Origin of the sequence: Rhizobium sp. BK379 (assembly GCF_014193955.1) — a bacterium.
Classification (GTDB): Bacteria; Pseudomonadota; Alphaproteobacteria; order Rhizobiales; family Rhizobiaceae; genus Rhizobium.
Window position 1 is genome coordinate 778,570 of the sequence record NZ_JACIAD010000001.1, and the last position, 110,418, is coordinate 888,987.

Annotated in this window: 118 protein-coding genes (2 of these 118 cut by a window edge); 55 read left to right on the top strand and 63 right to left on the bottom strand. The window is 62.2% G+C overall.

Going from position 1 to position 110,418, the window contains the following annotated elements:
• Together FHT93_RS03960 and FHT93_RS03965 are read left to right on the top strand one after the other, a co-directional pair.
• Positions 1-95: the 3' portion of an SDR family NAD(P)-dependent oxidoreductase gene (locus FHT93_RS03960; protein WP_183846172.1), read on the top strand. The gene continues 715 nt to the left of window position 1, outside the view; the window shows 95 of its 810 coding nt (coding positions 716-810); the start codon falls outside the window, past its left edge; it ends in the stop codon at positions 93-95.
• Positions 96-258: 163 nt separating this feature from the next.
• Positions 259-1,149 (top strand): MBL fold metallo-hydrolase, encoded by an 891-nt coding sequence (locus tag FHT93_RS03965; protein ID WP_183846174.1) that lies wholly within the window; start codon positions 259-261, stop codon positions 1,147-1,149.
• A gap of 101 nt (positions 1,150-1,250) precedes the next feature.
• On the opposite strand, the gene FHT93_RS03970 is transcribed toward FHT93_RS03965, so the two are convergent.
• From FHT93_RS03970 to FHT93_RS03990, 5 genes are all read right to left on the bottom strand, one after another.
• Complete coding sequence (locus FHT93_RS03970; RefSeq protein WP_112971979.1) at positions 1,251-1,538, bottom strand: hypothetical protein; 288 nt, start codon at positions 1,536-1,538, stop codon at positions 1,251-1,253.
• Positions 1,539-1,727: 189 nt separating this feature from the next.
• Positions 1,728-2,045, bottom strand: coding sequence for a hypothetical protein (locus tag FHT93_RS03975; protein ID WP_183846176.1), 318 nt, complete (start codon positions 2,043-2,045; stop codon positions 1,728-1,730).
• Positions 2,042-2,233, bottom strand: coding sequence for a hypothetical protein (locus tag FHT93_RS03980; RefSeq protein ID WP_183846178.1), 192 nt, complete (start codon positions 2,231-2,233; stop codon positions 2,042-2,044). Before FHT93_RS03980 ends, FHT93_RS03975 begins: the two co-directional genes overlap by 4 nt.
• Before the next feature lie 83 nt (positions 2,234-2,316).
• Positions 2,317-2,871: an alpha/beta fold hydrolase gene (locus FHT93_RS03985; RefSeq protein WP_183846180.1), complete on the bottom strand. Its 555-nt coding sequence runs from the start codon at positions 2,869-2,871 to the stop codon at positions 2,317-2,319.
• Positions 2,872-2,990: 119 nt separating this feature from the next.
• Positions 2,991-4,133 carry an NAD(P)/FAD-dependent oxidoreductase gene (locus FHT93_RS03990; RefSeq protein ID WP_183846183.1) on the bottom strand — a complete coding sequence of 381 codons (1,143 nt, stop codon included), beginning with the start codon at positions 4,131-4,133 and terminating at the stop codon, positions 2,991-2,993.
• Between the two features lie 77 nt (positions 4,134-4,210).
• Between FHT93_RS03990 and FHT93_RS03995 the strand changes: the two genes are divergently transcribed.
• Complete coding sequence (locus FHT93_RS03995) at positions 4,211-4,927, top strand: TetR/AcrR family transcriptional regulator (protein WP_183846185.1); 717 nt, start codon at positions 4,211-4,213, stop codon at positions 4,925-4,927.
• A 62-nt stretch (positions 4,928-4,989) separates the two neighbouring features.
• Here the strand turns inward: FHT93_RS03995 and FHT93_RS04000 are convergent, their stop codons facing one another.
• The 3 genes from FHT93_RS04000 to FHT93_RS04010 form a co-directional block, all read right to left on the bottom strand.
• On the bottom strand, positions 4,990-6,177 hold the full coding sequence (locus FHT93_RS04000; RefSeq protein WP_183846187.1) for an arabinose transporter: 1,188 nt from the start codon (positions 6,175-6,177) through the stop codon (positions 4,990-4,992).
• A 170-nt stretch (positions 6,178-6,347) separates the two neighbouring features.
• On the bottom strand, positions 6,348-6,977 hold the full coding sequence (locus tag FHT93_RS04005; RefSeq protein ID WP_183846189.1) for a GNAT family N-acetyltransferase: 630 nt from the start codon (positions 6,975-6,977) through the stop codon (positions 6,348-6,350).
• 59 nt (positions 6,978-7,036) lie between these two features.
• Entirely contained in the window at positions 7,037-7,867 is an 831-nt protein-coding gene (locus FHT93_RS04010) for a glycosyltransferase family 25 protein (RefSeq protein WP_183846191.1), read from the bottom strand.
• 215 nt (positions 7,868-8,082) lie between these two features.
• Here FHT93_RS04010 and FHT93_RS04015 point away from each other — a divergent pair, with 215 nt between their 5' ends.
• On the top strand, positions 8,083-8,514 hold the full coding sequence (locus FHT93_RS04015; protein WP_183846193.1) for a hypothetical protein: 432 nt from the start codon (positions 8,083-8,085) through the stop codon (positions 8,512-8,514).
• Positions 8,515-8,686: 172 nt separating this feature from the next.
• Here the strand turns inward: FHT93_RS04015 and FHT93_RS04020 are convergent, their stop codons facing one another.
• Positions 8,687-9,472 (bottom strand): YdcF family protein, encoded by a 786-nt coding sequence (locus tag FHT93_RS04020; RefSeq protein WP_183846195.1) that lies wholly within the window; start codon positions 9,470-9,472, stop codon positions 8,687-8,689.
• Positions 9,473-9,777: 305 nt separating this feature from the next.
• On the opposite strand from FHT93_RS04020, the gene FHT93_RS04025 reads away from it, so the two are divergent.
• The 4 genes from FHT93_RS04025 to FHT93_RS04040 all read left to right on the top strand — a co-directional run bounded on the left by FHT93_RS04025 (position 9,778) and on the right by FHT93_RS04040 (position 14,284).
• Positions 9,778-10,719: a glycine betaine ABC transporter substrate-binding protein gene (locus tag FHT93_RS04025; RefSeq protein WP_183846197.1), complete on the top strand. Its 942-nt coding sequence runs from the start codon at positions 9,778-9,780 to the stop codon at positions 10,717-10,719.
• A complete protein-coding gene (locus tag FHT93_RS04030) occupies positions 10,716-11,375 on the top strand; it encodes a L,D-transpeptidase (RefSeq protein ID WP_162710184.1) in 660 nt (219 codons plus the stop codon). The genes FHT93_RS04025 and FHT93_RS04030 overlap by 4 nt, the downstream gene beginning before the upstream one ends.
• A 45-nt stretch (positions 11,376-11,420) precedes the next feature.
• Positions 11,421-11,735 (top strand): hypothetical protein, encoded by a 315-nt coding sequence (locus FHT93_RS04035; RefSeq protein ID WP_112971969.1) that lies wholly within the window; start codon positions 11,421-11,423, stop codon positions 11,733-11,735.
• Positions 11,736-11,944: 209 nt separating this feature from the next.
• Entirely contained in the window at positions 11,945-14,284 is a 2,340-nt protein-coding gene (locus FHT93_RS04040) for a calcium-binding protein (protein ID WP_183846199.1), read from the top strand.
• 98 nt (positions 14,285-14,382) lie between these two features.
• Here the strand turns inward: FHT93_RS04040 and FHT93_RS04045 are convergent, their stop codons facing one another.
• Entirely contained in the window at positions 14,383-14,955 is a 573-nt protein-coding gene (locus FHT93_RS04045) for an EF-hand domain-containing protein (protein WP_183846201.1), read from the bottom strand.
• A gap of 147 nt (positions 14,956-15,102) precedes the next feature.
• Positions 15,103-16,029: a LysR family transcriptional regulator gene (locus FHT93_RS04050; RefSeq protein WP_183846203.1), complete on the bottom strand. Its 927-nt coding sequence runs from the start codon at positions 16,027-16,029 to the stop codon at positions 15,103-15,105.
• A gap of 260 nt (positions 16,030-16,289) precedes the next feature.
• Between FHT93_RS04050 and FHT93_RS04055 the strand changes: the two genes are divergently transcribed.
• Together FHT93_RS04055 and FHT93_RS04060 are read left to right on the top strand one after the other, a co-directional pair.
• Positions 16,290-17,588, top strand: coding sequence for an ATP-binding protein (locus tag FHT93_RS04055; RefSeq protein ID WP_183846205.1), 1,299 nt, complete (start codon positions 16,290-16,292; stop codon positions 17,586-17,588).
• Positions 17,589-17,730: 142 nt separating this feature from the next.
• Positions 17,731-18,309: a TIGR00730 family Rossman fold protein gene (locus tag FHT93_RS04060; RefSeq protein ID WP_183846207.1), complete on the top strand. Its 579-nt coding sequence runs from the start codon at positions 17,731-17,733 to the stop codon at positions 18,307-18,309.
• 140 nt (positions 18,310-18,449) lie between these two features.
• Here FHT93_RS04060 and FHT93_RS04065 read toward each other — a convergent pair whose 3' ends face one another.
• The 3 genes from FHT93_RS04065 to FHT93_RS04075 all read right to left on the bottom strand — a co-directional run bounded on the left by FHT93_RS04065 (position 18,450) and on the right by FHT93_RS04075 (position 21,875).
• Entirely contained in the window at positions 18,450-19,742 is a 1,293-nt protein-coding gene (locus FHT93_RS04065) for a hypothetical protein (RefSeq protein ID WP_183846209.1), read from the bottom strand.
• 128 nt (positions 19,743-19,870) lie between these two features.
• Positions 19,871-21,034, bottom strand: coding sequence for a M20 aminoacylase family protein (locus FHT93_RS04070; protein ID WP_183846211.1), 1,164 nt, complete (start codon positions 21,032-21,034; stop codon positions 19,871-19,873).
• Positions 21,035-21,299: 265 nt separating this feature from the next.
• Positions 21,300-21,875, bottom strand: coding sequence for a DUF308 domain-containing protein (locus tag FHT93_RS04075; RefSeq protein ID WP_183846213.1), 576 nt, complete (start codon positions 21,873-21,875; stop codon positions 21,300-21,302).
• A 154-nt stretch (positions 21,876-22,029) separates the two neighbouring features.
• Between FHT93_RS04075 and FHT93_RS04080 the strand changes: the two genes are divergently transcribed.
• Positions 22,030-22,602 carry a TetR/AcrR family transcriptional regulator gene (locus tag FHT93_RS04080; RefSeq protein WP_183846215.1) on the top strand — a complete coding sequence of 191 codons (573 nt, stop codon included), beginning with the start codon at positions 22,030-22,032 and terminating at the stop codon, positions 22,600-22,602.
• 67 nt (positions 22,603-22,669) lie between these two features.
• Here FHT93_RS04080 and FHT93_RS04085 read toward each other — a convergent pair whose 3' ends face one another.
• Both FHT93_RS04085 and FHT93_RS04090 read right to left on the bottom strand, forming a co-directional pair.
• Positions 22,670-24,430 carry an adenylate/guanylate cyclase domain-containing protein gene (locus FHT93_RS04085; protein ID WP_183846217.1) on the bottom strand — a complete coding sequence of 587 codons (1,761 nt, stop codon included), beginning with the start codon at positions 24,428-24,430 and terminating at the stop codon, positions 22,670-22,672.
• 244 nt (positions 24,431-24,674) lie between these two features.
• A complete protein-coding gene (locus tag FHT93_RS04090) occupies positions 24,675-25,184 on the bottom strand; it encodes a hypothetical protein (RefSeq protein ID WP_113117329.1) in 510 nt (169 codons plus the stop codon).
• A gap of 1,072 nt (positions 25,185-26,256) precedes the next feature.
• Here FHT93_RS04090 and FHT93_RS04095 point away from each other — a divergent pair.
• Positions 26,257-28,107: a heavy metal translocating P-type ATPase gene (locus tag FHT93_RS04095; protein WP_246781578.1), complete on the top strand. Its 1,851-nt coding sequence runs from the start codon at positions 26,257-26,259 to the stop codon at positions 28,105-28,107.
• A 10-nt stretch (positions 28,108-28,117) separates the two neighbouring features.
• Here FHT93_RS04095 and FHT93_RS04100 read toward each other — a convergent pair whose 3' ends face one another.
• The 3 genes from FHT93_RS04100 to FHT93_RS04110 all read right to left on the bottom strand — a co-directional run bounded on the left by FHT93_RS04100 (position 28,118) and on the right by FHT93_RS04110 (position 30,147).
• On the bottom strand, positions 28,118-28,591 hold the full coding sequence (locus FHT93_RS04100) for a nucleoside deaminase (RefSeq protein WP_112546631.1): 474 nt from the start codon (positions 28,589-28,591) through the stop codon (positions 28,118-28,120).
• An 84-nt stretch (positions 28,592-28,675) separates the two neighbouring features.
• The gene (locus tag FHT93_RS04105) at positions 28,676-29,200 is read right to left on the bottom strand and encodes a GNAT family N-acetyltransferase (protein WP_183846220.1); all 525 of its coding nucleotides are present in this window, start codon (positions 29,198-29,200) and stop codon (positions 28,676-28,678) included.
• Between the two features lie 113 nt (positions 29,201-29,313).
• On the bottom strand, positions 29,314-30,147 hold the full coding sequence (locus FHT93_RS04110; RefSeq protein ID WP_183846222.1) for a universal stress protein: 834 nt from the start codon (positions 30,145-30,147) through the stop codon (positions 29,314-29,316).
• A gap of 324 nt (positions 30,148-30,471) precedes the next feature.
• Between FHT93_RS04110 and FHT93_RS04115 the strand changes: the two genes are divergently transcribed.
• The 4 genes from FHT93_RS04115 to fabI are packed head-to-tail and all read left to right on the top strand — an operon-like array spanning position 30,472 to position 35,758.
• Entirely contained in the window at positions 30,472-32,748 is a 2,277-nt protein-coding gene (locus FHT93_RS04115; protein ID WP_183847506.1) for a DUF3141 domain-containing protein, read from the top strand.
• Positions 32,657-33,763 carry a phosphate acetyltransferase gene (locus FHT93_RS04120; protein WP_281413505.1) on the top strand — a complete coding sequence of 369 codons (1,107 nt, stop codon included), beginning with the start codon at positions 32,657-32,659 and terminating at the stop codon, positions 33,761-33,763. Before FHT93_RS04115 ends, FHT93_RS04120 begins: the two co-directional genes overlap by 92 nt.
• Positions 33,764-33,767: 4 nt before the next feature.
• A complete protein-coding gene (locus tag FHT93_RS04125; protein ID WP_183846226.1) occupies positions 33,768-34,940 on the top strand; it encodes an acetate/propionate family kinase in 1,173 nt (390 codons plus the stop codon).
• Positions 34,941-34,972: 32 nt separating this feature from the next.
• Positions 34,973-35,758, top strand: coding sequence for an enoyl-ACP reductase FabI (fabI, locus tag FHT93_RS04130; protein WP_112546626.1), 786 nt, complete (start codon positions 34,973-34,975; stop codon positions 35,756-35,758).
• Between the two features lie 34 nt (positions 35,759-35,792).
• Here the strand turns inward: fabI and FHT93_RS04135 are convergent, their stop codons facing one another.
• A complete protein-coding gene (locus FHT93_RS04135) occupies positions 35,793-36,242 on the bottom strand; it encodes a hypothetical protein (RefSeq protein ID WP_183846228.1) in 450 nt (149 codons plus the stop codon).
• Between the two features lie 200 nt (positions 36,243-36,442).
• Here FHT93_RS04135 and FHT93_RS04140 point away from each other — a divergent pair, with 200 nt between their 5' ends.
• A complete protein-coding gene (locus FHT93_RS04140; protein WP_183846229.1) occupies positions 36,443-36,589 on the top strand; it encodes a hypothetical protein in 147 nt (48 codons plus the stop codon).
• Between the two features lie 354 nt (positions 36,590-36,943).
• The gene (locus tag FHT93_RS04145; RefSeq protein ID WP_113211541.1) at positions 36,944-37,570 is read left to right on the top strand and encodes a cysteine hydrolase; all 627 of its coding nucleotides are present in this window, start codon (positions 36,944-36,946) and stop codon (positions 37,568-37,570) included.
• A 44-nt stretch (positions 37,571-37,614) separates the two neighbouring features.
• Here FHT93_RS04145 and FHT93_RS04150 read toward each other — a convergent pair whose 3' ends face one another.
• The 4 genes from FHT93_RS04150 to FHT93_RS04165 all read right to left on the bottom strand — a co-directional run bounded on the left by FHT93_RS04150 (position 37,615) and on the right by FHT93_RS04165 (position 41,006).
• Positions 37,615-37,977 carry a hypothetical protein gene (locus FHT93_RS04150; RefSeq protein WP_112546703.1) on the bottom strand — a complete coding sequence of 121 codons (363 nt, stop codon included), beginning with the start codon at positions 37,975-37,977 and terminating at the stop codon, positions 37,615-37,617.
• A 105-nt stretch (positions 37,978-38,082) separates the two neighbouring features.
• Complete coding sequence (locus tag FHT93_RS04155; RefSeq protein ID WP_183846231.1) at positions 38,083-40,089, bottom strand: ABC transporter ATP-binding protein/permease; 2,007 nt, start codon at positions 40,087-40,089, stop codon at positions 38,083-38,085.
• Positions 40,090-40,219: 130 nt separating this feature from the next.
• Positions 40,220-40,573, bottom strand: a complete 354-nt coding sequence (locus FHT93_RS04160; protein WP_113016008.1) for an antibiotic biosynthesis monooxygenase — start codon at positions 40,571-40,573, stop codon at positions 40,220-40,222.
• Between the two features lie 94 nt (positions 40,574-40,667).
• The gene (locus FHT93_RS04165) at positions 40,668-41,006 is read right to left on the bottom strand and encodes a hypothetical protein (RefSeq protein WP_113203162.1); all 339 of its coding nucleotides are present in this window, start codon (positions 41,004-41,006) and stop codon (positions 40,668-40,670) included.
• 339 nt (positions 41,007-41,345) lie between these two features.
• Between FHT93_RS04165 and FHT93_RS04170 the strand changes: the two genes are divergently transcribed.
• A complete protein-coding gene (locus FHT93_RS04170; RefSeq protein ID WP_210299180.1) occupies positions 41,346-42,008 on the top strand; it encodes a DsbA family oxidoreductase in 663 nt (220 codons plus the stop codon).
• A 46-nt stretch (positions 42,009-42,054) separates the two neighbouring features.
• Entirely contained in the window at positions 42,055-43,347 is a 1,293-nt protein-coding gene (locus tag FHT93_RS04175) for an SDR family oxidoreductase (protein ID WP_183846233.1), read from the top strand.
• 49 nt (positions 43,348-43,396) lie between these two features.
• Here the strand turns inward: FHT93_RS04175 and FHT93_RS04180 are convergent, their stop codons facing one another.
• Both FHT93_RS04180 and FHT93_RS04185 read right to left on the bottom strand, forming a co-directional pair.
• Entirely contained in the window at positions 43,397-44,299 is a 903-nt protein-coding gene (locus FHT93_RS04180; protein WP_183846235.1) for a sigma-70 family RNA polymerase sigma factor, read from the bottom strand.
• Positions 44,296-45,039: an SDR family NAD(P)-dependent oxidoreductase gene (locus FHT93_RS04185; RefSeq protein WP_183846237.1), complete on the bottom strand. Its 744-nt coding sequence runs from the start codon at positions 45,037-45,039 to the stop codon at positions 44,296-44,298. Before FHT93_RS04185 ends, FHT93_RS04180 begins: the two co-directional genes overlap by 4 nt.
• Before the next feature lie 204 nt (positions 45,040-45,243).
• Here FHT93_RS04185 and FHT93_RS04190 point away from each other — a divergent pair, with 204 nt between their 5' ends.
• From FHT93_RS04190 to FHT93_RS04200, 3 genes are all read left to right on the top strand, one after another.
• Positions 45,244-45,540, top strand: a complete 297-nt coding sequence (locus FHT93_RS04190) for a hypothetical protein (protein ID WP_183846239.1) — start codon at positions 45,244-45,246, stop codon at positions 45,538-45,540.
• A 39-nt stretch (positions 45,541-45,579) separates the two neighbouring features.
• Positions 45,580-46,545: an MBL fold metallo-hydrolase gene (locus FHT93_RS04195; protein ID WP_348649757.1), complete on the top strand. Its 966-nt coding sequence runs from the start codon at positions 45,580-45,582 to the stop codon at positions 46,543-46,545.
• A gap of 63 nt (positions 46,546-46,608) precedes the next feature.
• Complete coding sequence (locus tag FHT93_RS04200) at positions 46,609-46,959, top strand: DUF2200 domain-containing protein (protein ID WP_183846241.1); 351 nt, start codon at positions 46,609-46,611, stop codon at positions 46,957-46,959.
• Between the two features lie 80 nt (positions 46,960-47,039).
• Here the strand turns inward: FHT93_RS04200 and FHT93_RS04205 are convergent, their stop codons facing one another.
• From FHT93_RS04205 to FHT93_RS04215, 3 genes are read right to left on the bottom strand one after another with little or no spacing between them, the layout of a single operon-like run.
• The gene (locus tag FHT93_RS04205) at positions 47,040-47,942 is read right to left on the bottom strand and encodes a dihydrodipicolinate synthase family protein (protein ID WP_113145653.1); all 903 of its coding nucleotides are present in this window, start codon (positions 47,940-47,942) and stop codon (positions 47,040-47,042) included.
• Between the two features lie 14 nt (positions 47,943-47,956).
• On the bottom strand, positions 47,957-48,592 hold the full coding sequence (locus tag FHT93_RS04210) for a LysE family translocator (RefSeq protein ID WP_183846243.1): 636 nt from the start codon (positions 48,590-48,592) through the stop codon (positions 47,957-47,959).
• A 39-nt stretch (positions 48,593-48,631) separates the two neighbouring features.
• Positions 48,632-49,240, bottom strand: a complete 609-nt coding sequence (locus FHT93_RS04215; protein ID WP_183846245.1) for a LysE/ArgO family amino acid transporter — start codon at positions 49,238-49,240, stop codon at positions 48,632-48,634.
• A 100-nt stretch (positions 49,241-49,340) separates the two neighbouring features.
• Between FHT93_RS04215 and FHT93_RS04220 the strand changes: the two genes are divergently transcribed.
• From FHT93_RS04220 to FHT93_RS04235, 4 genes are all read left to right on the top strand, one after another.
• Positions 49,341-50,237, top strand: coding sequence for a LysR family transcriptional regulator ArgP (locus FHT93_RS04220; RefSeq protein ID WP_183846247.1), 897 nt, complete (start codon positions 49,341-49,343; stop codon positions 50,235-50,237).
• A gap of 250 nt (positions 50,238-50,487) precedes the next feature.
• Positions 50,488-51,843: a hypothetical protein gene (locus tag FHT93_RS04225; RefSeq protein WP_183846249.1), complete on the top strand. Its 1,356-nt coding sequence runs from the start codon at positions 50,488-50,490 to the stop codon at positions 51,841-51,843.
• A 391-nt stretch (positions 51,844-52,234) separates the two neighbouring features.
• Positions 52,235-53,362 (top strand): alpha/beta hydrolase, encoded by a 1,128-nt coding sequence (locus FHT93_RS04230; RefSeq protein ID WP_183846251.1) that lies wholly within the window; start codon positions 52,235-52,237, stop codon positions 53,360-53,362.
• Between the two features lie 347 nt (positions 53,363-53,709).
• A complete protein-coding gene (locus tag FHT93_RS04235) occupies positions 53,710-54,504 on the top strand; it encodes a metallophosphoesterase (RefSeq protein ID WP_183846253.1) in 795 nt (264 codons plus the stop codon).
• Positions 54,505-54,520: 16 nt separating this feature from the next.
• Here the strand turns inward: FHT93_RS04235 and FHT93_RS04240 are convergent, their stop codons facing one another.
• The 7 genes from FHT93_RS04240 to FHT93_RS04270 all read right to left on the bottom strand — a co-directional run bounded on the left by FHT93_RS04240 (position 54,521) and on the right by FHT93_RS04270 (position 60,788).
• Positions 54,521-55,429, bottom strand: coding sequence for a helix-turn-helix transcriptional regulator (locus FHT93_RS04240; protein WP_183846255.1), 909 nt, complete (start codon positions 55,427-55,429; stop codon positions 54,521-54,523).
• 58 nt (positions 55,430-55,487) lie between these two features.
• Positions 55,488-55,883, bottom strand: a complete 396-nt coding sequence (locus FHT93_RS04245; RefSeq protein ID WP_183847512.1) for a hypothetical protein — start codon at positions 55,881-55,883, stop codon at positions 55,488-55,490.
• Between the two features lie 195 nt (positions 55,884-56,078).
• On the bottom strand, positions 56,079-56,810 hold the full coding sequence (locus FHT93_RS04250; protein WP_183846257.1) for a molybdate ABC transporter substrate-binding protein: 732 nt from the start codon (positions 56,808-56,810) through the stop codon (positions 56,079-56,081).
• Entirely contained in the window at positions 56,807-57,595 is a 789-nt protein-coding gene (locus FHT93_RS04255) for an ABC transporter ATP-binding protein (RefSeq protein ID WP_348649758.1), read from the bottom strand. The genes FHT93_RS04250 and FHT93_RS04255 overlap by 4 nt, the downstream gene beginning before the upstream one ends.
• A complete protein-coding gene (locus FHT93_RS04260) occupies positions 57,585-58,619 on the bottom strand; it encodes an iron ABC transporter permease (RefSeq protein WP_183846259.1) in 1,035 nt (344 codons plus the stop codon). The genes FHT93_RS04255 and FHT93_RS04260 overlap by 11 nt, the downstream gene beginning before the upstream one ends.
• Positions 58,616-59,674: an ABC transporter substrate-binding protein gene (locus tag FHT93_RS04265; RefSeq protein WP_183846261.1), complete on the bottom strand. Its 1,059-nt coding sequence runs from the start codon at positions 59,672-59,674 to the stop codon at positions 58,616-58,618. The genes FHT93_RS04260 and FHT93_RS04265 overlap by 4 nt, the downstream gene beginning before the upstream one ends.
• A gap of 214 nt (positions 59,675-59,888) precedes the next feature.
• On the bottom strand, positions 59,889-60,788 hold the full coding sequence (locus tag FHT93_RS04270; protein WP_183846263.1) for a LysR family transcriptional regulator: 900 nt from the start codon (positions 60,786-60,788) through the stop codon (positions 59,889-59,891).
• A gap of 179 nt (positions 60,789-60,967) precedes the next feature.
• Between FHT93_RS04270 and FHT93_RS04275 the strand changes: the two genes are divergently transcribed.
• The gene (locus FHT93_RS04275) at positions 60,968-62,302 is read left to right on the top strand and encodes an MFS transporter (protein ID WP_183847516.1); all 1,335 of its coding nucleotides are present in this window, start codon (positions 60,968-60,970) and stop codon (positions 62,300-62,302) included.
• A gap of 42 nt (positions 62,303-62,344) precedes the next feature.
• Here FHT93_RS04275 and FHT93_RS04280 read toward each other — a convergent pair whose 3' ends face one another.
• Positions 62,345-63,304, bottom strand: a complete 960-nt coding sequence (locus FHT93_RS04280; RefSeq protein ID WP_183846265.1) for a LysR family transcriptional regulator — start codon at positions 63,302-63,304, stop codon at positions 62,345-62,347.
• A 138-nt stretch (positions 63,305-63,442) separates the two neighbouring features.
• Here FHT93_RS04280 and FHT93_RS04285 point away from each other — a divergent pair, with 138 nt between their 5' ends.
• Entirely contained in the window at positions 63,443-63,967 is a 525-nt protein-coding gene (locus FHT93_RS04285; RefSeq protein WP_246781538.1) for a nuclear transport factor 2 family protein, read from the top strand.
• A 79-nt stretch (positions 63,968-64,046) separates the two neighbouring features.
• Here the strand turns inward: FHT93_RS04285 and FHT93_RS04290 are convergent, their stop codons facing one another.
• Positions 64,047-64,940, bottom strand: a complete 894-nt coding sequence (locus FHT93_RS04290; protein ID WP_183846267.1) for an alpha/beta hydrolase — start codon at positions 64,938-64,940, stop codon at positions 64,047-64,049.
• A gap of 77 nt (positions 64,941-65,017) precedes the next feature.
• Between FHT93_RS04290 and FHT93_RS04295 the strand changes: the two genes are divergently transcribed.
• On the top strand, positions 65,018-65,614 hold the full coding sequence (locus FHT93_RS04295; RefSeq protein ID WP_183846269.1) for a TetR/AcrR family transcriptional regulator: 597 nt from the start codon (positions 65,018-65,020) through the stop codon (positions 65,612-65,614).
• Positions 65,615-65,664: 50 nt separating this feature from the next.
• Here FHT93_RS04295 and FHT93_RS04300 read toward each other — a convergent pair whose 3' ends face one another.
• Positions 65,665-65,832: a hypothetical protein gene (locus tag FHT93_RS04300; protein ID WP_162735800.1), complete on the bottom strand. Its 168-nt coding sequence runs from the start codon at positions 65,830-65,832 to the stop codon at positions 65,665-65,667.
• A gap of 58 nt (positions 65,833-65,890) precedes the next feature.
• On the bottom strand, positions 65,891-67,132 hold the full coding sequence (locus FHT93_RS04305; protein WP_183846271.1) for an alpha-D-ribose 1-methylphosphonate 5-triphosphate diphosphatase: 1,242 nt from the start codon (positions 67,130-67,132) through the stop codon (positions 65,891-65,893).
• A gap of 314 nt (positions 67,133-67,446) precedes the next feature.
• Here FHT93_RS04305 and FHT93_RS04310 point away from each other — a divergent pair, with 314 nt between their 5' ends.
• The 5 genes from FHT93_RS04310 to FHT93_RS04330 all read left to right on the top strand — a co-directional run bounded on the left by FHT93_RS04310 (position 67,447) and on the right by FHT93_RS04330 (position 74,324).
• Positions 67,447-70,266: an AAA family ATPase gene (locus FHT93_RS04310; protein ID WP_183846273.1), complete on the top strand. Its 2,820-nt coding sequence runs from the start codon at positions 67,447-67,449 to the stop codon at positions 70,264-70,266.
• 147 nt (positions 70,267-70,413) lie between these two features.
• On the top strand, positions 70,414-71,409 hold the full coding sequence (locus FHT93_RS04315; protein WP_183846275.1) for an alpha/beta hydrolase: 996 nt from the start codon (positions 70,414-70,416) through the stop codon (positions 71,407-71,409).
• A 167-nt stretch (positions 71,410-71,576) separates the two neighbouring features.
• A complete protein-coding gene (locus FHT93_RS04320; RefSeq protein WP_183846277.1) occupies positions 71,577-72,743 on the top strand; it encodes an MFS transporter in 1,167 nt (388 codons plus the stop codon).
• Positions 72,744-72,826: 83 nt separating this feature from the next.
• The gene (locus tag FHT93_RS04325) at positions 72,827-73,561 is read left to right on the top strand and encodes a phosphotransferase (protein WP_183846279.1); all 735 of its coding nucleotides are present in this window, start codon (positions 72,827-72,829) and stop codon (positions 73,559-73,561) included.
• A gap of 136 nt (positions 73,562-73,697) precedes the next feature.
• Positions 73,698-74,324, top strand: coding sequence for a LysE family translocator (locus FHT93_RS04330; RefSeq protein WP_183846281.1), 627 nt, complete (start codon positions 73,698-73,700; stop codon positions 74,322-74,324).
• A 48-nt stretch (positions 74,325-74,372) separates the two neighbouring features.
• Here the strand turns inward: FHT93_RS04330 and FHT93_RS04335 are convergent, their stop codons facing one another.
• Entirely contained in the window at positions 74,373-75,023 is a 651-nt protein-coding gene (locus FHT93_RS04335; protein ID WP_113117414.1) for a pyridoxamine 5'-phosphate oxidase family protein, read from the bottom strand.
• Between the two features lie 261 nt (positions 75,024-75,284).
• On the opposite strand from FHT93_RS04335, the gene FHT93_RS04340 reads away from it, so the two are divergent.
• The 3 genes from FHT93_RS04340 (at position 75,285) to FHT93_RS04350 (ending at position 79,973) form a co-directional block, all read left to right on the top strand.
• The gene (locus FHT93_RS04340) at positions 75,285-75,836 is read left to right on the top strand and encodes a carboxymuconolactone decarboxylase family protein (RefSeq protein ID WP_183846283.1); all 552 of its coding nucleotides are present in this window, start codon (positions 75,285-75,287) and stop codon (positions 75,834-75,836) included.
• 58 nt (positions 75,837-75,894) lie between these two features.
• Positions 75,895-76,746: a helix-turn-helix domain-containing protein gene (locus tag FHT93_RS04345; RefSeq protein ID WP_183846285.1), complete on the top strand. Its 852-nt coding sequence runs from the start codon at positions 75,895-75,897 to the stop codon at positions 76,744-76,746.
• Between the two features lie 614 nt (positions 76,747-77,360).
• Positions 77,361-79,973, top strand: coding sequence for an autotransporter outer membrane beta-barrel domain-containing protein (locus FHT93_RS04350; protein ID WP_246781539.1), 2,613 nt, complete (start codon positions 77,361-77,363; stop codon positions 79,971-79,973).
• Positions 79,974-79,992: 19 nt separating this feature from the next.
• Here the strand turns inward: FHT93_RS04350 and FHT93_RS04355 are convergent, their stop codons facing one another.
• A complete protein-coding gene (locus FHT93_RS04355; RefSeq protein ID WP_183846287.1) occupies positions 79,993-80,451 on the bottom strand; it encodes an NUDIX domain-containing protein in 459 nt (152 codons plus the stop codon).
• 374 nt (positions 80,452-80,825) lie between these two features.
• On the bottom strand, positions 80,826-82,328 hold the full coding sequence (locus tag FHT93_RS04360) for a PLP-dependent aminotransferase family protein (protein ID WP_183846289.1): 1,503 nt from the start codon (positions 82,326-82,328) through the stop codon (positions 80,826-80,828).
• 166 nt (positions 82,329-82,494) lie between these two features.
• On the opposite strand from FHT93_RS04360, the gene FHT93_RS04365 reads away from it, so the two are divergent.
• Positions 82,495-83,115 (top strand): C39 family peptidase, encoded by a 621-nt coding sequence (locus FHT93_RS04365; protein ID WP_183846291.1) that lies wholly within the window; start codon positions 82,495-82,497, stop codon positions 83,113-83,115.
• Between the two features lie 80 nt (positions 83,116-83,195).
• A complete protein-coding gene (locus FHT93_RS04370) occupies positions 83,196-84,263 on the top strand; it encodes a D-alanine--D-alanine ligase family protein (RefSeq protein ID WP_183846293.1) in 1,068 nt (355 codons plus the stop codon).
• A 50-nt stretch (positions 84,264-84,313) separates the two neighbouring features.
• Here the strand turns inward: FHT93_RS04370 and FHT93_RS04375 are convergent, their stop codons facing one another.
• Complete coding sequence (locus tag FHT93_RS04375) at positions 84,314-85,027, bottom strand: DJ-1/PfpI family protein (RefSeq protein WP_183846295.1); 714 nt, start codon at positions 85,025-85,027, stop codon at positions 84,314-84,316.
• 228 nt (positions 85,028-85,255) lie between these two features.
• Between FHT93_RS04375 and FHT93_RS04380 the strand changes: the two genes are divergently transcribed.
• The 4 genes from FHT93_RS04380 (at position 85,256) to FHT93_RS04395 (ending at position 89,126) form a co-directional block, all read left to right on the top strand.
• Complete coding sequence (locus tag FHT93_RS04380) at positions 85,256-86,662, top strand: DUF1254 domain-containing protein (RefSeq protein WP_183846297.1); 1,407 nt, start codon at positions 85,256-85,258, stop codon at positions 86,660-86,662.
• Between the two features lie 13 nt (positions 86,663-86,675).
• Positions 86,676-87,707, top strand: a complete 1,032-nt coding sequence (locus FHT93_RS04385) for a DUF1254 domain-containing protein (protein ID WP_183846299.1) — start codon at positions 86,676-86,678, stop codon at positions 87,705-87,707.
• A 214-nt stretch (positions 87,708-87,921) separates the two neighbouring features.
• Positions 87,922-88,539 carry a hypothetical protein gene (locus FHT93_RS04390; protein ID WP_183846301.1) on the top strand — a complete coding sequence of 206 codons (618 nt, stop codon included), beginning with the start codon at positions 87,922-87,924 and terminating at the stop codon, positions 88,537-88,539.
• Positions 88,536-89,126, top strand: coding sequence for a hypothetical protein (locus tag FHT93_RS04395; RefSeq protein WP_183846303.1), 591 nt, complete (start codon positions 88,536-88,538; stop codon positions 89,124-89,126). Before FHT93_RS04390 ends, FHT93_RS04395 begins: the two co-directional genes overlap by 4 nt.
• Before the next feature lie 71 nt (positions 89,127-89,197).
• On the opposite strand, the gene FHT93_RS04400 is transcribed toward FHT93_RS04395, so the two are convergent.
• Positions 89,198-89,398: a hypothetical protein gene (locus tag FHT93_RS04400; protein ID WP_183846305.1), complete on the bottom strand. Its 201-nt coding sequence runs from the start codon at positions 89,396-89,398 to the stop codon at positions 89,198-89,200.
• Positions 89,399-89,522: 124 nt separating this feature from the next.
• Here FHT93_RS04400 and FHT93_RS04405 point away from each other — a divergent pair, with 124 nt between their 5' ends.
• A complete protein-coding gene (locus tag FHT93_RS04405) occupies positions 89,523-89,963 on the top strand; it encodes a hypothetical protein (protein WP_183846307.1) in 441 nt (146 codons plus the stop codon).
• Between the two features lie 57 nt (positions 89,964-90,020).
• On the opposite strand, the gene FHT93_RS04410 is transcribed toward FHT93_RS04405, so the two are convergent.
• Positions 90,021-90,230: a hypothetical protein gene (locus tag FHT93_RS04410; protein WP_183846309.1), complete on the bottom strand. Its 210-nt coding sequence runs from the start codon at positions 90,228-90,230 to the stop codon at positions 90,021-90,023.
• A 159-nt stretch (positions 90,231-90,389) separates the two neighbouring features.
• On the opposite strand from FHT93_RS04410, the gene FHT93_RS04415 reads away from it, so the two are divergent.
• The 4 genes from FHT93_RS04415 (at position 90,390) to FHT93_RS04430 (ending at position 93,118) form a co-directional block, all read left to right on the top strand.
• Entirely contained in the window at positions 90,390-90,776 is a 387-nt protein-coding gene (locus FHT93_RS04415) for a VOC family protein (protein ID WP_183846311.1), read from the top strand.
• 300 nt (positions 90,777-91,076) lie between these two features.
• Positions 91,077-91,832, top strand: a complete 756-nt coding sequence (locus tag FHT93_RS04420; protein ID WP_113117376.1) for an SDR family oxidoreductase — start codon at positions 91,077-91,079, stop codon at positions 91,830-91,832.
• Between the two features lie 50 nt (positions 91,833-91,882).
• A complete protein-coding gene (locus tag FHT93_RS04425; protein ID WP_183846312.1) occupies positions 91,883-92,287 on the top strand; it encodes a cupin domain-containing protein in 405 nt (134 codons plus the stop codon).
• Between the two features lie 78 nt (positions 92,288-92,365).
• On the top strand, positions 92,366-93,118 hold the full coding sequence (locus FHT93_RS04430) for an SDR family oxidoreductase (protein WP_112546576.1): 753 nt from the start codon (positions 92,366-92,368) through the stop codon (positions 93,116-93,118).
• Between the two features lie 45 nt (positions 93,119-93,163).
• Here FHT93_RS04430 and FHT93_RS04435 read toward each other — a convergent pair whose 3' ends face one another.
• Positions 93,164-94,504, bottom strand: a complete 1,341-nt coding sequence (locus tag FHT93_RS04435; RefSeq protein ID WP_183846314.1) for an FAD-binding oxidoreductase — start codon at positions 94,502-94,504, stop codon at positions 93,164-93,166.
• A gap of 241 nt (positions 94,505-94,745) precedes the next feature.
• Positions 94,746-95,090 carry a helix-turn-helix domain-containing protein gene (locus FHT93_RS04440; protein ID WP_113016055.1) on the bottom strand — a complete coding sequence of 115 codons (345 nt, stop codon included), beginning with the start codon at positions 95,088-95,090 and terminating at the stop codon, positions 94,746-94,748.
• A gap of 106 nt (positions 95,091-95,196) precedes the next feature.
• On the opposite strand from FHT93_RS04440, the gene FHT93_RS04445 reads away from it, so the two are divergent.
• Complete coding sequence (locus FHT93_RS04445) at positions 95,197-95,943, top strand: glucose 1-dehydrogenase (protein WP_112971892.1); 747 nt, start codon at positions 95,197-95,199, stop codon at positions 95,941-95,943.
• Positions 95,944-96,055: 112 nt separating this feature from the next.
• On the opposite strand, the gene FHT93_RS04450 is transcribed toward FHT93_RS04445, so the two are convergent.
• From FHT93_RS04450 to FHT93_RS04465, 3 genes are all read right to left on the bottom strand, one after another.
• Positions 96,056-96,610, bottom strand: a complete 555-nt coding sequence (locus tag FHT93_RS04450) for a GNAT family protein (RefSeq protein WP_183846316.1) — start codon at positions 96,608-96,610, stop codon at positions 96,056-96,058.
• Between the two features lie 7 nt (positions 96,611-96,617).
• Positions 96,618-97,121, bottom strand: coding sequence for a pentapeptide repeat-containing protein (locus FHT93_RS04455; protein WP_112971890.1), 504 nt, complete (start codon positions 97,119-97,121; stop codon positions 96,618-96,620).
• 232 nt (positions 97,122-97,353) lie between these two features.
• The gene (locus tag FHT93_RS04465) at positions 97,354-97,911 is read right to left on the bottom strand and encodes an NUDIX hydrolase (protein ID WP_112546570.1); all 558 of its coding nucleotides are present in this window, start codon (positions 97,909-97,911) and stop codon (positions 97,354-97,356) included.
• 252 nt (positions 97,912-98,163) lie between these two features.
• On the opposite strand from FHT93_RS04465, the gene FHT93_RS04470 reads away from it, so the two are divergent.
• Positions 98,164-98,928 (top strand): alpha/beta hydrolase, encoded by a 765-nt coding sequence (locus FHT93_RS04470; RefSeq protein WP_113016060.1) that lies wholly within the window; start codon positions 98,164-98,166, stop codon positions 98,926-98,928.
• Between the two features lie 151 nt (positions 98,929-99,079).
• Here FHT93_RS04470 and FHT93_RS04475 read toward each other — a convergent pair whose 3' ends face one another.
• Together FHT93_RS04475 and FHT93_RS04480 are read right to left on the bottom strand one after the other, a co-directional pair.
• On the bottom strand, positions 99,080-99,529 hold the full coding sequence (locus FHT93_RS04475) for a DUF4168 domain-containing protein (RefSeq protein ID WP_112971887.1): 450 nt from the start codon (positions 99,527-99,529) through the stop codon (positions 99,080-99,082).
• 166 nt (positions 99,530-99,695) lie between these two features.
• Complete coding sequence (locus FHT93_RS04480) at positions 99,696-100,844, bottom strand: helix-turn-helix domain-containing protein (RefSeq protein WP_112546566.1); 1,149 nt, start codon at positions 100,842-100,844, stop codon at positions 99,696-99,698.
• Between the two features lie 668 nt (positions 100,845-101,512).
• On the opposite strand from FHT93_RS04480, the gene FHT93_RS04485 reads away from it, so the two are divergent.
• Positions 101,513-101,713, top strand: a complete 201-nt coding sequence (locus tag FHT93_RS04485; RefSeq protein WP_112546565.1) for a hypothetical protein — start codon at positions 101,513-101,515, stop codon at positions 101,711-101,713.
• A 162-nt stretch (positions 101,714-101,875) separates the two neighbouring features.
• Here the strand turns inward: FHT93_RS04485 and FHT93_RS04490 are convergent, their stop codons facing one another.
• The gene (locus FHT93_RS04490; RefSeq protein ID WP_112546691.1) at positions 101,876-102,352 is read right to left on the bottom strand and encodes an Lrp/AsnC family transcriptional regulator; all 477 of its coding nucleotides are present in this window, start codon (positions 102,350-102,352) and stop codon (positions 101,876-101,878) included.
• A 103-nt stretch (positions 102,353-102,455) separates the two neighbouring features.
• Between FHT93_RS04490 and FHT93_RS04495 the strand changes: the two genes are divergently transcribed.
• Positions 102,456-102,989 carry an alpha/beta hydrolase gene (locus FHT93_RS04495; RefSeq protein ID WP_183846322.1) on the top strand — a complete coding sequence of 178 codons (534 nt, stop codon included), beginning with the start codon at positions 102,456-102,458 and terminating at the stop codon, positions 102,987-102,989.
• A 77-nt stretch (positions 102,990-103,066) separates the two neighbouring features.
• Here FHT93_RS04495 and FHT93_RS04500 read toward each other — a convergent pair whose 3' ends face one another.
• The 3 genes from FHT93_RS04500 to FHT93_RS04510 all read right to left on the bottom strand — a co-directional run bounded on the left by FHT93_RS04500 (position 103,067) and on the right by FHT93_RS04510 (position 105,128).
• Positions 103,067-103,564, bottom strand: a complete 498-nt coding sequence (locus FHT93_RS04500; RefSeq protein WP_183846324.1) for an SRPBCC family protein — start codon at positions 103,562-103,564, stop codon at positions 103,067-103,069.
• Positions 103,554-103,907 (bottom strand): metalloregulator ArsR/SmtB family transcription factor, encoded by a 354-nt coding sequence (locus FHT93_RS04505; RefSeq protein WP_112971883.1) that lies wholly within the window; start codon positions 103,905-103,907, stop codon positions 103,554-103,556. Before FHT93_RS04505 ends, FHT93_RS04500 begins: the two co-directional genes overlap by 11 nt.
• A 249-nt stretch (positions 103,908-104,156) precedes the next feature.
• Entirely contained in the window at positions 104,157-105,128 is a 972-nt protein-coding gene (locus FHT93_RS04510) for a quinone oxidoreductase (RefSeq protein WP_183846326.1), read from the bottom strand.
• An 82-nt stretch (positions 105,129-105,210) separates the two neighbouring features.
• On the opposite strand from FHT93_RS04510, the gene FHT93_RS04515 reads away from it, so the two are divergent.
• A complete protein-coding gene (locus tag FHT93_RS04515; protein WP_183846328.1) occupies positions 105,211-106,071 on the top strand; it encodes a LysR family transcriptional regulator in 861 nt (286 codons plus the stop codon).
• Positions 106,072-106,146: 75 nt separating this feature from the next.
• Here the strand turns inward: FHT93_RS04515 and FHT93_RS04520 are convergent, their stop codons facing one another.
• Both FHT93_RS04520 and FHT93_RS04525 read right to left on the bottom strand, forming a co-directional pair.
• Positions 106,147-106,674 carry a DUF4142 domain-containing protein gene (locus tag FHT93_RS04520; protein WP_112971880.1) on the bottom strand — a complete coding sequence of 176 codons (528 nt, stop codon included), beginning with the start codon at positions 106,672-106,674 and terminating at the stop codon, positions 106,147-106,149.
• A gap of 107 nt (positions 106,675-106,781) precedes the next feature.
• The gene (locus FHT93_RS04525; RefSeq protein ID WP_210299182.1) at positions 106,782-107,090 is read right to left on the bottom strand and encodes an MliC family protein; all 309 of its coding nucleotides are present in this window, start codon (positions 107,088-107,090) and stop codon (positions 106,782-106,784) included.
• 408 nt (positions 107,091-107,498) lie between these two features.
• Between FHT93_RS04525 and FHT93_RS04530 the strand changes: the two genes are divergently transcribed.
• Positions 107,499-107,699 carry a hypothetical protein gene (locus FHT93_RS04530; RefSeq protein ID WP_112546558.1) on the top strand — a complete coding sequence of 67 codons (201 nt, stop codon included), beginning with the start codon at positions 107,499-107,501 and terminating at the stop codon, positions 107,697-107,699.
• 73 nt (positions 107,700-107,772) lie between these two features.
• On the opposite strand, the gene FHT93_RS04535 is transcribed toward FHT93_RS04530, so the two are convergent.
• The 4 genes from FHT93_RS04535 to napA form a co-directional block, all read right to left on the bottom strand.
• On the bottom strand, positions 107,773-108,708 hold the full coding sequence (locus FHT93_RS04535; protein ID WP_183846330.1) for an alpha/beta hydrolase: 936 nt from the start codon (positions 108,706-108,708) through the stop codon (positions 107,773-107,775).
• A 134-nt stretch (positions 108,709-108,842) separates the two neighbouring features.
• Entirely contained in the window at positions 108,843-109,547 is a 705-nt protein-coding gene (locus FHT93_RS04540) for a NapC/NirT family cytochrome c (protein WP_348649767.1), read from the bottom strand.
• A complete protein-coding gene (locus FHT93_RS04545) occupies positions 109,547-109,939 on the bottom strand; it encodes a nitrate reductase cytochrome c-type subunit (RefSeq protein ID WP_112546689.1) in 393 nt (130 codons plus the stop codon). The genes FHT93_RS04540 and FHT93_RS04545 overlap by 1 nt, the downstream gene beginning before the upstream one ends.
• Positions 109,940-110,010: 71 nt before the next feature.
• A protein-coding gene (gene napA / locus FHT93_RS04550; protein WP_112971877.1) for a periplasmic nitrate reductase subunit alpha crosses the window boundary here: on the bottom strand, positions 110,011-110,418 show its end. The gene runs 2,097 nt beyond the window's last position; 408 of the gene's 2,505 nt are visible here — the last part of the coding sequence; its start codon lies off the right edge, out of view; it ends in the stop codon at positions 110,011-110,013.

The window sequence follows — 110,418 nt, forward strand, 5'->3', positions numbered from 1 at the left end:
TTGCCGATGCCGTCTCCTTCCTCGTCAGCCCGCGTGCTGCCTATATTACGGGAGTGAATCTCCGGGTCGATGGCGGCATGATGCCGGCGATCTGACGCTGAGGAGCCGCCCCGCGCGACGAGGGGGTTGGGAGGCCCCCGGAAATTCGGCCGCAAATGCCGTCAGCTCAAAAGCCGGTTTGCGTCAATTGCGGTCATCGATACTATCCACGGGACCGCGAGGAGATTCTCCTGAGTTCCCAAGTTTCAGGGCATTGTGATGGCTATTGATGTCGAACTGACTACCTATCCCGGCCTCGATGAGCGCATCGTTGTGGTCCGGGCGGGTGATGAGGTCGACTGCGTGTTCGTACGCACCGAGCGGTTCAACGTTCTCGTAGACACGCTGGCCACGCCGAGCCTTTGTGCGCGGGCGATGGAGCTGCTTGCCGACCGAATTCATGATCGTCCCCTTGTGGTTATCAATTCCCACATGGATTGGGACCATTTCTGGGGCAACCTGGCCATCGGCAATGATGTGCCGATCATTGCCCACGACAAAGCGATCGAGAGACTGCGAGACCCATCCGCACAGAAAGAGCTTGCCGACAAGAGATCGCAGGAATCACGCTTCCACGACGTTGAAATCACAATGCCGACGATCAGCTTCTCAGGTGAAAGCATGACGCTGCACGGAGGGGATCTGACGCTGGAACTGCTGCATACACCCGGACATACGCCAGACCATGTTGCGGTCTGGATACCGGAGCTTCGGGTCTGCCTGGCCGTCGATGCAGTCGAATACCCTATTCCAGAAGTCTGGAGCCGATCGCCCGAAGATCTTCGCAGCCTTTGCCTGTCGCTCAGGAAAATCCGGGACCTGCAGCCACGTCACGTCATTCTTGCACATGGCCAAACCGCCGACCCTTCGATCGTCGAGCGCAACATCGCGTATTTCGGTAAATTGCGGGACACAGTCGCACAATTGCCGGAGGGCCTCTTGGTCCAGGACGCGTTGAATGAGCAGCCCGGCTGCAGGATCGAGGAGTTCGTCGCTTTTCCTGCTGGCATGCCCACGGAAACGCGGGCCTTCTACCGGCGCTGCCATAAGTCGAATCTGGATGCGGCCGTGGCTGCCCGGCTGGCAGGAATGGATTTTACCGGGTCGTGAGCTCTGAGTTCGGCCATCGGCACGAAACGGAGCAGTCCGCAAAGGCCCGCAAGCTGCCATTGGCGGAATCTTCCGCACAATGGCGAAGCGCCTCCTCGCGATTAACGCCCGGCGCGATAGGCTCCGATATACTCCCCCCGCTTCCAGAGCCCGGCACGTAACCGCGCCTCGACGCCTTCGGATGTCACCGCCCGCAGACACAACATCCGGTCGGCAATCGCCTCTCCCGGCTGCAGGATCTCCTCGATGGCGGCGGCCTCCTGCGCGGTATCGGCATAATCGGGCATGGCATCCAGGCGCCGTTCCGCAAGTCTCGCCGCTTCGTGCAACTCTCCGCAGAGCAGGATGAGCACTGTATCATCGCCCCCTGGGAGCGGGCAGGCCTGCATGCAAAACTCTCCTCACTGGACCTCGCTGTCGTCATAAAGTTGTACCCGTCATCGCCGCCAACAATCAAGGAAATTATTCCTATCATCGTTCACGATCCATAACGGAGGAGACTTTTCAGCGATCCGGAAAGCGCGAAAGCGGAGAAAGGCAAGGTCTGTCTTCCGCACCGCCGCCCGAGAATACAGCGCTCAGGCCGCCTCGCTGTGGCGTTCCACGAGCTCGGCCCATTCCATTGCCGCGTGCCGGCCGAGCACCGTCTTGTCATTGCCGATAACGGCGGCGATGCGCCGGAAGAGTTCGTCGGCAAAGGGCGCGGGCCTGCCGGATTCGGCATTGCCGGTCGGGCGAAGTACCGTGCCCTCGGCAAGATGGATCATCTCGACGCTGAAGCCCTCATGATCGCCCGAGAGCTCGGCCGAACCATAGAGCAGCAGGCCGTTATCGTTGCGGCCGAGAATGGGAATGACGAGTTCGTCGAAATCGAAGCGCAGGCAGAACGTGTTCATCGAACGACGACCTCCTGCTTGATGCGCTCCGCATGGATGAGCTGGCGCTCATGACGGCCGGCGAGCAGGACCACGAAGCCGGCGGCAAGAAAGAGTCCGGCCAGCGGCTGGATCATGCCGATGGCATGAGGGCGGCAACCGGCCTGCTCCGGCACCTTACCCCCTGTTCCGGAATGCTCAGACACCATGCGCCAGCTCCTGCATCGGCTTTGATTTCAGCGAAGCAGGAGGATGCGATGGCAACGGTTGTCGGATGGAATGGGGCGGCCGCCTATGCGTCCAGCGAGACTATATCCTTGGCGACGTCGGCGAGATCACTGTCGAGCTGATGATCGCGCCCCGGCAGCGCGCAGACGACCGCATCCGGGATCGCCCTGGCGTAAAGCTCGATATGGGCAAAGGGCACGGTATCGTCTTCGCTGCCGTGATAGATGAGCACGGGCAGGCCCTCCGGCAGGCTTTCGGAAAAGTCGTCGCACTCGGCAATCTCATCGCTCTCCCACCCGCCCTCGCCCATGAAGGGCGGCGCGATGAGGATGACCGCGCCTGGCTCGAATGTCGGCCAGTCCTCGGCAAGCGTATGCAGAAGCACGGTGCCGCCGAAGGAATGGCCGATCAGGATGGCGCCATCCTCAAGGGTTTGGAACTCGGCGACGATAGCAGCTTTCCAGGCCTTGTAATGCGGATCGCCCTCATCGGGCATGCGGGGATAGCGGATGGCGTAGGCATCGCCGAGTTCACGCGCCAGGCTGTCGACGAGCTTGTTGTCCCACTGGTCATGCGTGGTTTCGCCCGCGCCCTGGATGAAGAGGATCTGTGTTGGCATGGAAGTGTCCCCTGATGTCGCCATCAGGGAGATGGGTCATCGCAGCGGCAGGACAAGATTGATGGCCTACACCGCGATGGCGTTCTCTTTCGCTCAGGCAATCTGCCCGGACGTCGATCTCAGGAATTCGGGATTCCGAGAAGCTCCTGCTCGAAAGCCTCGACCAGCCCGTAAGGGGCCGTTTCGTCGAACAGAAGCATGGTGAGCTTGGAAGCCTCCACTGCCGCTGTCGTACTGCGCGCAAAGAGCTCCCTTTCATATGAAAGCAGTGCAGCATCGATATCGCCAGACGACGCCGCGATGGACTTGCCGAGTTCGGCGCCGTCATAGATCGCGAGATTGGCGCCTTCTCCCGACGGCACCATCAGATGCGCGGCATCGCCGAGAAGGGTCACGCCGGGAACCCGGCTCCATCGATGCGTCTCCGGCAGCGTGTGGATGATACGTGGCACCGGCCCCACGTCGCATCCGGTGATCAGCGCCGTCAGCGATGGAGCCCAGCCGTCGAATTCCGCGGCAATGCGGCTTGTGGCAGCTGCCCGGTCAGAGACGTCGATGCTGTCGACCCACGCCTTCGGCCTTCGCAGGGCGATATAGGCGTGCAGCACCCCGTCCGGCTCGCGATGCGCCATGATGCCCTTGCCGGGTGCAAGTGCGAACATCGAGCCGCCGCCAACAGCCTGCGCGCTGTCGGGGTGACGGACATCGGCATCGTTGAGCCATGTCTCGAAGAAAACCAGCCCGGTATAGGTCGGCGTCGCATCCGTCAGGAGCGGCCGCACTTTCGACCAGGCGCCGTCGGCGCCGATCAGCAGATCGGTCGTCACAAGCTGCCCGTCAGCGAATATGAGTTCGTGTCGCCCATCGCCAAGGGATCGTGCCGACGAGAGCTTGCAGCCCCAGTGCACCGTATCCTCCGGCAGAGACTCCAGGAGAATGCGCCTCAGTTCGCCTCGCTGCACTTCGGGACGCCCGCCCTTCCCGTCATCGGGATTGTCCATGAGGAGCGTCCCGTCCTTGTCGAAGAAGCGGGATTGCTGTCCGCCGGGATGGATAAGTTCGAGGAACTGTTCGTAAAGGCCTGCGTCCTTCAGGCCGAGCTGGCCGTTGAAATCGTGGATGTCGAGCATGCCGCCCTGCGATCTCGCCTCGGGAGAGGCATCGCCTTCATAGACCGTAGCGCGGATGCCGTTGATGTGAAGGACCCGCGCAAGGACGAGGCCGCCGAGGCCGGCGCCGATGATGGCAACAGGAATATGCATGTCAGTTCTCCGGAATTATTTAAAATGGAATGTCATTCCATAGTTGGAATGTCGTTCCATCCATGTCAAGGTGAGGCATGAGAAAACCCGATGGAAAGCGAAGACAGGATTCACTGACGAGGGAGCGCGTCGTCGATGCGTCCATCGCCATTCTCGACGAGGGCGGAGAAAAGGGGCTGACCTTCCAGGCCCTTGCAAAGAGACTGAAGACAGGCGCCGGCGCGATCTACTGGCATGTCGAAAACAAGAGCGACCTCCTCGTGGCTGCCTCCGATGCGATCGTTATCAACGTGATCGCCGCGCGTTCCGCCGGCGGATCTCCCGCAGGTAAGATCCGCGCCCTCGCCCTCGACCTGTTCGACGCGCTGGACGAGCGTCCATGGCTTGGCTCGGCCCTGGCGCAGGCGCCGGGATCGATGCCGACGATCCGCATCCTCGAACATCTCGGCCGGCAGGTTCGGGCGATGGGCGTGCCGCATGACGATGAATGGACTGTTGTGGCCGCGCTTCTGAACTATGTGCTCGGCGTGGGGGGCCAGAACGCGGCCAATGCCGAGATGGCGCGAATGCAGCATCTCGAGCGCGACGCATTCCTCGGCGAGATCGCGCTGAGATTATCGGCCCTCGATCCCGAGGATTTCCCCTTCGTGCAGAGCATCGCCCCGAAAGTGCCTGACCATGACGACCGCGCCGACTTCCTGACCGGTATTGACCTCTTTCTTGATGGCATCGCGCGAAGGATCGCCGGCAGCCTCGCGGCTTCGGGCAGCGCGGCAGGGAAAGAACAGCCGTAACAGGCAAGAGATGATGGAGGCGAGGAAACATCCTCGCCTCCAGCAACGGAAAGGCCGCCACGTCACCCTGCAGTGACCGCCTTGCTTCTCCGCAACACTACAGCGACGACAAACCCGCAGATTGCCGTCATTCCGCCGACCAAAAACACGCTGCCGTAACCAGCCCGGTCCGCCAGCACGCCGGCGAGCGGCCCGGTCAGTCCGTAGGCGAGATCCTGAAAGGCCGAGAAGCCGCCGAGCGCCGTGCCACGCAGATGCGGCGCCACGAGATGCACGACCTCTCGCCCCATGGCGGGAAAGATCATCGAGCAGCCGAGGCCGGTCATGAAGGCGCCGATGAGCGCCACAGTGGGATCGGCCGCCGTCCAGATCAGCAACTGCCCCATCGCCTCGACCGCAAGCGAAACCACGGCGACCGCGAGCCCGCCGTAACGATCCGGCAGGTGGCCGAAGAGGAGGCGTACCAGCACGAAGCCGCAGCCGAAGGCAGTCAGCCCGAGGCCGGCATGATCCCAGCCGAGATCGCGGAAATAGAGCGTGAAGAAGGAGCCGATCGCCGCAAAGCCCATGCCCTGCAGGCAGACGATCAGCCCATGCAGCCAGATGCGGCCGATGACGGCGGCAAGCGGCGGCCGCTCCCTGTCTGGATGGGCGGCGACGGCCGGCACGCTGCGGATTGCCGCAAGCCCCAGCAGGGGCAGCGCGGCGCCGACGGCCATCGTCCCGGCAAAGCCAATGTCGTCGAGGAGCAGCAGGCCGAGCGGCCCGCCAAGCCCGAGCGCGCCGTAGATCGCCGCGCCGATGAGCGCCAGCACCCGGCCGGAGCGCTGCGGCCCGACAAGCCCGATACCCCAGGCAATAACGCCGACGGCGACAAGGCTTTCGCCAAGCCCGATCAACAGCCGCCCGGCAACCAGTACGGCGAAGGCCGTGACCGGGTTCTGCAGCGACAGCCCCGCGGCAAGCGAGATCAGTGCACCCGCGACATAGAAGGCGAGGCCACGCTGCACGGCGACCTTGGCGCCCCTGCTATCCGCCAGCCCGCCGGCATAACCGCGGGTAAGGATGGTGGCGAGAAAGGCGATGCCGACGCCGAGACCCGCCCAGCCATTGCTCAGGCCGAGCGCACCCGTCACGAAGACCGGCACCACGGGAAGCGCGATCGCGACGCAGAGATAGGAGATGAAGAGGATCGCGGTCAGCAGGTAAAGCCTGGCCTGTTCGCGATCACTGGTAAGACGGAAAGCCATGAAAACCTCCTGGCTGTTCCCTCGTCGACGGGCACAAAAAAACGCACTCCGACCGGCGAGGATCGATAAGTGCGTTGCTTGACGTCAAACGCTTACGGCCAGAGGACTGGCATGGGCCGGGAGATACGGGATATGTGGGCGGGTGTCAACGGTTGAGGATCGTGGCAGCCCTATCGTCCCGGTGCGATCTCTGTCAGCACCCGCGTCATGAAGAGACTTATTGATGTCGCCGTATAGGGCGCAAAAGGCTCGCATGGCGCGTACCCGCCGCGGCGGTACAGCTGCTGTGCTTCGGTATTGCGCGTTCCGACTTCGAGCAGCATGGCCCAAGCTCCGAGCGTCAGGGCCTGAGCCTCCGCTCGCCGAAGCAACGCCATGCCAACACCCGCCCCCCGTGCGCCGGCATCCACGATCATGCGTTTGAGTTCCGTGGTTCCGTCACCGCGCTCAAACAGAACGCAAAGTCCGACCGCCCTCTCGGCGAGACGCGCAATAAGGACATGCGTGCCCGGCTTTGCCAGCGACTCCGCGGTGATCGGTCGCCGGTATTCACCCGGATAGAGGACAGAGGCGACAGAATCCGACTGTGACAGAAGTGCCGAGACTTCGCTCTGCAGCGCAGTTTCAATATTGACGGAAACCTCAAACGACACGCCGGAACTGACCTCATCGACATCAGAAAAGCGCAGCTGAATACGGCCGCCGCACCTTGTCAACAACCTCCCTGAAAAGCTACCGGTGTCAGATCGTGAGCGGCGTAACATCAGGGTATTATTGGCCGGATTGAGTGCTGAGCCCACAGCCTTCCTTCCTCATTCCTCTGACAAGCACAGGAATGAGAGAAGAGAAGGACGCTACCCTACCCGACCACCGGCACCAGCAGCAGCCCCAGCTGGGCCGATTTCACCACGGCCTCGTTGAACCGTGAGCGATCGACGAGAACATCCCGCTTCTTCCCCCACAACAGGCCGGCAATGAGGTTTCTCGCCTTGATGCCTTCGAGCTCCATCCGGCGTGCGAACCTGCGTATCTTGCTGAGCGGCAGGAAGACCAGGTCCTTTTCCGGGCGCACGAAATCGGCGCTCTCGGCCTCGGTTTCCAGAAACCGCTGTTGAATGACCGGCGCCGGCTCGATCTGGTAGGCGGCGAGCCAGGAGCAGTGCCAGAAATGCGCGTCGATCAGCGAATAGGTGGTGGTTTCGGAGAGCATGCGTTTTGCCGCCTCGGGGCCGATGACATAGCCTGCCAGCCCTACCCGGTTCTGATAGACGCGGGTGGCGCCAAAACCGCCGGCCTCATCCTGCCACGCGCGCTTGCGGTTGAGGATATGACGCCGTGGGGCGAATTCGAGGTCGTAGACGGTGTTCCATGCCTCGTTGCGCGCTTCGATATTGGCAAGAACGGCCGCGATATCGTCCGACAGCACCGCATCGTCTTCGAGGATGAGTGTCTTCGCACCATGCTCGACCACTGTTTGCCAGGCCTTGCGGTGGGAGTGGAAGCAGGCGATGTCCTGCCGCCGCGTCGGGCTCGGCCAGTTGCTGGCGGCCGTCTGGCATTCCTCGTCCGACAGGTCCGCCGCCTCGAATGCATCGAGAAACTCGTAGGAAAGGCCAAGTGCGGCCATCTGCCGGATCTGGAAGCTCCGCCGAACCTCCTCCGCCTTCCTGCTGATGATCAATATTCTCAAGAGAGCTCCCTGGCGCCCGATGCTGCCCCGCGCAAACATATAGCCATGTTCCGATGCGAGCAAAAGTGCGGAATTCGCCAGGGTCCGGACTCATGGCAGGTCGGCGGTGAGGCAGACCGCAACCCATCGCCCGGAAGATCCAAAGGGGCGAATTGCTGGGGGAAGAGATAGCGAGTAGAATCCGGGAGGTTAATTCGACCATAGGGAGTGGGCCAATGAGCAGACTGTTAATCCTGTCAGCCAGTGCCATCCTGGCACTAACGTCCGTGGCGTCCGCTGCGCCGGCTATGCAACCGCTAAAGATTTCCAAGGAATGCAGCCAGTACACCGGCGAGACCCCGAGCTTCTGCACCATTACGGAATCGAACCTCGCGGCGATCCCGGCAGGCACAAGGATCTTGTACTATGGGCCGGTGACCGGCAGTCCCCTTTTCGGCAGCAGCACGGCTGTTATTGCGGTCGGAAACGGAGACACGGCGGTCGGGTACTGCGTCACCTATGACACCGCCAGCCCGATGCAGGGAACCTGTGCGTTCCATGCCGGCAGCGGAACGCTTGCCGGCTTCCAGGCAGTCGTCAAGGTCACGGTCGACGACAAGCAGATCTATCACTGGGACGGGGGCTACCTACTCGGCGCCGCCAAGTGAGAGCGAAGGAAACGCTGCTCTCGTCCGGCTGCTTGCCGTGAATCCATACCCCGAGTCATGACCAGCCGGTGACAGTGGCGGCGCCACAGACGGCTGCAAGGAAGCTCGTCGCTGATCGATCGTACCCGGGTTGCTATCCGGCGGAAGTCTTGCCGTCGAAAACCGCGTACCCTCACTGCGGATAGAGCGTCGAGACGCGCCCGGCGAAATAATAGGCGACGATGCCGATCCATTCCCGGATGCCCGTCGTCAACAGGTCGACATTGTCAATCGGATGGCCGACGGACAGCGTCAGGCCCTCTTCACCGGTCGTGCGGTAATCTGCGGACCAGGGTGTGACATCCATGCCGAGATTGCGGAAGATTGCCACTGCCCGTGGCATGTGGAAACCCGATGTCACGAGCAGGCAGTGGTTGAGGTTCAGCCGCTGCAGGATCGCCCTTGTATTGATGGCGTTCTCATAGGTATCGCGCGACTGCGTGTCATATTCGACGCGGGCCGGATCGATATGGAAATCGTCGAACATCCTGCGGATGACGTCCGCTTCCTTGACGTAGCCGCCGAGAAGACTGCCATCGCCGCCGGACATGATGACCTTGGCATCGGGATAGACACCGGCCAGCCGCACCGTTTCGATATAGCGATCGGCTGCGTCATCCAGGTTGTAGCCGCCGCGCACGCCGTCGACCTTTGTCGCGATCCCGCCGCCAAGCAGGACGATGCAGGCGACATCGGCAGGTGCGGCCGGTCGCGGAAAACGATCCTCCAGCTCCTGCACGATCAGCGCACCTGATGTGGTGTAAAAGCTGACGAAGATGAGGACCAGCGACAGGAGCCCGGCCGCGATGGCGGAGCGCCGGAAGGAAAAGAACATCAGAAGCACGCTGAGCGCCATCAGGAGGAAGAAGATCGTCACCGGCTGGGAAACGATCCAGAAAATCTTGGCGAAAACAAACATGGGCGTGCTGGGTTCCTGCTGAAACGCGGCCACGAAACCTTATTCGCGGATTCGGGGCAAGTCCGGTTTTTCGTGTGAGGCCGCAGTGGCTGAGGAAAGTCTCTGCAGAGCGCAGCGGCGACCCGAGACCCTCCCCGCTTCGCGGTTCAACTCCTGAATTTACGCCGGAGTTTACCGTAACGTACTTCCCCGGCATGTGCACAATGTGCTTAGGACTCGGGCCTGCTGGGGAGCGGAAACGGAGGGTTTCTTTGAGACATCGTCAGAGGGAAAATCCGCAACGGCAGCGCTTTCGGGCGAGAGCCATGTTTGCCGTGACGGCATCGATCTTCATCGCTTCCGGCTCGGCGCACGCCGTCCAGGCAGCCGATCTCGTCATCGCCGTGCCCAACTGGCCGTCCGGCCAGGCGACCGCCAACATTCTCAAGGTTGCGATCGGCAAGACATTCGGCCTTGAGGCCGACCTGCGCGAGATGGGCGAGCTCAATGCCTTTGCCGGTCTCGAGAGCGGCGAGCTTGACATCCACCCGGAGGTCTGGCGGCCGAACCTCGATGCGGCGATCGAAAAATATGTCGATGACAAGAAGGCGGTAGTTCTGGCAAAACGCGCCGTTGCCGCCTGGCAGGGCCTCTGCGCCACCGAGGACGCCGAAAAGGCCGGCATCAAGAGTGTCAAGGACCTTTCGGACCCTGAAAAGGGCGCCCTGCTCGACACTGACGGTGATGGCCGCGGCGAACTCTGGATTGGTGCACCGACCTGGACCTCGGCAAGCATCGAGCGGGTACGCGCCCTGAGCTACGGCTACGCCAAGAACCTGGCGCTGGTGGAAGCGGAAGAGGATGTCGGCATGGCCGCCGTCGATGCCGCAGTCGCCACCGGCAGGCCGATGGTCTTTGCCTGCTACGCGCCGCACAACGTCTTCGAGCTGCACAAGGTGATACGGCTGCAGGAACCGGCCTATGATCCCGCAGAATGGAAGATCGCACCCGGCAGCGATCCTCTCTGGATCGAGCATTCGAAGGCCGATGTCGCCTGGCCGCCATCGGAATTCCACATCGCCTGGTCGGCAACCTTCGGTCAGAAACATGCCGATGTCGCCGCCTTCCTGCAGAAGGTCGACCTGACGCCGCAGGAAGTGACCATGATGACCTACGCGCTGCAGGTGGAGCGCACACCGCCTGCCGCCTATGCGGAAAAATGGGTGGCCGACAATGCCGCCCGCATCCAGGGATGGGCAAAGCCATGAGCCGGACATTGCAAAAAGCCGCCCTCGCCGCGCTCGCGCTTGGTTTCGCCGCCTGTGTCGCCCTTGCTGCCGGCACGCAGATCTACGATCCCAAGACGCGGCAATGGGTCGATTACGACAAGAACACGGCCCGCAAATATTTCGCCCGCAACAAGCAGGTTCCGGATGCCTTCCGCCGTCAGGTCGTGACCTTCCGCACGGCGGAGGAGCCGGGCACGATCATCATCGACGGCAACCAGCATTTTCTCTATCTCGTGCAGCCCGGCGGCCAGGCGATCCGCTACGGCATCGGGGTCGGGCGCGAAGGCTTCGGCTGGGCCGGTATCGTGCGCGTCGGGCGCACAGCCGAATGGCCGACCTGGACCCCGCCCGCCGAAATGGTGGCCCGCGATCCGAATGCCGCCAAATGGGCAGCCGGCCAGCCCGGCGGCCCGGACAACCCGCTCGGCGCCCGCGCCCTCTATCTCTATGCCGGCGACGCCGACACGATCTACCGCATCCACGGAACGCCGGAATCCTGGTCGATCGGCCTCGACGTATCCTCGGGCTGCATTCGCATGAACAATGACGACATCATCGACCTGCACTCACGGATCAAGGTCGGCGCCAAGGTCATCGTCCTGATGCAGGGCGCAGCCCTCTACAAGGGCGTCTGACGGTGGATGGCATCAGAGCGTGAGTGTTTCAAACGGGGGATCAACATGCGCATTTTCCTGAAGAGCCGGCCGCTTCCGGCCCTGCTCCTTTGCTCGCTCTCGGCATTGGCGGCCTGCCAGTCGGCCCCGCCGCCGGACCAGATGTCGCGCACGGCGGTCGAGACCGCGCCCGCCGACCTGCAGCTCCTCTGCGCCGATGCCGCCGCCAAGCAGGCCGGTCTCGACAGGGCGAAAATCCTGCCGACCGGCTCGCGCCCGGTCGAAGCCGGCGGCTTCAGCGTCGATCTCGATGCCTCCGGCCGCAAGTTCGCCTGCGTCATTGACCGCACGGGCGTGGTGAGGAGCGTTCAGCCGGCCTAGGCGCGGACCGCCTTCCGAAGAGACCCCCGAAGGAACCGCTGTGCCGTTGCGAGGTGCTGGGCTCGCCGCCTGGCTGCCGCCGTTCTCTTTTGAAAATTATCCGGACTGTCGGGTAATCTTCAAAAAAGAACGGTATGGTAGCAATACGGATCGGATCTGCAGCACCCCATTCATTCATTCGGTTACTATCTGTCTGAGGAGGAAGGTAAATGCCGTTTGCGGAATCTCAGGTCAACACATTCACGGTCAATTCTCAGTACAGTACTGTGACCACCCAGCTACCGGGCGGCGGATGGGTGATCACATGGGCCTCCACCATGGAGGATGGCAGCGGTACCGGCGTCTACCAGCAGGTCTTCGACGCCACAGGCTCCCCCTCCGGTCCTGAAACCCGAGTCAACACCATCGTCGAGGGCAATCAGGAGATGCCGGCCATCGCCGCCCTTGCCGATGGCGGTTGGGTCATTACCTGGGGAGACCAGGGCATCTCCACGCCTGGGGTCTATCAGCAGGCATTCAACGCTGATGGTACGCCGCGCGGCAACGAGACCCAGGTCAACACCTATGAAGGCGGGGGACAGGGGCTACGGTCGGTCATGGGGCTTTCTGACGGAGGCTGGGTCGTCAGCTGGCTGTCGGTAGGCCAGGGCGGGACCTATCAGCAGGCCTTCGCCGCCGACGGCTCCAAGGTCGGTGGAGAGACCCTTACAAACGCCAGTTCGATGGCGCCGCTCGATGGCGGCGGCTGGGTCGTTACTGGGACCCTGCAGGACGGTTCGCAAACCGGCATATTCCAGCAGATCTACAATGCCGACGGCACGCCGCACGGCGGGCAAACCCCCGTCAATACCTACACCGATTCCTATCAGGGCAGCCCGACGGTGGTGACACGTGACGGCGGCTGGGTCGTCATCTGGGGATCCAATGGCCAGGACGGTTCGAGCGGCGGGATCTATCAGCAGGCCTACAATGCCGATGGAACACGGTTCGGCACCGAGACACGCGTCAATACCACAACCGACGGCAACCAGGGCTACCATACCTCCGCCGCATTGGACGGCGGCGGCTGGGTGGTGATCTGGCTCTCGGGCGACGCCCACATGATGCAGCAGGCCTACAATGCGAACGGGACGCCACAAGGCGTCGAGACCCAGGTCGATACCGACGGCATGTATGCCTCGAACCAGAAGGTGACGGCTCTTTCCGATGGCGGCTGGGTGGTGACCTGGACGGTGATCGGCAGTTCGGAGACCTTCTATCACGTCTATCAGCAGGCGTTTAATGCCGACGGGACGAAAAACGGCGACGAGACGCTCCTCAACACGCTGACCCATACCTACAAGGATATGCCCCAGGTGGCAGCACTCGATGACGGCGGTTGGATCGTCAGCTGGGCGTCCGACAGTGATTACAACGACGTCAACGGATATAATGACGGCATCTTCCAGGTCCGTTTCGATACCGACGCCCATGCGGTGGAGATTCCCGGCAGTCGCATCTACGGCACCTATCCCGACAAGAACCTGGTCGGCACACCCGCAGACGACGCCATCTACGCAAGCTCCGGCAATGACACGCTGACAGGCCTTGCCGGCAACGATCACCTGGACGGAGGATACGGCCACGACCGGATGACGGGTGGCCTCGGCAACGACACCTACGTCGTCGACACCGCTGCCGACAGGGTGATCGAGCTGGCGGGCCAAGGTACCGACACGATCCTTGCGCAGGTGAGTTACTCGCTTGGGGCTAATGTCGAGAACCTCGCCTTCGTCGCGGAAGGCAATCTCTACGGAAGCGGCAACGCGCTCGACAACGTCATGACGGGCAACAGCGGCAACAATAGTCTCGGCGGCGCAGCGGGTAGCGACACGCTTTCCGGTCTCGACGGCAACGACTATCTCGATGGCGGCGCCGGCAATGACACGCTCTACGGCGGCTCCGGCGATGACATACTCGCTGGCGGCACCGGCGACGACACCATGGATGGCGGAGCTGGAAACGACAAGTACAAGGTCGACAGCGCCGGCGACGTCGTCCACGACACCGGCGACGACCCCTCGTATTTCACCGATATCATCTATTCCACCGCCGAGACCTATTCGCTCGCCGGAACGGGAGCCGAGAGCCTGATCCTCCAGGCGGGCGCCGTGACCGGTATCGGCGATGCCGGCAACAACCAGATAACAGGCAATGCCGCGGCCAACACGATTGTCAGCGGCGGCGGCAGTGACGGCCTGGCCGGCGGCGGCGGCGCCGATACTTTCGTCCTTGCCGCACCGAGCCCATCGAACTTCGTTTTCATCGGCGATTTCGGCGCGGACGACTTCCTGTCGTTCACGTCCAGCGACTTCCAGGGCATGACGGCATCCACGCTGGATTACCATGTCGGCAAAACAGCCATCGGCACGGACGCGCAGTTCTACTTCAACACGTCCGACCGCACGCTCTATTGGGACGATGACGGCACCGGAGGAGACGGCGCCGTCGGCATTGCCATGCTGAACGGAGCCTATGTCCTCCAGTCCGGCGACTTCCTGTTCGCCTGACGGGCGTCGACCACGGCAGGAAGGGCCTTTCTGTTGCCAAGGGACGAGCGGTTCAGCGACCGCTCGCCCTTTTGTCACCTTTACCCGGCCGCAGCAGGTTATTTGAACTCGTCATAAAGCGAGAGCAGCGAGGCCTGCACGGCGATCGTCGTCTTGATCGTTTCCGCCATTGCCGGCTTCTTGCTTTCTACGTCGATGGCATCCTGGAAATTCTGCAGCGTCTCCTTGGAAGCCTCCAGGGCCTGCGTCCGGATGCGCTCGACCATGTCGGCATCGAGATGGCCGACCTTGAGCGGCAAAAGGATCTTCAGCCCCTCGATGATCTCATCCTTGTCGATTGCCCCCTTGCCGGCGGGATCGAAGGTCGACCAGCGGTCTTCGGCGGCATCGATATCGAAGATCCTGTTGTCGGCATCGGCAAGCCGCTTTTGAGCGGCCATGTATTCGTCCTTGCTCATCATCCCGTCACCATCGATATCGGCGTCGTCCAGCGTTTGCTGGGCGGTGCGATCGTAGAGGTCGGCCAGCAACTGGTCGTCCGATTTTGCAGGAAGCGCGTTCGCCGCTTCCCCTGATGTCTTCTCGTATTTCTCCTCGCCGAAAACGGAAACGGCGACCCTGGGCATGGCATTGAAAACGCTGCGGACTGAATTATCGGAACCGACGATCACGGTGTCTCATCCTTCTGTTTGGCGTGTTGATGCGCGCAAACTGGAAAGCGGAGCTTGCATGAAACTGGCCGAAAACCTGTGTCGGCGCCTTGTGTTATAACGGTAACGAAATTCCCGAAACTGCAGCGCCCGGGACGGGAGGGCGGTCTATTCTCCCGCCTGCAGAGCCGGGGGATAGGCGGCACTGCCCTCCCCGCCGAGCCGCTCCAGCATGATCTCGATCAGCGCCCGCACCTTGGCCGGCACATGCGGCCCTGGCGGGCGCACCACGTAGATCGCGCCCTCGTCCAGATAGTATTCGACCAGCAGCGGCACGAGCGTGCCCTTGCGGATCTCGTCGGAGACGATGAAGGACGGCAGCTCCGCCACGCCGAGCCCGGCAATCGTCCAGCCCAGGTGCACCTCGGCATTATCGGTCAGAAGCCGTCCATTCGGGCGGATCGACACGATGCGCTTGCCGGCACGGAACTTCCATTCCGGAATATGGCGCCCAGAATAGATGATGCAGTCATGCGAAAGCAGGTCTTCGGGCTTCTCGGGGCGGCCGTTGCGGGCAAGATAATCGGGGCTGGCGACGATGAAGGGCCTGACCGGCGCGATGCGGCGCGCGATCAGCGAGGGATCGCGCAGCTCGAAGAGCCGGATCGCCGCATCATAATGTTCGCTGATGAGGTCGACAGCGCGCTCGGAGAAGGAGACATCGATCTCGAGGCGCGGATGGCGGCCGGCAAGCTCGGTCAGGATGGGACCGAGATAGCGCTGTCCGAAGGCAAGCGGTGCGGCGAGCCTCAGACGCCCGGTAACATCGCCGCCGGCATAGGTGGCGACCGCATCCCGCGCCTCCTCGAGTTCGGCGAGAATACGCCCGCAGCGCGCCTTGAATTCGAGCCCGGCCTCCGTGGCGCTGATGCCGCGCGTGCTGCGGTTGATCAGCCGCGCCCCAAGATCAGTCTCCATGCGCGCGATGCGCCGGCTGACGATCGACTTGGACACGCCGAGGCTCTGGGCGGCGCGATTGAAACCGCCGCTTTCGACCACCGCCACGAAGCTTCTGATATCATCCAGGTCGATCATCTATGTTCCACTGAGCGCAACACCCTGTTGCCGGAAGCGGGCATTGTGCCACCCTTTGCCCCGCTTTACCTTGGCTTCGACTCTATTCAGCCTGATGGCTACTATCATGACCGATATGGTGCCGCCAATGGCGGCCGCAGGTGGATGCGCGCCCGCAGAACGCGCGCGCCCGCAACGAAGAGGCATTGTCTCGGACAAACTATTGCACCCGCCGGAACATCCGGCCTGAAACATAGTGGCTGAGCGTATAGGAAGGGCAAATGGCCGACACGCCGATAGCGCGGAACATCGCTGCTCGATGGGATGACGCCAGACATGGCGAGCGCTCTGTCGCGCAGCCGCCGATCGTCGTCATCCAAGGCGGCGCTAACGGCGATCTGCCGGCAAGGCGTGCGCGCAGCGAGACGCACGCTACAGCCCTGATCCATCATCTTCCGGTCCCGGTCCTGCAGCTCGATCCCACGAGCCTCTGGGCACTGCTTTCCGGATCGAAGGCCAGGGGCGATGCCGAGCACTTTCTCACGGCGGGCATTTCGCAGGCAGGTCTTTTCGTCAGCGACGCCAACGAGATGGCCGTTTCCCTTTTGCAGGCATCCTCGTGCGACGACCTGCAGGGGCCGGCAAGCTATCTGTTTGCCCTATCGCCCCAGACCGGCAGGAGGCTGATGCGCGCATGGTTCGAGGGGACGAAGCTCTTCTCGGAGGTGATGAAGATGCGCAGCTTCAAGGGCGCCATGCTGGATGTCAAACTGTCGGTCACCTTCCCCTCGGCCGAAAGTCCCGAACCGCTGCTCATCGTGCTTACGGATATCACCGATCGGAGACAACCCGGCGAGCGCGAGGCCGACCCGCTGCATACGGCGCGGCTCTCCATGCTCGGCAGGCTCGCGACTTCGATTGCCCATGAGGTCAACCAGCCGCTTGCCGCGATCGTCACCGACTGCGAAACCGCAAGGCTGCATCTGTCACGCGACGAGCCGAACATCACCAAGCTCAAGGAGATTGCCGCGCGCATGGCGGCGAGCGCCCATAGGGCGAGCGAAATCGTCAAGCACGTCCGCGGCATGGCAAGCGGCCAGGCGACGATACGAAAGCCGCTCGACCTCAATGAGATCATTGGGGATGCGCTGTCCTTCGTCCGCCACGAGACCGATATGCACGCGATCCGCATTTCGGCCGCCTGCACTCCCGGCCTGTCCGCCTTCCTCGGCGACCGCATCCAGATGCAGCAGGTTGTCGTCAACCTGCTCCTCAATGCCATCGAGGCCGTCGTCAGCAGTGGCAAGCGGCCGCGCCGCATCGAGATTGCCACCAGCGCGTCGGGCCAGAGGATACACTTCTCCGTCCGCGACAGCGGCGACGGCATATCAGCCGTCGATCTCGGGCGGATATTCGACTGCTTCTACACCACGAAACAGGACGGCGTCGGCGTCGGCCTCTCCATCTGCCAGTCCATCATCCTCGACCACGGCGGCGATATCAGCGCCGCCAACCACAATGGCGGCGGCGCCCTTTTCTCCGTCTCGCTGCCGGTGGCCGCAACTGAGACCGATCGGTAGGCCCAACGCCGGCGTCGCACTGATACTGCAGATCGAAGTTGTGCATATCGGCACTGATGCCGGACCGAGCCTCCTGACCGCTTTCCTTTGCTGCGACTGGCCGCTATTGCGTGTCAGCTAAAACACAGGAAGGCGACCGATCATGACACGCTCCATCAAGTCCATCGCGGTATTCTGCGGATCGAACTTCGGCGCAACGGACGATTTCGCCGATGGCGCCCGCGCGCTTGGCCGGGCCATGGCGAGCGAGGGCATCGGCCTCGTCTATGGCGGAACGACCAAGGGCCTGATGGGCGTCGTCGCCGATGCAGTGCTCGAGGCCGGCGGCACGGCGCATGGCGTCATCACCGAAAGCCTGCATCAGCGCGGCCATTCGCACCCGAAGCTCACGACGGATGAAATCACGCCGACCCTGCGCCTGCGCAAACAGCGCATGGCCGAGCTCGCCGACGCCTTCATCGCGCTGCCCGGCGGCATCGGCACGATCGAGGAACTGATGGAGGTCTGGACGATGAACCAGCTCTCCGAGATCGATAAACCCGTCGGCCTGTTGAATTCTGCGGGCTTCTTCGATGCCTTTCTCAAGTTCATCGACCACATGGTGGAGACGAAATTCCTGCCGCCGGCGCATCGCTATTCGATTTCGGTCAATGCGGATGCGGGCGGACTGATTGGAGACCTGAGGGCGTTTCAGCGGGTCGACGTGCCCAAGTGGTTGTGAGGGACATTGCCGTCGACACCTTCGTTTGCTTCATGCCACACCTCGGCCTAAAAAGTCACCGCCATGGGTCGGCGAAGATCCTACCTATTGCGTGATCGAAGCATCGATCCTGAGCGAAGCCACGGCGTGACAGCTTCGAGCTACTTCCCGATCTCTTGTCCATATTTCATGACATCAGTCATGGTCGGCGGCTCGATCGTTTCAGGGCCGTGACCGGGCGCCCTTCTGAACATTGCTTCAAGCAAGGCACCCCGATCCTGCACTTGAGCAACATCCTGTTTGACCAAAAACAGATAGGTGTTGAGCATTGTTACGCGCTGGCGAGCATCATCCATGAGGAGCATCGATCGCATGTTAAAACGCACTATGAGTTTTATAGCCCAGATTATCGCACCAATCGGAACACCAAGAAGGAGCAGCCTACCTGCAGCAATCACAGTAGCCGTTACCCCCGTGGTTTGACTGTCGGATGCAATAATCGAGCCTTCTATCAATTTCACCAAATCAAGTATTTCATTTCGCCCTGCATAGGCGCCTACCGGAAGCCCAATAAGAATTGCCAGCAAAACAAACAGCGAGCCTCCATAGCTGATGGATGCCCATTTCGCGTGGGCACCCCAAAGCGCTTGTGTCTCCTTCAATCCTAGTTGCTCGCGAAGAGCAGTCGAGGCTGATGCGATTCTGCCCTTAACGTCGGAGAACTCCTTCTCCGAATTAGACATATCCTGTCGAAGGGAATCTCGATCCTGAGACACCGCCTCGAACTGCACTTTGAGCGTTGCCAGATCAGCTCTTAATTTCTCCGATGACGCAACTGCATCATCGATACGCATGTTAAGACCAGCAGCTCGGCTTTCTGCGTATCTCACTTGCCGATGAGACGCGTCGATCATTCCAAGTTGGGTCGCGGCCATACGAACCCTTGCTCGAACAAAGTCTGGAAAGCCATCATCGTAGGAATTCAAGACATAGACAAAAGCGTTGAGGTATGCCGCCAAAAGCGTCGCTACGAGGTCAACCAGAAATGCGGTCCTCGCTGGATCAACCGATGGCGGACTTTCGAGACGAGTGATGAGCTCATCGAACTCGCGTTCAAGCAAAATGGGTGTCAAACTTTTGAAGACGGGCTTGGGATCAACGTCGGCGGTCTGCGTATATTGTTCGATCGAGAGTCTTTGCATCACATGCGGAGCGATATCATCGCGCAATCGGTTCACCGTTCCAGAATATGGATTGGTTCCGCCGATACTGATGCCCTGACCTAAGGACCACAGATGGTTAGCAAAGCGTCGATGCACATCGTTTTGTTCGGTTCGAATGACATTGAGCGCAACGCTCGCACTTGAACCAATTGGAGTCGAACTCGTCAACTCACGGCGAGCGAAGAAGAGAACAATCAATTCCATTTGATCGGCAGAAAGACCCCAATCCATCGAAGCCCCCAAAGCAAACTAGCTCAATATAGTTGCGACAGCAAACAGTAAACTCAACCATCAGGATAGATTCAAGAAAGGTGGACACTTTGGACGATTGAACTTCCGATCCTCTTCATTAGTCCACCTCAGCGTCCCCCAAGCTCCTGCCCGACCAGCGACATCCAGTAGCGCACCCCATGCGCAATCGCCTTGTCGTTGAAATCATAGGCCGGGTGGTGCAGACCCGCGCTATCCCCGTTGCCGATCAGGATCATCGCGCCCGGCCGTTTCTCCAGCATGTAGGAGAAATCCTCCGCGCCCATCGACTGCACGTAGGTCGCTTCCACCCGCTCCTCGCCGGCTACCCGCGCAGCCGCCGCAACGATGGCTGATGTCCTGCCGGCATCATTGACCGTCACCGGGTAACCCGGCCGCCAGTCGATCTCGGCTTCCGTCTCGAACAGCTTCGCCGTGCCGTGCACGATCTCGCGGAACCGCTGCTCGACGGCCTTGCGCGTATCCGCCTGCATGGTGCGGATCGTGCCGCCGAGGCGCACGGAAGCGGGAATGACGTTCAGCGCCTTGTCGTTGCCGGCTTCCGAGAAGGTGACGGAAACGACGACGGGATCGAAGGGATCGCTGAAGCGCGAGGCGATCGATTGCAGCGCAGTCACCATATGGGCGCTGACGAGAACGGGATCGCGGGTCATCTGCGGTGCTGCCGCATGCCCGCCCTTGCCGTTGATGGTGATGACGAAACGATCCGCACCCGCCATGAACGGTCCGGCGCGCGTGGCAAAGGAACCGATTTCCAGGCCCGGCTCGTTATGCATGCCGTAGACCTCGTCGATGCCGAAACGCTCAAGCAGCCCTTCCTCGATCATGACACGCGCACCGCCGCCGCCCTCTTCCGCCGGCTGGAAGATCAGCACGACCTTGCCGGAGAAATCCCGCTTCTCGACAAGACATTTTGCGGTGGCAAGCAGCATGGCCGTGTGCCCGTCATGACCGCAGGCATGCATCCGGTTGGCATTTTTCGAGGCATAGGGAAGATTGGTCTGCTCCGACATCGGCAGCGCATCCATGTCGCAGCGCAACGCAATCGTCTTGCCCGGCCCCTTCGAGCCCTCGATGACGGCGACGACGCCGGTCCTGGCAAGCCCGGTCGTGACGTCATCGCAGCCGAATTCCGCAAGCTTGCCGGCGACGAAGGCCGCCGTCTCGGGCAGATCGAACAGCAGCTCCGGATTCTGATGGATGTGCCGGCGCCAGCCCTTGGCCTCTTCGGCGACGGCTTCGATGGTGCTCATGATGATGTCCTCGTGATGGTGCGGCCGGGCGTGGGAAGCGGCGGCCGAAGGTGGGGTGGCGCAAGATTAGCCGCTGAGGGGGCGGTTTGCCAACCGGGGTGCGAGAGAACCGACAATCGTCTATCGACATCTCCTCGAATGAAGAGCTTGCTTTGGGCACTCACGCAACCGTCGACTTTGGAATCCAACGGAAACGATGGCATGGGCGGCTCTCCGCGCCCATGCCATCGAAGCATTCTCTCATTCCGGCTGGGGCTGGCGCGCCTCACCCCTGCACGCTCGCCTTCCGATAGGCCGCAACGGTCATCCACACCGCCGACAGCAGGAAATAGAAGGCGCCAAACCCGGCATAGGGCGCAATGTCGAGAATGCTCGGCACCGCGGTCCCATAGGCCCGGCTGATCATGAAGCCGCCGGCGAGCGTCGATTGCGCGCCGCTGAGGATCATCACCCACTGCGCGCCGTAAATGCGCCAGCGCCGCACAGCCGCCGAAAGCTGCAGCAGGCCGGAGAAGATCGCCCAGATGCCGAAGACGGCGAGCACGGCGTAGGTGCTATCAAGCACGGCGATGATGACGGCGAGCGTAGTGATTGAGCTGACGGCAACGTTGAAGGTCTGTGCGGGGTTCGCCTTCAGTCCACCATTCGAGCGGGCGTCCACGAGGTTCGCCACCGCATCCCAGGCCGGATAGATGACGAGCAGCACCGACGCGAGCGCCGATTGGCTTCCCGACAGACTGGCCGCAAGAATGGCGGCGATGATCCAGCCGATCGAGAACAGCGCGCGGACGAAATAGTAGGATCGCAACCAGCTCGATTGCGCGGAAGATTGGTTTTGCATGACAGGCTCCTTGTTTTGTCTTCCTACTAGTAGGTAGATAACTCCGGAGAGTCAATCGCCAAACGCGCCGCCCGCTGTCATGATGAACACAAGCGCGTGAGCGAGCCCGCAGCGCCAGCTTGACGCTTTGCCTACCGGCAGATAGGCAAGCTGCATGGAACAGACGACTTCGGAAAAGATCCTCGATATAGCGCAGTCCCTCGTCGTGGCGGGAGGCTATAACGGCTTCAGCTATGCCGATATTTCCGAGGCGGTCGGCATCCGCAAGGCAAGCATCCACCACCATTTCCCCACCAAGGCCGAGCTCGTGCAGGTCCTGGTCGATCGCTATGCGCAGCGCGCCGAATCCGGCCTGAACTCGCTGCGCGAGCACGTCCCCGGCCCTGTCGATCAGTTGCAGGCCTATGTGAACTACTGGCAGAAATGCATTCTCGATGCCACGGAGCCATTCTGCGTCTGCGCCATGCTCGCGGCCGAAATGCAGATGCTGCCGGAGCCGGTCGCAGCCAATGTGCGCCGGCATTTCGAGAACCTGGCCGCCTGGCTGACCTCGGTGCTGAAGGCCGGCGCAGAGCAGAAGCTCTTCCGGCTCGCCAGATCGCCCGAGGAGGAAGCGCAGATCCTGATGGCCTCCGTCCATGGCGCCATGCTGTCGGCCCGCGCTCTCGGCGAGCCCAGCCTCTTTGCCGCGATCGTCGGCCCGCAGCTCGCCCGGCTCAAGGCCTAGAGGCACTCGCGGCCTGCGCCGATCTTTGGAGACGGGCTGCGGCAGTCAGATGCAGCCCGGGCGATCGTCATCTCAGCGAGAGCGATTTCTTCCGCGCCGCGGGCTTGCGCGGCGTCAACGGCAGGCCGGCATCGCAATTGCGCGCCACCAGCGTTTCGGTGACGGATTCGTCCGCATAGGTTTCCTGCATCCGGATATAGACCGCCGACAGGGTCGGATCGAGCGAGAGCGCTTGCCGGACCAGGGATTCGGCCCTGTCGGCATTGCCGCAAGCCATGCTGGCGGCAACCTGGTAGAGCGACTTGCGCCTGGTCTGGAACGGCAGCGTCACGGCAACGCGCATCATCTCTTCGAAACGTTCCAGCGCATATAGCGCCGCCACCCGCTCCTCGGTGATCCAGACCGGCAGGAAGGGATCGAGCGTTTCGGCGCGATCGAGCATTTCGAGGGCGCGCTCGGCCTCGCCGGCATAGACGTAGAAGGCAGCGCTGCGGCCGAGAATATAGGCGTCGTTCGGTGCGAGTTCATGGGCGCGGATGTGGTGATAGCGGGCCGAAACGAAGTCGCCCGATTTCATCTTGATCGCGCCCATGATGCGATGGGCTTCCGGGTCGGACGGGTCGAGGGCGAGCGCATGTGCAACCTGCTGTTCGGCCTTGTCCATGTCGAAGCTCGGCAGGTTGCTCCACGAGCAGACATGCATTGCGAAGGGACGGCCGAAACCGGGGTCGGCCACCATTGCCCGCTCGAACCAGCTCATCGCCTCGTGGATGTGAACATCCGCCACGCCCACCAGGCGGTGATGGTCGAGCCCGCGCAGGTAATATTCATAGGCCGTCATGTTCTCCGGCCGCTTCAGCCGTGCTGCCGCAAGTTCCGACTGTTCGATGCGTCCGGAGACCGTTGCCGCGACACGGGCGATGATCTCGTCCAGCACATCGAGCAATTCGCGAAACGGGCGCTTGATCCGGTCCGACCAGATGACGAGCCCCTCGCCCGTCTCGGTCAGCGCAATATTGACCCTGAGGTCCTCGCCCACCTGCCGGATCGAGCCGCTGATGACATAGCCGACGCCGAGAAGACGGCCGATCTCGACCGGGTCTTTCGTCGTCAGGGCGGCCGCCGCCGAGCGGGAACTGACGAACAACCCTTTCAGGCGGCTGAGTTCGAGCGTCAGGTCGTCGGTAATGCCCTCCGCCAGGAACCATTGATCCGCAACGTCGCCAGACGCCACGTCGAAGCGCGTCACCGCGATCGAGTTGGTCCGGGGAGACTGGGCGGCGCTGGGCGCGGAGCGCGTTGGAGCGAACTGATAGACGTGGCGGTCCACCAGTTCGGTGACCCGGTAGATCCGGATCGGCTCCAGAATCCCCTTCAGCCGTCTTTCGCCGATATCTTCGAACCCGCACGGCGAGACACGCCGCACCTGATCGTAAAGCAGCCCTGAAACGTCGATTGCGCCGGGTGGCGCGGACGCCTCGATGCGCGCGGCGATGTTCACGCCGTCGCCACGCAGGTCCGAGCCGACGACGACGACATCGGCAAGATGGAGGCCGAACCGCATGTCGCCGCCGCTCGCTCCGGGAAGCGCAGCGATCTCGGCGCGCGCCTCGATGGCGGACCGGAGCGCATTGACGGGACTGGCGAATTCCGCAAGCAGCGCATCCCCCGCCGTGCCGAACACACGGCCGTCATGGCGCTGGACGACGGTGCGAACCGTTTCGAGCACGGTATCGATCCGGGTAATCGCTCCCTCTTCATCTGTTTCCATCGCAGAAGTGGAGCCGACGAAATCCCCGACCATGATCGTGGCCAGCTTGCGCTGCATTCTCGATCCCTCCCGCAACAGAAGCCTGTGATGACGCAATGTAGCACATTAGCGGGCCTGGATGTTTTGCGATTGGCAATGCTTACGATTTGATGGCAAGCCGGTGAGACATTGGGCCGCTTCTGGCCCGAAACAGTCATTCGACGGTCCGACCATAAAAGGCGGATTCGCATCGCCTTTTCAGTCGATGAGGCCGCTTATGCAAGTTCTAGAAGGCGGACACTCGTCCTCGATGTCCAGCTACTTAGGATTGCCAAAGCGGCTCTACCCGCTCAATGCGATATCTCTTGTCAAATTCTTTGAGCACCATTTCCAGTGTTGCCTGGAAAGTACTCCGGTCGAACATCGTGGATTTAGGCTCATGAAGGTAGCGCCAATCGATGAACGCATCTTTGTGCTGGTACAGGACGTGACGAATACTGTAGTCAGTATGCAAGAAGTTGGGATGATATGGCGCCACTGATCTCTTGAACTCCGCGTCAAGTTTCTCCTGACTCTCGGGCTTAAGCTTATCAAACAGCTTCGCTAGGTCGTGCGATTTGGCAGTTTTCGGATCATCGAAGTCAAAAACGAACCACGCCTTGAGTGCCAGCTCCATCGACAGTGCCAGAAGCATAGGCTCCACGCCAACATGCACAAGTTGGCAAACACCATCGAGCTTTTCAACTTCTCGATCGGGGAAGCTTTGAGTCTTTAGCAAGATCCCTTTTGCGGCTTCGCCGATTTTTATGGCAGTCGATAGGCGAGCACTCATAAGAGGTCCTTTTGATTGATGCGACTTGATTTTGGAGACTGAGCGGAGCAATTGCAAGAAAGCTATCAACTAGGCCAAATGGCGCCGCGCGGCGACAATGCCAATCGTAGAGCAACTGGGGGTCGTCTTCAGGGCCTATCGGAAAGTGGATGGCGACCGAAAGTTGTGGCGTAAGTGGCGCAGCTGCCACGCGGCCAACTTGCGCCCTCATGTCGGCCACTTCGCTCTGTGGCGCTGCTCCCCAAAAGCTGCCGTTCGGGGCGCCTCTGGCCATGCCAGCAATCTAGATACGGAGCCTCAAAGCCAGCATATCGCATCGGAAATTAATGCGAAGGCATGCGCTTGGCCGCTTAAACGAATTGTGCCACCCCCATGAAAGTGCCAACCTTTATCTATGAACGTGACGCGGCGACAACACTATGTACGGCGACACTACCTTGAAGGATGGGCGAGCAGCGGCACCGTGGCGGTCGTGCGCAAAGATGGCGCTTCGTTTTCGACAAATCCTGCAAACATTGGGCAAGAGAGATTTTTACCGCCTCCCGGCAATAACTTTGGACGATGAACATTTCGCTCGGAAGATGATCGATGCTCCAGGGGGTAATCCGAGCTTAGTCAAACTCAACATGGGTTGGCTGGATGCCTTTGCTACGCCTTCCCGTTTGCGTAGGCTGCTTGAAGCGCGTGGTTTGATCGACGATGCGCTGGAAAAGGCGATCCGAGACGCCCTGACCTGGCGTAGTTGGCGATAATGCGTCGGTACTTACTACTCCCGTACGCCTAACGAACGGCAGCCATAGTCCCTTCTTGATCTAAAAACGGTCAGTCCTCTCGCGGCCCCAGATCGACCACATCTCCCTAGCTGAGCCCTCGTCCGCTTATAGCGCATAGTCGTCGTGCCCATCGGTCAGGCGCAGCTTGCGTGAGATCAAGGAAAAATCCGCTGACCGTGCCACATTCCCGGACGCATGACGGCGCCAGGCAACGAGTTCAAGCATCGATCCTGCGCACCCGAGAGGAAACACCCAGCGGAAATGGGAGGCGTGCGACCATGAGCGTTCCGGACGAGCCGATGGTTCAGCCCCGAATTCGCATTTCCGGCGAACCGCGCGCATGGATGCCCGACATCGGCTTGCGCTCGACAATCATGGCGGCGGCAGCAGTGGCCGGTCTGGCCGGTGCTTTCGTCCTCTTCCTGCTGGATTTCGGCTCGGCAAGCCGGCTGGCCCTTGCCGCAAGCACCTGTGTTGCCCTTGCCTTCCTGTTGATCGACATTGGTGCCAAGCTCCGAAACGGCGATTTTGGTCTTGACCTGATCGCAGCCCTTGCCATGGGCTCGACCCTCTGGTTCGGCGAATATCTCGCCGGGGCGATCGTCGCCCTCATGTATGCCGGCGGCCAGTTTCTGGAAGCCTATGCGCATCGGCGTGCCGACGAAGGCATGTCGGCCCTCTTGGCACAGGTGCCGCGCACCGCACTTCGCTTCATGGAAGACGGGCTGGAGGAAGTCCCCATTCCCGACATTGCGGTCGGCGATATGCTGATGATCCGCAGGGGCGATGTGATCCCTGCCGACGGTACTCTGATGTCGGAGAGTGCATCGATCGATCAATCCGTCCTGACCGGAGAAGCCTTTCCGGTGCACCTTGCCAAAGGTGCGCGGATCGAGAGCGGCGCCACCAATGCCGGAGACGCGGTCGAGATCAGGGTCGAAAGCCGCGCAGAAGACAGCACCTATTCCGGCATCGTCAAGCTGGTCGAGGCATCCCGGCGTTCGAAGGCGCGGATCGCGCGACTGGCCGATCGCTATGCGATCGCCTTTCTGCTCCTAACGCTGGCGATCGCGACCGGCGCCGCCATCCTGTCCGGCGACATGGCGCGCATCGTCGCGGTTCTGGTCGTCGCAACCCCCTGCCCGCTGATCCTCGCCGTTCCCGTGGCACTCGCGGCCGGAACCTCGAAGGCTGCCAAGGCGGGTGTGCTGGTCAAGGGCGCAGGCCCGCTGGAGATCCTGGCCGACGCCTCCGTCGCGGTCTTCGACAAGACCGGCACGCTGACGGCGGGCGATCCGGAAGTCGTCTCGATCGACGGGCCGGAAGGACCGGACAGGATCCTGCGTCTTGCCGCCTCGCTCGATCAGGCATCCTCGCATGTTGTCGGCCGCGCAATCGTCAGGGAAGCCCGGAGACGGCAGCTGGCGCTGTCACGTCCGACGGACGTATCGGAGCTTGCAGGCGCCGGCATTTCCGGGCTTGTCGACGGGATCAGGGTAAGCGTCGGCGGCGATAATTACTTCACGGCGGATGGCAGGCCCTCCCTTCCTCCTGAGAAAAAAGGCCGGATGCAGGCAAAGGTCTTCTTCGACGGACAGCTCGCCGGCGAAATCGGCTTCGAGGATCGGCTGCGCGGCGATGCGGTCGAGCTTGTCGGCAAGCTCCGCAAGCTGGGTGTCCGCCGGATCGTGCTTGCGAGCGGCGATGAGCGCAGCGTTGCCGCCGCCATTGCCGGTTCGCTGTCGCTGGATGCCGTGGAAGCGCGGCTCACGCCCGTTCAGAAGGTCGAGGTCGTCGCCAGGGAGCGCACAGCCGGAAGGGTCATGATGGTCGGCGACGGCGTCAACGATGCTCCGGCACTCGCAGCCGCAGATGTCGGCATCGCCGTCGGCGCCACCAATCTCGCGGCTGCGGCGGAGGCCGCCGATATCGTCCTGATCCGCAATGATCTGAACAGGATCGCCGCGGCAATCGAGATAGCCAGGCGCTCCCGCGCGATCGCCGTCCAGAGCATTTTCGCCGGCATCGGCCTCTCGCTCGTCGCCATGCTCTTCGCCGGCGCCGGTTTCCTGCCGCCGGTCACCGGCGCCATGCTGCAGGAAGCGATCGATGTGGCCGTGATCCTGAACGCGCTCAGGGCACTGCGCTAGATAGCGAGCCCTAAACCTTGCCCAGATGTTTCGGCCAGAATTCCTGATGGACTGCGGCGGCCTCCTCTTCGAGGTTCGTCGGTCCCTCGACGGTGACAATGCGCGCGCCGGTCTGCAGCACCGCCCGGCTCGGCACGTTCAACCCGATGCCGGCAATCTCGCCAAGCCGTACCTCCGAGCACGCAAATACCATTCGCCCGATGCCCGACCAGTAGATCGCCCCGGAGCACATCGCGCAGGGCTCCGTGCTGGTGTAGAGCGTGCAGTCGGCAAGATAGGCAGTGTCGTAGTGCTTTGCCGCCAGTTTGACGAGGTTCATCTCGGCATGGTTCGTCATGTCGTGGCCGGTAAAGACGCTGTTTTCAGCGCGAAGGATGACTTCGCCATCCCTCACCAGCACCGACCCGAACGGCTCGTCGCCGTTTTCCATGGCGGATTTCGAAAGCGCAATCGCCTCACGTAAAAAGGCCTCGTGGTTTTCCATCAGCGTCTCCCCCAAGAGCTAGAGCGGGATGATCTTCGCTTGGATGCGGGAGATTTCCAGGGGGCAGCAATCGCAGCAAGCAGGTTACTGAATGAAATTGTCGCGCTCGATCGGCCGCTTCATGAAGACCTCGGTGTGCCTGATCACATCAGGAATGTCCCGGAACGGCGGGCAAGGTGTGAAGCCGAACGCTTCGTAAAGCGACACCGCGCTCTTCATATAGACCGTCGTATGAAGCAGCAGCATCGATCTCGGCCCCTTGCAGGCTTCGGCCATGATCGCCTGCAGGAGTGCCTTGCCGATACCGCGCCCTCGAAAGGCCGGGTCCACATAGAATTTGTGGATCTCGGCCGCGCCTTCGTCGAAGGGTGCAAGGGCAATGCACCCTGCCGGTTCGCCATACCATCGGGCCAGCAGAAGCGGAGCGTCCGCCTGGCTGTACCTTGCTGCCAGCGCCTCGTCGTCCTCGCTATGGAAAAAGGTCGCTACCACCTCCGGCGGGATGTCATAGGCGCGGCATGCCTCGGCATCCCAGGCGCCAAACGACCTGCACAACTCGCCACTGATGGTGAAATCCTCAGCAGTGCATGCCCTCGAAATCGACAGCATTCGCATGTCCCCCGAACCAGCTCGACCTTCATACACATTTTCTAATATTCTGGACAGGGATCCACCTCCCTGTTGCCGATGGCATTTGCGCGAGAAGGCCGAAGTTCTCTGGTTCAGTGGGCAAGGAAGAGCGGCAGCTGGCATTCCTCGATCATCCTGCGGGTCACGCCGCCGAACAGGCTCTGCTGCCATCTCGGATGATTGTAGGCGCCCATGACGATCAGGTCCGCGCCCATGTCCACCGCATGCCGGGTGATGATCGCATCGGCGCTTTTGCCTTCGCTCGAGAGCCGATCGACCTGAACCCTGACGCCGTGCCGGGCAAGGAAGCCCGCTATGTCGGCGCCCGGCTCCTCGCCATTCGTGCGCATGCGCGCGACCGGGTCGACCATCGTCACATGAACGATCTCGGCTCTTTCCAGAAGATCGAGCGACTGGCGGGCCGCCCGCGCCGCCTCGTTGCTGGAATCCCATGCGAGCACCACGGACCTTGGCGACGCGGCGATGGCCTTTTGCCCGCGGTTGATCAGGATCGGCGTCGGGGTCTGGAAGAGCGCGCCATCGAAGATCCGCTTTCTGAGGTCGGCATCTCCTGCCGCGTCCGATCCCAGGAGCACGATATCGGCATAAAGCGCACGCTCGGCGAAATCCTCGTCGGCCCATGCAAATTCCGTGTAGAGATCCTGCACCTCGAACGAGAGATCGCTGCCCGACAGGGTCTCCTTGATCTTCGCGGTCGTGGTGGCGAGTTCGTCGATCTCGCGCTGCCTCTCATCCAGCCAGATGGTGGAAATGGCATCGTACTGGCTGAGCGACGGGGCCGCGCCGATGGAAACGGCAAGTGCGGTCAGATGAGCCCCGTAGGTGGCGCAAAAACCCGCCGCGCCTTTCAGGTCGCGCTCGAATTTGCTGCTCCTGAGGATACCAAGAACTGTGGTGATGGCCATGATGGCTGCCCTCCGTGATGGATATCCCCACGGTAGCGATCCGGCACGCCATGGTCTTTGACATCGGTCAACACGATCGGCCGGCAAGCCCGCCCGCCGGACATGGATGACGGGTCGAAAGGCGAGCTGAAAACGGCCCGTAACCTACCGTAAAATACGTTGCACCGCGGGGCGCTCCAACTATGCTGCAGGTGCTAACAAAACTCCGTGGCCGGCAGCGCCGCCCATGCGCAATGCGGACGAGGATCGAGACTATTACTTCCAGCAATTAGGTCTTTGAACTCCCGCCGAGAGCGGTGAGCCAGGAGGTTTGACATGTTTGGCATGTGGTACCCTTCCAATCTCTCGAAGTTTGATTTTGCAACCCAGTTCGGCCCGGCCGGCATGGCCTTCGATTATCTCAGAGACGCCACCCAGCGCAGCGTTCTCTTCTGGGATGTGATGCGAAAGCGCGGCAATCAATATCGTGTCCATTCGGAAGCGGCAGCACCCCATGTGCTGAGCTTCACGCCCGAGGTGCTACTGGACGGGCGCGACCTCGAGCGGCCGGTCAACTACGCGCTGGTTCGCATCGTCCCGCCCGAGGGCACGGACATCGACGAAACACGCCGGCCTTTCGTCGTGGTCGATCCGCGTGCCGGGCATGGGCCGGGCATTGGCGGCTTCAAGGCCGACAGCGAGATCGGTGTTGCACTCGCAGCCGGCCACCCCTGCTATTTCATCGGCTTCCTGCCGGACCCGATCGCTGGCCAGACGCTCGAGGATATCGCGCTTGCCGAAGCGATCTTTCTGGAAAAGGTCATTGCGCTGCATCCGGGCGCTGACGCGAAACCCTGCGTGATCGGCAATTGCCAGGCCGGCTGGGCCGTCATGATGCTCGCTGCCATGCGGCCCGAGCTTTTCGGCTCGATCATCATCGCCGGCGCCCCCCTTTCCTACTGGGCCGGCAAACGCGGCGAATATCCGATGCGCTATACGGGCGGCCTGCTCGGCGGCACCTGGCTGACGGCGCTGACCGGCGATCTCGGCCACGGCAAGTTCGACGGCGCCTGGCTGGTGCAGAATTTCGAAAACCAGAACCCCGCCAATACGCTCTGGACCAAGCAGTATAATCTCTATTCCAAGATCGATACCGAGGCGCCGCGCTATCTCGGCTTCGAGCAATGGTGGGGCAATCACGTCAACCTGAATGCGCAGGAAATCCAGTTCATCGTCGACGAGCTCTTTGTCGGCAACAATCTCGCCGCCGGCCGCATCGAGACCTCTAAGGGCGAGACGATCGATCTCAGGAATATCCGCGCGCCGATCGTCGTCTTCTGCTCCAAGGGCGACAATATCACCCCGCCCGCCCAGGCGCTCGGCTGGATCGCGGATCTCTATGACAGCGTCAACGAGATCCGCTCGCACGGCCAGACGATCGTCTACACGGTGCACGAAAAGATCGGCCATCTCGGCATTTTCGTCTCCGCCAGCGTCGCCCGCAAGGAACATGGGGAATTCTCCAGCAATATCGACCTGATCGATGCGCTGCCGCCCGGTCTCTACGAGGCGATTTTCGAAGCCAGGACGGATGCGACCGTCGGCGGCGACCTTGTCGAGGGCGACTGGATCATGCGCTGCGAGGAGCGGACGCTCGACGATATACGCGCGCTCGGCTGCAACAATGCCGCCGATGACAGGCGTTTTGCGACGGCGGCCAAGGTCTCGGAAATCAACCTGTCGCTCTACCGCACCTTCGCCCAGCCTTTCATCCGCGCAATGGTGCCGGAACAGGCGGCCGAAGAGATGCGCAGGCTGCATCCGCTGCGGCTGCAATACGAGCTGCTTTCCGACCTCAATCCCCTGATGGCGCCCATTGCCGACCTTGCGGTCGACGTGGAGGAAGAGCGTCGTCCCGTTGCCGCAAACAATCCCTTCCTCGCCTTCGAGCAGATCGTTTCACACCAGATCGTCGCCGGGCTCGACGCATGGCGTGAAGGGATTGAGGCGCTCAGCGAGGCGGCGTTCCTCACCGTCTACGGCTCGCCGTTCCTGCAGGCGGCGGTCGGCATCGATCCATGGAACGAGAAGCCGCACCGTCGCGCAAGCAAGACAGCGCTGCATGCCCAGGTGCTGAAAACGAGGATCGAGGAGCTGAGGGCGCGGATCGACAAGGGCGGCCTGCAGGAAGGTCTGGCGCGCAGCCTGCTTCATGTCGCCATGGCGCATGGCGCAGCTGACGAGCGCGGCTTTGCCGCCATCCGCCGGATGCGGCGCGCCGAGAACAACATGCCGGCGATGACGCTTGCCGAATTCAAGGCGCTGATCCGCGACCAGTTCCTCATGCTCGTCATCGACGAGCAGGCTGCCGTCAACGCGATACCGCAACTCCTGCCGGCGGACGAGGAAGCCCGCCGTCATGCCCTCGCCTCGCTTCGTGAAGTGTTGAACGCGCGCGGCCCGCTTTCCGGCGAGGCCGAGCAGCGCTGGCAGAAGATCGTCGACCTCTTCGGCCTTTCCGCAGCGCCCCTTGCCGGGCCGGTATCGCCAGGCAGCCCACCGCCGATCAGCCCGACACCCAGCAGCCCGACGCCACTCAGGGCCGTCAGGCGCGCAAAATAACCGGGCGCATCAGGGCTCGAAACGGTCATTCAACAGGGAGCGGAGGCACATGCCGGATTGGGAAAACCCTGGCGAAGCCAGGCAGCACGAAAAATACGAACGGCTGATTGTCAAGGCAAGGCAAGCGCCGCAGATGACCACCGTCGTTGCCCATCCCTGCGACGAGTCATCGCTGCGCGGAGCGGTCGAAGCCGCCGAAGACGGGCTCATGCGTCCGGTCCTCGTCGGGCCGGCGGAGAAGGTCAGAACGGTTGCAAAAGCGCATGCCATCGATATCTCGCCCTTCGAGTTGATCGATGCGCCGCATAGCGATGCGGCGGCTGCGAAAGCGGTGGAGATCATCCGCGAAGGCCGCGCCGACCTGCTGATGAAGGGCAGCCTGCATACGGACGAGCTGATGCGCGCCGTCACCTCGTCGGCCACGGGCCTGAGGACGGCACGGCGCATCAGCCATGTCTTCGTCATGGACGTGCCGAACTATTCCGAGACGCTCTTCATCACCGACGCGGCCATCAACATCGCCCCCGATCTCGATGCCAAGCGCGATATCATCCAGAACGCCATCGATCTCTTCACGGCGATCGGCCTCGGTACGCCCCGGGTGGCGATCCTTTCGGCGGTCGAGACGGTGACGTCGAAGATCCCCTCGACCATCGATGCGGCCGCACTCTGCAAGATGGCCGAGCGCGGACAGATAACCGGCGGCATCCTCGACGGACCGCTCGCCTTCGACAATGCGATCGATCCGGAAGCGGCACGCATCAAGGGCATCCGGTCCGAGGTTGCCGGCCGGGCGCAGATCCTCGTCGTCCCCAATCTCGAAGCCGGCAACATGCTGGCGAAGAACCTGACCTTCCTGGCGCGGGCGGATGCGGCGGGCCTCGTGCTGGGCGCGCGGGTGCCGATCATCCTGACATCGCGTGCCGACAACGTCAGGGCGCGCCTCGCCTCCTGCGCCGTCGGCGTGCTCTTTGCCGAAGCGCGCCGGCGTGCGGCGCCAATTCAGGGCGGTTGATGCCATGGACACGCTTCTCGTCGTCAATGCCGGTTCCTCCAGTCTGAAATTCGAGGTCTTCGCCGCCTCGGACCCGCTTGCGCGGCAGGTGAAGGGAAAGATGGAGGGCATCGGCACCGCGCCGCGCCTGACGATCAAGAACGCCGCCGGCGAAAAGCTCGCCGACGCCGACTATCCCGGCGAGACCGTTCCCGACCTGCCGGCGGCGATGCGGCTGGTCGGACAATGGCTGCGGGAACGGCACGAGGGGCGGCTGGTCGCCGTCGGTCATCGGGTCGTCCACGGCGGACCCGACCACAGGCACCCGGTGCGTATCGACGCGAACCTGCTGCGCGACCTCGAGCGCTACACGCCGCTTGCGCCGCTGCACCAGCCGAACAACCTGGCACCCATTCGCGTATTGCTGGAAAACCAGCCGCAGCTCGCCCAGGTCGCCTGTTTCGATACCGCCTTCCACCGCGGCCATGATCCGGTGACCGATCACTACGCCATTCCCGCCCATTACTTCGCCGAGGGTGTGCGGCGCTATGGCTTTCACGGCCTCTCCTACGAATATGTTGCCGGCAGGCTCGCCGAGATCGCACCGGATATCGGCCGCGGCCGGCTCATAGTTGCGCATCTTGGAAGCGGCGCCTCGCTCTGCGCCATCCATGAGGGCAAAAGTGTCGAGAGCACACTGGGCTTCACAGCTCTCGACGGCCTGCCCATGGGCACACGATGCGGGCAGATCGATCCCGGCGTGCTGCTCTATCTGCTGCAGGAACGCGGCATGAGCCCGGCGCAATTGCAGGATCTGCTCTACAAGGAGTCCGGTCTCAAGGGCCTGTCCGGCATCAGCAACGATGTCCGCGATCTGCTGTCGAGCGACGAGCCGGGAGCCGGTCTCGCACTCGATCATTTCGTCCATCGCATCGGCCTCAATGCCGGCATGCTTGCAGCAGCCCTCGGCGGTATCGATGCCTTCGTCTTCACCGCAGGCGTCGGTGAAAACTCGCCCGTCATGCGCGAGCGCATAGTCCGCAAGCTCGACTGGCTGGGCGCAACGCTTCATGAAAGGGCCAACGATGCCGGTGAATTGCTCATATCCGGCGACGACAGCAGGATCGCGCTCTACGTCGTGCCGACGGACGAGGAACTGATGATCGCACGTCATACTTTCGCACTTGTCGCCGCCTGACCGGCAGACCTTTCAACCAACAAGAGGGGCAGATGATGATCCCGGACGTGAAGGCCAAACTTCTCGAGGGCAAGCGTGGCCTGGTGGTGGGCATCGCCAACGACCAGTCGATCGCCTGGGGCTGCGCCAGGGCATTCCGCGCGCTTGGCGCCGAACTCGCGGTCACCTATCTCAACGACAAGGCCAAACCCCATGTCGAGCCGCTGGCGGACGCATTGGAAGCGCCGATTTTCCTGCCGCTCGATGTGTCGGTGCCGGGGCAGCTGGAAGCCGTGTTCGAGAACATCACCGCATATTGGGGCGAGCTCGACTTCGTTGTCCATTCCATCGCCTTCTCGCCGAAAGATACGCTGCAGGGCCGCGTCGTCGACGTGCCGCGCGACGGTTTCCTGAAGACGATGGACATATCCTGCTGGTCCTTCATCCGCATGGCCCATCTTGCCGAACCGCTGATGAAACGCGGCGGTACGCTCTTCACCATGACCTATTACGGCAGCCAGATGGTGGTGAAGAACTACAATGTCATGGGCCTCGCAAAGGCCGCACTCGAGAGCGCCGTGCGATACATCGCGGCCGAACTCGGGCCGAAAGGCATCCGCGTCCACGCCATCTCCCCCGGCCCGCTGGCGACACGCGCAGCATCCGGCATTCCCGAATTCGACGAACTCCTGAACAAGGCCGAGGAAACGGCCCCCACGCGCAGCCTCGTCTCGATCGACGATGTTGGCATGGCGACCGCCTTCCTGGCGCATGACGCGGCAAGGCTGATCACCGGCGATACGATCTATATCGACGGCGGCTATCACATCATCGATTAGGTCACTGACGGGTGACACTTTTGCCGGGAGTTCCCTAGCAGTTCGGGCGTACCTGCGCGGACGTGTCCGAGCCGGGAAGCCCCGAGGCGGTGCCGGTGCCGGTCATGCCGTTGCAATCGGGCGTTCCCCTGCTCATCCCGTTGCCTGTGCCGGAGGCGCCGCGCACGGACGGATTTGTCGTATCGGGATCGGGCACGATGCTGTTGGTGGTGCTGTTTGCGTCCGGCGCCAGCGTATTGCCGGTGCCCGTGCCTGTACCTGTACTTGTACCGGTGCCCGCGCCCGTCCCCATGCCGGTGCCGGATGTGCCGGGGCTGATGACGCCGCTGCCGGATGTACCGCCAGCACCGCCCGTGCCGCTGCCCGCACTGCCCGTGCCGCTGCCCGCACTGCCCGTGCCGCCGCCGACGCCTGAAGTCTGCGCCATTGCTGACGTCGCGAGGCCGATGGAAAGGATGGATGCCGTGATGAGCTTGAGAAGCATGAAAAACCTCCATTGCGCTTCATGGGTCATCAGGCACAACTTGGTACATCCGCCCAGGTTCCGCTCGTCACGACATGTTTTGGACGTCAGTCAACGCGCCCCGGCGTCCGAAAACGGACCGCAAAGGCGATTTACGCCCGCCCCTCCAGGGGCGCGGCAATGGCGTGGCGTGGGATCGATGTCGGGCTCGACCGTCATCAATGGCACAGCGCAAGGGCGCGCCCGCGCCCTGCGATATCATGGGCGCGATGGTGTTCGACCGAGAGAATGTCAATCAGGTCGGCCAGTCTGAAGTGATGCTCGACGCCGCCGACATCGATGTGAATCTCGCTGTCGCTGATGTGTAGAGCGACGGCTACAAAGTTTCTCTCTTCGCCTTCATCCAGTACAGATACAATAAACAGAGGCCCCTCCCTCTTTCGCTTATCCCTTTTTATAGAGTAAATCGGTGAATTCTTTATTATTAGCAGTTAATAATAATTTGTACTCAATACATTGCTGGAATTCAATATGGGGTGGGCAGAAGCCAGCCATGCGCTCATGTTCCGATCAAAGGCAGGCGGGCCGGAAGTTGCCCTATTCTTCACTTCTCCAGATGGCCGGGAGCATTGCGCAATTGCACTACGCCTGCGCCGCATCGCTGTTCAAATGGCCAGCCGCGCCCTAACTAAGGGCGGTCACCATTGTCAGGGAATGCGCCGATGACGATACCCACGACACTTGCAGACTGGCTTTCTCCCGATCGAACCGCATTGCTGGTCTACGATATGCAGATCGGCATTGCCCGGCAGGTGCCCGGCGCGGAAGAAACGGGCCACCGCATCGCCGAGATCGTCGCTGCCGCAAGACGCGCCGGGATGAGAATTGCCTTCTGCCGCCACCTTTCCCTGCCGAGGCCGTGGATGGGGTCGTTTGCGACGCGCATGGCAATGGCATGGCAGCGCACAGATGACCCCGAGGCCGTGAAACCCTGGTTTCTGAGGGACAGCGAGGCGGTTCGGATCATTCCGGAACTCTATCCGCAGGAACAGGATTTCGTGTTCGACAAGCTGGGCATGTCGGCTTTCGAGGGAACGCCGCTCGCAATCGCCATGCGCGATGCCGGCCTTTCGGCACTGGCAATCTGCGGAATTGCAATGGAGATCGGCATAGAGCCGACCTGCCGCCACGCCGCCGACCTTGGTATCGTCCCGATCCTGATCGAAGACGCATGCGGATCTGGGGACGCGGACGCCGCCAGACGATCCGTCGAATCCCTTCGCTTCATGGGCGACACCATCCTGTCAAACACGCAGGACTTCCTGTCAGCCGTCGCCCGTCCGCGCTAGCGCCGGCCCTCTTCGGCAGCAAAATCTTCGAATAGCGACCGCCGTCAGGAATCGTCCTGCGTGTCGCTCTCGAGCATCGTCATTGCCCGGAGCGCTGCGTCGTCACCCTTCAGGTGAAGGTAGTTGATAATGGAGCCGAGACTCGGATCGCACATGTCCGCAGGCATCAGCACGCCCGTCGTATTCATCTCGTCGCGATCGACAAATCCGTCGCCGTTGTGATCCATGCGGGCCTGCATGTCGACCGTCGGCTTGCCGTTGTCATCGAGCTTCAGTCCGGGCATCAGGACCTGATTGAAATCCGCGAACTCATCTGCATTCAGCTTGTTGTCACCGTCCCGATCAAGCTTCGTGAAAGCATTGTTGAGCATTTGCGACAATGGGTTTCCGGTAACTGGAGCTGTCATGAAATCGACCTTCAATATTGCCTGATTAAAACCGCGCGTTGAGCACGCACATACCAATAGGTTGTGAAACTGGCGCAAGGCTGACGGAAGGCTGCGGACGGGTCTCTACTTCCTGCTGTCCGTCAGCGCCGTCTTGTCCGAGCGCGTTCCGCCTTTCGCCAGGGAGCGCGGACTGTCCAGGAAGCGCGACAGCATGTTCCGCTTCCTCTTGCGCGGGACGAGATCGATATCGCTGACAAGTTTGGCGCCGCCTTTGCGCCGTTCCAGCGTGATCTTGCGGCTGTGGTAGACTTCGAGTTCGGCCCGGTGCGCCACGCTGAGGATGGTGACCTTTGGAAGTTCCCGGATCACCATCTCCATCATCTTGTCCTGGCTCTTCTCGTCGAGCGCCGAGGTCGCTTCGTCGAGCACGATGATATCGGGGTTGTGCAGCAGCAGGCGCGCGAAGGCGAGCCGCTGCTTTTCGCCGCCCGACAGGATCTGGTCCCACGGCGCCTCTTCCCCGAGCTTCTCGTTGAGGTAACCGAGCCCCACCTTGTCGAGCGCGCTCTTGATTTCGTCCAGCGACCAGGCGTCGGCGGCATTGGGATAGGCGACGGCCCGGCGCAGCGTGCCGGAGGGGATGTAGGGCCGTTGCGGCAGCATGAACAACCGCCTGTCGGCATGGAAATCGACGCTGCCGTGGCCCCATGGCCAGAGACCTGAAATGGCGCGCACGAGCGTACTCTTGCCCGAGCCGGATTCGCCGGCAACCAGCACCCGCTCGCCCGGCTCGATCTCGACCCGGGTTTCCGTAACCACGGCGGTTCCATCGTCCAGCGACACAGCCAGATCATTGAGGCTCAGCATCGCCTCGCTCCCGGTCTCGCCATGCTGGATGCGCCCGAGCGCATCACTCTGTTCAGCCCGTTCCAGGCCATCGAGAGACATCATCAGCGAGGCGACGCGCCGTGCGCAGGCGTTCCAGTCGGCAAGTCGCGGATAGTTGTCGACAAGCCATCCGAAGGCGGTCTGGACGATCGCGAAGGCCGATGCCGCCTGCATCACCTCGCCGAGCGACATGCTGCCTTCGAGGAATTTCGGCGCGCAGAGCAGCACCGGCACGACAGGCGCAATCAGCATCGATCCGTGCGATACGAAGGTCGTGCGCATATACTGGTGCGCAAGCTGCGCCCACTGATGGAGAACATTGTCGAAGGTCTTGTTGAGGTCGTTGCGCTCTTCCTCCTCGCCGCCGAGAAGCGCGATGCTTTCACCGTTTTCGCGCACATGCGTCAGCGTATAGCGAAACTCGGCTTCCACCTGGTTCTTGACCTCCGAAACCCGAACGAAACGCCGGCCGATGACGGCAATCGTCGTCGAGGTGATTGCGGCATAGAGCACCGCCGTGACCACGAGGAAGCCGGGAATGGTGATCGACATCCCGCCGACCGGCAGCGTCAGCGCGCCGCCGATCGTCCAGAGAACCACGATGAAGGTCGAGGCCGAGAGAAAGGCCGAGATGACGCCGGCGACAAAATCGACGGGCGATTCCGTGGCGATCCGCAGATCCTCGGAAATGCGCGCCTCCGGATTCTTGTGATCGCCGCCGATGAGGTTCAGCTGATAGTAGCGCCCGTTCGCCAGCCAGCGTGCGATCAGCGAGGTTGCAAGCCACCGGCGCCAGTGCCGCTGGATCATCATGCGGACATAGACCTGTGACGTCACGAGAATGACACTGCCGGCCACGAGCGGCAGGAAGATCGCGCTCAGATAATAGACGGTACCCGCATCGTGCCGCTCGATGGCATCGAATATGCCGCGGTTCCACCTGTTGATCCCATACTGGAAGCCGACATTGGCGCCGATCATGATCAGCAGCCCGATGGAACATGGCCAGGCGAAACCATCGCCCTTGCGGCTCCAATAGCCGCGCGCGCTGATCCAGAACCGCTTCAGCAGATATTTCTTGCGCGCCTCCTCGGCCTCCTCCGGGCTGAGCCCCGGATCGGGTTCGATAACATCTGGCGGCGGCGCGACCTCTTCGGTCGATGCCTTCCCCTGGCGCGTCTCCTCGACGCCATCAGCTTCGGCGCCGTCGACCGATTTCGATTTCAGTTTTGTTTCGGCCATGTGAGCGAAAACGGATTACCAATCGAAAGGTTTCACGAGCGCGGTCAAGCTTGGTGTCTGCTGGAAACAGGTAGGTGAATAGACGGCCGTGACCGGATCAAGAGGTCCGGGAAAAGCCGAACCGCTTCCTTTATGTGGCACTCGCCATCTGTCGGCCCCCGCCGTCAAATCCGTAGGCGCGCTGCACGAGAGCGACGCGAATTTCGTATTTCGAGTACCACTCTTCGCGGCCTCTTCGTTGTGCTTCGGCATGGTCGACGAGGGCTTTCCATGCGCGGATACTATCTTCGTCCTTCCAGAAAGAGACCAGTATTCCAAAGCCATCTGCCCCGCGCGCGCTTTCGAAGCCAAGATACCCCGGTTGCTGGCTCGCAAGTTCGGTCATTGCGTAACCGATCTCGCCATATCCATCGTCGACGTTTGTTCGCTGCGAGGTGAAGCTGACCATATAGTATGGCGGTTCCGGTAGCGCGGCTATCTGCATGTGATTTCCTCTGTTTTCGAGACGGAAGCAAACGTCGCCCGCCTTCGCCCGCTCGAGAGATGACTGCAAATGGGTGATGCTCGCCCGCAAGCGCTCAGGTTACGAAGGGCATGATATCCACGCCGTCACCGGGAAACACGGTGATGTGCGGATGGTCTTCGAACAATCGTGCGGCATCATCAGCCGTTTCCGCCTCCACCACGAGATAGCCGCAGAGTGGATTGAAGGCTTTGGCGATACCGTCCCTGGTTATGCGTGTCGTCTTGCCGACCATGCCACCTCGATCGAGGATGGACGCAGCGTTTTTTTCCTCCCACGCCGCCCACTGTGCAACGCCAACGGTATCGATCGCATCCTGCTCGGCTTTGGTCAGCTTTCGGAAGGATGCAAAGTCTTCGGGTTTCATGGTGTAAACGGCAAGAAAACGCGGCATTGACGCTACCTCCTGTGCTCAATTGTGCGTCAGCTTACACCCACTCGTCGGCAATCGCCCGCGCAGCCCCAGAGAAATTGCGACCGCTGCCTCGTTTTTACGTGCCACTATCCAGCAGCCAGCTTTACGCCGAGTAGAGCTCGCGGCCATTCGCTTCGATGGACAGCCAGCAGGATTGTAAAAATCCCCTCTTGTTTTCAGTTGGTTGCGATCTTTCTTCGATGGCTTGGGAATATTCGCCCCCGCTCCCCGATCTTGTCTGTCAGTGGCCAAAGAGTTGCTGTCACGGGACATCCGCGTGGCCGACGGCCAGGGAAAGGCGACATGCCTGGAGGGTCCATGATCTCATTGAAGCGATCGGTCGAGGTGGAGTTTATCTCCGATATCGTCTGCCCCTGGTGCGCGATCGGCCTGCACAGTCTGCTTGCAGCGCTGAAACGCGTGCAGGATTCGATAGAGGTGAAGATCTCATTTCAGCCCTTCGAGCTCGCCCCCGCCATGCCGGAAGGCGGTGAAGACAGCACTGCCTATGTCGCGCGGAAATATGCCCTGTCGGCAGCGGAGGCCGCGCGCAATCGTCAAACCATCCGTGCGAGAGCGGCCGAGGTCGGCTTCGATATGGCGTCGATCGACAGTCGGCGTCTCTACAACACGTTCGACGCACACCGGCTGGTTCATTGGGCCGAACTTGAGAAGCGCCAGATCGGTCTCGAGCTCGTACTTTTTGCAGCGCACTTCACCTATGGTGCAGATGTGTCCAATCTCGATGTCCTTGCCAATGCGGCGCAGGTGGTGGGGCTCGATCCTTCGGCCGCCCGCGAGATCCTCACATCGGGCGCTTACGCCAACAAGGTCCGATGCGCTGAAGCGGATTGGCATAGCCGCGGCATCCGCTCCGTGCCGACACTCATCCTTCAGCAGAAATACCGCATTTCGGGAGCGAGCAGGCCGCGCGACTACGAAGAAGCGTTGCGACGCGTAGCGGCCCAACAGCCGGGATAGGCATCAACTCACCATCCATTCCAATCGATATCGACAGGAGAAGACCATGATCACGCTCAAGAGCCTCGGTCTCGCCGAGGCGGACCAAATCATCAGGGCCGGCATCGCCCGCGCGTCCGAGATCCGCTCGCCCAGCACGCTTTGCGTTGTCGATGTCGGCGGAACTGTCATCGCGCAGGCGCGCATGGATGGCGCCTCGCTTTCGAGCGTCGCGCTGGCCTATAACAAGGCCTACACCGCCATCTCCACCCGCCTCGCGACGAGCTTCATCGCCACGATTGCCCAGCCCCACGGAGACTTTTACGGCATTGCCAATGGCCTCGACGGCCGCGCCATCATTTTTCCCGGCGGCGTGCCTGTTAGCATCGATGGAGAGATCGTGGGCGCGGTTGGCGCCAGCGGCGGCAACGGCGAGCAGGACGAGGGATGTGGCCCAAATGGCCGCCAAGGCCCTCTCGGGCAACTGATCCATTGCGGGAGACCAGCCATGACCACCATCATGATCACAGGTGCCGGCAGCGGCCTTAACAACGGTGCGGCCATCGAGCTCGCGCGGCGCGGTCACGAGGTGATCGCCTGCGTCGAGAACTATCCGCAGCTCCGCGCACTGGAGATTCAGGCAAGGAACCAGGGCCTCGCCCTGCGCATCGAGAAACTCGACGTCGACAATGAAGGCGATCGCAGGCGCGCCGCGTCATGGGACATCGACGTGCTTGTCAACGGCGCCGGCATTATCGAAGGCGGCGCCATCATCGACATCCCCGCAGAAAACATGCAGCGACAGTTCGAGGTCAATGTCTTCGGCCCGGTGCAGCTCACCCAAGGGATAGCGCGAAAGATGGTCGCGCGGCGCAGCGGCAGGATCATCTTCATGTCGTCGGTCGTCGGCATCCTCTCAGGCCCGTTCGTCGGCGCCTATGGTGCCTCGAAGCACGCTCTCGAGGCCATAGCAGAGACAATGGCCACGGAGCTTCAGGAATTCGGCGTGGAGGTGGCTGTCATCAACCCCGGCCCCTATCTCACCGGTTTCAACGATGCCGGATTCCTGGCCCCGAAGAGCTGGAACGACGACCCGGACGAGCGCGTGTTCAACTACGAGAAGCTGGCCTTCCCCTTCGAACAGTTCGAGCCGTCGACCGTATTCAACGCCATCGCCGACGTGATCACGGGCAAATCGCAGCTCTTCCGCAACATCGTTGCGCCGGAACTTGCAGACGGCGTTCGCGAGCAATCGCAGCAGGTATGGACCCGGACGACAACCGATGGTCTCGGCACGCGTGCCGGCCTGGTTCAGCGGTCATATGATCTGAAGCCGGAAACGCTCGTCACATCACTATAGGCAGGGGCATGGCGACCGCCGCAAAGCGCTCGATCACTCCGGCCCACCACTATGCTGCCGGCATGACGTCAGCACCCTCGATGACATAGGTCGCATAGCGATGGTCGCGGATCAGGCTTATCTTCTGCCCCCGCCATTCGAGCAGCATGAAATAGGAAGGACCATCGGACGCTTCGGCCGATACCAGCAATATTTCCCGGCCTTCCAGCCAGGCCGGCTCGATCCTGACCGGCGGATATTCGGCATAATAGGTGAAGAACCGGCCGACATCGGCGGCACCGGAGATTTCCGGCCGACGCGCCTGACGCAGCCGGACATCGTCGGCCAGCAGGCGGCGCAAGGCGTCCCAATCCCGGGCGTTGAACAGCGCTGCAAAGTTCAGGGCCTCCGGACTGGGCGGTGGCGCGACCTCGCGCCGCATGTCGGAGACGGCGCGCAAACTCGCCCGGCCGCGCGACAGATGCGCCTTGACGGCATCGACACTCAATTCGAGCAGCGCTGCGATATCCGCAAGCGACTCTCCGAGCACGTCCTTGAGGATGACCGCGCTGCGCTGCGGCACCGGCAATTCTGCAAAATGGCCAAGCGCTATCAGCACTGTGTCCTGCCGGATCAGCGCATCCTCGGGGCCGACGGCGCTGATATCGGCGAGATCGAAGGCCGTCTCGAGGGGCTCCGCCCGGCGTGTATTGCGCTGGCGCAGGGTATCGATCGCCTTGTTATGGACGACGCGAAACAGCCAGGGGCGCAGCGGCGTGTCCGGCGGGATCGAGCCCGCCGTCGCAAATGCCCTGGCAAACGCCTCCTGGATCACATCCTCGCCGTCGATGACAGACCCTACCAGACGCGCCGCATAGCGATGCAGCTCGGGGCGAAGCACATCCGCTTCGCTCGCGAGTGCTGCCAGCAGAGTTTTCCTCTCTTCATCCTTGAGGGCAGCGTCTTCCGTCATTCGATGACCGTCACTCCCGTATCTCCGCGCACCGCGTAGACCATCGCCTCGGCGAGATCAGTCCTGCCGATCAGGTCGGCGACCATATCGCCAAAAGCCCGTGGCGTCATGTCCGGCCAGGTGGCCGCCTGCTCGGCAAATGTCCGACCCGCCGCCGCGGCATAGGCACCGATGCCGGTATCGCCGACACCGGTTCCGGCAAACATCTGCCGGGGAACGATGACCCGAAAGCGCAAGCCCAGGCCGAGCTGCGTCGACAGGCCCTCGGCATATTTCGCAATGAACCACTGCGCGCGCTTGGCGCCCGCATAACCGCCAGACAGCGGCGAGCCCTGCACGGCGGCTCCGCTGGAAACCAGCACGACAAGCCCGCCCGGCGCCATCGGCAGGGTCAGGGCAGCCTGTACCCAGTGCAGCGCGGCCTTGACGTCCACGTTCCAGTTGGCGGTGAATGCCTCCCAGCCGATCCGGTCGATCCGCTCCATGGGCGGTTCCGCACCGGCATTCATGATGACGAGATCGGGTCGCCTCTCTTCCATGATGCGCCATGCCGCATCGACATCGGTTGCATCAGCCGACAGGGCCGTGAAGGCCGGTTGTTCGCCCGCCTCCTGCATGGCCGTCACGTTCCGGGCGACCACGGTGACGTCGGCCGCGCGCGCCACGAATGCCTCGGCAAGCCCCCTCCCCAAACCACGGCTGCCGCCGACAACAACAATTCGCTTTCCATCCAGATCCATCTCTCATCCTCATTCGGGTCGGGTCAGACCGTTCGACGACGGTCGCAACAACGACGTTCCAACGAGGCAAAAAGAGTCATCTCCATCTGCGATTTGTGGCGGCCGGCGTATAAAGATCCGGCTCGACCGAAATTCGAGGGTGATCGATATCGGCCTGGATCACCGCAGCGGCCATGGGTTCCGCCAACCCGAAGAACGGTATCCGTGAAGGGCGGCACGGATGATTGCGTGCAATTTTCTGATATTGTACATTCCCGCGACTGCATTGAAAGCTTCCGTCCGGGGTCTGTCATGCGAGGGGAACAACGATCTGATGGGCTGTCTGCGGCTCCCGGACGCGACGATGACGACCAGATCGTTCCCATCGCCGGCATCGCTTTTTCGTCTATCAAACTGATCAAGAAAAACAGCACGTGCAAACTGCGCAATCGCCTGCTCTACGGCATGGGCTCCACACATCCCGAAATCATCAACCAAGGCGGGGAAGCGGCTTCAGTCTGACTCTGGAGCCCCGCCGCCATTCCGGAAAGGACCTGCCAAGTGACCCAGGATTTCAGACTTTCCCGTCGCGGATTTTGTCTCTGCTGCGTGGCCGCCTCGACATTCGCCGCATCCGGAGGTTGGCTCAGCCCGAAACAGGTATTCGCGAAGGCTCAGGGCATCGTCGATATAATCCGCGACTCCGCCGCCAAGGAGCCGATCAAGGTCCATAAGGCAAGGGCTGGCGTATCGATCCTCGAAGGATCGGGCGGAAACATCGCCGTCCTGACCGGCGCAGACGGAAAGGTTCTCATCGATGGCGGCATCACCGCGTCCCGGCCGCGGGTACTCGAGGCCCTCGCCCGACTTGGCAAACAGCCGATCACTCATCTCATCAACACGCACTGGCATTTCGATCATACCGATGGAAACGCATGGCTGAACGCCGAGGGCGCGGCCATTCTGGCGCATGAAAACACCTGCAAACACCTGATGTCGGTCGTGAGGGTCGAAGACTGGGATTACGAATTCCCGCGACCGCCGCTCGCCGCCGTGCCTTCGGAAACCGTCGGCGACGAGATGTCCCTCAAGCTCGACAAATCCACCCTGATGCTGAAGCATCATCCGAATGCTCACACCGATGGCGACATCTCCGTCACCTTCGGCGAAGCAAACATCGTCCATGCCGGAGACCTCTACTGGTACGGCATCTATCCGTTCATCGACTATTCGACCGGTGGCGGGATCGACGGAATGATCAAGTCGGTCGAGGACATCCTGGCCAATGTCTCCAACGATACCATCGTCATCCCCGGTCACGGCCATCCCGTCAGCAACAAATCGGAACTCACCGAATACAGGACGATGCTGGTCGAGATCCGCGGGAACGTCTCCAAACTGAAAACCGCCGGAAAGCCGATCGACGAGGTCCTTGCCGCAAAGCCGACAGCCGAATTCGATGCAAAATGGGGGCAGTTCCTTGTCACCCCTGAATTGTTCACGCGCCTCGTCTATCATGGCGTCTGAGAAGATCGCGCAACGGGAAAGCTGTCAGCGCCGTCGCGAGATCCGCACCGTCAGGGAGGAGGCATGACGAAGCATCGTATCTATTCGGTCAGCGTCGCAAGCGTTTACCCTCACTATGTCGCCAAGGCCGAAAAGAAGGGCCGCACCAAAGCCGAGGTCGATGAGATCATCTGCTGGCTGACGGGGCACAGCCCGCAGAGCCTGAACGATCAGCTGACGCAGAAAACCAGCTTCGAGGATTTCTTTGCGCAGGCGCCGGCGATGAACCCGTCCCGGTCGCTGATATCTGGCGTCGTCTGCGGCGTGCGCGTCGAAGAGATCGAGGAGCCGACCATGCGGGAGATCCGCTACCTGGACAAGCTGGTCGATGAGCTCGCCAGGGGAAAGGCGATGGAGAAGATCCTGCGGGCATAGCCGCGGCCCGGCCCGTGGCTATCACTCCGCGTCTTGGAAACCACTCCCGCTGGCCGGAGCATTCCGGCAGCGGAACTGCTCTACCGGCCGACTGCGGCACCGAGGCTGTCAAGCGCCTCACGCACCCGCCCGCGTGCGGCCTCGGCAAGGCCGAGCACCGGACGCGGCGGCGAAAACCGGCCGAGGCCGATGAGATCGGCAATCGTATACATGACACGGAAACTGCCGAATTCCTTGAACAGCGCCCACAGCGGCGTGAAGGCATCGTTGATGCGCCCCGCCTCCGTGGTGTCACCAGCCTGCGCGGCCCTCGTCAGCTTCAGCGCCTCGGCGGGCAGCAGGCCCGCAACCACGCTGTACCAGCCATCGGCGCCTGCAAGCAGCGCATCCGCCGCAATCCAGTCGCCGCTATAGCCGAGCGCGAAACCATCCGGCGTCACCGCACGGAGACTTTTGATCTCGCCTGCAATATCGCCATTGGCCGGCAGCGGCATCTTCACCGCCTTGACGGTGCCAAGCCTGGCAAGCCGGGCGATCAGCTCGGCGCTGAAGGTGAATTTCGTCGTGCCCGGATTGTTGTAGATGCAGAGCGGCAGCTGCCCGGCATCGGCGACAGCAGCAAAATGCTCGTAGACCTCGTCGTCGGTGAGTGGCGTATAGGAGACCGGCGCGAGCAGCAGGCCATCCGCCCCAAGCTCCCGCGCATCCCTGGCGAGCGCCTGCGCCTCATCCGTCCGGAGCGCGCCGACACCGACGATAACAGGGATCTTGCCGCCAACGGCAGACATGGCCGCTTCCACCGCCCGGCGCCGCTCCTGGCGGGACAGGAAGGCATAGGCGCCGGTGCTGCCGAGCAACCCGATGGAATCTGCGCCCGCGGCCTCAATGCGGCCGAGCAACGTGGCGAGCGCGCCGGTATCGACAATGCCAGAGGCATCTGCCGGCGTGATCGGAAAGGCGGAAAGGCCATGGAAAAGCGGCATCGGGAACTTCCTTCTTACGCGCGTGACAGCAAGAGCTTCATGCCGGCGGCGCCGAAGACGAGCGCCAGCGTGCCCTCGATCCAGCGCCGCGCATGGCGATACATGCGGATCATCGGCGCGGTGGAGAAGACCAGCGCATAACCGCAGAAGATGGTGATGCTGAGAATGGCGCAGCCCGCAAGGATGACGGCGACGGTCGCCGGCGTCGCGCCCGGGCCGAGACCAAGCGTCATGGTCGCGATCCAGCCGAGCAGCGCCTTCGGGTTGGTCAGGTGCATCAGCAGGCCGCGGCGATAGAGGCTGAAGCCCGAGGCCGGCCTGATGGCATCGAGCGGCCTGCTCTGCTTCTCATCCGAGGTCATGGCGGATTTGCCGGCCCTGTAGGCGAGGAACATGAGGTAGAGCCCGCCGGCTATCTTCAGAACAACGAGCGCCTGCGCATATTGCGCCAGAACGGCCGAAACCCCTGTTGCCGCCATCGAGCCCCAGAAGAGCGAGCCGCTGACGACGCCCGCGGCAATCATCAGCGCCGACTGGCGCCCCTGATGCATGGCGACACCCATGATGCGCATATTGCTGGGACCGGGGCTGGCTGCGGCGATGATATAGGCGGTGAAGACAAGGGCAAGGTGATGCGGATCGACGGTCATTCTGGTTTCCCAAGGTCGTGATTGGCGCGTATGCGGCCGTCACATGCCGTTCAGGAGCTTGAACGCGATCAGCCACATCACGCAAGCGATGATGGTTTCGAGAATGCGCCAGGAAACCGGCCGTGAAAAGATGGGACGAAGCCAGGCCGCACCATATCCCAGAGAAAAGAAGAACAGGAAGGAGCTGCTCGCCGCCCCCGCGGCAAAGGCGGCCTGATGGCCGGCAAAACGCGTCGAGATCGTGCCGAGCAGGATCACCGTATCGAGATAGACATGCGGATTGAGCCAGGTCAGCGCCAGGCACATGGCCATGGTCTTGCCGAAGCTTGCCCCTGCCCCGTTTGCAACCTGCAGCGCGCCCGAAGACCAGGCCGCCGAATAGAGGCTTTTCGCCCCATACCAGATGAGGAACGCCGCCCCGCCATAACGCATGACCGGATCGAGAAAGGGCATGAGCTTCACCACCTGCGCCAGGCTGGTGACGCCGATGACGATCAGGATCGCATCCGAAAGCGCGCAGGCAAGGCAGACGGCAAAGACATATTCGTTGCGCAAGCCCTGGCGCAGGATGAAGGCATTCTGCGCGCCGATCGCCACGATCAGGCTGAGGCCGGCCACCATGCCGGTGAAATAGGTCGAGATGTCCATGATATCAGAGGGTTCCGTCGCGTTGTTGCAACGCTCCGTAGACCGATCGATCGGATTAGGCTAATTAATCATCCTTACGTCAATTAAGCGCAGCTTACCCATGATCGATTATCCTGCCCTTCGTGTCCTGCTTGCCGTGGTCCAGACCGGCAGCTTCGAAAGGGCCGCGGCCATCCTGAACGTCACGCCCTCTGCCGTCTCCCAGCGCATCAAGCAGCTGGAAGAGCGCGTGGGTGCTGCCCTCGTGGTGCGCGGAACGCCGTGCACGGCAACGGAAAAGGGCGACTGGCTCTGCCGCCACATGGAAAATGTCGGCATGCTGGAAAGCGAATTGCTGGAGCACCTGCCGGCGCTGAGCGACCGCGACAATCCCGAACAGCGCGTCACGCTGCAGATCGCCACCAGCGCCGACAGCCTCGGCGCCTGGTTTCTGGAGGCGATGGCCGAATTCTCGAAAAGCTCGAACTACCTGCTCAACATCTCCATCGAGGATCAGGATCACACCGCCGAGTGGCTGGAGCGCGGCCGCGTCATCGCCGCCGTCACCAGCATGGAAAAGCCGGTCGCCGGCTGCCGCCGCTACTCGCTCGGCGCGCTGCGCTACCACGCCGCCGCCAGCCCCGAATTCGTGCGCCGCTATTTCCCCGACGGCGTCACCCCGGAAGCACTAGCCCGCGCACCTTCCTTCACCTTCAACCAGAAGGACCGCCTGCAGGCGCAATGGATCCGCCGCACGCTCAAGACCGACGTCAACGTGCCGACCCACTGGCTGCCGGCCACACAGGGCTTTCTCGATGCCGCCCTGCTCGGCATGGGCTGGGGCATGAACCCGATCCAGCTGACCGAGGCCCACATCAAGGCCGGTCGCCTCGTCGAGTTGATTCCGGACACGCCTCTCGATGTCGTCCTCTACTGGCAGATCAGCCGGCTCGCCGCAGACCGGCTTGCGGGCCTGACGCGGACGGTGATCGAGGTGGCGAGGCGGTCGCTGGTCTGAGGGCGATCTCTGGGTTTAACGGCGTCTGCTTTGCGCCAGGAGCGTTCATCAGCGACGTCTTCTTTGCGCCAACAGGAGCTTTGCGCCCGCCGTCGTAAAATCTTCCTCTTTTCATGGGCAGGAAGTATAATCTCCGCTTAACGTCATCGAACGCAAATCTGGCACAGCTACGCGTGGGAGTTCCGCGAAAGCCAAGCGGCTAGCCGTCGTCGTAGCGCAACGGGACCACCTGGCGAATGTGGAGGAGACAATGGCACATGCGCTGTGGAGTCGCCGCATTGCTGCAGGGTTTCGGCAGATGCTGCTGGCGCTTTCGGGGGTCGTCGCAATTTTCTACGGCTTCCCCTCAGTCGCGCTCGCGGACCAGGGCGACATGCGAGACATTATTGTTCGCGAGTTCGAGGCGTTTGACCCCAATTATCGAGAACGGCGTCAGCACTATGCGGAGCGCCTCGAAGCGCTCGCGGCCGGGATCGCTGCCGAACAAGCTGCGGGCAACACTCTGCAATGCTCGGAGCAACTGTATCTCGAGGCAAAGTGGCTGCTCGGCTACACGGCAAACTGGAATGCGCTGGAGGACAAGCTGGAGCGCATCGAGCGGAGCTTACAGGATAAAGACCAGAACTTTGCCAGCGAGCAATCGCCGGTCGATGGCTTCTGGGGACTCTGCTATGATCAATGGTTCATGCGAGTAGGCGCGACGGCAACGGCGATCGGCCTTCTCACAAGCCAGGGCGAACCCCCTCACTATCGTTTGCGCCCGAGGCTGCGCACCGGCCGTGAACTCATCAACTATCTGCAGAGCCTGCTGATCTCGGACATCGAAAACACCGGCATCGACAACCGTGGCGAGCTAAGCAGCTTGATGACGAGTTACTCGACGGCAGCCTACAAGCGTGATCTCCAGGATATACTTTCCGGCTACGTAGCGCTCGACGAAAGCATAGACTGGGATGAAGCACGCGAGGCTGCATGGTTTTTTATCCACGGCTCACAGGATACCGCAACTGGCTATTGGGGAGCCTGGTACGTCATCGATGGCAAGATACGCAAGACCACCGATCTCAGCATAACATTTCATGTCGTGCGATACAGCAAGGGCGAAGTGGATCATTGGCCGCAGATCATCAGGACGACGCTTGCCATCAAGGACGATCCCTATCCGTTCGGGTGGCGCAGCGGTGGGAAGTTTAACAACCACAACCTCTATGATGTCGCCTCAATCTTCAAGTTCGGCTGGCCCCACATGAGCGAGGAGGAGCGCAGGAAGGCCCGCGATGAAATCCGCCAGATGTTGCTTTGGTCATTCGAAAACACTCTGAACCCGGACGGCACCTATCGGCACAATCCTGGTTACGGGGACTCCTACGCAGACGAATATTATTTCGGCGTGTCGCTGCTCGATGTTCTGGGCTACTGGAAGCCTGCAGAAAGGTTCTGGACCGATTATCCGCTTGAGCCGGCCTTGGCCGGTCGCGCCGACTGCTGCCTCATCAGACAACGCGTCAAGGCATATGGCTTTGAAAGCTGGGCCGGTGCTGGCGCTTTGGAAAAGCTCGAGAGGAGTTGCAGCGTCTGTCCCGCTCAAGCGGTAACGCAGCGCTAATCCTCATCGACGTCTATCCTGCCAGTCGAGCCAGCTCTGGACGCCGCGCGCGAAACTCCGGTCATTGGAGTGTCCGCAAAGGAGCCGAAAGCAGTCATTCGCTCCAAGTCAGATCAGTTGGTGGATCGTCGAGCGGTTCTTCGCACGGATCATGCCGGGACCACATGAATTCACGGACGCCCTCCGGGATAACCTGATTCCTGTTGCAATCCTCACTAGAATGCATTAGCTAATTCTTTAGGAAATATTCAAAGAAAAATTGAATACTACAAATCCACACGGATCGGCGTAATTAATACGCCAGTCGTGGCGGGATTTACTGTCCGCTTGCTATCGCGTTCATCATGCAACGACAGCCGCACGGTCGCGTCGTCGAGAGGCGAAGAAGATCATGATCAAGACGGTTTACTTCGCAACCAATCGCCAGCCGCTGCTCGATCCCACCGATCCGCAGCATCAGCGCATCATCGGTTTCGGCACGGAGCTCGGCCCGACCAGCGGCATCGATGTGCGCTATGGCAGCGCCAAGGTCGACGTCAATCTGTCGAGGAAGACCAATGTGATGGTGCCGGGCTCGCTTGCCGTGGCCAGCCAGCAGCTTCTCTTCGCCGAGGGCGAGGCGCCGACGCTTGGCAGCGACACGATCTTCGATGCCATCCGCGCCTCGATGAAGGCCGACAACAAGCCGACGATCGCCTTCATCCATGGTTTCAGCAACAGTTTCGTCGATTCCATCGAGCGCGCCGGGTGGCTCAGCGCCTTCTACGGGCTCGACGTCAACATGTTCGTCTTCTCCTGGCCGTCGCTCGCCTCGCTCCTGCCCATACCCACGCCATTCGGCGATTATGCCCATGACCGCAAGACGGCGGCGGCATCCGGCATCGCGATCGCCAGAACCCTGCGCCGCCTCAGCGATTTCGTCGACAAGCTCAGCGAGGAAGAACGCTGCGACCAGGCCATCCACCTGATCTGCCACAGCATGGGCAATTATGTGATGCGCAACGCGCTGCAGGCGCTGATGAAACTGCCCGAACCCGCCTCCCCGACGCTTTCGGCCGTCAATGCCATGACCTCGCTCGACGGCGCACCGTCATCGCCGCTCCGCCGCTATTTCGACAAGGTGATCCTGGCCGCCGCCGACGAGGATGCGGATGCCTTCGACGATCCCGCGAAGTTCAAGTTCCTGCCCCGGATCTGCCGGTCGATCACCGTCTACTATTCCGAGAAGGACTGGATCCTGAGCACGCTCAGCAGCGGCACGAAATTCAACGGCCCGCGCCTCGGCGCCGACGGCCCCGACAATATGGGTACGATCAGCGACAAGGTATCGGCCGTCGACGTCAGCGCCATCCTCTCTGCATCGGAGCCGCAAAATCATCAATATTACCGGGTCTTCCCGCAGATGCGCGACGACATAAAAGCCGTGCTGACCGGCACTGCGCCCGAAAAGATCGCCAATCGCCAGGCGATCGGGCAAGGCCGGTGGCGGCTGGTCAAGAGGGCCGGAAAACCCTCGTGAGCGGATTGCTTCGGCGTTCGGCCCCGGCGAGCCAACGGCACTTTCTGTCCGCTCTGCAGCCCGAAAGAAAACCCCTCCCCACAAGCGGGAGGGACTGGCCCTGAGCGCGGCGTTTCTCTCCCGAGACGCTAAAGATGTGAAGGAAAAAGGCGGCCGCACGTTAAGCCCCTCCCCCTCGTGGGGAGGGGTTTGGGGCGGGGTCTTTTCCGAGCCACAATCGCCCGCAAACATCGGCGCAAATCTATTTCGGCCGCCGCGTCCGGTATCATCCATCTTCGTTGCTCACTCCAGCTTGGCGCGGCTCGCGAACAATGCCATACCAAATGCCATAACGGAGCCAGGCATCGATGACCGGGAACGCTTCTCTGCACACATTCGCCATCGGCGATATCCACGGTCGCGCCGACCTGCTGGAGGAGATGCTCTCAGGCATTTCAGGCAAAGCGCGTGACGAAGGGATCGATTACCGGATCGTCTTCCTCGGCGACATCATGGATCGCGGGCCGGAGAGCCTCAGGGCGCTGGATCTCGTCATCCAGACGCTGCGCGACAGGCCGGGCTCGAAACTGATATGCGGCAACCATGACGCCATCCCGCTTCTGATCCTCGACGAGACGGACCCGGTCGCGCGGGCAGATCTTGTCAGCCACTGGCGAGACCTCGGAGGCAGCGAGACCATGCTCTCCTTCGGCCTGCCCCTTGAGGCAAGCATCACTGCAGAGGAAATCCGGAGCCGGTTCGGAGACGAACGCCTGCAATGCCTGCGCGATGCCGAGCGCTATGTCGAGCTCGACCACCACATCCTCGTCCATGCCGGCCTGAAACCCGGCATTGCCCTGGCCGAACAGGAGGCGCAGGCGCTGATGTGGATACGCGGCGAGTTCCTGAATGCCAGCGCCTCGTTCGGCAAGATCGTCGTTCACGGGCACACGATCACCGCGAGCGAACGCGTCGAGGTCTTCCCGAACCGGATTGCCATCGATACCGGCGCCTTTGCAACGAATATCCTGTCGGCGCTTCACATCAGCCCTTCAGGCGATGTCTCGGTGCTGCAGGCAACGGCGGCCGGCCCCGGTCCATGCCGTTTCCTGGAGGGCCGGCCCCTCACCCGGTCTCATGACAATGTGGATCTGCTGTTCTAGGCCTCGCCTGGAAATATCAATTCGGCTCCCGCCTGAACGGCACCAGATTGGATGCCGACCCCTTGGCAACATCCCCTCCGTCACGCTCGCCCGGCTCCGTGCGCCAGTCCGCCGTGATTTCCAGCCTGTGCTGGCTCGCCGGCATCTGGTCGCTGAAATAGCGCGTCGGCGTCGTTCCGAGCATGCGGCGGAACATGGCGATGAAGGCGCTGACGCTTTCATAGCCGAGATCCCCGGCGATCACGGTCACGAGCTGCCCGGCCGCCAGCCGCTGAAGCGCCACGCCGATATGCAGCTGCTGGCGCCAGCGCATGAAGGACATGCCCGTCTCCCGCTGGAACAGGCGGCTGAGCGTGCGGTTGCTGGCGCCGACCCGCGCGCCCCATTCGTCTATGGTGAAGCGCAGGCCGGGCTCGGCGACCATCGCCTCCGTCAGCCGCTGCAGCCTGCGGTCGGCGGGCATCGGCAGGTGGATCGGCTCGAGCGGCGCGGCGCGCAGTTCATCGAGAAGCACGCCCACCAGCCGGTTAAGCCGTTCGGGCGCGATATCCGGACTATCGGGGCGCGGCTCCAGCCGAAAGATCAGCTCGCGCAGAAAAGGCTGGACGAAGAGAATGCCGCATTCGTCCTGCAGTCCGTCGGTTAGTTTCGCGTCGACATAGAGATTGCCGATCCTGACATGGCCGCAGACGCGCCCGCTATGGGCGGTGCCGCCCGGAATCCACAGCGCGCAATTCGGCGGCACCGTCCAGACGCCGCCGGCCGCCCTCATCGTCAGCACCCCGCTGATCACGTAGAGCAGCTGCGCCTTCTGGTGGCGATGCGGCTCGGACTCGCCGACGAATGTCGTTTCGGTGATGAAGCTGAAGGCCGGCCACGACACATCGTCGATCCGCGCGGGGTCAAATCTATCCGGAATATCCATTGCCGATCCCCATTGCGAGCTCAACCGACGGCGCATTGCTTTATCTCAGAAGCCGGATTCAAAGTAACCAGGCATCGTCCCTGCTGCCGATGAGGCTGCGCCCCTTGCGCTCCGCCTCCTCCTCGTCCGTGGCAAACACGATCGCGAAGCCGAAGGCCTTTCCGGCCGTGACTGCCGCGATCTTGATGGCGGGCGACATCGGCCTGCCGCCATCGATGACGATCATGCCGCGGCAATAGGCCCTCATCCGGTCCTTGATCTTCTTGAAAAACAGCGCCCGCTCCTTGCGCTCCTCCTGCGTGTCCTCGTCATGATCGTCGGGTGCGTGATCCGTGACGAGCACGAAAGGCCGCCGCTGCTCCAGGAGAGCCTCGATCTGATCATTGATGGGAGTTTCGGCATTAGCCTCGGTGCGGATGAAGACGACAGGCAGGCGGGAACGATCCAGAAGCACGGGCAACGGCCTTTCGAGAGTGAAGCAAGTGAGGCGAGCCTAGCATTCTGCGCCGAAGCCGGATTTCGCGAAGCTGCCAACAAATGTTCCGGATCGGCCAAGTTTTGCGAGGGAGTTCGATGGCGGCGTTTCGGCTATCGCGCATGGTTGCGATCCGCCGAACGGCCAGGCACATGAGGATTGCATCCGCGAAATCTAGCCGACCCGCGAAAAGCCTGCTTCTTTCAATATCTCCTGCCCTTGATCGGATAGGAGAAAATCCCGCAATTCTATCGCATCGTCCGGAGCGCCCTTGTACAGCCCCAAACCATATTCGACCTTGGGAGAGAATTCCGCCGGGATTTCCACGACGCGGAAAGCTGGATCGGCCTCCAGCAGCCGGGCGTTGGAATAATAGCTCAGGAAAAGGTCGGCTTCGCCGTCAGTGATCAGATAACCGCCGCTCTTGCCGGGCGGTGTCGGCGGCGAATTGCGGCCGCCGACCAGTTGCCGCGCGCGGGCTTTCAGCGCCACGCCCATGCCTGGATGCTGCGCCTCCACAAGGTCGAAAACCTCGAAGGCGTAGTCCCCGGAAGGATCGTCGCCTGGCGTCGATGTGCCGATCTTCACCTGGGGATCTGACAGGATGTCGAGAAAATTCTCCGTCGTGAGGCCGAGATCGGCGCGTGCGATCACGCAAAGCCGATTGCGCGCGAAGCAGACGGGCTCTTCCGTGATGCCGAGGGAAGCGAGACGTCGCGGATGCGCCATATTGGCCGAAGCAAAAAGATGGAATGCTTCGCCTGCCTCGATCCGCTCGCGCAACAGGCCGGCAGGTCCAAGTGACAGTGAAATCCCGATACCCGTCATCTGCCCGAAAGCGCCGATGATGGCAGGAAATGCATGCCGCATGCTGCCAGCGGAGAGGACCTTCACGGATTGGGTCATCGACGTTCTCCTTTTCGGTCTCTTTGCCGGAAGAGCGGTACGAAAGCGGTTTCTTCGCGCTCACCGCTGCCGAGGCGCGCGGACAGGATCGGAATGCCGTAAAGCGCTTCCAGATAGGCTTCCGTCATCACCTCTTCGGTCGCGCCGAAGACGGTTCTCGTCTGCGGCAGCATGAGCAGCACCTTGTCAGCCACGGCGACCGCGTGGTTGGGCTGATGGGTGGTAAAGACAATGGCGAGCTTTTCACGATCGGCCAATTCGCTGAGCAGGGAGAGCACGACATCCTGATTTTTCAGGTCGAGCGCGGAAGCCGGCTCGTCGAGCAACAGAACCGCATTCTCACCCGCAAGCGCGCGGGCAATCAGCACGAGTTGACGCTCGCCACCGGACAAAGCCTCGATATTGCGCGACGCGTAGTCGGCCATGCCGGTGGCGCTGAGTGCCGCCATCGCCTTTTCCACATCGCGCTTTCGCGGCGTCTGGAAAACCGCGATATGCCGGGCGCGGCCCATCAGCACCACATCCAGTACCGAATAGGGAAAGGAGCCGACGAACTCCTGTGGTACGAAGCCGGTGCCCTGATTGAGTTCCACCCGGCCGGAGGTTGGCTTCAGAAGTCCTGCCAGAACCCGCAGCAATGTCGATTTTCCGCGTCCGTTCGGCCCCAGGATGGCGGTGATCTCACCTGCCCTCAGGTCGAAGTCGAGATCGCGGAACTGCCAGTGCTCGCCGTCATAGGACTGGCTGACGGCCTCGATGCGCAGCATGACCGGATCAGAATCCACGTGCGCCTCTCTGGGTCTGCTTCAACACCAGCGCGAAGACCGGCGTGCCGATCAGCGCGGTCAGGATGCCGAGCGGGATTTCCGTGGCTGTGGCAGTGCGGGCGACGGTATCGATTATCAGCAGGTAAAGCGCGCCGATGATTAGCGAGGCCGGCATCATCACCCGGTGATCGGGGCCGACCAGCATGCGCGCCATATGCGGCACGACCAGCCCGACCCAGCCGATAGCGCCGCTGACGGCCACCTGCGCCGATACGATGCAGGAGACGAGGATTAGGATCAGCCAACGGAGCGGCTCGACATTGACGCCGAGCGCGCGGGCATCCTCGTCGCCGATGGAGAGCAGATTGATGCGCCAGCGCAGGCCGAGCAGCAGAAAGCTGCAGATCAGTACCGGTGCGGCGATCAGCAGGAACTTTTCCCAATTGGCGGTGGCAAAACTGCCGAGCAGCCAGAAGACCATGGCCGGCAGCTTGTCCTCCGTATCGGCCAGATACTGGACGAGGCTGACGAGCGCACCGAAGAAGGCGGTGACGACGACACCGGCCAGTACCAGCGCCAGGATGTTGCGGCGCGCGACGATGCCGTTCAGCGCGTAGACCAGAACCAGGGCCGAAAGCCCGAAGACGAAGGCCGAGCCAAGCAGCCCGTACCGCGGAAAGCTAAAGAGGATGGCGAGCACACCACCGAAGGCAGCACCCGAAGAGACGCCCATCACCTGCGGCCCCACGAGCGGATTGCGGAACACGCCCTGCATCGTGGCGCCGGAGAGTGCGAGACCCGCGCCGGCCAGAAGCGCCAGCAGGATGCGCGGCATGCGCACCGTGAAGACGACATTCGCCTCCGTCGGCGTTACCGGCACGTCCGGCGGGGAAATCGGCGCCAAGAGGATCTCGATTACCCGCGCGAACGGAATGTCGTAACGGCCTATGCCAAGGGAAGCGACCGCGACGAGCGCCAGAGTGACCGCCAGTAACGCGATGATCACCGATGGCGGGCGTCGCGGGAAGACGTCGTCATTCATTGCGCAGGGCGATAGTCGGTGCGGTAGAACTCCTTGTAATAGGCATCGGCTTCCTTCTGCATGTCGATATCCTTGAACCGCTCGGGATAAAGTTCCTTCGCCATCCAGAGTTCACCGAGCGCCATCGCTTCCGGCATCGGATAGCCCCAGGCCTTGGCATATTCCGGCATCAGGTAGACCTTGCCGTTCTTGACGGCATCGATCGTCTGCCAGGAATCGGCCTTCCTGATCTCGTCGACGACGGCCGGATAACGCTCCTGGACGAAGATGACGGCCGGGTTCCATGTCAGGACGTCTTCCATCGACACCTGCTTGAAACCGGCGATCGAGTTCGCGACGTTGCGGGCGCCGGCGCGCTCCATCATCAGGCCGGTATATTTGCCGCGGCCATAGGTGGAGAGGTCCGGATTGGCCATGTAGGTGGCGACGCGTTTGTCTTCCGGGATGTCGGCGAGCCGGTCGGCAACGAGCTTGCGGGTCTTCTTGGTGGCCGCGATCATCTCCTCGCCCTTTTCCTTGCGGTCAAGCACGTCGGCGATCAGCCGCACGCCGGTCGCAAAACCCGCGTCGATCGCGGCCGGCTCGTCCTTGACGCTCGGATTGAGCTTGACGGCTTCGGCCGGCGGCACGTCGAGCAGCGAGATGGCGACGACGGCGAGGCCGGCATCCTCGATCTGCTTGACCATGTCGGCCGGCGCGTAGTTGGTGACGAACACCACATCCGGCTTCAGCTTCAGCAACTCCTCGATATTGACCTTGGTGAGGCCACCCGGCATTGCAAGGTTCGGAAGCTGTGGTGCGAGACGCACATAATTGGCGCCGAGCTGCTTCTTCCACTCGTCGAGTACACCGACCACCTTGTCCATCGCATCCATCTGCACGGCGATATTGAGCGTCTGGTGCTGCAGGATGACGACACGGCTGACGACGTCAGGGATGTGCACCTGTCGGCCGATCTGATCGGTAACCAGACGGTCGGCCCAGGCGGGAGCAGACAACAATAAACCACTGATAGCAATGGCGATTTTCGCAACGAAAGCGAGACGGGAGATCATGGGCGTAGGTCCTCGAGGATGGAGCCGACCGCTAGCATGATATTCGGCCGTATACAACGACGTTATATTCGACTGGATACGTCGATCGCGCAGGAACAAGGAGTGATGTCTGTCAATCGCGATCAAAGCGGCACGCGCAAAAGCGGCCGGCGCACGGCGACGAACAGCGTCTGCCTTGCCCCGATACCCGTCCTTTTCACTATCGAATGCGCGCTCAGTTCATTGACTTGAACGTCTCGAAGATCAGCGCTCTCAGCCAACGATGAACGGGATCTGAATCCATCCGCGGGTGCCACGCCTGGACGATGTCGAAACCCGGCACCGCGACCGGCAGGTCGAAAGTCCTGATCTGGCTTGTTGCGGCGGATTTGCGATAAGAATTCGGAATCGCGCCGATCAAATCGGATGCCGCCGCAACCGCGATTACTGTTGGAAAGCTTGGCACGATCAGTCTGACATCGCGGTAGACGCCGAGTTCGGCAAGCGCCCTGTCGACCGGGCCGGCAAAATCCGCATGCGGTGAAAACAGTACGTGGCCCCAGGCGGAATAGCTCTCGACCGTGATCGGATCTGCATCGAAAATTGGGTGTCCTGTCCGTGCAAGACCCACATACCGGTCTTGAAAAAGGGTCTGGCAACGCAGTTCCCCGCTCTCCGTCGGCAGGACCCCGATATCCAGATCCACGGCCGCGTCTCTCAAGGATTGAACGTCCTTGTCCGCTCGCGGCGCAAACCGAAGCCTTATCCCTGGTGCCGTGTTCGCCACAGCAGCGCTCAGGCCCGCGGCAAAAATAAGCACGAACGCCTCATTGGCACGGATGGTGAAATCGCGGCGCACCTCGCGGATTTCGACGCTCGACGGCGGACTGAGCACCGCTTTCACGGCTTCTCTCAACGAATGCACGTCTTCGGCGATCGCCAGGGCATGGGGCGTTGCGACCATGCCGCGCCCGGCCGGCACAAGGATCGAATCGCCGAGCGCAGCCCTCAATCGTGACAGCGTCCGGCTCATGGCTGATGTACTGAGGCCAAGCCGGCGCGCGGCGGCCGATACGCTTCTCTCGCGCAGCAGCGCATCGAGTGCCACCAGAAGATTGAGGTCGAGATCGGACATGGCTCAATTTACTCAGGCATGGCGCTTGATGCAACAGTCGTTTGATTTCGTTGCGTCTGGCGCTTGCAGCCGTCAAGGCCTAACTGGTCGGCCATCCGACAACGATTGGGAGTTTCTCAATGTCCCTCGCCTCCACCGCACCGATTTCTCAGGATGGCCCGGCATCGCCTCGACAGTACATGGCCATCGCACTCATCCTTCTCTCGGCTGTTCTCGTCGTTCTTGATGGAGCCATTGCCAACGTCGCCCTGCCCTCGATCGCACTCTCGCTGCACGTGGAAGCGGGCAGCACCGTATGGGTCGTCTCAGCCTATCAGCTGGCCGTGCTGGTCGCCCTTCTTCCGTGTGGCGCGCTCGGGGAAGTCTATGGCGCGCGGCGGGTCTTCCTGATCGGCGTCGCGCTGTTCACAGCGGCTTCGGCTGCCTGCGCCTTCGCAGGCGACCTTTCCCTGCTGATCCTTGCCCGTTTCGCGCAGGGCCTCGGCGCGGGCGCGATCATGGCACTTGCCATGATGAACCTGCGCTCAGCCTTGCCGCAGCACATGCTGGGTCCGATCATCGGCGTCAATGCCATGGTCATCGCGATTTCTTCCGCTGCCGGTCCAGGCATTGCCGGCGCCATCCTTTCCGTCACGACCTGGCCCTGGCTCTTTGCGGTCAATATACCGATCGGCATCATCGTGCTGCTCAGCGGCGGTCTGCTGGAGAAGATGCAGGGCACGAAGCGAAAGCTGAACATCAAGGCCTTGCTGGCCAACACGTCGATGTTCATCCTCTTCTTCTGCGGCACCGACCGGATAGCAACCGCACCGGCAAGCGGCACGGTCCTCATTGCCGCCTCGGTAGCTTGCCTTGTCATCCTGCTGCGCCTGGAACGCAAAAGCGATGCCCCGATCATTCCGACCGATCTCCTGGCGGCACCCGCATTCCGCGTCGCAGTCATCGCCTCGATATCCTGCTTCTGCGGCCAGATGCTGAGCTACATCGCGCTACCCTTCTATCTCCAGCACAGGCTGCACATGACCCCGGTTCTGGCCGGTCTCTACATGATGCCCTGGCCGGTTGCGACGGCGATCATCGCGCCATTTTCGGGACGTCTTGCAAACCGCGTCAAGACCGCATGGCTTTGCGCGACAGGCGGCGCGCTGCTGGCTGTCGGCCTCCTTGTGGCAGCTCTCTGCCCGCCCGATCCGAGAGGCATCGCGTTTCTGGTCGGCACTGTCATCGCCGGCCTGGGTTTCGGCCTGTTCCAGACGCCGAACAACCGTATTCTGCTGCTCTCGGCTCCGAAAGCCAGAAGCGGCGCGGCAGGCGCCATGCAGGGCACTGCACGGCTTCTCGGCCAGACCCTGGGCGGGATCTCCATGTCGCTGATCTTCGCGACATTGCCGCTCTCTGCCGCCCTCGAATTTGCGGTCGTCCTGTCGGCTGCCTGCGCGGCAATTGCCAGCCTGGTCAGCCTGAGCCGCGCCCGGTACGAACTGGCGGGACAATCTGGAACTAGCAGTCGATGAGCATTCTGTTGGCCAGGGCCGAAAGCATTCCTTCGTTCCCGGTCAGGTCGATCCCGCAGAACCCTCGCATGCCGACTGCAGCATCCCGAACAGCCAGCTGAGGCCCGCATCCATCATCGCGGCGCGCGGGGCGACAGCACTCAGCCGGAAACGCGGCAGCGGCAAAGGCGCGTCGACCGTCACAAGGCCGAAGCGCGGGGCGTAGATCCCGGCAAAGCGCCGGGGAACTGCGACCAGCATGTCGCTCTCGCCGGCGATGGCGAGCGCGAACATGAAGTTTGGCACAGTCAGCGCCATCCGCCTGCTCAAGCCCATCTGTTCGAGGGCCGTGTCGACGAAACCGTGCGGATCGCCACCCAGTGAAACGACGAGGTGGCGCATCCCGACATAGCGCTCGAGCGTCGGTTCCTCAGCGAAAGGATGACCGGCGCGCATGGCAATGACGAAGTCCTCCTCATAGAGCGTCAGGCTGTGAAAGCGCGCCGGAATGTCATCGGAAGGTACGATCGCAATGTCCATGGCGCGCGCTTCCAGCTCGCCAAACGCATTGCGCCAGGCTCGCGCAGGCGCGCTTTCGCCCTGCTCCGGCAGCAGCTGGCGTATGCTGATATCGACCCCAGGCGCAGACTTTTCCAATCCCGAGAGCAGCGCGGACAGGAAGACCGCGGAAACACCATCCGGCGCCCCCAGCGTGAACCGGCGGCTCGACCTCGCCGGATCGAAGGGCTCGGCTGTCGCAATCACGCTTCGCACCCTGGCGAGAATCTCGGCAACAGGTGCTGCAAGCTCCATCGCGCGCGCCGTCGCCACCACGCCTCTCGGCGTCCTCACGAACAGCGGATCGTTGAGCATCCGCCGCAGGCGCTGAAGCCCGTGGCTGACCGCTGACGGTGAGATGTTCAGCCGGTCGGCGGCGCGGCCGACATGGCCCTCCTCGACGACCGCTTCGAAAAGCACGAGGAGATTGAGATCGGCGCGCGAGAGATCAGTTTCATTCAGCATATCGCTGAAATCATATCATTGGCTTCAGCATCCGAAAACCGGCATTGCTTGAGCATGCAGGCTCCGCAGCCGCGCCTCTGAATCCCGGGCCGGCAAAGGACCAGACTAGCAAAGGACCAGGCTAGCAAAGGAAATCTCATGTCACCTTCAAGACGATCCCTTCTCGTTGCCGGCACCGCCGGTCTTGCCTCCCTTGCCGGCAATGTCCGCGACATCAAGGCCGATATGCCGGCAGCCGATCTCGCCCGGATATCGGAGGAGGCCAATGCCGCGCTGATGCGCGGCGATGTCGACACCTACCGGGCGCTCGTGCCGCGCACGCAGGACTTCACGCTGATGTCGCCCTTCGGCGGCACACCGTCCCACGAGGCCGGCTTCACCGAAAAGACCTGGGATGGCATGCGGCAGTTCTTCAGGAACGGCACGCTGAAACAGGAAGTCGTCCAAACCTATGCTGGCACCGACATGATCGTGCTCGCCGTCATCGAGCGCGCTCACGTCGAAGTCGGCGGCCTGCCCGCACAGGATTGGGCGTTGCGGGTGACGCTCGTCTACCGGCGCGAGGACGGAGAGTGGCGGCTTGCCCATCGCCACGCCGATCCGCTCGGCCATGCCATCACGTTGGAGCAATCGGCGGCACTCGGGCGTGGGGCCATATATTGAGGCGTGCTTTGCGCCGAGAGAAGATGTCGCGACAGAAGCAGAAAGGGAGCGAGCACCCTGCCCGCCCCCTTTACCAAATTCACTTGCCGGAAACCGAGTCCCGGAACTCCGCCAGGTCGCGGTTGAAGCGCGGTGCTTCCTCCAGGAATGGCGCATGGCCCGACTGCGCATAGATCTTTTCCCGAACGGCCGGATTGATCGCGCGGGCGCGCGCGATGCTCGGCTCGACATTCACCAGATCGTCCTTGCCGCCATAGAGCAGCAGCACCGGAACGTGCGCTTTGCCCAGACCCTCGGCAGCCGAAACGGTCATCGACGGAACCGTCCGCGTCATGATCCACGAGGCCATCGCGGCATTGGAGAGCAGGCGCTCGAAGGTTGCCGCATCCGGCTGCGTTGCAAAACACAGGGCCAGGAAGGTTTTGACCGCATCGAGATGCACCTTCAGCTGATCCGAGGCCATGCCGGCATAGACATCGGGATGCGCGGTGATCAGCGCAGCATTGAGTTCGATCACGCCGTCAACATAGACGACGCCGGCAATGGCGCCGTCGCCATAGGCGGCAAGATAGTTCGAGATGACGACGCCGCCGAGCGACCAGCCGACGAGGACAGGCTTGCGAACTCCGGTCTCCTTCAGGACCGCCGAGAGATCGCCTGCCCAGCGGCGCCCGTCGCGATAGGCCTCGGCATCGTCAGGCTTGCCCGACAGGCCGTGGCCGCGCATGTCGTAGCTGATCAGCCGAAACTTCTGCAGCTCGGGGCTGCCGACCTGCATGTCCCAGTTGAGATGGCTGCCGAGCAGGCCGTGGATGAAAACGATCGCCGGCCCGGCGGGATCGCCCGCTTCCTGAACCGCGATCTCGACGCCATCAGGCGCCTTCACCGTGTAATTCTTCTCCGCGGCCACCGCCACAGAAGACAGTCCCGCCAGCAGGACCACCACCAAGATACCGCGCATTATTCTCAACATGCCAAAATCCTTATGTTTAGCGATCACTACAAACTAACCGCTTGCCTTTTGCTGTCAAGCAGTCTTTAGTGATCGCTATGGATAAGGTTGTGAAAACACGCCGCGGCGGCCCGCGAACCTTCGACAGGGACGAGGCGATCGACATCGCCATGCGGCTCTTCTGGCGGCATGGATACGAGGGCGTCTCGCTGAACGACCTGACGGCGGCAATCGGCGTCGCGCCCCCGAGCCTCTACTCGGCCTTCGGCAGCAAGGCCGGCCTCTACCGCGAGGCGCTCGAACGCTATTTCGGCTTGCGCGGGCCTGTCTGGGATATCAAACCCACCACGACCCTTCAGGAGACCGTTGAAACCCTGCTCCACAAGGCAATCGACGCCGTCATCGACCCGGCCGGAGAGCGGGGCTGCATGATCTCGAGCGGCATGATCCAGTGCGGCCCCGACCATGCGGAACTCGCGCGCGAGCTGGCGGAACGCCGCGACACGATGCGCGACATGATCGCAGCAACGCTCGGGCACTGGCTGGACCGTGAACACGCTCTCTCGCTGGCCCGTTATCTTGTCGCTGTCCTGCAGGGCCTGTCCGTCCAGGCCTATGATGGTGCTTCGCGAGAGGAATTGCGCCAGGTGTCGGACGAAGTTGTGGCTGGTTTAAAGGCGAGAATGTCCAGCTAAAACAGCGCGCCTTCCCGATCAGGCCCGCCTGTCGCATCCCCATGAGGGCTTCATTCCTTTTCCGCGTCCCTGTCGCCATCAGAGGCCCTGGGCTTGCCGCGCGAACGCAGATTGTCGAAGCCCATATAGTGGTCGGCGTCGGATGTGTTCCACTTGCCGGCCAGATAGATCGCGGCAATGGCTACGGCAAAGATGAGCAGGACATAGAGCGTTTCCATATCTGCGATGTAGCGCGCAGATTTGGATCGGACAGTTCCGGGTGCTATCCCGCCGCTCTCAGGCCATTGCGAATTCGCCGGCAGGTGCCGCGCGATAGGCTTCCCGGCCGCCGACCCAGGTGCGGCGAACTGCCGGTGCTCCACCCTCGGGCCAGTCGACCAGCACGAGATCCGCCCGCTTGCCGATTTCGATGACGCCGCGATCGGCAAGGCCTGAGGCCTGTGCCGGGTTGCCTGACACGAGCGGCCAGAGCGCATGGAGCGGTGCCACGCCGTCGGCCTTCAGCCTTGCGAGGCCGAGCAGCATCGCCGGATAGTAATAGTCCGAGGCGAGAATGTCGCAGAGCCCCTCGCGGATCATGTCGGCCGCGCCGATCGAGGCAAGATGGCTGCCGCCGCGCGTCGCGTTCGGTGCGCCGAAGACGATGAAATCGCCGGCATCGCGGGCAGCCCGCGCCACCCTGCGGTTCATCGGGAATTCGCAAATCCGCGCGCCGCGCAGGCGGAAGAAATCGCGCGTTTCGATCTGGCTGTCGTCATGCGACAGCATCGGTGCGCCCGCAGCCTTGCCGAGGGCCGCGACTTCCTCGATCGCACCGGGCACTTCAGGACGGCGTTCCCACATGCTGCGCACGAGCGCCACCATGTCGGCCACCGGAATTTTTGCCCGCTTGGCGCGTTCGGCCATCTTCTCGGTGAAGCTGGGCGTTTCGAGATCCACGGTCGGGAAGGCCGGATCGAGGTCGAAGGGCCGCTCCTGCAGCGGGATCGACGGATGCAGCATCACCATCGACGTATGGTCGTTGAAGGCAATCGACGGCAGGCGCGGACCGGCAAGCGCCTCGCGAATGAGGTCGATCGCCTCGAAGCAGAAGGTTTCCCAGCGCAGCTGCACCCGATTGTCCACGGTCAGCCGCGGCGTGAGCGTGTCGAGCGCACGCACGATCGCGTAACCGGTTTCGACCGAGCGCAGCCCGGGCTCCCAGCTGAGCGTCAGCGCGTGATAGGCCGTGGCGATACCGTTGGCGGCAAGCTGGCGGTCGGTCTCGAGCAGCGCGGCAGCGACCGGCAGCATGGTGCCGGGCCGCGGCATGACCTGCCGCTCGAAGGCATCGCCATGAATATCCACGAAGGCCGGGCCGAGCAGATGGCCGCGTCCGTCGATGACATCAGCTCCGTCGCGCGCGCCGTCGATACCGGTGATCCGCCCGTCTTCGATACGCACGGAGGCGCTCTCCAGACGGTCGCCGAAAACCACGGTTGCACCCTCGATGATCACTGCCGGATTGTTTTGCTGCATGGCTCTCGTTCCAGGAAAAGGAAGGCGCAGCAGCTGAGTCCCTCGACAGGCTGCGCGCAGGCCGCCGCTTCTAACCAGCGGATATGACAAATTTGCGAACGTCACTGCGCGTCGGCACTATTTGATCGCGGCGGCAGCGCTCTTTCCTCCTCGTGCAATCCGGGTTCCCTGCCCGTATCGAAGCTGCTTTACGGACATGCCCGCGAATGGCACGCTCCATGACAAGGCGACGCTTCGGCAGTTGCTGAACCATGGTCCGGGATTCGATTCGTTTGCATTCCTGCACGCGGATCAGAGCAGGCAGCGTTAGATTGATGGCCAAGCAGTCGGAAAAGATCGGGGCGCCGCGGCGCAGACAAGGCAAGGGCGCGCCCGCCCGGTCTGCACGCGTCTCCGGGCCCGAATTCCTGCAGGGCCGGGATCGCGACATTGCCCTGATCGACAGGATGATTGCGCGGATCGACCAGGGCGGGTCGACGCTCGTGATCAGCGGCGAGCCCGGGATCGGAAAATCCGCCCTCCTCGAGCAGGCCAGGCACCAGGCCCGCGAGCGCGATCTGACGGTCCTGAGCATGACCGGCGTTCTGGCCGAGGTTCATCTGCCCTTCGCGGCGCTCGAGCAGGCGCTCCGCCCGCTGATGAAGGAGGCCGTCAACCTGGTCCCCCGTCAGCGATCTGCCCTGTTCTCCGCTTTCGGCATGCATGATGACACGGGCCCACCCGACATCTTCCTTGTGGCGCTCGCGGCACTGTCCCTTCTGACGGAAAGTGCGGCGCGAAGCCCCATCCTGCTCATTGCCGACGACGCCCAGTGGCTGGACGAGGCGACCTATGAGGTGCTGGCCTTCATCTCCCGCAGGCTGAGTTCGGATCCTATCGTTCTGTTCGTGGCCATGCGCGACGGCTTCGACCGCCTTTTCGACGATCCCTCCCACCTGCGGCTTCGGCTTTCGGGGCTCGGCGAAGCCGACGCCGAACACCTGCTGGACACCCATGCGCCTGATCTTTCGGCCGATCTGCGCAGCCGCTTCCTCCAGGAGGCCGCGGGCAATCCCCTCGCCCTCCTGGAACTGCCGCGCGACAGGCGAGCGGCTGATATCAGGGATACGACATGGCTTCCGCTGACGGAACGCCTGGAACGCGCCTTCTCGTCCCGTCTGGCAGATCTTCCCGCCGCAACCCGGATGCTGCTGTTCGTCGCGGCGGAAAACGACGGGACATCGCTCCACGAAATCCTGCGTGCCGGCAAAGCCGTATTGGGCGCAGAAGTGGATGTCAGTGCCCTGACGCCTGCCATTGCCGCCAGGCTGATCGACCTTGACGAAACGGAGGTTCGGTTCCGGCATCCGCTGGTGCGCTCGGCAATGCACCAGGCGGCAGATCTGGCGACGCGGCACAGGATCCATGCAGCCCTCGCCGCGATCGTTCATCAGGAGCAGGACCGGCATTTATGGCATCGAGCGGCGGCGACGATCGGACCGGATGAAGAACTGGCGGGCGAATATGATACGATGGCCGGCCGCGCCTTGCGCAAAGGTGCTGTCGCCATGGCAATCGAGGTTCTCGAAAGGGCGGCGGCCCTGAGCGGCACGCCGAAAGCCAGGAGCGACCGTTTCCTGCGCGCCGCCGAGCTTGCCGCCGATCTCGGCCAGCCGGAGCTGCTGGAGCGTCTGCTGCGCCAGGCCAATGTCAGCGAGGCTGATCCTGTTGCATCGGCGCGGATCGGCTGGTGCCGCGAGATGGGCCAGCCTCCGATGGTCAACGACCCCACGAAAATCCCCAGTCTGGTGGGCCTCGCCGCCGAGGCCCATGCTGCCGGCGCCACGGATCTGGCAAGCAACCTGCTCTGGCGCGCTGCCCAGCGCTGCTGGTGGAGCAATGCGCAGGCGGATCTTCGCAAAAGCATCCTGATGGCCGCAAACAGCCTCGACTTGCCCGACACCGATCCACGCCTGATCGCCATATCCGCTTACGTCGAGCCGCTTCACCTCGGGGGCGAGATATCGGGCAGGCTCCAGCAGCTTGCAGGCACGAGCAGCGGCAATCCGGTCGCGGCGCGCATTCTCGGCAGTACGGCCAATGTCATCGGCGCCTTCGACCTCGGCGTCGGTTTGCTGACCTATTCGGCTGCCGCCTTGCGCGATCAGGGACGGCTCAGCGACCTCGCGCGTGTGCTCTTTGCTCAGGCCTGGGCAGAAATGGAAGTCGGCGACTGGACGGGCGCGATGCGGGAGGCCGAAGAATCCGTTCGCTTCGCCGAAGAAACGGGAGGCACGCTCTGGATTGCCGCGGCCACGATCGTCAAGGCAAGGCTTGCGGGCATGATGGGCAATCTGGACCAGTCACAGGCCTATGCGGCCCAGGCCGAACGCCTGGTCGTCTCTGTCGGCGCGAGCTTCCTGCTGGCAATGCTGCAGATTGCGCGCGGCACGGCCGCCATCGGCGCGGGCCGGCATTGGGAGGCCTATGAGCATCTGCGGCGTCTTTTCATCCCCGCTGATCCGGCCTTCAATTCCGGTCTGCAATTCTTCGGTCTCGCCGATTTCGTGGAGGCCGCAGTCTTCTCCGGACACGCCGAAACGGCCGAGGAAGTAATCGAGCAGATGCAGCGTGTCGCCGGTCCGTCGCCAGTGCCCTGGGTCGAAACGATGCTGTCCTACGGCAGGGCGCTGCTCGCAACACCCGAGGAGGCCGAGCGGTTCTATCTGCAGGGTCTCGGGCCGGGCGCAGGCAAATGGCCTTTCCTGAGAGGACGTCTTCTGCTGGCCTATGGCATATGGCTGCGCCGCCAGCGCCGGTCCGCCGATGCGAGAGCGCCTTTGCGCGAGGCCCGCGACATCTTCGATGCGCTGAGCGCCCTGCCCTGGAGCGAGCGTGCGCGCGAGGAACTGCGCGCTTCGGGAGAAGCGAGCCGCAAGCGGACCGAATATGTCTGGGAAATGCTGACCCCACAGGAGCTGCACATCGCCCAGCTTGCCGCCGAAGGCCTGTCGAACAAGGAAATCGGCGCGAGGCTCTATCTGTCGCATCGCACGGTCGGCTACCACCTTCATCGCATCTTTGCGAAGACCGGCGTCACGTCGCGCTCGGCGCTGCGTCCCATTCTGACCGACGCCATCACGGCTGAAAGCTGACCACAGACCTGTCACCGGACTGGTCATTTGACAGAAGCGAAAGCTCCTGGCCGGGGGCTACCAATGCGGCTGCGTGCAACCTTCCCGGAGAGAAAGACCGTGAAACTCTTGCCCCTACTCGCAACCCTCAGCCTTGGAGTAAATCTCATGATTCAGCCCGCTCAAGCGGCGCCGGACGCTGCCACCGACCCGCGGATCGACCCCCAGGTCCGCGCCTTCCTTGCCGAGATCAACAAGGATCCAAGCCCGTTCTGGGAACTGCCGCAGCCCAAGCCCCAGGAGATCCTGACCGGGCTTCAGAACATGACGCCGGTCGACATGTCTGGCGTGACCACGACCGAGCAGACCATCACCCAGGATGGTCAGAGCGTGAAGATCTACATCATGAAGCCCGAGCACATCACCGGCAAACCCGGCGTGCTGCTCTTCATTCACGGCGGCGTCTGGATCGTCGGCAATTATGAAAATCATCAGCGCCTGCTGCGCGATCTCGTCGTCGGCTCCGGCCAGGTCGGCGTCTTCGTCGAATATACGTCCCTGCCGGAAGCACGGTTCCCCACGCAGCTCGATCAATCCTATGCCGCGCTGAAATGGGTCGCGGCCCATGCCGATGAATTCGGGGCCGATGGCAGCCGCATCGCGGTCGCCGGCAATTCTGTCGGCGGCAACATGGCCGCCGCCCTGTCCATCATGGCCAAGGACCGCAACGGACCGAAGATCAGCTTGCAGGTTCTGATGATCCCGGCGACCGATGCCAGCGTCGATACCGGCTCCTATCACGAATATGGAGAACAGCGCTTCCTGGCGCGCGCCTTCATGAAATACGGCTGGGATCTCTACGCGCCGGACGCCAAGACCCGCGACAACCCCTATGTATCGCCGCTGCGCGCCAGCATCGACCAGCTGAAGGGCCTGCCGCCGGCACTCGTCATCACTGCCGAGAACGATCCGCTGCGCGACGAGGGCGAGGCCTATGCCCGCAAACTGAAGGAAGCCGGCGTGACCGTGGCTGCCGCCCGCTACAACGGCACGATCCATGACTTCGTCCTGTTGAACGCGATCCGCAACGTGCCTTCCACGCAAGCCGCGATCGAACAGATCAGCGACAATCTGCGCCGCTATCTCGAACCCGCAACGCATTGATCAATGCGGCGACGCGGCGGCCATCAGCGCGCCGCGTCGCCTGCTTCCATCGATCCTGTCCGCACCTGTGCCGCCGCCTGACTCAGCTCAAAAGATCAAATGATTGAATGGCACACATCGACTGGAGACGATTGGTCGCAGGATCGGGCTCTGATACCAGAGAGCGGATGACCGCACGCCCGAAGACCTCATTCCTGTTCACCCTGATCGCCAGCGGAACCGTGCTCGGTATCGCCGGCACCGATCTGGTGCTTCCGGCCGTCCCGAGCCTGCCGGGGCAGCTCGGCGGAAGCATCGAGATTGCCCAGCTCGTGCTGGCCGCCTATGCCTTCGGCACGCTGGTCGGGCTGCTCACCTTCGGCGAACTGGGCGCGCGGTTCGATCCGCGCAAGCTGCTGATCTGGTCTCTTGCCCTGTTCGGGATTGCCTCGCTTGCGTCAGCGGAATCTCCTTCGATCGAATGGCTGATTGCCCTGCGCTTTGCTCAAGGCGCGTTCGGCTCCGGCCCGGCCGTCTTTGCGCCCGGTTTCATCCACGGCCTCTATCCGCACGACAAGGCGGCGGCCGCCATGGGACGGCTCGGTTCCGTCGAGTCGCTGGCGCCGGCGCTGGCCCCGATTGCGGGAGCCTGGCTGCTGGAATTCGGAGGCTGGGAGATTTCCTTCGTGCTTCTGGCGGCATCGGCGGCGCTGATAGCGGCAGCCGTCTTCTGGCAGCGCGCCGCCTTCCCGCACCCGCAGCAGATGGAAGAACATCACAGCTATCTCGCCATATTGAAGAATGGCGAATTCCTCCTCTATGCCGCGAGCCAGGCCCTGTCCCTCGGCGCGCTCCTGGTCTTCGTCTTCGGCCTGCCGGCTGTGCTGACCGGCCCCCTCGACAGGGGAATCGGGGATTTCGTCGTCCTGCAGGTCTGCGGCATAACCATGTTCATCCTGGCCGCGAATTCCTCCGCCTGGCTCGGCGCGAAATTCGGAACGCTGAGAACGATCCACATCGGGACGGCGATCATGCCCTGCGCCTTTCTCGCCATCTTCGCCTATGCTCTGACCGGCGCGTCCAGCCTTTTCGTTCTGGTCCCGCTTTGGGCCGCCTTGAATTTCGGCTTCGGCATCCGCGGGCCGATCGGTTTTCATCGGGCGATATCGGCAGCCCGCGGCGATCATTCGCGCGCAGCCGCAATCGTCATCGCCGCGATCCTCGGCATAGCAGCGCTCGGAACGACTGCCGTCGCTCCATTCATCGCCGTCGGCCTCTGGCCGCTGGCGATGGCCGGTGCGGCAATCTCAATGCTTGCGCTGCTTTCGCTGACCCCGCTCAAGGGCCACGATTGAAGGCCGCTTGCGAGTACATCGTGACGTCGTAAACTTTCTCCATGTCTTACGTCATTCAATCTTGACCGCCAGGAATATCGCCAATGGGATGGGAAGCACTCGGGCAATGGGGCGAAGACGCGGTTCGTATCGAACCGCTTACGGGTGGAGTTGCCAACGACGTGTCGAGGGTCCGCATCCGCGGTCAGGTCGCGGTCGGCCGTCTCGGCTCCAGGAGTGACGCCGATCTCGCATGGGAAACCGCGCTGCTCCAACATCTCGACCGGGAAGGCATGGCCGTCCCGGTGCCGATCCCGACGAGCGACGGCCGGCCGTTCGCCAATGGTCTGGTGGTGATGAAATACATGGAGGGCGGACCGCCGGAGACGCAGTCCGACTGGCGTCGCGTCGCCGACACGCTCCGCGAGCTGCATCGGTTGACGCAGGGCTGGCCGCAGCGCCCGGGCTGGCGCTCGTCGACCGATCTCCTTCATGCCGAAACCGGAACGAGGATCAACCTCTCCGCAATGCCGCCCGAGGCCGTCATCCGATGCCGGGCCGCATGGGCGCGCCTGGTCGGGCGCCGGACTTGCGTCGTCCACGGCAACCCGAACAATCCTGGCAACATCCGCATGACCGGCGAACAGGTCGCCTTGATCGATTGGGACGAGTCGCACGTCGACGTGCCCGACCTCGACCTGGTACTGCCCGGCAATGCCGCCGGTCTCGACGACGGCGCGCATGACATTGCCGCGCAGGCATCAGCCGCATGGGAGGCTGCCGTCTGCTGGCGGGACGAGTACGCAGTCAGGCGGCTTGCCGAGGTTCGCGCGGTCTGAGCCGTTTCGGCAGATCGACAGGCGGATAGCCCTCACCGGCGCGGACCTGTTCTTGATAACGCTGTGTCCACACCGGCGCCGATGGTTTTGCCCGCGCTCGCGTGCTATGGGGCGTCAGCCGAGGGAGTTTCCGACATTGCTTTCGCTTGAGACCGTCATCACGTTTGCCGCCGCAGCCACTGTCCTTTGCTGGGTACCCGGCCCCGATAATCTGTTCGTGCTGATGCAGTCGGCGATCTACGGCCGGGGTGTCGGGCTGTCGGTGACGGCGGGCCTGTGCGTCGGCCTCATCTTTCACACGGTCGCCGTGTCGCTTGGTGTCGCGGCAATTTTCCAGACCTCACAACTGGCCTTCGATGCACTGAAGTTCATCGGCGCCGGCTATCTGGTCTACCTCGCCTACAAGGCTTTCCGGGCCGTGCCGGACGAACTCGAAGCCGGGACCGCGAAAGCCAAGCCCATGTGGCAGATGATGGCGCGCGGCGTCGTCATGAATGTCACGAACCCGAAAGTCGCAATCTTCTTCCTGGCATTTCTGCCCCAGTTTACCTCCACCGCCAATGGCAGCATCGTTTTCCAGATGCTCCAGCTTGGCGGCATATTCATCCTCTGCGCCTTTACCTCTTTCGCCGTCATCTCGCTGCTTGCAGGCTCGATCAGCGCCTGGCTGAAGCGCTCCGACAGAAGTCAGGTCATTCTCAATCGCGTTGCCGGCCTCGTCTTCGTCGGGCTCGCCGCAAAGCTCGCGACGGCTCACCGCTAGGCGCTCCCCGGCATTCCTTTCACGTTCGCCACGCCGAACGCTTCCCCGTCAATAGAGCGACGTCCTGTAGGCCTCTTCGAGCGCGTCATCTATCTTGCGCATTTCGCCGTCATCGGCCGGAGCGCCGGACGTCTGGTCCAGGATGATCTTTGAAAGCGAGGGCATTTCGTTGCGATCCTGGAAGTGCTCCGGATCCCACAGATGCGAGCGCCGGAATGCCTTGGCGCAATGCAGGAACACCTCGCCCACCCGGACCAGGATCGCAAGCTTCGGCACGCGTTCGCCGACGCCCATGTCCGCGAGGATGTCAGGGTCGGTCACCAGCCTTGCCTCGCCGTTGACGCGAAGCGTGTCGTCAAATCCGGGGATGATGAAGAGCAGACCGACGCTCGGATTGGTGAGAATATTGGCCAGCGTATCCAGCCGATTGTTGCCCGGCCGGTCCGGGATCGCCAGCGTGTGCGGATCGAGGATCTTCACGAAGCCGACCGGGTCGCCGCGCGGGCTGACATCGGCCTTGCCATCCCGGTTCTGGGTGCCGATACAGATGAACGGCGATCGCCGGATGAACTCCTGGGCATGCTTGTCGAGCGCACCCATGCATTTCTGCGCCGCCAGCGCATGCGTCGGCTGAAACAGCTTCCGAAGCGCCTCCTCGTCCCCCACGACAAACTTTGGATCGACACTGAACTCCGTCATCGCATCTGCCTCCCACAGCATCCTCTTGTCGGACGATTGCTCGCCCTTGATATGACGTACGTACCTCAAATATAGGGTATTCGTCAAGGCGCGCTGTCCCGCCGGCCGGCCTCGGCGTCGGGACCGGCAAGGTTTGAATGCAGATTGGCCGGTGGCTATTACCTCCCTGTTAATTGCTGCAATACCGGGTTTTGCAGATGTTCGGGTCAGGCGCGGCCATGGGAGCCGCGATCCTCAACCTGATATCTGAAAGGTCATGCAATGACTCATTTTCCGATCCATAGCCTCGAAACGGCGCCTGCGGCATCGCAAACCGCCCTGCGCGGCCTCAAGGATGCCTTCGGCTTCATCCCAAATATCACGGGCGCCATCTCGACATCGCCCGTTCTCATCAACTGCCTGGCAGCGCTTTTCCAGAATGTGCATGGCGGCAGCTTCACCGAGCCACAGATCCAGGTGCTGCTGCTGACCAACGCCGTCACCAATGCCTGCGAATGGGCTGTCGGATTTCATTCGTTCCTGGCAATCGAGAACGGCATTGCGGCCAGCGATGTCGACGCCATCAGAAACGGCGGCTTGCCGGCCGAACCGAAGTCGGCAGCGCTTTCAAACCTCGCCCGCACCTTGATCGAGACCCGCGGACGATTGACCGAGGCGGACGTGGGCGCGTTTCTTCAGGCCGGCTTCGACGAGAGCAGACTGCTCGAAGTGATCGCCGTCATCGCCGCTTCTGCCATCACCAACTATGCCGGCAGTGTCACCCGCCCTGCCCTGGAGCCGCCCTTTGATGCCTACGCCTGGGTAAAGCCCTGATATAGAATGCGCTCGGCCGCCTCGGCGGCCAGCCTTCCGTCAGGATCGATCGCACGCCATGACCACTGCTTCAGACGTCTCACGGCCTTTCCATCCCGCGTCAGCAGGCATGCTGCTGCGCCAGTGGCGGGAAATCCGCGGCAAACCGCAGCTGGAACTCGCTCTCGATACCGGCATCTCTCAGAAGCACGTGAGCTTCGTCGAAACCGGACGAGCGACACCGAGCCGGCAGATGATCATCGATCTTGCCGACGGCCTGCAGATACCCCTGCGAGAGCGCAATGCCATCTTCCTTGCCGCGGGATACGCGCCGGTTTACCGCGACGACCCGCTCGACGCCGCCTCGATGCAGGGCATCCATCGTGCGGTCAGGCGAATGTTGCGGCAGCACGAGCCATTTCCGGCAATCGCCATGGATCGCTATTGGAACGTGATCGAGACGAACGTGTCGGCCCCTGCCTTCTTCAGCCGGTTCATCGATCTTTCGCGGTACCCACGGCCGCGCAATCTCCTGCACCTGATGTTCGATCCCGAGGGGATGCGGCCCTTCCTGATGCGCTGGGAGGAAACAGCCCGCAGTCTTCTGTCGCGGGTCAGAAGGGAAGCGATCGGTTATGTCCCCGACGAACGCACGCAGATGCTTATCGCCGAACTGATGGCCTATCCCGATGTCCCGCAGGACCCGCATTCCGGACCGGTCCAGGATGCCCTGCCCATGATCCCGCTCAGGTTCCGGACCGAACGCCATACGCTCAACCTCTTCTCGATGATATCGACGGTCGGAACGCCGCAGACGGTAACCGCCGAGGAAATACGCATCGAAACGATGTTTCCGGCCGATGACCAGAGCGAAAGCGTCTATCCGGACTTCATGAGCGGAAAGGACGCTGCCGGCCAAGATCGCCCTTGAGAACCGGCAGTGTCCTGACTGCGTACACAGCCGCCGCAGATCGCCGGATCGGGATCACCGCAACAGCGCGATGGAAGAGAGCGCGATGACGGAACCTGAAAGCACCGATCCGGATGCGAGATTGGCAGCGCGCAGCGGAATGCGCCCGGCCGACAGAAAGCCGGCGGAGGGACCTTCCCTTTGCCAGCCACAGCGATGCGTTCAGCAGGATCGCCGGTCACACCAGCTGCATCGCGACACCATGCCCGCAAGGAGTCACCGACTGCACCCTAGATATAAGGGGGCATGGCTTTTGATGGCAAACGCCATGCCCGATTGTTTTATTCTCGCTTAGGTAGATGCTTTCAGCCTCACTGAGCGCGGTGCTTTCGCCCCCGCCTCACGTCATCCGCCCGATTGCCGGCGGCAATGGATAAGAATTTAACATATTGATTTATATTCGTTTTGTGAATTGCCCGTAAATTGCGATCAGCCTACTCTCATTTCCAACCCGCCAGAAATTACTATTTTCCGCATTCAGCAGGTACGGTACGGAAACGTAGAAAAGCAACTAATCCTTGTTGCCGCCTGATTCCATGCGGCGTTTTATTTCCATCAATTTAAAGGGGTCAGACATGCGTGGCAGCGTTGTCGACACGAAGGTTTCCAGGAAAGCAGAACTTTTTTCGGGCGCAAGTCTTGCGACGCTGGCACTCGCCTCCTGTCTGTTCTCCCCGATGTCGGCCGTTGCGGGTAATTACACCGCCAGCAATGCCACCGAATTCGCCAACGCGGTTACAGCCGCCAATGGCGACCCCGATGGCAGCGCGACGATCACGCTGACGGGCAATATCGCAGGAACCATTGCCGCACTGCCCAATGCCACGAAGCCGATCAGCATCAATACCAACGGCTTCACCATGACCGGCCTGCAGATGATAACGTCCAACGGCAATACTCTGACCCTGTCCGGCACTATCGTCGGCAACATTGCTCAACGCGGGTTTTGGTACAACAGCGGCACTCTTACCTCGACATTGGTCAACAACGGTTCGATCACCGGCGGCGCCGACGGAAGCTCGACCACCAGTTCAGGCGTCGCCTACGCCGGCCCCGGCATCTTCATAAACAACGGAACGGTAAAAGGCGGCTCCAGTAGCGGCGCAGGGTCTGGCGGTGAGGGAATTAACGCCCTCCGAGCGCTCGCGGTCACCAACAACGGCTTGATCCAGGGCGGAAACAGCGTCTCCGGCAGCGGGGGCACAGGTGTCAATCTGGGCCAGTTGGCCACGGCCGCCAGCCCGGCCTCCCTGACCAACAATGGCACGATCCGCGGCGGCAACGGCGGCGCCGGTGGGGGCGTAGGCGTCCGTCTGGGGGTCGGCGCGACCTACTTCGAAAATAACGGCACGATCGTTGGCGGGAACAATGCTGCCGGGATCATCGTCCAGACGCCGAGTGCCCTGCTTATCAATAGCGGAACCATTCAAGCCGGCGCCGGCGGCAGCAACGCGATCTCCGTTGTCGCAGGCGCCACGACGCTGGAGCTTCACGCCGGCTCCAACATTATCGGCAACGTCGTTGGCGGCGCGGGTGTCGATACCTTCCGCCTCGGCGGCGCGGGCACCGACAGCTTCGACGTATCGAAGATCGGCGCAGCAGCCCAATACCAGAACTTCGACAGGTTCGAGAAGACCGGCACCGGCACATGGCTTCTGACCGGCAACGGCTCGGCGACAACAGACTGGACCATCTCAGATGGCACGCTGCTGATTGGCGATCACACCACCCCGACCTCCGTTATCGGCGACATCACCAATGCCGGCACGCTCGGAGGCAGCGGCACCATCATTGGCGACGTCGCCAGTTCCGGCACGGTTGCCCCGGGTAATTCCATCGGCACTTTGACCATCGCCGGCAACTACACCGGCAATGGCGGCACGCTTGCGATCGAGAGCGTGCTCGGCGGCGATGCCTCGCCGGCCGACCGGCTCGTGGTGACCGGCAATACGGCGGGCACCACCAATGTGCGCGTCACTAATCTCGGCGGCGGTGGGGCGCAGACCGTCGAAGGCATCAAGATCGTCGATGTCGGCGGCACCTCGGCCGGCAGCTTCTCGCTGCTCGGCGACTATGTTTTTCAGGGCGATCAGGCCGTTGTCGGCGGTGCATACGCCTATCGGCTCTATCAGAACGGTATCGCGACCCCTGCTGACGGCGACTGGTACCTTCGCTCGGCACTCATTGATCCCTCGGGAGTGGCAATCGGCCCCCAGTACCAGCCCGGCGTTCCGCTTTACGAGGCCTATCCCCAGCTGCTGCTCGCCCTGAACGGGCTTTCCACGCTGCAGCAGCGCATCGGCGACCGCTACTGGACGGACGACAACAAGGCCGCATCGGCCAAAGGGCCTGACAATGTCTGGCTGCGCGCCGAGGGCATGCATGCGAGCATCGAGCCCGACAGCAGCACCACCGTCGACAGCTACGACTACGATCTGTTCAAGCTGGAGGGTGCCCTGGATGGCGAACTCTATCAGGATCAGAGCGGCCGGCTGATCGGCGGCCTCACCGTCCACTACGGCACGATATCAGGCGATATCGACTCCTTCTACGGCAATGGCGATATCGACACGACAGGCTTCGGGCTTGGCGCGACGCTGACCTGGTATGGCGACAACGGCTTTTATGTCGACGCCCAGAGCCAGGCCACCTGGTATGACACCGACCTGAAATCCGACCTCCTCGACGGCGCCATGGAGAGTGGCAGCAATGGCTTCGGCTATGCGCTGAGCCTTGAGGCCGGACGGCGCTTTGCGGCCTCCGGGCCGTGGTCGGTCACGCCGCAGGCCCAACTCATCTATTCCTCCGTCGACTTCGACACGTTCAATGATCGCTTCGGCGCGCGGGTATCGCTCGGTGACGGCGACAGCCTGATCGGTCGGCTGGGCGTGGCGCTCGATCACGAGGAGACAATGCAGCGTACCGATGGCCAGACGGCACTGGCGAAGGTCTATGGCATCGCCAATCTCTACGGCGAGTTCCTGGATGGCACCGCCGTCGATGTCTCAGGCACCGGCTTTGAAAGCAGGAACGACCCCGTCTGGGCGGGCCTGACGTTTGGCGGCTCCTACACCTGGAACGACGAGCGCTACTCGCTCTATGGCGAAGTCGCCGCAAAATCCTCGCTGAAGGATTTCGGCGACAGTTACGCTTTCAGCGGCACCGCGGGCCTGCGCGTGAAGTGGTAGATGCGGCAAAAGCGTTTGCTCATTCGGCCAGCATATCGGACGTCAGTAGCGCTTTCAGGCCTTTTGGATAGAGGCCTGGCGAGCCGTCGAGATCGAGCGTTTTAGGGTCATACCATCGAGCGACCCCGAACGTTCCATCGCTTTCCTGGAAGGTGATCACATCCTGACCCTGATAGTCATTCGAGACGAAGCCGATCTTGAAGATGAACATGATCTCGTGGCCGCTCTCGCCTTCGAAGACATATATGTTTTCCATGACAAGCGGCCCTGAGAAAACCTCGACCTCGACGCCGAGCTCTTCCCTGAATTCGCGCCTCAAAGCAGCTTCCGAGCCCTCGCCGAATTCAACACTGCCGCCGAGCGGACGCACGCCGGCAACCCGCCCCTTCTTGTCATAGACCTCGGCCGCCAGAAGACAGCCGTTGCGCCAATGGAGACCAAGAGCTTTCAGATTGATTTTCGTACGGGGGGAACTCATGGGATTTTTGCACGCAAGAGGAACATGGCGCGCAAACTAGAAGAGCAGGCCGATGGCCGCAATGGGCAGTTGCAATTCTGATGTGAACGACCCCACGCGGAAAGAGCCGATAGCGTTTATCGAGCTCGCGGCCCCCTCATCCGCCCTTCGGGCACCTTCTCCCCGATGGGGCGAAGGGGTGTCGTTGCAAAGCCTCTCGCTCGTCTCAAAGCGTCTCTCGTTGCAAGCCGCGCCGCGTCCTCCCCCTTCTACCCAGCGGGGAGAAGGTGCCCGAAGGGCGGATGAGGGGGCCGCGGACGCACTCCCTTGCTCATTTTCAGACCTGGTAAGGCGATGGGGCCACAACCCTAATAGACGCTCGGTTCTGCGGCCCCTCACCCTCCCGCCAAAAGCACCCCATCCTCGAACACCTCCGCAAGCACCCGCGTCCCCGTCTCCGCCTCCGCCTCCGAAAGCCCGGAGAACCCGAGCAGCAGCCGCGACCGATCCGTCGAGACCACGTTCATGCGCGACAGCGGCATCACCACCACGCCCCTTTTCAGCGCCGCAGCAGAGACGGCGGTGTCATCATCCCAGCCGCCCGTGCTCCTCACCGTCAGATTGATCCCCTGATCCGGCAGCAGCACGCTCACATGCTCCGCCAACCGTTCCCTCAAAAACCCCGCCAGCATGTCGCGTGATGCGCGCAGCCGTTCGCGCAGGCGCCGCAGATGCGCCGGGAAATAGCCCTCCTCCAGGAAATCGGCGATCACCCGCTGCTGGAAGCTTGGCGGGCAGCGGTCGACGGCGGGGCGCACGGCGCGGAAGGCGGGCACGAGGTCGGCGGGGACGACCAGATAGCCGATGCGCAGGCTCGGCAGCAGCGCCTTGCTGAAAGTGCCGGTATAGAGAACGCGGCTCGCCTTATCGAGCCCGTGCAGCGAGGCGATCGGGTGGCCCTGGTAGCGGAATTCGCTGTCGTAATCGTCCTCGATGATCCAGCAGTCGTTCTCCTCCGCGTAAGCGAGAAGCCCGAGCCGGCGCGAGAGCGACAGCACCGAACCGACCGGATACTGGTTGGAAGGCGTGACGTAAAAGGCGGCGGGCGGCGCGACCGTGCCGTCGAGCAGCCGGGCGATATCGATCCCGTCGCCGTCGACCGGCAGGCCGGTGACTTCGATGCCGTTCAGGACAAGACATTGCCGCGCCGGCGGATAACAGGGATCTTCGACAACAGCCGTGTCGCCTGGCGTCATCAGCACGCGAAAGGCAAGGTCGAGCGCCTGCTGCGTTCCCGCCGTGATGAAGATCTGCCCCGGGCTGCAGCGCACCCCGCGCGAGACGGCAAGATGGGCGCTGATCGCCGCCCGCAGCAAATATTCGCCCTGGATATCGCCATAGCCTTCGAAGGCATAGTTCATATGCCGCGTCGCGATGCGGTTCAGAAGCCGCGCCGTGCGCTCGTCATGGGCGATGCGGCCGGTGACGAAGGGCAGCGCCTTCTGCGGCTCCAGGCTCGGCCCCCGCGTCAGAATTGCCGTGGCGGCGGCCGACACGCCGCGGCGGATCGGCTGGCTGCTGCCTGCGCCCGGCGGTTCGATGCGCGCCGCCCCCTCGGGAATGGACGAGGCGATATAGGTGCCGGAGCCGTGGCGGGCGACCGCAAAACCCTCGGCAATCAGGATCTCGTAGGCTTCCGCGATCACGCCGCGCGAGACCGCCCATTCCGTAGCGGCAAGCCGCGTCGATGGCAGGCGCTGCCCGCCCGAGAGCCGCCCTTCCGCAACGGCATTCCGTAACGCAAGGTAGAGCTGGCGCGGCAAGGGCGCCGATGACGCGGGATCGATATCAGGCCTGAATGCTGCCGATGGCCCCTCGCGTCTTCTCACAGCAGTCATCGGCTCTCCTGCGGCCATGCACTTATTCCCGTGGTTCATCTCGCCTCAAGCGATCCAAGTGGCCCACAGGAACATGACAAAGTGGCTCTGTCAAATACATCGGAATTACATCTAGTATGAGCCACTTTCTAACGGGATTCGCATTGCAGTGCCTGACGGAGACGACATGGATCATCGAGAACTCGACGTGCCCTATTTCAGCCAGTGGGAAACGCCCGAGATGACACTGCCGGTGCTGGCCGAAGGCGCCGTTGCGCTGCACCACGATGCCAACTGGAAAAACTCGGGCGCAGAAACGATCGAGGAATATGCGCGCTGGGCGGTCAACGTCTGCGGCATGGCCTGCCTGAAAATGATCCTGGCTGCCCGCGGCGAGGCGCATCCGATCCTCTCGCTGGCCAGAGCCTGCACCCGCTATGGCGGCTATGTCGTCAACGAGGCCGATGCCTCGATCAAGGGGCTGATCTATGCGCCCTTCGTCACCTTCGTGCGCGAGCGCTTCGGGCTTGTCGCCGAGGTGCGCACCGAGCTCCCGACGCAAACCATCCCCGAAATCCTCGCGACCCATCGCTTCTTCATCGCCTCGGTCAGCAGCTCCATCCGCTGGCCGGAGCGCGAGCCGCCGGGCAAGGGCGGCCACCTGGTGCTGGTGACGGCCGCCAATGAAGACAGCGTGCGCTTCCACAACCCTTCCGGCCATGAGCGCGCCACCCAGGCCGATGTCACCCTGCCGCTCGCAACCTTCGATCGCTTCTTCGCCAACAGAGGCATCGCGGTCAGCTTCTAGAGGTTTTGTTTTCGCGCAATTCCGGAGGCAGAACCGCTGCACGCTTTTGCCGGAATTGCTTACTTTTCAGGAGAATTCCAATGAGCCCTTCCCCATCCAGGTTGCGCATCGCCGTGCTCTTCGGCGGCCGTTCCAGCGAACACGACGTCTCCGTCATGTCGGCCACCAATGTCATGCGTGCGCTCGACCCGGAAAGATACGACGCCCTGCCCGTCTTCGTCACCAGGGATGGACGCTGGCTGCAAAGCCGCTTTGCCGATGGCGAACTCGCCAAGCCCTCTTCCGGCACCGAACTCTGCCTCTTGCCGGGCGGCCACGGCCGCCTGCTGGCGATCGGTTCCGACGGAAAGGCGACCGAAGCCGGCAAGATCGACATCGTCTTTCCGGTGCTGCACGGCCTGCATGGAGAGGATGGCGCTGTCCAGGGCCTCTGCCAGGTGGCGCGCGTGCCGCTCGCCGGCTGCGGCATCCTCGGCTCGGCAACGGCGCTCGACAAGGATATCGCCAAGCAGCTCCTGAAGGCGGCAGGCCTGCCGGTGGCCCGCTCCGTGACGCTCGATCAGGACAGCCCGCCGGCGCTCGAAACCCTCGAAGCCGCGCTCGGCCTGCCGGTCTTCATCAAGCCCGCCCGCCAGGGCTCCTCCGTCGGCGTGCGAAAAGTCTCCGGCAGCCAGGAATTCGCCCCTGCCCTTGCTGATGCCTTCAGCCATGACCGCAAGCTGATCGCCGAGGAATTCATCGCCGGCCGCGAGATCGAATGCAGCGTGCTGGAGGATACGAAAGGCGGCCTCTTCGTCTCCCGCCCCGGCGAGATCGCGCCTGCCGAAAGCCACGGCTTCTACAGCTACACCGCCAAATATCTCGACGAGAATGGCGCCGCCCTGAAAGTCCCGGCCGAGCTTCCCGCCGATGTCGAAGCGAAGATCCGCGACATGGCTGCCCGCGCCTTCCGCGCACTCGGCTGCGACGGCATGGCCCGCGTCGATTTCTTCCTGATGGAAGACATGCGCTTCGTCGTCAACGAGGTGAACACCATTCCGGGCTTCACCGATATCAGCATGTATTCCAAGGCGATGGCCGCAAGCGGCGTGGCCTATGCCGAGGTCATAGACAAGCTGGTGGAGCATGGGCTGGCCAGAGGGGCGTGAAAGCTTGCCTCGCCCCTTCTCTCGCCCGCAAGAAGGGGCGGCTTGCCCGCTCACCGCAAAGCCAGCGCCTCCAGCGCCGCCCGCATCCCGCCATGCGCGGCACCATTACGCTGCAGCATCAGCGCCTTCGCTGCCTCGCTCGCCTTGTCGGGATGGCCGCCGTCGAAGGGTGGTGCGGGATCATATTCGATGCCGAGCTGGATTGCCCGGGCGACATCGCCGCCGGCAAGTTCGGCGATGATCGTGAAGGCGAAATCGATGCCGGCCGTGACCCCGCCCGAGGTGATGATATTGCCATCGCGCACGGTGCGCGCCTTCTCATATGTCGCGCCGACGAGCGGCAGCAGATCCGTATAGGCCCAATGCGTCGTCGCCCGCCGCCCCCTGAGCAGGCCGGCGGCGCCAAGCAGAAAGGCCCCGACGCACACGGATGTCGCATATTGCGCCTGCCGCCCCTGGTGGCCGATGAAATCCACTGTCTCGGCATCGTCGAGTGCATCGACGACACCGGCGCCGCCCGGAATGCAGATCAGGTCGAGCGCCGGGCAGGTCTCGAAACTCTGCCCCGGAAGGAAGCTCAAACCTCGATCGCTCGCCACCGGCTCCAGGTTCTTGGCGATGACATGTGTCTTGACGTGAGGAAAGCGCGATGGAGCCGTCAGCGACGGCGGTGTTGAAAGCCGGCTGAGCACCTCGAACGGCCCGGTGAAATCGAGCTGGGTGATGCCGGGAAAGATCACGAAACCAATGTTGAAATCAGCCATGCCACTCCCCCCGAAATGATGCATGCGATTGCCTGGGCAATCATCGCATTTGCTGCCGGTGGCTGCAATGGCGAGCTGTTGCGGCCGGCCCTGCCCGTCCGCTTGTCGAGCATGGGTGGCCCGCACGCTTACACCCCGATTTACACCGGCATTTACGGTTGCGTACTTCCGCCGGCAGTTTGAGCCGTGGCACCCTTCGGCCCCGGAGCTCTGGGCTGGAGGTGACGCATGTTGCGCCTGGTGTTTGCATTGACGATCGGCCTGATGTCGGCGGGTGCGGCTGCCGCGCAGGACCATTCCGCGGCGCAGGAAGCGGAAGAGCGCCTGGCGCGTAGCCGGGCGACGGAAGCGGTGATCTGGGGCATGCCGGCGGTCAATACCCTGCTCATGTACGACCAGATGATCGCGGCCGGCGGCAAGGCCGGCGAGATCATCTACTGGGGCCGGCCGCTCGACTGGCACAATCAGACGCTGACGCCCAACCCCGATACGCTCTATTTCATGGGCTTCTACGATATCGGCAAGAGCGGCCCTGTCGTGGTGGAGATTCCGCCCGCCGGCGACGACGGCTCGCTCAACGCCAATTTCGTGACCCTGTGGCAGACCTCGCTCGAAGATGCCGGCCTGCTCGGCATCGACAAGGGCGCCGGCGTCAAGTTCGTGATCACGCCGCCAGGCTTCGAAGGCAAGCTGCCCAGGGGCCTTCAGCGGCTCGCCGCCGACACCAGTACCGGCTATTTCCTGATGCGCTCCAACCTCAGGAGCCATGGCGAGGCAGATGTCGAGAAATCGATCGCCTATGGCAAGCGCGTCAGGTTCTACCCCCTGTCCGAGGCAAAGGCGCCTCCGCAGACGGTCTACCGCGACATCAAGGACGCCGACTTCGATTCAACCATCAAATACGATCCGAGCTTCTTCACGCTGCTTGACCGTGTCGTCCAGAGCGAGCCCTGGCTGCCGCGCGACCGGGCGATGATCGACCAGCTGCGCTCGATCGGCATCGAAAGGGGCAAGCCTTACGCGCCCGATGCCGCGGCAAGAAAAGCCCAGGAGGAAGGCATTGCCGATGCCAGGGCCTGGCTCGAGGCGCGTTATGATGCGGGCTTTCCGGCCTTTTTCGAAGGCACGCACTGGACCATGCCGGCCCTGCCCGATGCTGTTCAAGGCCAGTCCACCACTTATGCCGAACCGGACAAATATGCCGTGGATGCACGCGGCATCGGCTACAGCTACGCCTATATCGCGATCAAGCGGCTTGGCGTCGGCCAGTTCTACCTGATCAACATCAAGGACAAGACCGGCAATAGTTATGACGGCGCCCGCGCCTACAAGCTGCATGTGCCGGCCGATGTACCGGTAAAGCAATATTGGTCCGTCACCGTCTACGACCGTGAGACGCACGCGCTTCTGAAGGGGGCCGATCGCGCCAGCCGCGCCTCCAATGCCGCCGAGATCAAGAAGAATGCCGACGGATCGGTGGACATCTATTTCGGGCCGAAGGCGCCCGAAGGCATGGAAACGAACTGGGTGCCGACCATTCCCGGCCGCCAGTTCGAGCTGATGTTCCGCCTCTACGGGCCAACGCAGCGCCTGTTCGACAAGGCCTGGACGCTGGCGGATGTCGAACCGATGTGAGGAGAGCAAGGTTATGGCCGCGAAGAAGACAACTCTCACTGCCGCGTCGGTGGCTCTGCTCCTCATGTCGGGCGCAGCATCCGGCGCCGATCCCATCAAGGTCACGCCGGATAATTTCGTGCGCGCCGAGAGCGACATGTACATGGCGGCATCGTCAGGAGAAGCCGGTCTCGGAAAGCTCTTCCACCGCCGCGAACCCTTCGATGTGAAACACCAGACGGTCGTTCGCGGCAATCGCGACACGCTCTATTCCAGCGGTGTCTTCGATCTCGATGCCGGACCAGTGACGATATCAATGCCGGATGCGGGAAAGCGCTTCATGTCGCTGATGGTTGTCAATGAAGACCACTATGTCACCGATGTCTTTCACGGGGCCGGCAGCCACACATTCACAAGAGATGGCGTGGGCACGCGTTACGTCCTGATTGCCGTACGCACCCTGATCGACCCGACCAAATCAGGCGATGCCGACGAGGTACACAGGCTGCAGGATGCCATCAAGCTCGATCAACCAGGCGGGCCTGGTACGCTGGACATGCCCGCCTGGGACAAGACGAGCCAGGATACGGTGCGCAATGCGCTGCTGGCGCTCAATACGACAATGGAAAGTTTCAACAAGGCCTTCGGCAGGAAGAGCGAGGTCGATCCGGTTCATCACCTGATCGCAACGGCCGCCGCCTGGGGCGGCAATCCGGACAGCGAAGCGACCTATCTGAGCGTCACGCCCGAGAGGAACGATGGCAAGACCCTCTACAGGCTGCATGTTCCCGGTGACGTGCCGGTGGACGGTTTCTGGTCGATCAGCCGCTACGACGCGGCAGGCTATTTCGTCGAGAACCCGTTCAACGCCTATTCGGTCAACAATATCACCGCCGCCAAGGGCGCGGACGGCTCCGTCGACATCCAGTTCGGCGGCTGCGACGGCAAGCTTGCAAACTGCCTGCCGATCGAGGCCGGCTGGAACTACACGGTCCGCCTTTACCGGCCACATCAGACCATACTGGACGGAAGCTGGAAATTCCCGGCTCCGCAGCCGGTGGATTGAACGGCAGCAATGCCGCCGCCTCGAAAGGCCTTCCTCAACCCGTGACCGATGGATGTGTTTTTGCGACTATTGGCAACTTTAGCGGGCCGACTGGGGAATTGTTAATGCCAGCCTGTTAACACCCGCCACCATCGCAATGATGGATTAGAGCATGCAGCCAAATACTGATTGCAAATCTCCGGGCTCAAAGCTGGCTTACACGACGCTTGGCATATTGGCGGGACTTGCCTTCTTCGCGGTCGGATCATCGCCGCTTGCGGCGCAGGGTACAGCTCCTGCGCCAGTCACTGATAACGCCGGAACCGTCGGCGAACGCGTGCAGGCCGCGACCGAGGCGCTGGTGCAGATGTTCGATTTCGGTGCGGATCTAAGCCCGAAAACGCTCATCGAGACCTTGCCTGGCGACTGGGCGATATTGCCGCCGGATCACGGCCTGCCGGCAAACAAACTGAAGACGTGGTGCAAGTTCAATAGCATCAATCTCAAGCAAACCGATCCACGCTATCCGATCTTTGACGGTCAGAGGGGCCCGGAGGGCATCGCCAGGCGATTTGAATTGCGCCTGTCTGTCGGTGCATCCGTCTACTGGATCTCCAATGTTCAGGATGAGATGCATGTGCTGGGTTATGACAAGCCCGAAGCCACTGAAATGGCCGGCACGCGGCGCAACCTGGTCATAAAGAACAGCGTTCAGCAAGGCGAGGTCTTTCCGGTAAACGATGATGTGGTCGGCTTTATCAATCAGCCACCTCCACCACGCCGACGTTTCTCGTCCGATGCCCGGGTGAGCCCGAGGATACGGCAAGGACCGAACGAAATATCCAGACCGTGAGCACGATCGCGGAAACGGTGGCGCAACGTGCCGCGTTTTTCTCATATGGCCCGGATGGGTCCGTCCCCTTTGTCAGCAAGATGCAGGGCAGCTGGACATTGGTCGATGAACCCGCCCGCCCCGAGGTGCGAAACAAGACACTCGCTGACCTATGTCATATCCGCCGCATCGAGATGCGGCCGGACCATCAGCCTCTGCCGATCCTGACCGCGCATGTCGCCGACACCTCTTCCGAGCAGGATCGCCCGGTGCCGGCATTGCAGGATGAATTCGAATTGCGGCTCGCCGGTGACGGTGAACTGCTGCGGGTGGCCCTGCATGATCCGCTTACCGAGGTGAAACAGGATCCCGAACGCTTTCGCGCTCCACCCGCTGCGAAAGACGACCTGGTGGCCAAACGCCTCCAACAGGCAGCCATTGCGCGCTACCGTCAGGCGACATTGTCCTTCGTATCGCCGGTGACGCTTGTTTCGATCGACGACGACACGTTTATTGAAACCCCGAAGAACCCATGGAGCCAGGCTTCCAGCTACGGCACTGGGCCCGCGGCCTTCAAACGCTATTGGATGAGATGCCCTGAAAACTGACCTGCTGAAATCATCGCCGTGCCCGTCGGCGATGCGGCAAGCGATAACCAAAGGATGAGCGAGGTCTTCGGTCACTGCGCAATCGGCGACGCCTGATCCCGAAGCTGCGCCCTCGCCGCGAGCATGATCTCGAAAAACCGCGGCAGTGGGCGCAGGCTGTCCAGGTCGTTGTCGTTTTCCATCCATGCCAGCAATGCCGGGCCGCCATTACGAAACACGCGAACTTTGGCTTTCGAAAGCTCTTCACCAACAGAAACGGTCGGGTGCGTCATCTCCCCGCGCCCTGAAACTGCCTTGGAACTAATGACCTGCGAGACTGTTCAAGCTATGACGTTGAGATGACGCTGACGTGCCCGGCTGACTGGGTAAGCGGTGCTTTTTGAGGAGCCTGTCATCATGAAGATTTCGTCCAGATTTCGTTCGGTCGCCGTTGCCGTCATCGCCACCGCGGGAGTTGGCGTTGCCGGCACCGCGCATGCTGATAGCGGTACGATCCGCTTCTCCGTCTACAAGGCCGCCTTCTTCGTCGGCGGCTCCGGAGGCGACGGCACGCTGACCTTCCATGGTCACCGATATCCAATTTCGATCGGCGGCATTTCGGGCGGCCTCGCCTTCGGTGCTTCCAAGACCTATTTCCAGGGTACCGTTAGCCACATACGCCGCGCTCAGGATGTGACGGGTGTATACGGTGCGGCGGGCGGCGGCGGCGCGCTCGGCAAAGGAGCCCAGGTGATCGTCATGACCAATGACAAGGGCGCCCAACTGGAACTGACGGGCAAGCAGGTAGGCCTGCAGATCAACGCCGATATCAGCGGCATGAGCATCTCGGTGAAGTAAGGCCGTCGCTCGGCCTGGCGCCAGGGACGGTCATTGCAAGCTGATATCTCCGGCGCCCTATTTCCAGGCGGGCTCGTTCTTCTTCTCGTAGTCGCCAAACGCCTTCTTCAGCCCGCCCAGCACTTCGGCTGCGGTCTCGAACATTGCCTTCAACTGCGGCTCGTCGACATCGACGATGTCTTCCCGCAGATGGTCCATCATTTCCTGAAGGCGCATCTGCATTTTCTGCGTATGGTGTCGCGGATCGCGATCGGCTTTGCTGTCCATCGGCAATCTCCTGGGGCTCTGCACCAGCCAAACCTTCGACCACTGGTCCCGGTTCCCGATTCGCGCACCACGGCTACAAGGTCCCGTCCGGGACGCTATATCCGATGCCATGTCCTGCCTTGTCCGCTACCGCCAAGCCTATCCGAAGGAGGATTTGATATGGCTACCGTCAGCGTTCGTTATATCGTCGACGACGTCGATGCAGCGATTGCATTCTATACGCAGTCGCTCGGCTTCGCGCTCACCATGCACCCGGCTCCGAGCTTCGCCATGCTGACCAGGGGCGATCTGCGCCTGCTGGTGAACGGCACGACGGGCCCCGGCGGCGCCTCGCAGCCGATGCCGGACGGGCGACGGCCCGAGCCCGGCGGATGGAACCGCATCCAGTTGGAGGTCGAAAACATCGAGACCGAGGTCGCGCGCCTGAAGGCATCAGGCGCCGGCTTTCGCAACGACATCGTTGTCGGGATCGGCGGCAAGCAGGTCCTCGTCGAAGACCCGGCCGGCAATGCGATCGAATTGTTCGAGCCGCCGAAAAAGCAGTAGAAGCAAAGCACTACACAGCATAGTTTATACGATGGTTGAGCTTCCCTTCCGCCGCTTTCGACCTGCTGCTGTGCCTGGACCGCAAGCGAGCGGCGCGTTCCGCCAAATATGGTTGCCCCCGATCGCATATGGGAACAATATACCTCCGCGATGCGAGATTGCCCCTCGGCCGAAGCCGACCGAGGCGACGACAGTCGATGTGTTCCACCTATCCAGACATTGAAATTCTCGCGGCTGTGTCGGTCTTGCGATCCTAACCTGGAACTCCGGCCCAAGAGGGCCGCGGGAGGAGAACCTGTTATGAAAATCGTCCTTATCGGAGGCACCGGCCTCATCGGATCGAAGACCGCGGCGCGTCTGCGCGAGAAGGGCCACGAGGTGCTGGCCGCTTCCCCGAAAACCGGCGTCAACACCATCACCGGGGAAGGATTGGCAAGCGCACTGGCCGGGGCCGACGTGGTCGTCGATCTCTCGAACTCGCCGTCCTGGGAAGATCAGGCGGTGCTGGACTTCTTCGAAACATCGAGCCGCAACCTGCTCGCCGCAGAACGCGACGCCGGCGTGAAACACCATATCGCGCTCTCCATCGTCGGCTCGGAACGGCTGCCGCAGAACGGCTATTTCAGGGCCAAGCTTGCCCAGGAAAGGCTCATCAAGGCATCCGCCATTCCCTACACGATCATTCATTCCACCCAGTTCATGGAGTTCCTCAAGGGCATCGCCGATGAAGCGACCGTCGGCACTGTCGCCCGTCTCTCACCGGCAGCCTTCCAGCCGATAGCCTCCGACGACGTTGCCGACATTGTGGCGGACGTTGCCCTTGCCAAGCCCATCAACGGGATGATCGAGATCGCAGGCCCGGAACGCTTCGGCATGAACGAGATCATCGGCCGTTACCTGAAGGCGATCAACGATCCGCGCACGGTCGAGGCGGATGTCCACGCGCGCTATTTCGGCTCGGAGCTGGATGATCGCTCGCTCGTGCCGGACGCGGGCGCGAGGCTCGGCAAGATCGGTTTTGCAGACTGGTTTCGCCTGTCCGGGCAGCCCCGCTAGCCCGGGGCTCCCGACACGCATTTCGCACGGCAACGAAGAGGGTTACGACGATGAATTCTGCCCTATCCGCATTGCTGGTGGCAGCCGGCATCTGCCTCTCCGGCACTCTGGCTATCGCCGCCGAGGACACGGCGAAGGTAAAATCGCTCATGAGCAAGGATCTTCCCGATTATCCGGGCAAGGAGGGTCTCATGATCTCGGTCGATTACGGGCCCGGAGGCTCCTCGCCCATTCACAAGCACGAGGCGGACGCCTTCGTCTACGTGCTGGAAGGCTCGATCGTGATGCAGGTCAAAGGGGAAAAGGAAGTGACCTTGCATCCGGGCGATACGTTCTACGAAAGTCCTTCCGACATTCACCTGGTCAGCCGTAACGCCAGCAAGACGAAACCGGCAAAGTTCATCGTCGTGCTGGTCAAGAAAAAGGGCGCTCCGGTGGTGATGCCCGTCAAATGACATCGCGACAGCGCCGGCCGGAAGCCCGGAAAGCCTGATGCGTGGATTGCTGATACGTTGGAAACAGGGAGCGGATCGATGAAGGTGACGGTCATGGGAGCAAGCGGGCGCATCGGAACGCGCCTCGTGGAAAGCCTCAGGCAGGCGGGGGCTGAAGTCGTCCTCGCATCCCCGACGTTCGGCGTGAACAGCGTGACGAGGGAAGGCCTGAGGGCCTCGCTCACCGGCGCGGACACTGTCATCGACGTGACGAACGCGGCATCCTTCGGAGACGATTCCGCGCTGGAATTCTTCCGGACATCGACCCGAAATCTGCTGGCTGCCTCAGCAGATGCAGGGGTCGGCCACTATCTCGCCCTGTCGATCGTCGGAACCCCGCACCTTGTCGAGAGCGATTATTTCCGCGCAAAGATGGTGCAGGAGAACCTGATCAGGGCGGCGCGCCGGCCCTATACGATCGTCCATTCGACGCAGTTCTTCGAGTTCATCAGCGGCGTGATCGACATGGCCGCCGATGGCAGCGATATCCGCCTTCCCTCCGCCTCCATGCGGCCCATCGCGGCCGACGACGTCGCTGACGTCCTCACCCGGCTGGCCTTGAAACCTCCGGTGAACGATACGGTGGAAATAGCCGGGCCGGAGCGGTTCGCCCTCGATGAAATCGCCCGCATCCTTGTCGCCGCAAACGAAGACATGCGCGAGGTGATCACCGACGAGACCGCGCGCTACTACGGCGTCGAACTGAACGACGACACATTGCTGCCGCGCCAGCCCGCCCATGTCGGTCCCGTCAGGCTCGCGGACTGGCTGAACCGGTCCATGGCCGATTAGGTATCGATCCCGGCCCGTATGTTCATGGCCGTCATGGACAGAAACTCACGCCTGCGGCGTGATGTTCTGGTTGAGACGAAACAGATTATGCGGATCGAGCCGCGTCTTCAGGCGCGCAAGGCGCTGGTACTTTTCCACGCCATAGGCATCCAGGGCGACGACCGTGCCGGCATCCGCCTGCTCGTTGACGTAGTTGCCCGCCATCGAGAGCTTCGAAAGCGATTTACCGGTGGTCCGCCCCCAGGCAATGCAGCACTCGTCATCGGCAGCGTCGTCCCAGACCGGCTCCGCAATCCAGTAATAGCCTGCTCCTCTTCCCGTATATGCCGTTGCGTCGTCCGCGATATCGGAGATGGCTCCGCCGAGCTGGATCGCATAGACCTCGGAATCCGCCGTTGGCGCATCGGCGACCGAGAGCAGCATCGTGTCGATTGCTTCATCGCTGACATCGGACCAGAAGCCGCCCTTGCAATAATATCGCCGCGACCAGGCGAAGTGCTCGTCGTTGCGGCTCTGGAGGGTAAGATAGGGCAGCCTGTCGATGCTCCCGACGCCGCCATCGGCCAGCATGCCGAAAGGCGACAGGGCCGCGTGGGCAAGGGCATCAGCCCCCGACCAGACCGTCGTCACGTTCAGACCCGTGGCGGTCACGGTGAAGCTGAGGGTAAAGTCGCGCGGTTGGCCATGCGCCTGCTCGCGCAGCGCCAGCAGGGCTTGCCGCATGCTGGCCGCAGGATAATCCCATCGGCCGACTGCGATGGAAGCAAGCGGATGCATCCTGAATTTGAATCGCGTAACGACGCCAAAGTTGCCGCCGCCGCCGCGAATGCCCCAGAAGAGTTCAGGGTCGGACGTTTCGCTGGCCCAGACGACATCGCCGCCAGCGGTCACGATCTCCGCGCCGAGCAGGCTGTCGATGGTCAGGCCATATTTCCTGCTCACCCATCCCATGCCGCCGCCGAGGGTCAGGCCCGCCACACCCGTATGCGAAATCACGCCGGCCGGCACCACATACCCTTCAGGAACAGTGGCTCGATCGAGATCGCCAAGCAGAGCCCCGCCGCCGACCTCGATCGTGCGCGCCTCCCGATCGATCGTGATCGCCGCCAGTTCCGATAGATCGAGGACAAGTCCGTCATCGCAGGTCGAAAATCCCGGAAGACTGTGGCCGCCGCCGCGCACCGCAAGCAGGGCGCGCGATGCAGCCGCCGCATGTATCGCTTTCCTGACGTCATCGACGCTCCGCGGGCGGACGATCGCGGCAGGCCGCCGGTCGGCGACGCCATTCCATACCTTGCGGTAGCGTTCGTAATCCTGATGGTCCGCCGTGATGACAGGGCCGCGGAGCCCTAACAAAGAAAGTTCCCTCAGCAGCAAATTGGACATGGCGCGTCCCCCAACGTCGCACAACCTCCGGCACATACTGACCCGATCCCGGGCATCAGTCGACCGAAAAATCAGACGTCACTAATATGCCAAACTATCTCCTCCGGCCTACGTTTTTATGTGACGACCTTCGATGAAGAGGATCTGATCTCGACGGGTTTGGGTGCCCTCGCCGGCTGGCAACCGGGCAGTCGCCAGCACACTTCGTCAGGCGAAGGCCAGACGGCAACGGCGAGGGAAATCAGCCTACGTTCGCGACATCGGTGGGCTGTCCGTAGGCGCTCAGGATGGCCCTGACGAGGCCGGGGAAGCGTTCCTCCACTTCCTGGCAACGCGAGTGGTTGCGCATCTCCACCCCCTGACGTTCGCCGCGGATGAGGCCAGCCTCGCGCAGCACCTTCATATGTTGCGACAGCGATGATTTGGGTATGACGCGCCCGCCGAGTTTGGAAAGCGCAGCGCATGTGCCGCTGGAGCCGAGCCCCGCGATCTGTGCGAAGATCGCCACACGCTCCGGATCGGAGAGCGCATAAAGGATCGCCTCCGGCTTCAAGTCCTCGATGGCTGGATGAAAGAGCGGTCTCATGAATTTGATATAGGGCTACTTGAAATCGAGATCAACAGTTCCGAATTTCTGAACTATGGAACAATGCCGTCAACCCCGGCGGCAATCCAGGTGGAAAGGAACTGATATGTCTAAGCTTGCTGGAAAAGTCGCCGTCGTGACCGGAGCCTCCAAGGGGATCGGCGCTGCGATTGCCAAGGCACTCGCCGCTGAAGGTGCAAAAGTGGTGGTGAACTACGCCTCGAGCAAGGCGGGTGCGGACGCAGTCGTCGAGGCGATCGCTGCCGCCGGCGGCAAGGCGGTCGCGGTGCAGGGCGATGTTTCCAAGGCGGAACAGGCAAAGGGATTGATCGACGCCGCAGTCAGGGAATATGGCCGTCTCGACGTACTGGTCAACAATTCCGGCGTCTACGAATTCGGCGCGATCGAAGAGATCACCGAGGAACACTATCACCGCCAGTTCAACGTGAACGTTCTCGGCCTGCTGCTGACCACCCAGGCCGCCGTCAAGCATATTGGCGAGGGCGGCAGCGTCATCAACATCTCCTCCGTGGTAACAAGCCTCACCCCGCCCGCCTCGGCCGTCTATACCGGCACCAAGGGCGCCGTGGACGCCATCACCGGCGTGCTTGCCAAGGAGCTTGGCCCGCGCAAGATCCGTGTCAACGCCGTCCTCCCGGGCATCGTCGAGACCGAAGGCACGCACACCGCAGGCGTCATCGGATCGGATTTCGAGAGCAACGCGGTCGCCCAGACCCCGCTCGGTCGTATCGGCCAGCCCAACGACATCGCCACGATCACGACCTTCCTCGCTTCCGACGATGCCGGCTGGCTGACCGGCGAAAAATTGGTCGCCGCCGGCGGTTTCCACTGATCGCCTGTTGATAGCGGGCGTGCCCTTTCACGGGCACGCACCCTGCCCCGGCTGCGTTTAAGGGCGATCGCACCACGGGACTATCGATACGGGCACTCCTGAAATCGGCGTCTCACATGGCCTGACCGGCGATGCAGCCGAACATCCTGAAATCGTGGAACGCGTTTTTGAACCACGCTTTCTGGCGGAGCGTCCCCTCATAGCGGAACCCGGCCTTTTCCAGAACACGGTCCGATGCCGTATTGCCAGGCAAGGTCCAAGCCTCGATGCGGTTCAGGGAAAAGTGATCAAATCCGCATCTCGTGACAGCCCTCACCGCTTCGGTCATCAGCCCGATTCCCCAGACCGAAGGGTGCAATTCGTAGCCGAGCTCGGCCCATTTCCAATGCTTGTCGATAGTGTTGAACCTGACAGCGCCGAGAAGCCGGCCCGAGACGCGATCCTCCAGGATCCAGGCGCAGCCCTTCCCCTTGGCATGGGCCTCGCACATCCATTTTATCGAGCGTCGGGTCTGGGCTATTTTCGGGGCATCCGGCCAATTCGAAAAGCGGGTAACCTCCGGGATCAGAATAAGCTCGTGGAAATCGTCGCAGTCGCCCATATCGGGCGAGCGCAAGTTCAACCTGTCTGTGAAGAGCCGAGGAAAACCGCTTTTCGAATGTCCCATGGCAGGATCAGGACGCCTGCGATTTTCTGTAGGCCGCAACGATCTCTTCGAGCGGCACCCCGTCGAGCATGGCGCCAGGCATGCGGCAGTTGGAAAAGGTGACGCCTGAGAGATTGATGTTCTGGAACTGTGATCCCGACAGGTTGACGTCGTTCACGTACCAGCCGGTCATGTTGCTGTCGTTGAATTTCGCACCGGAAAAATTGATCTGGTTGAACCATGTTCCCGTGAGATTGGCGTCGTTGAAACGTGATCCCGACAGGTCGGTGTCATTGACGTCGAGCCTTTGCGTCGTCCGATGCAGCATGATCTCATCGCCGACGACCGAGAAGAGCAGCGGCTTGTCGCCGGCATCCTGCCCGACCGCAGCAGAAAGGGTGTTCCAATCCTTCACGCCGAATTGCTTTGCAATCAGTTCCAGGCAATCGCTGTGAGACAGCTCGATCTTGCGATCGCTGAGAGCCTGCCGCAGGGCTTTCGCCATGCCCTTGATACCAAGTGTCCTGAGCATTCCAGTTCCTCCAGGGCAATCAAAACGTCAGAGCTCACATTGCTGACCGACTGCCGAAGGGCTGGAAGTCGAAGGGGTATCAAAAGTGTTTTCACCATACCAGGTTTGGCGTGAGCGGCTGGCAACACAAGGCCTTGGCGAAATTACTACCTGCCGCCCCGCAATTGTCAACAAGCCGGAAAGGCCTGCTTTGCCGATCCTTTCAAGGCACCGGCCCCGGCCTGCCCGTTCATTATCCGAGCCGGCCGGCGGCCCGCAGCGCCAGAAGGATGGACGACACGTGAAGGGCCTGCCCGATCAGGCCGGACTGCAATCCGTCCAGCACGTCAGGTATCGGAAGGGCATGAACGGTCAGGCCCTCCTCGCCGGCATCGAGCCGTTGCTGGTATCTGGGCTCGGCGCCGGTTGCGAGAAAGGTGTGAAGACGGTTCGTGTGGGAGGCCGGGTTCGGATAAAGCGTGCTGACCAATTGCCAGTTCTCGGCAATGTAGCCGGTCTCCTCCTCCAGTTCGCGGCGGGCTGCCTTTTCACTGTCGATATCCTGCTCGTCGAGGCCGCCTCCCGGTATTTCCAGGAAGAACCTGCCTGCCGCATGCCGGTACTGGCGAACAAGCAGGAGGCGATCGTCGGTGGTGATCGCGACGATATTGATCCAGTCGGGATAGGACAGCACGTAATAGGGAGAAATCCGCACGCCGCCCGACGTCAGGCAGTCGTCGGCCCGCAGATTCAGCCACCGATCCTGCAGGATCGCCGTGGATTTGATCACCGTCCAGCCGTCGTCCTCCATTCGAAAATTCTCCCGCTTCGAATTCGCCGATTTCCGAAGACTAAAGCATGTCGCGCAAAAGTGTGCAGCGGTTTTGCAGCAACGACATGCGTAAAAACAAGGACCTGAAACGCGGCAAGCGGATCTGGAGGATCGCGACGCGCTTTAGGTCGATGCGCGCCGGTCGGCCATGGCTCATGCCTTGCGAAATTCATTGCAGTTTTCGGTTGGCGTGTGGGAGTTTGCGTCAGTGGAAATCGGGCGCGAATCCAGATGGCGGCAGATCTCACCAGGCTTGAGAAATACTTCATTCCCTCCGGCGAGCCGGAGGCCCGACTGGAGATTGTTGCGGCAAGGCCCCGGCACGAAGGACCATATCCGACCATCGTCTTCAACCATGGCTCGACCGGACACGGCCACAACAAGTCCTTCTATAGGAGAACCGCTAGCCCGGCTGTCGTGGCGAACCATTTCGTCGAACGGGGCTGGATGATCCTCTTTCCGCAGCGTCGGGGCAGAGGCAAATCGGGCGGAGCCTATGGCGAGGGACTTGCTCCTGACGGTTCCGGCTATTCCTGCAATGTCGAAATCGCCATTGCCGGCTTCGAGCGTGCCGTCGAGGATATGGATGCTGTCGTGCGCCATCTGCGCGAGCGGCCCGATGTGGAGCAGAGCCGGCTTGTCATCGCCGGCGTCTCGCGCGGCGGCATCCTGTCGATCGCCTATGCGGGCATGCGCCCGGGGATCTTCCGGGGTGCGGTCAATTTCAACGGCGGCTGGCTCGGCCGAGGCTGCGCCAATCATGAGATCGTCAACCCGGCCATCTTCGAACTCGGTGCATCGGCCGGAATTTCGACCCTCTGGCTGCACGGCACGCATGACCAGTATTATCGGATAGAGCACTGCCGGGGAAATTTCGAAAGGTTCCGCTCGGCGGGCGGACAGGGCAAATTCATTGCGGCGGCCGCAGGCCATGCCCTGATGTTCAAGCCGGCATTATGGGCGAACCATCTCGATCAATACATGGAGAGCCTGTAACCGCTGGGCCGCCAGACAGGATGTCGATCCTCCCTTTGCTCAGCGGCGATGGAGGGAGACAGGCCAGGATGGTGCTGACCTCGCCCCAGATCGAGGTGTAATCCTCGACGTAATCCTCTGCAATTCAAGGATTATGCAGAAACGCGCAGCCCTATTGCTGCTGCTGCGCCGGCGGCGGGGTGCCGATCTTTTCCAGAACCTTCTTGGCGAGAGCCGGGTCGCTCTGTGCGGCCGTCAGGATCGACGAGTATTCCTCGACAGAGATGTCCTTGGAGGCTTCGACGGTGTCGACCATCTGCTTCTTGGCTTCTTCCTGCAGCTTCTGCTTCGAAGCCTCGTCCTTCGTCGCGCCGATCTTGGCCGAATATTCCTTCCTGACCTTGTCGACCTGCAGATAGGCAACGGCAAAGGCCTCGATTTTCTGATCGCTGACGGGTGCGGCTGCACCATTGTCGCCGCTCTGCCCCTGCATCGGCGCCTGACCCTGTGCCGACGGCTGCTGTTGCGCCTGGGCCATCTCCTCGGCGGATGCCGGGCTGAGAGCAAGCAGGCTGAAGACCACAGCGGTCATCGTTGCGACGGGTGTGTAACGAGTGATCATAGTCATTCCTTTTCACGTGCATGATTTGATCGGCAGCAGGACCGCCTCGGTCGATCGCTCAGCCGCTGGGGGCCGGCGAGATCGCAACGATGGACTGCCAAGAGGGCACGGTGCGGCGGTGGCGGGGCAATTTGCTGACGATTGAGCGGCAGCTTTGTGTCAGGGATCAGCCTGCAAGCGTCAGCCAGTCGCCGATCGTCGTCCCATGGTGCCGCGTGGAACGCTGGGCCGGAACAGCCGGGCGCTCGGTTGCCACGGTCTTGCGGATTTCACGCGGGCTCACTCCGAATTCATGGCTGAAGGCGCGCGTAAAATTGGCAGCGACGGCAAATCCTGCGGCCTCCGCAATCTCGGAGATCGGCCTGCCGTCGGCCGGGTTGCTCAGGTCCGCATAGGCCTGCAGCAGCCGCCGCTTGCGGATATAGTTCAGCACTCCGCCGCTTGCTTCGAACAGTTGGTAGAGCCGCGTGCGCGAGATGCCCACGGCGCGGCAGATGGCGTCGGGCGTCAGATTCTCCGATTGCAGGTTGAGATGAATGTAGCGATGCGCCCGCTCCATTATTCCCATGCCGGTCTGCATCTGCCCCGCATCCGACCTCATGGAGGCCGCCGCACATGCAACGACCATATCGGCGATCGTCTGGATGATGCGCGGCACCTCCCCGGTCGTCAGGCTGCTGAGCTTCGTTTCCAGGCCGGCGATATAACTGACGAGCAATTCAGCCAGGCTGCCGGACAGAAGCGTGTTGTTGGCGCCCTGGAGGATGCTTGCATCGACGGCCAGCAGTTCATAGGGCAGGAAGACGAGCACGGCGACGCTATCGGTCATGCGCCCGCGATAGGGATAACCGAGAGACCTGAAAAACACCTCGCCGGCAGCAGTTTCCGTGACGTGGCGGCTGACCTCGGTCCAGATCCGGCCGCTGCGAAGCAGGCCGACATTCCAATGGTCGATCGGGCTCGAACGCAGCATGGATTGATCGCGGCTATAGCCATGCGCCTGTGTATGCTGCTGGACGATCAGCATGCTGCCGAGATGCCAGCCGGTCTGTTCGGCAAGAAACCCGTCCTCGGGCGATTTTCCGTCCGGCAGACGCACATCCACGAGCGGCGCCATATGCGCACGCCAGGCCTGGAACTGGTCTTGCGCCGGCAGATCTTTCGTCGAGAAACGCAAGGGTACCAGCGCAGGCGCGACATCCGCACGCAGCTCCTTTTCCGCCGCCGGCTCGCGCGGCCACCGCCGCCGCTCCAGATGGGCCGGCCACGCCTGCCCCGCAGCGGGGTCATCTCCAGATCCAGAACCCGTAGCCATCCAATCCCTCCAGCGTGCCAACCGATCCGACCGGGCCGTTGAAATCGAAAATGAACAATCGCTTATTTACGGCAAGATCGCCACCGGAAACCGCCCTGGCCGGGAATCGGCGCGCGCCCACCCCTTTAAGTTGTTTATCATAATCCCTTTGGAGCAGAAATGTACGCAACGATAATTTTCAGGACGGGCGGATAACGACAATTGCGCCCCATGGCTGTATTTAAATAAGCACGGTCAATTCCCTGATGGAGACGGAATAGACCGGAATATTTCACCTGAAAGCGCCCGGCAGGGACGGAGCAGCCCCAGGTGAAGCGGCAAGAACCCAAGTAAAAACACAAGGATATGAAGAGGCAGTAATGAACTGCCCGGGAAATATTCGTGCGCGTTCTGCATAGGCTTCGGCCATTGCGGAAACTCTTCGTCACACAACCCGCAGCCGTCAAAAAGAATACTTATAACCGGCTACGGAGTCTTCCTTGATCACTCGACTGGGGGAGGATCGAGGCGATCGCTGGCAAGGCCATGTGAGGCGAAGTGAGGGGTTGCGCGCAAGTTCAGGCGCTTGAGTCTATGCGTATGAGCCTGATGCTGACGCGCAACCCCATTCTATCGAACCTTGAGAATTCTGATGCGAGCTGCCCGGTCATGGGCAAACGGAGGCTAAGATGATCACTACGGAAAACCAGAACTACGTCGAATTGAAAGTGACTTCGAACTGCCGCAAGGAAGTCGAAATCGCAATGATGGCAATGCTCGGCAATCTGCAGAAACACGGATGGTCGGCAGCCGAATTGGCACTGGCCCTTGCCGATGCCTCCGAAGAGCTTGTGATGCTGATCGCGAGCAAGACGGTGCGATCCAATTAGGCTGTCGTGACGCATTCGTCATGCAAGCCGGATCATCATGCTTTCGAGCTTGATGAGAACAAAGAGACGAACGGCGAGTTGGTCGTATCGCGCTGCGATACGACGCCGCTGTTTGAGCCAGGGAGAAAATCCCGTGGCACCCACATCGCGATGATCGCGAAATCAGCCCTTCATGATGAGCTCGCGCCCGATCCGTTTGGGAGGCTCGCTGCGTAACACGATCGCAGTGTTGACCGAGCCATAGCGGGCAACGGCATCGACGATGCCTTCAAGCTCGGCCGGCGACGGCACGATGACCTTCAGATGGAAGCAGTCCTCGCCCGTCAGCCTGAGAACCTCGATGACCTCGGGCATTTCGGAAAACTGCTTCAGGCAGGTCTTGATGTGTTCGTGCGTGGTGCGCAGGCGAATGATCGCCATCATTCCAAGCCCGACCGAAGCCGGATCGACGACAGCCCTGTAGCCGCTGACGATGCCGCGTTCTTCAAGCCGCTTCAGGCGCTCCGATGTTGCCGGCTGCGAGAGGCCGACTTTTCTTCCAAGTTCGGAAACGCTGATGCGCCCGTCGCCCTGCAGAATTTCGATCATGGCAATATCGGTTGGATCGAGCTCGGCACGACTATCGAAATATTTCGCCATCGACTTTGAATCCATCGGTTTGACGCAGGTTTTTCCGATGAATGCCAATTTATCCAATCCGAGTAAACGGTCATGTTTGCGCGATAACCACGAGAGGCGAAGCATGACCGCGATCATCCATCTGCCGGGCATCGGCAATTCCGGAAAGACCCATTGGCAGAGCCATTGGGAGAATACCGATCCCTCCATCCGCCGCTTCCAACCTGCGAGCTGGGACGAGCCTGATCTTTCCGACTGGATTGCGGCGCTGGAAGAGGCCGTGCGTGCGGCGCCAACGCCACCCGTTCTCGTGGCTCACAGCCTCGCCTGCCTGCTCGTCGCTCATTGGCATGACGTGTCCGATCTTCCGGTAAAGGGCGCAATGCTGGTATCCGTGCCGGATCCGGCCTCTCCGGCCTTTCCGTCACAGGCGGCAGGCTTTGCGGAGGTGCCCGGCAAGCGGTTTCGATTTCCGTCCCTCATCGTGGCAAGTACCGATGATCCCTATGGTTCGCTGCCCTATGCCGAGAGGCGGGCAGAGCAATGGGGAAGCGAACTGAAGGTGATCGGAGCGGCGGGCCATATCAACGGCGAAAGCGAACTTCGCGAGTGGCCGGAAGGTCTGGCGCTCCTGGGAAATTTCGCAAGCCGCCTCTAGCCCGGCTCGCCGGCATGGCCGCGCCTTGCGGCACCGGGACCGGCCGCGCCAGGCGGCCGGTCTGGGAAACCGGCGATTTACGCCCCTTCCGCACCGAGGGTAAGAAGCAGCTCGTCCAGCTGTTCGAACTGTTCGGGCAACCCGCCCTCCGCCCCGGAATTGGCCTCGAACGCTTCCTTCGAGGGATAGACTTCGCGCAGGACCAGCAGCGTCATGCCGTCTTTTTCCTCGAAGGTCACCGTGGTCACGGCAGCGTCATCGCTTTCCTCATTCGTCCAGACCAGGCGCGCGTTCGGTATCACGTCGAGATATTTGCCGAAGAATTCCATCGCGCTCGCGGCATCGTGGCCAAACGCAATACGGTAGCCGCCTCCGACGCGCACATCCATCTCGCAGGAAAGCATGGGCACGCCCATCGACTTCGGCGCCCACCACCGCATGAACAGCTCGGGCTTGGTCCACGCCTGAAACACGATATGTGCCGGGCCGTTGAATGTTCGCCTCACGACGAGTTCACGCTCGGACGTCCGTTCCACCGTCGTGGGGTTCTTCATGGGGGTAGGCTTACTCTCCATCGTCCTTCTCCTTCTGTTTCAGTTCCTCGACAAGCTTGTCCAATGCATCGAAGCGTGCGTCCCAGAGCTGGCGATAGCTCTCGAGCCATGCCGCCTCTTCCTCCAGCCGGCGCACACCGAGCTTGCAGGTGCGCACGCGCCCGACCTTCTGTGTGATGACGAGCCCCGCCCGCTCCAGCACGCCGACATGCTTCTTCATGCCGGTCAGCGTCATGCGGAACGTCTCGGCAAGGTCCGTGATCGACGCGTCTGCACGCCCGAGCTGCTCCAGAATGCCGCGCCTTGTCGCGTCCGAAAGCGCGGCAAACGAGGTATCGAGACGGGTTTGTGAATACTGAACCATGTGGTTCAGTATATAGCCTATGGACGGGCGGCGTGCAAGACACGGTGCGGGGCTGCCGGCGAAAAGACCCCTCCCCACAGGTGGGAGGGGCTATCACGGGCGTACCGCCTCGCCTCTTCCGCAACGTTGCGTATGGAGAAGCAGCTGCCGCACGTTAAGCCCCTCCTCCTTGTCGGGAGGGGTCGGGGTGGGGTTTTCGTCAGCTCAAAACAGCGCCGTCAACTGCAGCAGCCTCCTGCCCCTGCCCGATCACGGCAGCAGAAGAATACTCCCGGCCGACCGCCCGCTTTCCATCTCCTCATGCGCGCGGGCCACCTCCGCCAGCGCATATTCGGCTGAAATCTCGCAGACGATGCCCCGTCCCATGGCGGCGATCGCAGCTTCCGCAGCCTCGCGATATCGGCCGGGATCGGCGCACCAGGCCATGATGCTCGGATGCGAGAGCGATTTGCCGGGCCGCAGCTCCTCGACCGCAACGGGCGGTATGGGACCTGCGGCCTGTCCGATGGTAACGGCGGTGCCGAAGGGCCGCACGGCACGGATGGTCTGCAGCAGCATATCTCCGCCGATGCCGTCATAGGCGGCATCGACGCCGTTTCCGCCGGTCAGCCGCTTCACCTCGGCCACGATATCGGCTCCTCGCCCGACGATCAGGTGATCGGCGCCATAGGAGGCGGCAAGAGCCGCCTTTTCCGGCGAACTGACGGTGCCGATGACGGTGGCGCCGAGCGATTTCGCCCACCGCACCAGGATGCTGCCGAGCCCGCCGGCGGCGGCATGGATGAGCACGGTGCTGCCCTGCCCGACATCGGTGACTTTCCTCAGGAGCATATAGGCCGTCATACCCTTGAGCAGCGAGCTTGCGGCGACCTTTGCGGAGACCGCGTCGGGAAGCGCCATCACCCTCTCCGCCGCGACGATGCGGGTGGAGGCATAGGCGCCGGCAGGCGGGCCGGCATAGGCGACGCGTTCACCCGGCCGGAAGCCGGAGACATCGGGGCCGATCTCCTCGATCACGCCGGCGGCCTCCACGCCGATGACGGCGGGATAGGAAGGCAGCGCATAGATCCCCTTGCGGTGATAGACATCGAGAAAATTGGTGCCGACGGCCTGATGGCGGATCCTGATCTCGCCGGCGCCGGGGCTTTGTGGCGGCTGGTCCTGCAGCCGGAACCGGGTGACATCGCCGGGGGCGTCGAGCAGGACGATCTGGTCGGGCATCGGTCATTCTCCTTCATGGGGTTTGCGGATGGGGGCAAACTAGCCGCTAGCCCTGTGTGTGAAAATTCCCTATCGTCGCACAATGATTGGGAAGGAATTCACACATATAGACTGGGACGATCTCAGGCATTTCCTGGCGCTGGCGCAGGCCGGAACCTTTCTCGGCGCGGCCAGGCAGATCGGCGTCGAGCACGCCACGATCAGCCGGCGCATCGCCGCGCTCGAGAAAAATCTCGGCCGCAAGCTCGTCGACCGTCGCGGTCGGCGCATCATCCTGACCGGCGATGGCGAGCAGGTTGCCGGGCATGCGGCCCTCGTCGCCCAGCAGATGGCTGTCATCGAGCAGCTCGGCCGCGCAAGTGCCACGGAGACGCGCGGCCATGTGAGGATCAGCGCCCCGCCGGCGCTCTCGAGCGTGCTGCTGGCAAAACCCGTCGCCGCCCTCAGGCGCGAGCATCCGGGTGTCGAGATCACGCTTGTCGGCGAAAAACGCCTCGCCTCGCTGAACCGCCGCGAGGCCGATATTGCCGTGCGCATGTCACGCCCCGAAGATGGCGATTATGCCATCACCAGGCTCGGCGACATGGCCTTCCACCTCTATGCCGCGAAGGCCTATCTCGAAAGCGTGCCGGAAGCGCAATGGACCTTCATCGGCTATGACGAGGGCATGAACGCCTCGCCGCAGCAATTGCGCCTGACCGAACTCGCCGCCGGCCGTCCTATCGCAATCCGCTCTTCGGTGCTGGAATTTCAGGCCGCCGCCGCAAGGCTCGGCGGCGGCGTGGTGCTGCTGCCGGATTTCGCGGTCACGGATGCGGATGGCCTTCAGCGCATCGGGGACGAAAACGCTCTGACGCGGGAGATCTGGCTGGTGGTCCACGCCGAGATCAGGGACGTGCCGGCCGTGAGAGTGGTGATGGAGGCGCTGAAGGGCGCGTTTTGATGTCGTGCGGCTGGCTGCGATGCCCGGGTGCCTGACCTGAAAAGCACCGCAGCGCGCTGCCGGCGACCGAATGGCCTACTTGTTCAGGTCCTTTGCCATCTGCAGGTGATGCTCGAGCGCCGGGCGGGTCTTCGCAGCCCAGGCCTTCAGATCCGGATTGTCGCCTTCATCGCCGTAGCGCTTGAAGAGATCGACGGCATCCTCATGCGCCTCCTCCTGGTCGGCATGATACTGCTTGGTGAAATCCTCGCCCTGCAGGCTGCTGAGCTTGTCGAGCATCTCCTTCTGGGCCGATGTCATCGTCTGCGGGATCTTCGCCTGCACCTTGCCGCCGGAGACCAGCGCCTTCAGCTCCTGCGACGTCTTCTGATGGTCCTTCACCATCTGCTCGGCGAAAGCCTTGGTCGCTGCGTCCGAACGCGCGATGGCAAGCTTGCTGGAATCGATCTCGAACATGTCCGATGTCGCCGCCTCCGCAACGAAATCCTCTGTCTTCGGTGCAACCCCGAGAGCGGAATTGACACCGGTTTTCTCTGCGGCTGTCTGCGCAAGCACGGGCGATGCGATGAGCATGGCAAGACCGGCGATGAGAAAAGGCTTCATGATTGTTCTCCTGATTGAGGCGCCACGAAACGAACAATGCGCAGCCGCAAAAGTTCCGCTTGTCGCGAAATCAGGCCTCTAGACGCAACCGGCCCGAAGGCGCCGGCTTACTGCACGTGGCAGCTGGTGGATCGCCCGGGCACCTCCAGCTGCGCATCGTTGCCCTTGATCCAGAACAGCACGGTGCCGTCGGTGTAACGCGCGCCGGAACCGGACATGCCCTGCGGCAGACGGAAGCTCTTCCCGCCCGTGGTCAGCAGCACCGCGCTCGGCTCGGTCACGAAGCTTGCGGTGGCGCCTTCGCCGTCATCGCAGCGATAGATCACCGCCGCCTTGTCCTCGGCAAATGCCGGCGCAAGGCTCATCACAAGCACCGCACCTGCCAGAGCCAACGCACTGCTGTTCAACCTGCTCATGCCCGTCTCCTCGGTTGGAAATTGTGCGAGGCCGACGGCAGATGGCGGCCGCGGCCTTGCCGGCGGAACGAAAACCCCGAAGGGATTTTCGGAAGACCCACCTTCTATACCGCGACAGGCTCGCCACCGTCAAAACGCCCATCCGGCCAGAGCCGTAGGCACGGCGAGCCGGCTTGGCGCCCGCACTGACGCCCATTCTGCAGCATGACCGATGGCGAAAATTGGCACCGGATGTCGAATTCGCGCCTGCTCGCGCGTCATCTTGCTAGGGAGGCCAAGGAGAACAGCGATGACGATTACCACGACCGCCTTCGAATGCTCGCCGACTCCGCCTTGCTTTTGTCACCACCTTGACATGTATTCTTTACAAACAACGCCTACCATAGGTTCGGACAAGGAGGACCAGCTATGAATGAGATGACCGCATCGGATATGCTGAGGGATCCGCTGATCCGCCAGATGCTGCGCGCCGACAGGATCAGCCTTGCCGCTTTCGCAACCCTGCTCGATACCGCCAGCCGGCAGCTGGCCCGCCGCGCCGGCGAGAACGCTGCTCCGCGGCCCGCAGTTCCGGAGGCCCGATCCAGCGAGGCACTTACCACCGCCTGACTTCCCCATGCCCGACAAGGGCAGCAACTTTCCGCTCGCCTTAGCCAGGCGGGCTTTTTTTTGCGCGACGCCCTTAGGTGACCGCGATTGTGGACTGGCTCGCCTCACCGGTTTCGCCCGACGTCTTGCCTGCAAGATCGCCCGGCGTCTTGCCGGCAAGATCGGCCAGCATCGTCACCGCCAGATCGGAGGCGACATGGTGCGGCATGTGGCCGATCCCATCCAGCAGTTCAACCTTTGCCGCCGGATGCCTCTCCTGAAGCCAGTCGAGATGCCAGCGCGGTCCGATGATCCGGTCCTCACGGCCGAAGAGAACGGAAACCGGCAGATCCGCCGGAAGGCTCCGAAGCGGCTGCATGTCGCCGTTGAAGGCCCACAGTTCCTCGGCCATGGTGGCGATCGAGGCGGCATTGACCACATGCATGGCCGGCAGCGCGAAAAGCCCTGCGGCGACAGGATTGGGATGGGACGAGGTGCGCAGGCCGCGCTCGAGGAAATAGGACGACCAGCGGGCAATCACATGCTGGCGGATGACGGGGCCGACGAAGGGAGCGACGGCGCTGCGCAGCACGATCAGCGGCTTGAAGGGAACGGGCCGGCAGCAGGGAGAAATGAGAAACAGGCCTTTCAGCAGATCCGGCCGGCGGGCGGCCAGATGCAGGGCTGCCGCGCAGCCGATCGAGTGGGCAGCGAGCACCACACGCTCAAACGCCAGCGCCTCCAGCAAACGCTCCAGCCAGAAGGACTGGCCAAGCGGCCCGCGCTCGCCGGCAGGCAGTGCCGCGCTGAAACCATAACCCGGCCTGTCGGGCGCGAGAATGTGGAGGCCGCTGCCCGAAAACGGCGTCATCACCTCCTCGGCGATACTGCCGCAGCCATGCAGCAGCACGACGGGATCCGCACCCGCGCTGCCGCTTTCGAGCAAATGGATCTGCTCGCGGCCGGTCTGAACGATCTTGCCGACCCGCGGGGAGACAAGCGGCGAAGGAACGGGCTGCACGTACATCATGACGGCGAAAACGCGGATGCCCCGGCAAACGTTCCAAGCCCCGGAAAGCCTGCCGCTTGCAGAGGCTTGGAGCTGCGGACCTTCACACGCATGCCCTGCCCTTCATGCGACACCAGGCAGAGCCGCCGCAGCCGTCAGTTGTCGACGGCCACCGCATCGGCCGTGCCGAGATAGGCCGCGAGCTTGGCCCGCTCATGCCAGCCGGGATCGGCATTCCTGCCCATCAGCTCCGCCGGAACCTTCCAGCCCGGATCGACGCCTTCCATGTTCGGAAGCTCATGCGCGATGCCCTTGTGGCAATCGATGCAGGTCGCCTTGCCCGGCAGCAGGTATCGCGTGTGGATCTCGGCGGCGCGCACGGTCTGTTTCGTCAGGTCCATGGCGCCCATCGAGTGGCAGTTCCGGCATTCAAGGCTGTCATTGGCCTTCAGCCGCGCCCATTCGTGCTCGGCGAGTTCCAGCCGCTTGTCGAGGAATTTTTCGCGCGTGTTGATCGTCCCGAATATCTTGCCCCAGACTTCCTTCGACGCCTGCATCTTGCGCGCGATCTTGTCGGTCCACTGGTGCGGCACATGGCAGTCCGGGCATGTGGCGCGAACGCCCGAACGGTTCGAGAAGTGAACTGTGCGGCTCAGCTCCTCATAGACGTTCGTTTTCATTTCATGGCAGCCGGTGCAGAAGGCCTCGGTATTGGTCACTTCGAGCGCAGTATTGAAGGCACCCCAGAACATGACCCCGCCGACAAAGCCGCCGAGCGTCAGGAATGCCAGGCTGAGTGTCGTTGCCGGCGAGCGCAACAGGCGCCAGCACCACAGGACTATCGTTTTGATCCTGCCGATCATTGCTCGCTTCCCGCAGGCTTGAAGCCCAGCTCGCTCATATCCTTGAAGGTGTTCGGCACCAGCGGCTTCGCATCCGCCTGCGGCACGTGGCAGGCGGTGCAGAAATATCGCCGCGGCGAGACATCGGCGAGCATCTGCCCTTCCCGGGTCATGTAATGGGTGACGCTGATCATCGGCGCGCCGGAGCCTTCCGTCAGCTCGCGCCGATGGCAGGAGAGACAGCGATTGGCGTTTACCGTCAGTTGGTAGCCCTCGATCGAATGCGGGATGATCGGAGGCTGGTCCGGATAGTTCCGCATCTTCCTCAGGTCATCGATCACCCATTTGGGAACCGGCTTCGCCTCCTTGCTCTCCATCGGATTCTCGTTGCCGGACAACGAGGGCACCATCTGCGCGAGCGTGACGGTGCCGGTGAGCAGGAGAAGGGCGACGGCCGCGATCGCCCGAGCGCGCCTGGAGATTAGGCGACCGGAAGAAGCTTGACTGCGCATTTTTTGAAATCCGTCTGCTTGGAGATGGGGTCGGTGGCGTCGAGCGTGACCTTGTTGATCAGCTGGCTGGCGTCGAACCACGGCACGAAGATCACGCCATGCGGCATGCGGTTGCGCCCGCGGATTTCCACCCGGCTGATGATCTCGCCGCGCCGTGACTGGATGCGCACCTCCGCACCCTGGTTGAAGCCCAGCTTCCTGGCGTCGTCGCCGTTCATGAAACAGCGCGCACCGGGAAAGGCCCTGTAGAGCTCTGGAACACGCATCGTCATCGAGCCCGAATGCCAATGTTCGAGGACGCGGCCCGTCACCAGCCAGAAATTGAACTCGTCATCGGGCGACTCGGCGGGCGGCTCATAAGGCACCGCCAGGATGAC

Bases quoted from the DNA above. Each gene is read 5' to 3' on its own strand.
- FHT93_RS04210 (WP_183846243.1), bottom strand. From the start codon at position 48,592: ATGACCGTCGATCCGCATCACCTTGCCCTTGTCTTCACCGCCTATATC.
- FHT93_RS04320 (WP_183846277.1), top strand. From the start codon at position 71,577: ATGACCGCACGCCCGAAGACCTCATTCCTGTTCACCCTGATCGCCAGC.
- FHT93_RS03995 (WP_183846185.1), top strand. From the start codon at position 4,211: ATGAGAAAACCCGATGGAAAGCGAAGACAGGATTCACTGACGAGGGAG.
- FHT93_RS04280 (WP_183846265.1), bottom strand. From the start codon at position 63,304: ATGCTGAATGAAACTGATCTCTCGCGCGCCGATCTCAATCTCCTCGTG.
- FHT93_RS04065 (WP_183846209.1), bottom strand. From the start codon at position 19,742: ATGGATTGGGGTCTTTCTGCCGATCAAATGGAATTGATTGTTCTCTTC.
- FHT93_RS04200 (WP_183846241.1), top strand. From the start codon at position 46,609: ATGACGAAGCATCGTATCTATTCGGTCAGCGTCGCAAGCGTTTACCCT.
- FHT93_RS04430 (WP_112546576.1), top strand. From the start codon at position 92,366: ATGAAGGTGACGGTCATGGGAGCAAGCGGGCGCATCGGAACGCGCCTC.
- FHT93_RS04225 (WP_183846249.1), top strand. From the start codon at position 50,488: ATGGCACATGCGCTGTGGAGTCGCCGCATTGCTGCAGGGTTTCGGCAG.
- FHT93_RS04465 (WP_112546570.1), bottom strand. From the start codon at position 97,911: ATGGAGGACGACGGCTGGACGGTGATCAAATCCACGGCGATCCTGCAG.
- FHT93_RS04060 (WP_183846207.1), top strand. From the start codon at position 17,731: ATGACACGCTCCATCAAGTCCATCGCGGTATTCTGCGGATCGAACTTC.
- FHT93_RS04025 (WP_183846197.1), top strand. From the start codon at position 9,778: ATGTTTGCCGTGACGGCATCGATCTTCATCGCTTCCGGCTCGGCGCAC.
- FHT93_RS04055 (WP_183846205.1), top strand. From the start codon at position 16,290: ATGGCCGACACGCCGATAGCGCGGAACATCGCTGCTCGATGGGATGAC.
- FHT93_RS04205 (WP_113145653.1), bottom strand. From the start codon at position 47,942: ATGCCGCTTTTCCATGGCCTTTCCGCCTTTCCGATCACGCCGGCAGAT.
- FHT93_RS04530 (WP_112546558.1), top strand. From the start codon at position 107,499: ATGAATGAGATGACCGCATCGGATATGCTGAGGGATCCGCTGATCCGC.
- FHT93_RS04310 (WP_183846273.1), top strand. From the start codon at position 67,447: ATGGCCAAGCAGTCGGAAAAGATCGGGGCGCCGCGGCGCAGACAAGGC.
- FHT93_RS04400 (WP_183846305.1), bottom strand. From the start codon at position 89,398: ATGACGCACCCGACCGTTTCTGTTGGTGAAGAGCTTTCGAAAGCCAAA.
- FHT93_RS04515 (WP_183846328.1), top strand. From the start codon at position 105,211: ATGATTGGGAAGGAATTCACACATATAGACTGGGACGATCTCAGGCAT.
- FHT93_RS04250 (WP_183846257.1), bottom strand. From the start codon at position 56,810: ATGACCCAATCCGTGAAGGTCCTCTCCGCTGGCAGCATGCGGCATGCA.
- FHT93_RS04345 (WP_183846285.1), top strand. From the start codon at position 75,895: ATGACCACTGCTTCAGACGTCTCACGGCCTTTCCATCCCGCGTCAGCA.
- FHT93_RS04435 (WP_183846314.1), bottom strand. From the start codon at position 94,504: ATGTCCAATTTGCTGCTGAGGGAACTTTCTTTGTTAGGGCTCCGCGGC.
- FHT93_RS04040 (WP_183846199.1), top strand. From the start codon at position 11,945: ATGCCGTTTGCGGAATCTCAGGTCAACACATTCACGGTCAATTCTCAG.
- FHT93_RS03970 (WP_112971979.1), bottom strand. From the start codon at position 1,538: ATGCAGGCCTGCCCGCTCCCAGGGGGCGATGATACAGTGCTCATCCTG.
- FHT93_RS04545 (WP_112546689.1), bottom strand. From the start codon at position 109,939: ATGGTGCCCTCGTTGTCCGGCAACGAGAATCCGATGGAGAGCAAGGAG.
- FHT93_RS04285 (WP_246781538.1), top strand. From the start codon at position 63,443: ATGTCACCTTCAAGACGATCCCTTCTCGTTGCCGGCACCGCCGGTCTT.
- FHT93_RS04090 (WP_113117329.1), bottom strand. From the start codon at position 25,184: ATGAGTGCTCGCCTATCGACTGCCATAAAAATCGGCGAAGCCGCAAAA.
- FHT93_RS04165 (WP_113203162.1), bottom strand. From the start codon at position 41,006: ATGCCGCGTTTTCTTGCCGTTTACACCATGAAACCCGAAGACTTTGCA.
- FHT93_RS04455 (WP_112971890.1), bottom strand. From the start codon at position 97,121: ATGCTCAGGACACTTGGTATCAAGGGCATGGCGAAAGCCCTGCGGCAG.
- FHT93_RS03975 (WP_183846176.1), bottom strand. From the start codon at position 2,045: ATGAACACGTTCTGCCTGCGCTTCGATTTCGACGAACTCGTCATTCCC.
- FHT93_RS04375 (WP_183846295.1), bottom strand. From the start codon at position 85,027: ATGGCTGATTTCAACATTGGTTTCGTGATCTTTCCCGGCATCACCCAG.
- FHT93_RS04495 (WP_183846322.1), top strand. From the start codon at position 102,456: ATGACCGCGATCATCCATCTGCCGGGCATCGGCAATTCCGGAAAGACC.
- FHT93_RS04370 (WP_183846293.1), top strand. From the start codon at position 83,196: ATGAGCCCTTCCCCATCCAGGTTGCGCATCGCCGTGCTCTTCGGCGGC.
- FHT93_RS04000 (WP_183846187.1), bottom strand. From the start codon at position 6,177: ATGGCTTTCCGTCTTACCAGTGATCGCGAACAGGCCAGGCTTTACCTG.
- FHT93_RS04365 (WP_183846291.1), top strand. From the start codon at position 82,495: ATGGATCATCGAGAACTCGACGTGCCCTATTTCAGCCAGTGGGAAACG.
- FHT93_RS04445 (WP_112971892.1), top strand. From the start codon at position 95,197: ATGTCTAAGCTTGCTGGAAAAGTCGCCGTCGTGACCGGAGCCTCCAAG.
- FHT93_RS03980 (WP_183846178.1), bottom strand. From the start codon at position 2,233: ATGGTGTCTGAGCATTCCGGAACAGGGGGTAAGGTGCCGGAGCAGGCC.
- FHT93_RS04155 (WP_183846231.1), bottom strand. From the start codon at position 40,089: ATGGCCGAAACAAAACTGAAATCGAAATCGGTCGACGGCGCCGAAGCT.
- FHT93_RS04150 (WP_112546703.1), bottom strand. From the start codon at position 37,977: ATGACAGCTCCAGTTACCGGAAACCCATTGTCGCAAATGCTCAACAAT.
- FHT93_RS04335 (WP_113117414.1), bottom strand. From the start codon at position 75,023: ATGACGGAGTTCAGTGTCGATCCAAAGTTTGTCGTGGGGGACGAGGAG.
- FHT93_RS04050 (WP_183846203.1), bottom strand. From the start codon at position 16,029: ATGATCGACCTGGATGATATCAGAAGCTTCGTGGCGGTGGTCGAAAGC.
- FHT93_RS04035 (WP_112971969.1), top strand. From the start codon at position 11,421: ATGCGCATTTTCCTGAAGAGCCGGCCGCTTCCGGCCCTGCTCCTTTGC.
- FHT93_RS04475 (WP_112971887.1), bottom strand. From the start codon at position 99,529: ATGATCACTCGTTACACACCCGTCGCAACGATGACCGCTGTGGTCTTC.
- FHT93_RS04510 (WP_183846326.1), bottom strand. From the start codon at position 105,128: ATGCCCGACCAGATCGTCCTGCTCGACGCCCCCGGCGATGTCACCCGG.
- FHT93_RS04425 (WP_183846312.1), top strand. From the start codon at position 91,883: ATGAATTCTGCCCTATCCGCATTGCTGGTGGCAGCCGGCATCTGCCTC.
- FHT93_RS04080 (WP_183846215.1), top strand. From the start codon at position 22,030: ATGGAACAGACGACTTCGGAAAAGATCCTCGATATAGCGCAGTCCCTC.
- FHT93_RS04500 (WP_183846324.1), bottom strand. From the start codon at position 103,564: ATGGAGAGTAAGCCTACCCCCATGAAGAACCCCACGACGGTGGAACGG.
- FHT93_RS04380 (WP_183846297.1), top strand. From the start codon at position 85,256: ATGTTGCGCCTGGTGTTTGCATTGACGATCGGCCTGATGTCGGCGGGT.
- FHT93_RS04295 (WP_183846269.1), top strand. From the start codon at position 65,018: ATGGATAAGGTTGTGAAAACACGCCGCGGCGGCCCGCGAACCTTCGAC.
- FHT93_RS04470 (WP_113016060.1), top strand. From the start codon at position 98,164: ATGGCGGCAGATCTCACCAGGCTTGAGAAATACTTCATTCCCTCCGGC.
- FHT93_RS04270 (WP_183846263.1), bottom strand. From the start codon at position 60,788: ATGTCCGATCTCGACCTCAATCTTCTGGTGGCACTCGATGCGCTGCTG.
- FHT93_RS04160 (WP_113016008.1), bottom strand. From the start codon at position 40,573: ATGCAGATAGCCGCGCTACCGGAACCGCCATACTATATGGTCAGCTTC.
- FHT93_RS04015 (WP_183846193.1), top strand. From the start codon at position 8,083: ATGAGCAGACTGTTAATCCTGTCAGCCAGTGCCATCCTGGCACTAACG.
- FHT93_RS03965 (WP_183846174.1), top strand. From the start codon at position 259: ATGGCTATTGATGTCGAACTGACTACCTATCCCGGCCTCGATGAGCGC.
- fabI (WP_112546626.1), top strand. From the start codon at position 34,973: ATGATGATCCCGGACGTGAAGGCCAAACTTCTCGAGGGCAAGCGTGGC.
- FHT93_RS04030 (WP_162710184.1), top strand. From the start codon at position 10,716: ATGAGCCGGACATTGCAAAAAGCCGCCCTCGCCGCGCTCGCGCTTGGT.
- FHT93_RS04300 (WP_162735800.1), bottom strand. From the start codon at position 65,832: ATGGAAACGCTCTATGTCCTGCTCATCTTTGCCGTAGCCATTGCCGCG.
- FHT93_RS04355 (WP_183846287.1), bottom strand. From the start codon at position 80,451: ATGAGTTCCCCCCGTACGAAAATCAATCTGAAAGCTCTTGGTCTCCAT.
- FHT93_RS04490 (WP_112546691.1), bottom strand. From the start codon at position 102,352: ATGGCGAAATATTTCGATAGTCGTGCCGAGCTCGATCCAACCGATATT.
- FHT93_RS04105 (WP_183846220.1), bottom strand. From the start codon at position 29,200: ATGCTGTCGATTTCGAGGGCATGCACTGCTGAGGATTTCACCATCAGT.
- FHT93_RS04505 (WP_112971883.1), bottom strand. From the start codon at position 103,907: ATGGTTCAGTATTCACAAACCCGTCTCGATACCTCGTTTGCCGCGCTT.
- FHT93_RS04135 (WP_183846228.1), bottom strand. From the start codon at position 36,242: ATGCTTCTCAAGCTCATCACGGCATCCATCCTTTCCATCGGCCTCGCG.
- FHT93_RS04485 (WP_112546565.1), top strand. From the start codon at position 101,513: ATGATCACTACGGAAAACCAGAACTACGTCGAATTGAAAGTGACTTCG.
- FHT93_RS04290 (WP_183846267.1), bottom strand. From the start codon at position 64,940: ATGTTGAGAATAATGCGCGGTATCTTGGTGGTGGTCCTGCTGGCGGGA.
- FHT93_RS04220 (WP_183846247.1), top strand. From the start codon at position 49,341: ATGATCGATTATCCTGCCCTTCGTGTCCTGCTTGCCGTGGTCCAGACC.
- FHT93_RS04385 (WP_183846299.1), top strand. From the start codon at position 86,676: ATGGCCGCGAAGAAGACAACTCTCACTGCCGCGTCGGTGGCTCTGCTC.
- FHT93_RS04415 (WP_183846311.1), top strand. From the start codon at position 90,390: ATGGCTACCGTCAGCGTTCGTTATATCGTCGACGACGTCGATGCAGCG.
- FHT93_RS04085 (WP_183846217.1), bottom strand. From the start codon at position 24,430: ATGCAGCGCAAGCTGGCCACGATCATGGTCGGGGATTTCGTCGGCTCC.
- FHT93_RS04305 (WP_183846271.1), bottom strand. From the start codon at position 67,132: ATGCAGCAAAACAATCCGGCAGTGATCATCGAGGGTGCAACCGTGGTT.
- FHT93_RS04450 (WP_183846316.1), bottom strand. From the start codon at position 96,610: ATGGGACATTCGAAAAGCGGTTTTCCTCGGCTCTTCACAGACAGGTTG.
- FHT93_RS04175 (WP_183846233.1), top strand. From the start codon at position 42,055: ATGATCACGCTCAAGAGCCTCGGTCTCGCCGAGGCGGACCAAATCATC.
- FHT93_RS04185 (WP_183846237.1), bottom strand. From the start codon at position 45,039: ATGGATCTGGATGGAAAGCGAATTGTTGTTGTCGGCGGCAGCCGTGGT.
- FHT93_RS04350 (WP_246781539.1), top strand. From the start codon at position 77,361: ATGCGTGGCAGCGTTGTCGACACGAAGGTTTCCAGGAAAGCAGAACTT.
- FHT93_RS04110 (WP_183846222.1), bottom strand. From the start codon at position 30,147: ATGGCCATCACCACAGTTCTTGGTATCCTCAGGAGCAGCAAATTCGAG.
- FHT93_RS04095 (WP_246781578.1), top strand. From the start codon at position 26,257: ATGGTTCAGCCCCGAATTCGCATTTCCGGCGAACCGCGCGCATGGATG.
- FHT93_RS04240 (WP_183846255.1), bottom strand. From the start codon at position 55,429: ATGGATATTCCGGATAGATTTGACCCCGCGCGGATCGACGATGTGTCG.
- FHT93_RS04235 (WP_183846253.1), top strand. From the start codon at position 53,710: ATGACCGGGAACGCTTCTCTGCACACATTCGCCATCGGCGATATCCAC.
- FHT93_RS04525 (WP_210299182.1), bottom strand. From the start codon at position 107,090: ATGAGCAGGTTGAACAGCAGTGCGTTGGCTCTGGCAGGTGCGGTGCTT.
- FHT93_RS04420 (WP_113117376.1), top strand. From the start codon at position 91,077: ATGAAAATCGTCCTTATCGGAGGCACCGGCCTCATCGGATCGAAGACC.
- FHT93_RS04070 (WP_183846211.1), bottom strand. From the start codon at position 21,034: ATGAGCACCATCGAAGCCGTCGCCGAAGAGGCCAAGGGCTGGCGCCGG.
- FHT93_RS04360 (WP_183846289.1), bottom strand. From the start codon at position 82,328: ATGACTGCTGTGAGAAGACGCGAGGGGCCATCGGCAGCATTCAGGCCT.
- FHT93_RS04275 (WP_183847516.1), top strand. From the start codon at position 60,968: ATGGCCATCGCACTCATCCTTCTCTCGGCTGTTCTCGTCGTTCTTGAT.
- FHT93_RS04405 (WP_183846307.1), top strand. From the start codon at position 89,523: ATGAAGATTTCGTCCAGATTTCGTTCGGTCGCCGTTGCCGTCATCGCC.
- FHT93_RS04170 (WP_210299180.1), top strand. From the start codon at position 41,346: ATGATCTCATTGAAGCGATCGGTCGAGGTGGAGTTTATCTCCGATATC.
- FHT93_RS04230 (WP_183846251.1), top strand. From the start codon at position 52,235: ATGATCAAGACGGTTTACTTCGCAACCAATCGCCAGCCGCTGCTCGAT.
- FHT93_RS04265 (WP_183846261.1), bottom strand. From the start codon at position 59,674: ATGATCTCCCGTCTCGCTTTCGTTGCGAAAATCGCCATTGCTATCAGT.
- FHT93_RS03990 (WP_183846183.1), bottom strand. From the start codon at position 4,133: ATGCATATTCCTGTTGCCATCATCGGCGCCGGCCTCGGCGGCCTCGTC.
- FHT93_RS04140 (WP_183846229.1), top strand. From the start codon at position 36,443: ATGGCACAGCGCAAGGGCGCGCCCGCGCCCTGCGATATCATGGGCGCG.
- FHT93_RS04260 (WP_183846259.1), bottom strand. From the start codon at position 58,619: ATGAATGACGACGTCTTCCCGCGACGCCCGCCATCGGTGATCATCGCG.
- FHT93_RS04480 (WP_112546566.1), bottom strand. From the start codon at position 100,844: ATGGCTACGGGTTCTGGATCTGGAGATGACCCCGCTGCGGGGCAGGCG.
- FHT93_RS04340 (WP_183846283.1), top strand. From the start codon at position 75,285: ATGACTCATTTTCCGATCCATAGCCTCGAAACGGCGCCTGCGGCATCG.
- FHT93_RS04145 (WP_113211541.1), top strand. From the start codon at position 36,944: ATGACGATACCCACGACACTTGCAGACTGGCTTTCTCCCGATCGAACC.
- FHT93_RS04020 (WP_183846195.1), bottom strand. From the start codon at position 9,472: ATGTTTGTTTTCGCCAAGATTTTCTGGATCGTTTCCCAGCCGGTGACG.
- FHT93_RS04075 (WP_183846213.1), bottom strand. From the start codon at position 21,875: ATGCAAAACCAATCTTCCGCGCAATCGAGCTGGTTGCGATCCTACTAT.
- FHT93_RS04520 (WP_112971880.1), bottom strand. From the start codon at position 106,674: ATGAAGCCTTTTCTCATCGCCGGTCTTGCCATGCTCATCGCATCGCCC.
- FHT93_RS03985 (WP_183846180.1), bottom strand. From the start codon at position 2,871: ATGCCAACACAGATCCTCTTCATCCAGGGCGCGGGCGAAACCACGCAT.
- FHT93_RS04125 (WP_183846226.1), top strand. From the start codon at position 33,768: ATGGACACGCTTCTCGTCGTCAATGCCGGTTCCTCCAGTCTGAAATTC.
- FHT93_RS04325 (WP_183846279.1), top strand. From the start codon at position 72,827: ATGGGATGGGAAGCACTCGGGCAATGGGGCGAAGACGCGGTTCGTATC.
- FHT93_RS04100 (WP_112546631.1), bottom strand. From the start codon at position 28,591: ATGGAAAACCACGAGGCCTTTTTACGTGAGGCGATTGCGCTTTCGAAA.
- FHT93_RS04535 (WP_183846330.1), bottom strand. From the start codon at position 108,708: ATGATGTACGTGCAGCCCGTTCCTTCGCCGCTTGTCTCCCCGCGGGTC.
- FHT93_RS04315 (WP_183846275.1), top strand. From the start codon at position 70,414: ATGATTCAGCCCGCTCAAGCGGCGCCGGACGCTGCCACCGACCCGCGG.
- FHT93_RS04215 (WP_183846245.1), bottom strand. From the start codon at position 49,240: ATGGACATCTCGACCTATTTCACCGGCATGGTGGCCGGCCTCAGCCTG.
- FHT93_RS04180 (WP_183846235.1), bottom strand. From the start codon at position 44,299: ATGACGGAAGACGCTGCCCTCAAGGATGAAGAGAGGAAAACTCTGCTG.
- FHT93_RS04115 (WP_183847506.1), top strand. From the start codon at position 30,472: ATGTGGTACCCTTCCAATCTCTCGAAGTTTGATTTTGCAACCCAGTTC.
- FHT93_RS04410 (WP_183846309.1), bottom strand. From the start codon at position 90,230: ATGGACAGCAAAGCCGATCGCGATCCGCGACACCATACGCAGAAAATG.
- FHT93_RS04440 (WP_113016055.1), bottom strand. From the start codon at position 95,090: ATGAGACCGCTCTTTCATCCAGCCATCGAGGACTTGAAGCCGGAGGCG.